Genomic DNA, 115,343 nt, shown 5'->3' with positions numbered 1-115,343 from the left:
TGCCCTCAAACAATGACGTTGTTTCGCCCTGATCATCAGGCTCGTTCGTCACAATATTGGTCATGTAGTAGCTGATTGCTAAGTAATCCGCGCAGCCTTGACGCAAAATCTCATCATCGCCCGGCTGCATGTCAACATGAATACCCTTGCGTTGCCATTCTTTAAGTAAATAGCTTGGGTAATAGCCACGAACTTGCACGTCACTGAATAAGTATTTCTCGCGCATCAGTTCTTGTGCCAGCAGCATATCTTGTGGGCGGCAGGTGGCTGGATAAAGCGGCATCATGTGAATCATGCTACCAATTTGAAACTCTGGGTTAATTTGATGCCCAATGTTCACCACTTGCGCACTGGCAAGGAACTGATGGTGCAGAACCTGATACATCACCTGCTCTGGGTTATCATGCTCGGCGTAAATCATACCCGAATTGCAGTAACCCCAGATTGGTAACTTCCAATTGCGCTGGTTATTGATTTCATTAAAGGTGATCCAGTATTTGACCTTGTTTTTGTAGCGTTCCATCACCGTTTGGCTGAATTTGACAAAGAAATCCACCAACTTACGGTTGGTCCAGCTGCCATACTCGGTCACTAAGTGGTTCGGCATTTCAAAGTGAGATAACGTAATCACAGGTTCGATGCCGTATTTCAAAAGCTCATCAAACAAATCGTCGTAAAATTGGAGGCCCGCTTCGTTCGGCTCTGACTCATCACCATTAGGGAAAATACGGGTCCAAGCGATAGAGGTACGAAAACACTTAAATCCCATTTCAGCAAATAGTGCAACGTCCTCTTTATAACGGTGATAAAAGTCAACCGCTTCATGGTTGGGGTAGACTTTACCCGCTTGCACTCCATCGGTAATTTCACGAGGAACTTCGTGCTCACCTTTGGTCAGCACATCAACCACGCTAACGCCCTTTCCGCCTTGATCCCAGCCACCTTCTACTTGGTGCGCAGCGACAGCGCCGCCCCATAAGAAATCGTTAGGAAAACCTTGTTGAGACATAAATGCTCCCGTTATGTGTCGGTGTGTTAAGTAAAATAGAATGACTCAACCAGAGTGACTAATCTTAGTTGATTTGTGGCAATTCTAAACCACTTAACACATAAATGTAACCGGTTTCGGAAACCGGTTACAAATTATTACCCTTTTTGCGAAGCATCAACCCTAATTTGGCATCACTATAATTTAGAGGGTTGAGTCGGATTATTGCTGTCGTATACCCGTTTTACATGAATCAAACTAATGAGCTTAATGGTCGGCTTAGCTAAAAACTGCGCACTACCAATAATGAATAGCCAAGTGCCCGCTTCCATGAGGCTGTCATAGAGGAAAAAGCAACTCCCAATCAGAAACCAAATGGCAATGAAGAAATCGTTCAGTGCACCAATCGCATCGTAGCGACGCTGAATCACCACATGTTCCTGACCAAAATCCAGTTCAAGTAATGCACTTTTCTGACTATTCATAAACCCTCTATCCACTGTGTTAAGTGTGACTAACCTTAACGTGCGCGGCTTAAACCATTCAACCATGTAAGCAAAAACTCTTATTATTTCACTAATTTAAGAATCGATTTGAATTCTTCAGACAAGCAGTCACCCAACAACTCATATAGGCACATTTCGACACCAGTGATGCCGACACGCTGTTGATGGCACTTATTCAAAGTAAGAACGACATCATCTTCACTGCGCGATGAAACCGCATCAGTCACGACTTCCACATAGTAACCAAGCTTGACCATACTTTGCGCTGTTTGATACACGCAAATATGCGCTTCAACACCACACACCAACCATGAACGGACATTGGCAGCTTTAACATAACTTAGAAATTCAGCGCTCGAGCAAGCGTCAAAAGCGTGTTTGGAAATGGGTTGCTGATCAGACAATAACTTGGCAATAGAGGGCACCGTTGGCCCCAATTTGGTCGGAGCTTGTTCAAGCCAAAGGATAGGCATATTCAGAAGTTGAGCCCCCTTAATTAACATCTGTATTTTGCCGACTAACTGGCGGCTTTGTTGAACTTGCTCAACCAAGTTACCCTGCATATCCACCACCACTAGTCCAGTATTTCCCTTCACTAACATGTCGCCTCCAGAGACCAATTCACATGCTAGTAAGTAAAGACGAGCAAAACGTCGCGCGCGACCATTGAGAGCAGATTTAGCATGATGCGCTGGAAATTGACCAAATCGCAGTGACGGTTAGAAAAATCCACGTCAATAGCAATTGGTGATAAAACCTAAAATGAGATATTCGTACGGTTTAGTATCAAAAAAGTGTTAAATAGTGCGTAAGCTCATCATTTCCCTAATGATATTACTGTTCTTTTCTTAAGCGGATCACGGTTTACCCCACACTCGAAACTATAATGAAACTGCGTTTCTAATAAAAATATCCGACATTTCATAAAGGAAAATAACATGAACAAGTCTGTCATATGCGGGCTAGGGATAACTGCCGTACTCTACTTTTCTTCTGCTGCCGCAACCCCCCTCTACGATGTCAAAGTCGCCCTTGATGGATCCGCTGACTATGCGTCCATTCAACAGGCTATCGACAGTGCACCTGATAATGATCAGCCATTTGTTATCTATATCCAAAATGGCACCTATCAAGAAAAACTGCACATTACTCGGCCAAATATTTATTTAATTGGTCAAGATCGCGATAAAACGGTGATTACCGCAACCACTGCCAATAGTATGCTTAAACCCGATGGTACTAAATTTGGCACGTTTGGTAGCCGTACGGTGAGTGTCGATGCCACTGACTTTAGCGCACGTTCATTAACCATAGAAAATGGCTTTGATTTCCCAGCGAACCAAGCCAAAGACGAAGATGATCCAACGCGACAAAGTGGCACTCAAGCGGTCGCCTTACTGGTTTCACATGGCGGCGACCGAGCACAATTTAAAGACGTAAATGTACGCAGCTACCAAGATACGTTGTACCTACGCGCCGGACGTTCGTACTTTGATCAATCACGCATTAGTGGCACGGTTGACTTTATTTTTGGTCACGGCACAGGGCTAATTGAGAATAGCGAAATCATCGCTCGTTACCGTGACGACACTGACCCCGGTGACCCACTTGGATACATCACAGCACCAGCCACTAACATTGACTCCCCCTTTGGATTGGTATTTAAGCACTGCCGTCTGGTCAAAGAACGTAATGTGCCTAAAGGCAGTTATGGATTAGGCCGCCCATGGCACCCAACCACCACCTTTGACGATGGCCGCTACGCGGATCCCAATGCGATTGGTCACAGCGCGTTTATTAATTGCCAAATGGATAACCATATCTACGGCTGGGATCGCATGAGCGGTAAAGATATTAATGGCGATAAGATTTGGTTCTATCCAGAAGACTCACGTTTTTGGGAATACGCAAACCGAGGGGCTGGCGCGAAAATTACCGACCAACGCCCACAGCTTACTGATGCCGATGCGAGCGAATATACAACGCAAAATATCCTTTCAGGCTGGACTCCAACCATCTCTTTGGGTGAAAAAAGCAAACTGAGTGGACAAGTCACTCACCGCAGCATGGTCTTTCCAGCAACCGTCATGATCCGAGACAGTTTAGGTAAAATTACCACCACCCAAACCGACAGCAACGGCCAATATCAAGCCTCTATTGCCAGAATGACGCCACCTATTTTGATCTCCGTTGATGATCATAGTGGCGAGTCGTGCTTGAAAAGTGATGTGAGGCGTTCTGTGTGCGCCACTGCACTCGTTGCTGATATCAACAACAATCAAGTCACTCAAGCCAATGTAAACCCATTCAGTGACTTAGTGGTATCAAGTGTCGCTGCTTATGAAGGTATTAATGGTCCACAAGTTCTTGTGGCGCAGCCAATCCTGCCTGCACTTTCTCATCAGGCATGGCAGCAAGCCAATGCCAACTTCAATCAAGCCTTTGAGGAAGTGGTTCAAGCCCATAACTTAGATGCGCAGAAAGCCTGGGATCCGGTCAGTTACACGGCCGAATATCAACCGGTTATGGACGAGTTGGCTTCGCAAGTCATTCACAACTTGGGGCATGATACAAAAACCGGCTTATTGGCGAAGACTTCACTGTTTGACTTAGCGTTTAAACCAATCATCAGTTTGGATACGATCCCTCAATATGCGTTGACACCAAACCAATTGTCGACAACAGAAGATGCGGTGAAACAGGCCAAAACTCGCGTCTTTATCTTCGGTGATTCGACAGCATCCAACTACCCGCAAGACGTTTATCCTCGCATGGGCTGGGGCCAAGCTTTCGCCAATCAATTCACCAGCGATAAACTCCTAGTGGTCAACACCGCTCAGTCAGGTCGAAGCTCAAGAGATTACATCAATGGTCGTTGGTTAAGCTATGCAGAACCTTTGGTTAAACGCGGGGATTATGTGTTTATCCAATTTAGCCACAATGATGAGAAATGTAATGGCGCCAAAGAAGGCCGAGGCCCATTAGATGTAGGCACCTTATGTACTTATCCAAACAGTGCAGAAGGAGAACCTCAGTATCCTGAAGGTCAGCCTGATTACTCACTGCAATATTCACTTGAACGCTATCTGAATTTTGCAGAGCAACACAAGTTACATCCCGTGATGCTCACGTCAGTACCGCGCGCAAAAACAGATGATAACCAAGAGGGAACACCAATCACTGAGAAACAGCATATTACCAAGCAAAACTCAGATAATGGCTACTTGTTCGTTGGTGATTACACTGCGACCGTTCGCCAAACGGCTTCGGAGAATAATGTTCCATTGTTAGATATGCAAACCCGAGTCATTGATATGGCCAATGCAACGGCTGAGGGTGAGTGGAAAAACCTTTGGTTAGCCGTCGATCCTGAGCAATACCCTTATTACGAGGGACGTACAGGGTCACTGGACAAACCGGATGTTACTCATTTCCAAAAACATGGTGCAGAAACCGTTGCGGATCTTGTCTTTGAAGCGATCGGTGAAGAAGACGAATTATCGAAACTGTATAAAGAGTTGCAAAAATCGTCTGCCAATTAATCTCTTCACTCTGAAGTGAGAGTCAACCTCTTCCATGCAGTGCGTGTTCAATCTAAGCACTGCATGGATTATTCATCAGTCACACGTTCGAAACGAATCACATAAAGCTGCTGGATTCCCGGGTAGATCTCTTGAATCACCGCCTTTAGTTGCGGCAAGGTCATATTCTCCTGCTGGGCATGCGCGTCGTTGAGCTGCGAAAATAAAATCGGCTCCACGGAAAGGATTCTCAGATGACAAAATACTCGCCCCGTTTCTAAAGTCGAAACCTCAACCACCGACTGTGGTTGGTAATCCTTTTCTTCGTGGTTACGTATGGTGATGGTTTTCACACCCGATACGATATCATGCTCAAATCGTTCAAAAAACGTCATCGTCGTCAACAGCGTCATACTTAGGTTCCTAGCTAGGTTTAAGTTGCTCAGACTAGAGCTTTTCTCATTGCAATACAAACCATGCTAAAGATCAGCCAGCCCTTGGCTTTTCCAACCCAAACTGTGAGAAAAAATCTCAACCAATAGATAAGGTTAAATTTCATGATAATTCTGTTATTTTCAATGAAATTAGATGAATATTTTGCATTAAATCCGTTTAGCCAGCGTTAATGACCAACAATAAACAGTGATCAAGATCACATTAGAACACTGATTAAGCGGTTTTGTTTTCTCGTTTCACGCGACCCCTGATAACCTCCTGCACGCTTCGCAATGACCGCGAAGTGAAAACTATAAGGAGTGTTCAAAATGAATACCAAAAAGCCAATGTCACTAACCACACGCGTTATTATCGGTATGGTTACCGGCATTTTAACTGGTTTCGTCATTCGAACCTTATTTGCCGACAACGGATTTATTGATGCCTATATCGTCAACGGATTGTTTGACGTAGGCGGAAAGATTTTTATCGCTAGCTTAAAAATGCTCGTGGTACCGCTGATTTTTGTTTCATTAGTATGTGGCGTGAGCTCGCTAAAAGACATGTCCACTTTGGGCCGCATGGGCGGTAAAACGCTGGCGTTTTATATTACAACAACCGCCGTTGCGATCACGCTTGCATTAACCATGGGCACGCTATTCGAACCTGGAGCAGGTGCAGATTTGACCGCGGCCAGTACGTTTCAATCCGCTGAAGCGCCTTCTTTGGGCCAAGTGTTAGTAAACATGTTCCCAACGAACCCAATCAATGCGATGGCAGAAGGCAAGACACTACAAGTTTTAGTGTTTGCGATTCTATTCGGCGTCGCAGTCAGCGCGGCTGGAAAATCTGGTGAGCGTATCGCTAACTTGTTTTCAGATCTAAATGAAGTGCTGATGAAACTGGTTGCGATGTTGATGTATGTTGCCCCATTTGGTGTCTTCTTCTTGATGGCTAAACTGTTCACTGGCCTTGGATTAAGCGCCATCACCAATCTGGCCGAATACTTCTTGGTGCTTTCAGGAACGCTCATTCTGCACGGCTTGTTCACCTACGGCATCATGTTCAAACTGTTTACTGGCCTCAACCCACTGACCTTTTTCCGTAAGATGGAAGATGCGGTGATGTTCGCCTTCTCGACAGCATCATCAAATGCAACCATCCCGGTTTCGATGGAAACTGCGAAAAATCGTATGGGTGTGGATAATAAAATCGCTTCGTTCACGATTCCGCTTGGCGCTACCGTCAACATGGACGGAACCGCCATCATGCAAGGCGTGGCGACGGCGTTTATCGCGCAGGCCTTTAACATCGACTTATCAATGGGTGACTACCTTGCTGTTATTTTAACCGCAACTCTCGCATCGATTGGTACCGCTGGTGTTCCTGGGGTTGGTCTGGTTATGCTGGCAATGGTACTGAACCAAGTTGGTCTTCCACTTGAAGGTATCGCGCTGATCATGGGCGTTGATCGTCTACTGGATATGATTCGCACGGCGGTAAACATCACGGGTGACAACTGTGTATCCGTGATCGTGGCAAAATCAGAAGGTGCGCTTGACGAAGCGCGTTTTCAAGATCCAAATGCCGGACACAAAGAAGAAGAAATTGTGCTGGCGAAACATGACGCCTAAGCAAATCTCTTTGTTTACACTGTAAACCTAACGCCTCGATCCACTCGAGGCGTTTTTTGTTGCTGCTTGCAAATAAAGTCGTTAATTCAACGAGATCCAACCCATCTCACACCAGACATAAAATGTGCTTCATACACTGATTGAGCCCTAAGCCGATTCAGGAGTATTTGCCATGCCCTTTCCCTTGCAGCGTTCAACGTTACTGCTTCTGTTATTGCTGGTGCCAAGTTCAGTATTTGCCGCCAATGAGGCGTCGCTTGATCTTACCCAAAGCCTCTCAGGCTATCTATGTGTCATGATTTTCCTGATTGCCTACTTACTGGTCACGATGGAAGAGCACTTACAGCTAAGAAAGTCCAAGCCGGTGTTATTAGCCGCAGGGCTCATTTGGGCCATCATTGGCTTTACGTTCCAGGCGCAGGGAAATATTGAGCTAGCGGAACATGCACTCAAAGATAATTTACTTGAGTATGCCGAACTGCTGCTGTTTTTACTGGTAGCAATGACTTACATCAGCGCCATGGAAGAGCGTCGATTATTTGATGCACTGCAGGCATGGATGATTGGTAAAGGCTTTCATTTTCGCTCACTGTTTTGGTTAACGGGCGCTTTGGCCTTTTTTATTTCGCCGATTGCCGATAACCTCACTACCGCACTTTTGATGTGCGCAGTGGTGATGAAAGTCGCGGGTGATAACCCAAAATTTATTAATATTGCTTGTATTAATATTGTGGTCGCAGCCAACGCTGGCGGTGCATTCAGCCCCTTTGGCGATATTACCACGCTGATGGTATGGCAAGCGGGTCATGTCCCTTTCTCTGGCTTTATGCCGCTATTTGTACCGTCTGTCGTCAACTATTTGGTGCCTGCGTTTATCATGTCGCTGTTTATCCCTAACGCCAAACCACGCGTTGAACATAACCATGTAGAGTTAAAACGTGGGGCGCGGCGCATCGTCGGATTATTTCTATTAACTATCGTCACCGCCGTTGCTTTTCACGCTCTACTGCATTTCCCTCCCGTCATGGGCATGATGATGGGCTTAGCTTATCTGCAATTTTTTGGCTACTACCTACGTAAAACGCTAAGTCGCTCACTGGCTCGAAAGAAAGCATTAGCGATCGCCAATGGTGATGAGAATGCGCTACGCCGTCTCGGTTCTGTGGTGCCATTTGACGTTTTCCGCCGCATATCCCATGCGGAGTGGGATACGCTGCTGTTCTTTTATGGTGTTGTCATGAGTGTCGGCGGTTTAAGTTTACTTGGGTATCTATCGCTTATCTCTAATTTGATGTACTTGCAATGGAACCCGATATGGGCAAATACCATGGTGGGCGTACTGTCGGCGATCGTGGATAATATTCCGGTGATGTTTGCCGTTCTGACCATGGAACCCAATATGGCGCTTGGCAACTGGCTTCTCGTCACGTTGACAGCAGGAATTGGCGGCAGCTTATTGTCTATCGGCTCGGCAGCCGGCGTCGCTTTAATGGGCGCATCAAAAGGCAATTATACCTTTATGGGGCATCTGCGATGGGCGCCTGTCATCGCCATCGGCTATGTGGTCGCGATTGGCGTTCATCTTATGCTGAATGCCCACCTATTTGGTTGATTATTAAGTGTTTCAAGCGATGTGAATACTTACTTTGTGATTGCGTTAAATAACCTTATTGTTCCAAATAGCCTTCAAGCCGAAGCAACTGCTGCTTGCGGTCAACGCCACCAGCATAACCAGTGAGTTTGCCATTTTTTCCAATCACTCGATGGCAAGGCACAATCACTGATAACGGATTTTTGCCGTTAGCTAGACCAACCGCTCGTACCGCTTTCGGATTACCGATAGCCTGTGCTAATTGCTGATAGCTCCATACGTGTCCGTACGGAATGGTGGTTAATGCTTGCCAAACTTGTTGCTGAAATGGTGTTCCTTTGGCAGCAAGTGGCAAATCAAAAACACGGCGTTGTCCCAAAAAATATTGTTCGAGTTGACGTCTAGCCTCTCGCAATACGGTATGTTCGGGATCGTGCTTACCGAGTTGTTCAGGCTGGGTCGTATGCACTTCAAACCAAGCGCCAAGTAGCCCTTGGTGATTCGCTTGTAGCGTAATATCACCAAGCACGCTTGGCATCGAACAATAAGAATTCATTGGCTGTGACTCCAAAGATGAAACGTAGCGTAGCTGCCCCAAGGTGAGGCACTGTTTGGATTTAAATCTGGGAATAAGGCATTCATTTTTTTGACAATCAGGTCGCCATCTAAAAAACGGTTCGGATCAGACAACCCGCGTAAAGCAGCATAATTGACCGTCCAAGGACCGATACCTTTTAGCGCTATCCAGGCATCCAAATCGTCTTTTTCGTCCGTCAGACACAAATTAGCAAAGCGTACTAACGTCTGCTTACGACTCAAAGGCATCGGAAGAAAGCTCAAATCTGACGTCGCCAACTGCTGCGCTGACGGAAAGCGGACGGCCTCTTCCGTGCCAGCAACGCCAGCTACCAATCGATTAAGCTGGGTAATGGCACCTTTAACTGAAACTTGCTGGCCCAAGATAGCACGAATACCTGCCTCCCATGCATTCCAGACCCCGGGAATGCGAATACCAGAATACCGCACTAAGCCAGGAGCCACTCGATTAAGATGCTGCTCAACGGCATTAATATCGGTATTTAAATCAAACATCACTCGTAAGCGACTCACCAGTGCTTTGAGTTGGCGAATGTCATTAAGCTCAAATTCTATTGTCAGAGCTTGCTGGCTCTGGTGCCGAGCAGAAAACCAGCCAAGACTGCCATCGATATCAACGTAGCGTTGGTAATAATCCGTTCCCACATTTTCGATACCGCGAATCGCACGTAGCGCGTAAAAATCACACATTCTTTGCCAATCTAACGGGCCATGAAAACTCAGGTCAATTCTATTCTCAACCTGAACGGGGGCTCGCCTCCGTACCTGGCTTGGACTCAATTGCAGCCCTTTTGCGAAAGCATCATTAAAGCGGCGCGTGCTATTAAAACCGCTGGCGTAAGCAATATCCGTTACACTCATCGAACTTGAAAACAGTAGCTGTTTCGCGAACATCAGTTGATGGTATTGGGCATAGCGCTTAGGTGACATTGATAGGTAGCGCTCAAATAGTTGGCGTAAATAACGGGCGCTGATGCCAAGCCGCTGAGCTAAAGCATCTACTGAACCGCCGCTGAGCGCTCCTTGTTCAATAAGCGTAATGGCCCGCTGAAAGGTCGTTTCCGTCCCTTTCCAGGCCCAAGAACCCGGCGCGCTGTCAGGACGACAACGCAAGCAAGGGCGATAACCGGCTTCAAGCGCTTCTGCTTGATCGATAAAGTACTCGACGTTTTGCTCTTTGGGTAAATTGGCTGGGCATATTGGCCGACAGAAAATACCCGTGGTTTTCACCGCAACATAGAAACGGCCATCAAAGCGCGAATCTCTCGCAAGACGAGCATGATGACAATCTTGTTCTGTTAACGGGCTAGCAGCACCTAAGGCCATAAAACTTATCCAAACTTACATTTGCTCTCAGTGTAGCGAGATCAACATCAATGACTAGCCATTTTCGGAGGTCAAAGTCGACAAAATAGAAAACAAATTTGGATGTTTCAGAGTTAATACACTGAGATTTAATCTCAGTATAATAAGACAGGACGTTGGCATGAAACTTCACTCTTGCACTATAGTGCTAAAAAACCATCATGTATTGACACTCGACTCTGTGGAGCAATCCCTCGGCGTACTCGAACAATATAGCCAAAACCATATTGAAAAGGTGACGATTGACGCCCTTGATGGCCAGCAATTGCATAGCTATCAGCTCTCTTTTGAAGAGTCACTAGAAAGCTTGATGAACTTGTAAAAACGCCCCTAACTCTGAGGCCGTATCCATCGTGACAACACGATCACGGCCTTTTCTATTCTAAAACTTCGAACATCTCGCTCAATGTCTTGGTATGTCTTTATGACTCAAACTTAACTAAAGTGTTTCGACTTTGTTTCCATCCATTTTTTATGAGGCAATAATGTCCAATACGTTAGTTCTTAAATCCAGTATTCTTGGCGAACACTCAAGTTCAAATCAATTGATCGACCAAGTTTTTCAAGCAAACAGCACCACTACAGTACGTGACCTTGCTGTTGATACCCTTCCTATTCTGGATTTAAACGTTGCCAGTGCGTTGCGTGGCTCAGAAGACGAACTGAATGATGAACAAAAAGCATTGCTCACGCTTTCAAACCAACTCGTTGCAGAACTAAAAGCCGCAGATACTCTGATTATCGGTGCGCCAATGTATAACTTCATGATTCCAACTCAGCTCAAAAACTGGATTGATTTGATTACTCGCGCGGGAGTTACGTTCACTTATACTGAAAACGGCCCGCTAGGTTTGGTGGAAAATACCAAAGCCATCATTGTCACCACACGTGGCGGTATCCATAAAGATACCGATCGTGACGCGATTCATGGTTATCTAAAAACCCTACTTGGTTTTATTGGCATCACTGACGTCGAGTTTGTCTTTGCAGAAGCCCTAAACATGGGTGACGAACCTGCGGATCTTGCTCGCAAAGCAGCGCAACAAGAGCTAGCAGCTCTGATTTAAAAGCCATGCTTTAAACAACTCAGATGCAATAAAAAAGAGCCTTAATGGCTCTTTTTTATTGCTCAATTTTTTTGTTCAAGTTATCCAGATAATATTATAAAACTTTGGAATCAGGTTCAAAATAACTAGACCTACGCTTTATCAAACCTAGTTATTCAGTCATTTAAGTGCCCATTTGGACAATAAAACCACGAAACATTATTATTCGAATTTTTTGAACAACTATATCAATATCGATAGCTGTTTCTTGTCCATCGAGAGAACTAAACTTACTTTAAATCATGAACGGTATCGTCCAGTTCGACATCAGATATTCATTTTATTGAGGTAAGTACAATGAACGCTCTAATCAAAAAAATCACCACATCAACGGCTGGCTTTGCCCCTTTAGCTTTACGTATTCCGGCTGGCATCATCTTTATGGCTCACGGTTCTCAAAAACTATTCGGTTGGTTTGGTGGCTACGGCCTTGAAGGAACAGGTCAATGGATGGCGTCTATCGGTATCGAACCAGGCGTTCTGATGGCTGGTCTTGCAGGTAGTGGTGAGTTCTTTGGTGGTCTATTGTTGCTTATCGGTTTATTGACACGCCCAGCGGCAGTTGTAACAGCGTTTACTATGCTGGTGGCCATTCTCTCTGTACACATCTCAAATGGCCTATTTATGTCAAATAACGGCTACGAATATGCTCTTGCGCTGTTAGCAATCAGCGTATCGCTTGCATTTTCTGGCGCGGGTAAAGTTTCTGCTGACGAAATCATCAGCCGTAAATAACCCAACAAGATAAAGACGAATAAAAAGCCTCGACATATTGCCGAGGCTTTTTTATTTGAAGTAAACGTCTTATTTAACGTTAATCAATTAACTAGTTTGTTTCTGCTAATTTTTGCAAGCTGTACGCTGTCAGCGGATCGATATCTTTCACTAATTCTTCAACCTGCTTAATTGCCTCAACAGAGGTACTTGCTTTGCGATAACTCAAATAGATCGGCCTACTCCAATCTTCCACGCCATCAACTTGATGCAACTGCCCACGGCGAATAAACGGTTCCACCAGAGAGATAGGTAAATAAGCACTGCCACCCTTTTCGAGAATAAAATCAAGCGCGATACGGGCTGTAGAGGTGCGTAAATAAGGTGCAGGGACTTTCGGATGCCTCTCGGCGTATTCCGAAGAAAAGCGCGTTCCCCAGTCAACATACACGTATTGTTGTTCAAACACAGAGTCAACATCAGTGGGCTTAGTGGAAACTAACGTCAACACCGTATCCGCCACCTTTTTACAATGCAGTTCATCTGCTTTGATCTGGTCAAACGCAAACGCCATGTCCAGCGTGCGCTCTTGCAAGCTGCGAATCAGCGATTCTCGGCTCATGACTTCTGCCATAAAGCCATAACCACTAAACGCGCTGGTAACAACGCTTAAACAGTTTTGCAGGTAGGAATCCCATACATTCGGTGTGCCGCCCATGGTTAACTGCAGGGCTTTGCCGTTTTCCATCGACAACTCAAACTTTGCCTGCTGTAAGGTCGTGACCATCACTTCAGCGTAACTAACAAGACGCTCACCTGACGATGTGAGCTTGATATTGTTTCTATCGCGTAGAAAAAGCTGAGTATCAAAGTAGCTCTCAAGCTGCTTAATTCGGGCGCTCACTGCGGCTTGGGTTATATACAAATTTTCTGCAGCTCGACCAAAATGGCGAACTTTCGCTAACTCTAAGAATGTTCTGAAGACTTTTACGTCCATTCCCTTTTTTTCCTTGGCCATAAAACCGTCATAACAATAAGCAACAATTATCATGACGATAAAAAAAATTTGTTTTTCTTTTGTCGAATTTACGCCTAATTTTCGCAATGAATCATTTATACAGATATAGAGGCTGTGACATGTCTGACTTAGAATTTCGTCCAGGCAAAAAACGATTTTACGACAATGTAAAATTCCCAAGAGGTTTTGCAAAGTCAGGGGATTTCACTCTTAACGAAGAGGAAATTCTCGTTACTTATGGTGATACTATGCTGGCTCTAGAGTCTGGTCAACTTGAACCCGACAATAGCGAAGAAAAGCATTTTATTAAAGTGGTTGAAAACCCGGGTAAAGCGAAAACCAAACTGGAAAGAACTTGGTTGAAGTACACACAACTGGCTCGTGGTCGCAAGCGTTTTCATACCTTAAACGGTCGCAGTAAACCAGACGCGAGCGAAGATTACTCAGAGGACGAAAGCCTAGTCGAAGAAGACTAACCCAACCTCGAAAATGATTTGAGTGTCGAGCCACACGCTCGACACTATATTGATATTCAAGCCGCTTTGCGATAATTCGCTGAAAAATCGGCTTGGTTATTCTTGGTCTTGTTTGGCTAAAGCTGCGACTTTTTTCACAAACTCTTCTTTGAGCCTTTCTTGTTCATAATCAAGGTGATATGTGTTGTGGAACCCCAACTTCAACTCCACACCATTGCCTTTCATATACACGGTATAACCATCATAATCCGATAGCGCTTCAATTCCCTCATAACGTTTACCATGCTCAGTGGGAGTGCCATATTTCATGACCTTCTCATAAGCCAGTAATACTTTGGTCGGTTCGAGATCATTTTTCATTTTCACTCCTCATCAATGATGAAAAAATCATTTAAAGTATTGAGCATACAATCAGTTTTTGCCACATAGTGCAACCAAATCAACAACCAATTTACACAATGTTAACGCATAAGATGTGGAGTGATAGATCCCAAATTGCAGGCTAATGATGAGAAGAAGAGCATCGGTCATAAAAGCAAAAGGAGCCTTGAAGGCTCCTTTTTAACGCTGAGGTTCGGATGGAAAGGGAGATTAACCTTTCGCTGTCGCTTGTTTTTTTACTCCCGCGACCGGCTTGGTCGGCGCTTTCACGTTATTCGTAGACTCTTTGCTTGAGTTTACGGGTGCTGAAGTGTTCGAAGGCGTCGCGGTGGCGGCTGGTTTCAGATCCACCACATGTTCCGGCGCCTTGTCTTTAGACTTTGCCGGATGGGTTACACCATTAAATTTACCGCCTTGCTCAATGCTAAGATCGTCGGTGTAAATCGTCCCACTCACGCGACCCTTGGCTAAGATCTCAATCTTATCTGCACTGCAATTGCCTTCAAAAATACCGTTGATCACAACTTTTGAAGCAAAAATATCGCCTTTCACCTGGCCCGATTCACTGACCACTAATGTCTTACTGACGTGGATCTGTCCGTCGATAATACCGTCAATCTGAATATCGCTTTCGAGCTTTAGCTCCCCGGTGACAAAGCAACCTTTTGTGATGAGAGTTGTAGCTGATTGCTGACTCGTAACTCCACCTTGTCTACTAAAGATTCCCATCGGATACCTCTTACGCTACTAAATATTGATTCAAAGTCATTGACGCCCCAGTTAATGAACGGCTTGGGGTCTAACGCTCTACCTACAAAGCGAATCTCGTAATGAAGGTGCGGACCAGAGGACAAGCCACTGTTACCGGAATACGCTATAAGATCGCCTTTTTTAACAAACTCTCCTGTCTGCACTTTAAACTTACTAAGGTGCAGAAAGGAGCTGGAAAAACCGTATGAGTGCTGAACTCGTAGGAAGTTACCAGAACCTTTATTACTTGGTCTAACTACTTCTACCACACCATCTGCAGGGGCATATACTGGCGTACCAATATTGACTGCAAAATCTTGACCTCGGTGCATTTTCCGCTTACCGGTTACCGGATGGATACGAGACCCATATCCAGACGACGTGCGCGCATTGACAACCGGTGGCCCACTTGGAATCTGAGTTAACATTTGCATACGAACCGAGGAGGTAATGGCAGCGGTATCGAGACGCGTCTCTAAACGGCTTTCCCCTTCGGTATCTTCCATCCCAAGTACCTTTTCCAATTCTCCGAGACGATCCGACACTAAGTTGATCCTCTCTTCGCGCTCCAGCAGATCACTTTCCAAATTGAGCTTGAGATCGCGAAGTGATCCTAACTCTTCGGTCAGCGTGGAGGACTTACGTTCCAACTCATGCTGCTTAAGTTTAGCAAAGTCTACTTCGTCTTTAAGATAATAGATGGTACCGCCAGTTGTGCAGATTGCTGCAAACGTAAGAATACCAGCGCCTTTAAGGCACTTGCGAAGCATTTTGCTTACATGAAAGTGTCTCGTGCCACTAATGGACGAAACGGAAATAACGAGCGTTTCTTTCATTTAATTCTTTAGTTCAGCTAAACCACTAAAGCGGATACTATCAAGAAAAGCCGTAAACGCTAGCTTTTCGTAGTACTATTTACCGCATAAAGTGGATCAAGCTCTCAATCAAAAAAAGGGAGGCTTGAAGCCTCCCTTTGATCCTTAATATTGCTAATTTTTGGTCGTTACGCCCAAAATGTCATAGCGATGAAGGTCAATACCACACCACAAACTAAATTTAATACTAGCCCGACTCTCAGCATTTCACTCTGCTTAATATGCCCCGAGCCAAAAACAATCGCATTGGGTGGTGTGGCCACTGGCAACATAAACGCACAAGATGCCGCTACAGCAATTAATACCGATAACACCACAGGAGATAACCCAAACGCTTCGGCCACCGTCGCAAACACAGGAATCAGCAAGGCTGCGCTTGCGGTGTTACTGGCGAACTCGGTCAGAAATACCACGAAAAAGGCGATCACCGCGATGATCAAAATTAAACCGAAATGCGCAATTAAATCACTCAGCATGTTTGCCAAGAAGAGACTTGTACCGGTCTCTTTCAGGACGTTGCTTAAGCAAATACCACCACCAAACAGCAGCAATACACCCCAGTCCGCGGTTTTCTCGATATCTTTCCAATGCACCACTCGAGCAAAACTAACTGCAATGATCGCTCCCAGTGCAATCAAGGTATCGAACTTGGCATAGCCGCCGATCATAGCGTTGATCGGTTTGCTGAATATCCAAAGAAAGACGGTAAGCGAGAAAATAGCCAAAGTCACCACTTTCCCTTTATCCCAATCGACCGCCTCTCGATTCAATTCGAATTTGCCGTTTAAGTCGGGTTTGACGAGCAAAAACAGCACCACCAGTGCGACAGGTAACATAATCAATGTCGTCGGAATACCAAACGACATCCAATCGGTAAAGGTTAGCCCAACTTCCGCTGCCGCTATGGCGTTCGGAGGGCTGCCGACCATCGTCGCGATGCCACCAATACTGGCACTGTAAGCAATACCAAGTAACACAAAGACATAAGTTTTATGCCCACTCTCTTCATTGACTTTACTCAAAACCCCTAACACCAAGGGCAACATCATTGCCGTTGTCGCGGTATTACTTATCCACATGGATAGAAAGGCCGTCACACCGAACAACATGAAAACCGCGACACTCATCTTACCTTGAGCCATCAAAAGCACTTTGTCGGCAATGACGCGATCAAGACCTTGCTTATGCATCGCGGCCGCTAAGGCGAAGCCACCCAAAAACAGAAAAATAATCGAATTGGCAAAGTTGTTAAGTGCGGTTTGAGTATCAAACACGCCGAGGGCAACCGCCAGCACCGGGACCAATATCGCAGTCACGGTAACGTGCAGAGCCTCGGTCAGCCATAAAACCGCCACAAAGACGAGTATGCTCAGTCCAAGTACGACATTAGAGTCAAATGGGAGAGTAAAATAGAGGATTAAAAACAGCACGATATCCGCAAGGACAATCAAACTGTTACGGTGAAAAAACCATTCTCGGGTGTTCGTGGGCAAAGGGACACTATCGTTTCTATTCATTATTATGCTTCCTTGTAGGGGCTGTGTAGCAACGATATGATCCCACATGTTGTCACTCACCGATAATAATCATTGCAATTTTGTTACCCTTATCATAAACATGGATATAAATTTAACACACTGATAACAATAGAATTATTAAACTAATCTATCGAATGATATTCGATATAAACCCAAGAATTACTCTTGAGCTAATACGTTAAACGCTTGCATAACGAAATCGCTTTTCATGATTCGTCCATGTCCTTGTCCTTGCGTTGCAATCAAGGTGACGTTATCGATTTCATTAGCCGCTTTTTGCGACACAGCGAAACGCGCAAACTTATCATCCTGATCATGAACGATAAATGTGCGGCTCGTGCGGTTACTTAGCTTGGTATAAGGATCAATGGAGTGCAGCGGATAGTGATATTTCTTTTCTAACTCCAGCGCCACGGCATTAAATAGCTTCATTGAATAACCTGAACGCTTCAAACTCGAAAACAGGTTGTCTAAGTAATCCAGTACTGGCGCAATCAGTAACATGGGGCAATTCAGTAATTTTTGATGATGACATTCCAGTGCCGCTGCCGTTCCCATGCTGTGTCCAATAATGCCCGCCACATCACCGCAGTTATCGAGCACAGCTTCAAGCCCTCGAACGAAACCTGGAATATGCCCATAGACGCCTTCACTCTCCCCGTGGGCAGGGTGATCATAAGCCAGTGCGGTATACCCCTGACTCGCAATATGTTCCATCAACGGCATAAATTGATTTGCCGTGCCCGACCAGCCATGCGTCAGTACCCACACCGGGCCTTCGCCTAACTGATAGGTTTGCAGTGTCCCTTCTGATGTCTTGAGCTCACGTTTAATCAACCCTTGAGGCTGTGCATTTTTCGGTTTACTTCTTACTGGCGTTAACAGCAGCTTTCTGGCTAAGTTTTCTGCATGCTTCGGAGCAATAGCATGATGTAAGCGAGTGCTTACACTAACTAAACTGCGCTTAAAACTGAACTTGTTCGAAGTATTAAAATAAATTTTGTCACTCATGGTGATTTCCTAAGCCGAAGGTTATAAAAAGAACGGTCGTGCTTTTTTGACCCAAATAAAAAGGCGAATGTGTTCGCCCTGTGATTAGCCAGTCACTTTCCAACTGGCAAGTAAACGCTCGACACCTTGCCAAAAATGGATATCGCTCTGCTGTTTTCCTTGAATCGAATAAAACAGATGAGCACTCAAGTAGAGACCATAAAGTTCGAATGCAGCCTGACGAGCATCCAACTGTGAACAAAATTCACCTTGCTGCTGACCTTTTTCTATCTGAATCACTAAATAATCAATCCAAGTTGCGATGATTTTCTTAAGCCCTTGCTGCGCTGGGCCAAGTTCACCATGCATTTCTTTCCAAGCATCGAGAAACATGCAGCTGCCTTGAAATGAGTCATTCCAGCTTAGCCAGTTTTCTAGCAACGCTTTTAATTTGAGTTCAATACGCTGATCACTCAATTCACGAGCAGGCTCAATCACGCGAAGAGCAAATACCTGATGAGCATGATCCAACAGTGCGACTTGAAGGTTTTGTTTGGAATTAAAATGCGCAAACAGACCACTTTTGGACAGCCCACAATGTTTGGCAAGGCTACCTATGGTCAAGCTCTCTAAGCCGTTAACACTCGCTAATTCAAACGCTTGAGCCAAGATATGCTCGCGAGTCACCCGCCCTTTACTCATTGATATTCTCTATGAATCATTGACCAGCCATTATTAGCACGACCGTTCTTTTTTGTAAAATTAATTTATTTCAAAGAAGATTAGGCGCACAATGGAGAGCTGCTTAAGAAAGGATTAAAATCAAGGAGTTAATATGGCAGATATGCTTGACCAGTTGGTGTTCTCTGCGTCGATCACCGGGCCAATATGCTTAATGCTGCTACTTGGGGTGATACTCAAACGTACCAATGTGATTAATGAAAACTTTATCGACATCGCCTCAAAACTGGTGTTTAAAGTCACATTGCCAGCGTTATTGTTTCTGAGCATTATAAAGTCAAATCATGACTTTATGTCCAGTGCTCCACTCATTGGTTATGGCTTAATCGCCAACATTTTATTTTTTCTGTTATCCACTTTTGCGACCAAGCGTTTATTTCCTGATCCCAAGGACCAGGGGGTAATTATACAAGGTGGCTTTCGCGCCAATACCGCGATTATCGGGCTGGCTTACGTGGCCAACGCCTATGGCGACTCTGGTGTTGCATTAGCTGCGGTGTATGTCGCCTCCATGACTCTGCTATACAATATTCAAGCGGTTATCTGTTTAAGCCCCAAAAGTGAAAACTCAGGTAAAGATGCTTTAGGCGTTATCATCAAAACCTTAACCAAGAACCCGCTCATTATTGCGATTATTATTGGTATGATTTTCTATTTTGCGTCAATTCCAGTGCCAAATATCGTGCTCGATGCAGGCCAGTACTTTGCCAACATGACGCTGCCTTTAGCGCTTCTATGCACGGGCGGCTCGCTCGATATCGGTTCGCTCAAGCATGAAAAAAATTCCACTTGGTTTGCCACTTCGCTCAAGCTCATCCTATGCCCTTTGCTGATTACCATTGGCGCGGTATTACTTGGCTACCGGGATGTTGAACTGGCGTTGGTCTTTTTAATGAGCGCCTCTCCAGCTGCTGCTGCCAGTTATGTTATGGCTCGAGCAATGGGCGGCAATTCAACCTTAGCCGCTAACATTATCGCCCTGACGACCGTTTGCTCGCTGTTCAGTTGTACACTGGGAATTTTCTTGCTGTCGAGTTGGCAATTAATTTAACTCCCCTTTCAACAATAAAAAAGCGAGCTCAATGCTCGCTTTTTTAGTTACTCAATATCGTTACTCACATAGTAAAAATTTGTTGGTAGGGTAAATACACCAAATTCCCCATCGCGAGGCCTAAAATAACAAGAAAAGTCAACGCCATTCCACTGACTCGCCATTTGAATGTACCCGACAGTATCGCTTTGGCGTGAGCAACTCGCCCAACACAGAATAAAACGCCAGCGCCGTGTAGCAGCCAGTGTGGACCTCCGTGATACTCTAGCAGCAACATCAAGATTAACGTGATGGGGATATATTCCACCGCATTACCTTGCGCACTCCGCGCTTTTTGCAATTCATCGACCCCACCATCACCTAATGAGACCAAATGGCTTTTACGCTGCTTGATCACCAAAACCGATAAGCTCACCATCCAAAGCCCAAGTAAAGCACTATAAAAAGCAGTAACCATTGTTTCTCCTATCAGGATCGTGCTGACCTGCGATAAATCGACCGTAAAAAAGGACCTCTAAGAGGTCCTTTCAATGTAGTCCAAATGACGAGTGAACAATATGTCATCTATTGAAAAATGGAAGCGCCTGCATTTTCATACAATTGAGCAAGCCATTTCGCACCATAAACCGATAAGTGGTCATCGTCGGAATAGTAAAGAATGTCACCATCACGGTAAGTTTTAAAATCCGGAACATAAGCGTAAGGGTCTAAAAACTCAGCGCCATTGCTTACAGCAATATTTTTGACCAACTCATTGTACTTGGGATACTGGTCGCTGACCGATACATCTTGGTCACAATGCACGCCAAGGCGAATACAGTTGCTGATCTTAGCAGGATTGACCGTGAGCAGTGGCGGCTGCGCTAGTACAACAACTCGCTTACCTTGTTTGACCAAACTCGATACCAGATCAGCAAGCCCACTTCTTCGTTTATCCCAGCGGAATGCAATAAAGATAAGATCCGCAGACTCACTCACTTTATCAAACGCCTCTCGTACCACTTGGCATTTTTGAGAGTCACGCGCACCACCCATGCCACAGCCACCTGAAGCATAGAGTTTCACGTCATAATCGTATTTGTTCGCGAGTGTTGAAACGTATTCAAAGTAATGCTCTGCGTGACTATTACCAAAGAACACGATCTTCTTCTGACTATCCGTGCGTCCGCCTTCACAACCCAAATTCACAAGATCCGGGCATTTATTCTTGTCGATATGACTGTACTGGAAATCGGCGTTCACATCGCTGGTCGACAACCGTTGAGGTAGCCCTTTGTTGTAAACCACATAACCAGCCACAGAGCCCAGAAGCAGTGTCGGAATCAAAAAGTAGAACGCGCCCACATAAATCGGTTGTAATTTAAATCGGCGTAATGGGCGTTCAATCAAGAAGAAGGAACCCAAACTCAAGATCGCCATTGCCGCAACCGCCATTATTTGAAGGTTGAACGGAAGTGAGTAACCTTCACCTTTAATATCAAACACGTAGCGGATATAGGCCAAAATCGGCCAGTGGAACAAATATAAAGAGTATGAAATTAAGCCGATAAACACGAAGACACGGTTCGCCAATATCTTGTTAGCAATAGTGTTTTCACTGTTGATCAACACCGCTATCGGTAAACAGATGGCGAGTGCAACAAACCCAGGGAAAGGAAACGACTCATTGATAAAAGCCATGAGTGCAGCAACCACCAGCAACGCGGCCAACGCCAACCCATTTGAGCGAAAACGGGGCAATTTACCACTGACAGACAACAGCGCCAATAACGACCCCACCAACATTTCGCCAAAACGTGTAAACAGTAGGTAGTAGCTGACAGATTGCAACGATGGCGTTCGCGACATGTATTCAGCCAAAATGAAACTTGCAATACAAAGTGCGAAAAGAATAATAAACTTACGATTATCAAAGAATTTAATTAAAAGAAATAACGTAATTGGGAACGTAAAGTAATATTGCTCTTCTACCGCCAATGACCAAGTATGTAACAAAGGCCACTCTGAAGAATCGTTAGAAAAGTAGTCACCGGTTCTCAGCGCATACTGCATATTTGATGCAAACGCCAACACACTTAACGTCGATATCCCAACCTTATAGTATTCATAAGGAAGCGAAATAAAGTAACCGATCACTAAAACTAAAATTAATAAAAGAAATAGTGGCGGTAAAATACGCTTGGCACGGCGCACATAGAAGTTAGCAAAACTAAATGTGTTGTCTAGCTTTTCTCTATAGATAATCCCAGTAATCAAAAAGCCTGAGATAACAAAGAATATATCGACACCTAAGAATCCGCCGCTTAAGTAGGAAGGCTCGATATGAAATAGGACGACGGAGAGTACAGCTATCGCTCTTAGTCCATCTATATCCGGGCGGTAATTTTTCGCTTTCAACTAACTTATCCCTTGATCATCGCATTTAAAAATACGTTTATTGCGTACGCCCAAGCGTTATAACCATCTTCATTTAAATGAAGACCATCATAAGTAAACTCGGGGTTTAACTTACCGTTCTTCACCATAAAAGGATTCAGATCTAAATAAGCAATTCCCCTTTGTTTGGATAATTGGCTTATTTTTTGATTAAGAAGAAATATTTTATGGTTATCACGTTTTCTGCCATCCGTTAACAAAACAGATTGAATCACTATAAATGAGCCGTTATCTTTCAAGTCATCAATAATATGTATAATGTTATCCTCAATATTATTGATAGACACGTTCATTCCTAGGTCATTCACACCTATCATTAGAAAAACAATGGCATTTTTTTTGTTTTTCAATAAATCAATTCGATTAATGACACCTAATGATGTATCACCAGATATTCCTAAATTGATGACATTTGGATGTTTGACATATTTATCTAAATCAAAACCCTCAGTAATACTGTCACCAACAAAAAGGACATCCGAAGCCGCTATTTCATCTTTACGTTTAGAAAAGCTCTCCATCCTTTTTTGATAGTGTTGAGTTTCGTAAGAATCACCATGATACAAACGTCTTAACTCGGCTTGAGCATAGTGAAACCCCGGCAGGACATATGCCCAAGAGGCGACACCATAGATGCCCACTAAAAGTACTAATAAGGCAATAATTTTTATGGGACTAAAGCGCATAAATGAATTTAAATAGAGTTCAAACGTTTACTGACTAAATTTTTATATGCTAATTAGTCATCCAAATTTACTTTAAATTGACCAAACAACTCGATCTGACTTTAACTTTACAAGGTCTGATCACGCTTTAAAACCAATTGACTGTCTTATTTGTTGGACATCAAACATAAAGGTCATACGCCTCTAACAATCCAAATTCTGGATGTAAAACGTCATCAAAATTCGTCAAAGAGACTGAGTCTTAAATATTAAATATCTTTACAAGACAGGTGCTTAACATTTGTAGTCCTATCCCTACGACCATAAATATCCTTTCTGTGATGGTATGAAGACAACACACAAGTGGAGGAGAAACCAGCAAGGGAAAATGTAACGTTTAGCGTTGCAGTCAACCTTTATGCCAAATGTTTTCAGGTAACAGCCTGCCCGGCTTCAAACGTAAGGCAATAAAAAACACGGTATAAACTTTGTTTATACCGTGTTGAGAATGGTTTATGGGTATCCAGCAATTTACACTATAAATAGTAACGCGATATCATCATAACGATTAACTGAACTTATAAAACAGCGTGGCTAATGGCGGTAGCACAATCTCAATAGATTGCCCTAAGCCCTCACTGGCTATCGACTCTGTTTTTGCGTTACTCACAACACCAAAATCGCTTCCGTGGTAACGTTTGTCGTCCGTATTGAGTAGAAGCTGATAATCCCCTTTCAATGGCACACCCAAACGAAACCGTTCGTGAGGAACAGGCGTAAAATTAGTCACGACCAAAATACGTTCTCCCTGATCACTTAAGCGTTCATGGGCAAGTACACTTGCATCAGCAGCATCTTGCAATCGCCACTCAAAACCTCTTGGTTCACAGTCAAGTTCATACAAGGCTTTCTCATTGCAATACAAGTGGTTGAGGTCTTTGATCAAATGTTGGATGCCTTGATGACGCTCAAATTGGAGTAAAAACCACTGCAGTTGGTCATCATGATTCCACTCCGCTGTTTGGCCAATTTCGGCCCCCATGAAGTTAAGCTTTTTCCCCGGTTGACCATACATGTAGCCATAGTAGGCCCGAGCATTGGCTGTTTTTTGCCATTCATCCCCTGGCATTTTGTCCAAAATTGAGGCTTTGCCATAAACGACTTCGTCATGGGAGAGAGATAAGACATAGTTTTCACTATGTGCATATATCAGAGGGAAGGTGATGGTGTTGTGGTGATATTTACGATGAACAGGGTCTTCTTTTATGTACGATAAACTATCGTGCATCCAACCCATATTCCATTTGAAACCAAAGCCTAAACCACCGACAAACGTCGGCGCCGACACTCCAGGATACGCGGTGGACTCTTCAGCAATGGTCATCGCATTTGGGAACCACTTGTACACTTCTTCGTTCATCCACTTAAACATCGCGATGGCATCATAATTTTCGTTACCACCATCGATATTAGGAACCCATTGGTCATGACTGCGAGAGTAATCGAGATACAACATTGAGGCGACGGCATCGACACGTAAGCCATCGATATGGAACATTTCGAACCAATACAAAGCATTGGAGACTAAGAAGCGCCTAACGTGCTCTCTGCCAAGATCGTAAATGTAGGAGTTCCAGTCCTGATGCCACCCACGACGCGGATCAGGGTCATGGAATAATGGCGTACCATCAAAGTTAGCCAACCCGTGACCATCCGCAGGAAAATGAGCAGGTACCCAATCAAGCACCACACCGATACCAGCTTGATGGCACTGATCAACAAAATATTTGAAATCATCCGGCGTCCCATAGCGACTGGTGGGTGCGAACAACCCAACCGGCTGATAACCCCAAGAGCCGTAAAACGGATGCTCCGCAACGGGCATGAGTTCGACGTGAGTGTACTCCATGTCAATCAAATACGGGACCAATGCATCAGCCAGTTGACGATAGTTAAGAAATTCGCCTTGGTCATTGCGCTTCCAAGACCCCGGATGCAACTCATAAAACGATAACGCTTGCTTGCGCTTTTCAGTTACCGGGCGAGATTGCCACTGCGCATCTTGCCATTGATATTGTTGGTGATCATAAGCAATAGACGCGAAAGAGGGATATTGCTCAGCGTAGCTTCCCCAAGGGTCGGCTTTATGCGGTAAGCCCTCACCATTTGGCCCCTTGATTTCATATTTGTACTGCGTTCCTGGCTCAAGATGGGGAACAAAAATTCCCCATACTCCGTAATCCAAACGCTGCATCGGCAATCGGCGTCCATCCCACTGGTTAAAATGGCCGATCAAGCTACACGCAGCAGCATGTGGCGCATAAACCAAAAATCGAATACCGGAAATTTGTTGTCCACCACGCTCTAGCGTCATGAACTGCGCCCCCATGTGGTGATACATGGTTTTTGGTGTATGCAAATCTTCATACTCAGCATAGATATTGTGATACTGGTATGGATCATCGATTTCCTGCTCTGTCTCCCCCCAGTCAACTAAAAGCCGGTAATGAGTAAGCGTTAAATCGGGACCTTCAGCAAGAACAAAGGCGGAGTCCCCTTCACGCGTCATCGTTAATGGCGCGTAATCGTCAATAAGTACGGACACGCCTTTCGCTCCAGGCATCCATACTCGCAGGATATGCTCGGAGTCTAAGAATGGCCCCAAAAAGGCAAAAGGGTCAGAAAACGACGCACGTGAAAGCTGGTCATGAATTTTGGACACTTTGGTTTTTGTTTTGCTAATCAACTGATTCTCCCTAACCGAACTGTCTCAGTTTGACGTAAGCGAAAGAGTAAAAAGCCCGCAAAATGCGGGCTTGTCGCGTTATTAAAGTGTAGCGAATTCAATCCTAATTGAGAGTGACCAACACCTGACTTTTTAAACCACAACATACGGTTAATGACTTGCTTTTGCTCGAACTTTAGTCAATTTCGATGCGATCTGGTTGACACTCTCTTGCGCAAAGACTTCATCCAAATTCATCGATAACTTACGACGCCAGTTCGGGTATTCATCCACGGTACCGGGTATATTGACGGGTTTATCCATCTCTAGCCAATCTTCAAGCTGTACGCTGAGCAGTGCAGATGATCCGGCCGCCACGTGCAATTGAAGAGCTTGTGCGAGGTAAGTATCCATAGGCACAAACTGAGCGTCACGCCCTATCCCTTCCGGTAAGAAGCCGTGCCATGCGACCGAATCAAGAATGCCCTGCTTGCATTTCAGGCGATCAGCAAACAGCGCTTCTAATTGTTGCTTATTAGGGTAGAGTCCAAGCTCTGCACCCATTTTCAAATCATCACAATGCCAAAAACCACGCAGAGTAGGCATATCATGCGTACATAAAGCGGACATGGATTGCTCAGCATAATGCGCTGGAGAAATATAACCGCCATCTTCTTTTGAGGTTTCAAAGAAGAACACTTTATATGAGTGAACTCCGGCATCACGCAGAATTTCAACAATTTCATCAGGCACGGTACCCAAGTCTTCACCAATCACACTGCATTGATGACGATGAGATTCCAACGCCAAAATAGCCAGCATATCTTTCACTGGGTAGTAGATATAAGCCCCATTTGTGGCGCTCTCACCTCTTGGTATCCACCATAAACGCAGTAACCCTAACACGTGGTCAATACGCAAAGAGCCACAGTGCTTCATGTTGGCGCGCAGCAATTTAACGTAGGCATCGTATCCCGTTTCTTGTAACACTTGAGGATTTAGTGGTGGCAATCCCCAGTTTTGCCCCAAAGGACCAAGAATATCGGGCGGCGCACCGATACTGGCATCCAAAATCAAATTGCCATCGTCGGCCCACGTTTCCGACCCCGAATCTGCTACGCCGACCGCAAGGTCACGATACAAGCCAACCGCCATCCCCTTCTCTAATGCCAGGGACTGCGCTTCATTGATTTGGTTGTCAGCAACCCATTGTAGGTACATATAAAGATGAACAACATCGTGATTTTGCTGAATGAATTTTTGTACTGCCGGGTTTTCAAAACGGCGATATTCCGCCGGAAATACGGGCCAGCCCCAAATACTGCTGTCTTTGTCATGCAACATGGCATGAATGGCGTCAAATGCCGCTTGGTGTAATAAACTATCAGCGCCCTGCTCGACAAACGCTAAGAAAGCTTGAGCACGTTCGCTATTTTTATCCAGATGGCGAACTTTAAACTCTTCGAATAATAGAGGTAACACACTCATTTTAAGTTCAGCGACATCGGTGTAGTTCACCCAATGTGCTTCGCGTGCTTTTTGTAAACGCTGCTGGAAATCCGCACTGCCAACCATTTGCTGAGCTTTGGCGCTTAAAGCAAACTCAGGAACTGAGCTAACATCGATATACAGAATATTTAGCCAGCGTCGAGAGGATGGACTGTACGGACTCGCCCCTTCTGGGTTTGCTGGAAACAAAGAGTGAATCGGGTTAAGCCCGACAAAATCACCGCCGCGAGAAGCGATATCTGCGACCAACTGTTTGAGATCGCTAAAGTCACCAATTCCCCAGTTATGCTGGGTACGCAGGGTATAAAGCTGAACGCTTGGCCCCCACATTTTTTTGTTCTCTTCCATTGCAGGCTGCTTATAGCACTGCTTTGGTGTGATAATTAATGTCATTTCGTATGGCGATTTACGACGTTTACGAATGACGGATAGCTTGTGATAACCGAGCGGAAGATCGCTAGGCAGTGCAAACACCAAAGGGCCCCCATTGCTGCGTTCATCGCGCACAATTTGTGACTGAAGGTAACCTTCCAACACATCGCCTTGTTCAGTGTCTAAACGCCAGCTAAATTCACTCTCACGCGCGCTACTGCCGAGGTTTAGCTCGACTTCAACAGGCCCACCCTCGTGTAAAACCAAAACCGGACCAAGAACATCTTTCTTGTGTTTCTTTGCTGCGGACTTTAATAAAGCGTCATCGCTGCTGGTATCGTAACCAAGCGACGCCAAAAGGCGACGAATGGTGTCATCTTCGACCTTCGCCTCGTCGCCCCAAGCGCTGACGTATCGGTCAGCAATTTGTGCCATTTCAGCGACTTGTTTTAATGCATTTTGTTGTTTCATCGCTCTCTCCGAAGGCATGCTCACACCTTCAAAAATTAGTAGGGTTATATAATTGAAATGAATCAAGCCAAGGCGCGGTGGCCTTGGCTCTTTCGGACTGTTTAGCGACTTATCGCATCCAATTTCCAGATATTATTCACGTAATCTCGAATACTGCGGTCTGAACTAAACTTGCCCACTAATGCGGTATTGAGAATCGCTTTCTTAGCCCAGCCGGCTTGGTCTCGATACTGAGTATCCATCGCTTCGTGCGCTTGAACATAAGACGCAAAATCCGCCAATACGAGGTAAGGGTCACCGCCATCGAGTAAACTGTCGTATGTCGCTCTTAGCGCACCCGGTTCACCCGGCGTAAACTCATCGCCCAAAAGAAGTTCCATTGATGATTTAAGTAGCGGGTCGGCATTGTAATAATCGTACGGGTTGTAACCGCTGGCTTTTAACGCCTCAACTTCATCCACTTCCAATCCAAAGATGTAGATATTGTCATCTCCCACTTCTTCACGGATTTCAACATTAGCGCCATCCATGGTACCGATAGTCAATGCACCATTGAGTGCCATTTTCATATTACCGGTACCTGAAGCTTCTTTACCCGCTGTCGAAATTTGCTCAGAAACATCCGCAGCAGGAATGATGATCTCAGCCATGCTGACTCGGTAATCAGGAACAAAGACCACTTTCAGCTTATTGCCAATGCGCGGATCATTGTTGACCTTCTCTGCGATCTTGTTGATGGCGTAAATGATCTCTTTCGCTAAGTGATAACCAGGGGCGGCTTTGGCAGCGAAGAAAACCACTCGCGGCGCCATATCAAACTCAGGATCGTTAATTAAACGATGATAGAGAGACAGGATATGCAGCATGTTCAAGTGCTGGCGTTTGTATTCATGAAGACGCTTGATTTGCACATCAAAAATCGCGTTGGTATCAAGCTCGATCCCCATGTTGTCCTTGACCCATGTAGCCAGACGCGCTTTGTTTTGCTTTTTCACCGCCATAAATTCTTTCTGGAATTTAGTGTCATCGGCATACTGAGCAATCGCTTCAAGTTGATCGAGATGCGCTGGCCATTCGTCACCAATTTTTTCAGAAATCAACGCAGACAAACCAGGGTTACAGAATTTCAACCAGCGGCGAGGGGTAATACCATTGGTCACATTTTGTAGACGCTTAGGGTACAGCTCATTGAACTCAGGGAATAAGTCACGTTTAACCAACTCAGAGTGAAGTGCTGCCACACCGTTAACTGCGTAAGAGCCGACCACACAAAGGTTCGCCATACGCACCATGCGATGGAAGCCTTCTTCGATGATCGATAATTTCTGCTGTTTTGCTACATCACCAGGCCACTTCGCTCGAACCTCTTGCAAGAAGCGGTGGTTGATTTCGTAAATGATTTCCATATGACGAGGAAGCAAACGCTGAATCAACGACTCACTCCAGGTTTCAAGCGCTTCGGGCAATAGAGTGTGGTTGGTGTAGGCAAAGGTTTGTGAACTGATCGCCCACGCCTCATCCCACGTTAATCCTTTCTCATCAATCAGAATGCGCATTAACTCCGGAATCGCGATGGTTGGATGCGTATCATTTAATTGAATGGTTTCAAATTTCGGCAATGACGCCAAAGTGTGACCAGCTAGTTCATGACGACGAAGAATGTCACGTACAGAAGCCGCACTATGGAAATACTGCTGCATCAAACGCAGAGTTTTGCCTTTTTCGTGGTTATCGTTCGGGTACAGAACTTTGGTAATGTTACCCGCATCGATCAATGAGTGCTGCGCCTCAAAATAGTTACCATTGTTAAAACTTTCCAGAGAGAAAGGTGCAATCGCTTGGCATTCCCACAAACGTAGAGGGTAAACCGTATCACTTTGGTAACCAACGATAGGCATATCCCAAGGCATCGCTTTGACTTGCATGCCTGGCACCCAGCGGCGCTTCTCTTTTCCTTGATCTTCGTACACTTCAACGTGTCCGTAAAAACCAATTTCTTGAGCAAGTTCAGGGCGAGCGACTTCCCATGGGTAACCTTCAACACCACACCAAGCATCAGGCGCTTCCTGTTGACGACCGTGATCAAATGACTGTTTAAACAGACCATATTCATAATGCAACCCGTACCCAACGGTTGGGAACTCTTGCGCGGCTAACGAATCCATAAAACACGCCGCCAGTCGGCCTAAACCACCGTTCCCCAGAGAAGGGTCACGCTCTTCTTCCAGTAAGTCGGTTAGGTTTTGGCCCAGCTCACCCATTGCTTCGGTGATCTGCTCATACAGGCCCATGCTGATTAAGTTATTGCCCGTCAAACGACCAATAAGAAATTCAAGAGAAAGGTAATTTACGCTTTTCGCGTGGGTAATTTTGTCGTCTTGTTCTGTCTCAAGAAGATCAAGAGTCGTCAATTCAGCTAACGCTCGGCCCATTGCTAAATACCATGCACGTGGCGTTGCGTGCTCAACCGTCGTCGCGTACGTTGCCGATAGATGCTTCTTCACATTGGCTTGAAAAGCACCTTTATCGAAATCTTTTTGCTGAGTAGGTTTCATAACAGAATTCTCACTGTTTGGTTTAAGTCATCTGAGGCATATCGTGCATTCACTAGACAAGTGAAACATCCTCCTAACCACATCAATGCGTAGGAGGAGGAGTCAGGGCGTAGAGTGCAGATTACACAGAGCTCAGTGATCGAACTCTCAAACCACAGCGTTAGACTCAATAGTCCGGTGAGAAAGATCACACCACTAACAAAATAAAGCTAGTCAGCTTCCCGATATGGCATCGATCTTTCTCACCAGACAAATAATCAAACTGTTTTAGACATCACATTTAACCTAGTAACTTTTCATCAATTACATCAATCACGGTGCAAATGAACGATCAAATCTCGGCTGTGCGACAGATATATGGTGATAATGATCACAATTCAGGGGCGTAGTGGGTTTATAAATGTGAATCCAACGAAATTCGCGCAGTTGATCAATAACTGTATGGTCCGACTTCAAGTACCATCCCTTGCAAAATTCAATTGGTTCACTTTTGATATAGGATCTGGCTTAAAAGATGTGGATTCCCTCAAAATTAACGCGTCCAGGACGGCTGCACAACGCGATCGTTCGCCCCAGAGTTCTTGATCTGCTGCAGCAAGCGCCTTGCTATAAACTGGTTTTATTCCGCTCTCCTGCCGGTTATGGAAAGACCACCATGGCGGCTCAGTGGTTGGCGGATAAACCAAATGTCGGCTGGTACAACATTGATGAAAGCGACAATGACCCATTTCGCTTTATTAATTATTTGCTGCAAGCGCTGAATAAAGCCACCCACTTTTCAATGCCGAACTCTTTAAAACTGGCCGAGAAGCGACAGTTTTCTTCAATTCACAGCTTGTTTGGTGAAGTCTTTGCGGAAATGGCGGACTTCCATCAAGAGGCCTACCTTGTACTTGATGACTATCATCTGATCTCCGATGACGAGATTCACGAAGCGCTGAGATTTTTCTTAAAGCATATGCCTGACAACCTGACTCTGGTTGTAACCAGTCGCACGGCACCACCGCTTGGCACAGCTAACTTGCGCGTACGTGACTTAATGATTGAAATTGGGAATGATTTGCTGGCATTTGATGTGGAAGAAACCACGCGCTTTTTCAATCAACGAGTGAGCGATGGCATTGATGACGCAACCGCAGACAGTTTGCGAACTTATGTGGAAGGCTGGCCTTCTGCGTTACAATTAATTGCTCTGCAAGCGCAACATCAGCGCCGTACACTCGCCCAATCGGCTGAATCGGTGTCGCAGTTTAATCATGCGCATCTATGGGATTACTTGGTCGAAGAAGTGTTTGATCTCCTTGACAACGAAACACGCCAATTCCTAATGCAGTGCTCCGTTTTAGATCACTTTAATGATGCATTAGTCACAGCGTTAACTCAGCGTGATGACGCATTAATTATGTTGGAATCACTCAACCGCTATGGTTTGTTCATTCATCCACTTGAAGGTGAGCAAAACTGGTTCCGCTTTCATAACCTATTTGCCGAGTTTTTAACCCACGAACGCCAAGCGCGTATGCCGCAAAAAGAGAGCGAATTACACCAAGCCGCGGCCAAGGCGTGGCTCGCACAAAAATCGCCTCACCAAGCATTACGTCATGCGCAAAAAGCCAATAACAGCCAACTGACCGCAGACATCCTCAATCAATATGGCTGGAGTATGTTTAACGGCGGCGAATTACAAAGCCTTGAACGCGCTATTGACTTACTGTCGCCAGAACAACTGTATAGCGCGCCGAAACTTTGCATGTTGCAAGCTTGGCTCGCACAAAGCCAGCATCGTTATAATGATGTCGGTGACATGTTGAAGCAAACCGATCAGCAGATGGCGCAATTCAATATTGAGCTCAGCACGCAAGAGCAAGGCGAATTCAACGCGCTTCGTGCCCAAGTCGCGATTAACCAAAATGAGCCAGAAAAGGCCCTAGAGCTGGCGGAGTTGGCGCTTAGTCAGCTGGATAACACCGTCTATCGCAGCCGAATTGTGGCAACCTCAGTGGTGGGTGAAGTCAATCACGTTCTCGGGCATTTAAGCCGAGCTCTGCCCATGATGCAGCAAACCGAAAAGCTAGCGCGTCAGTATCAAGCCTATCACCAAGCGTTATGGGCAATGTTACAACAGAGCGAGATATTGATTGCTCAAGGGTATGTACAAGCCGCCTACGAAGTGCAAGATAGCGCTTTTCGCCTCATTGAGGAACACCAGCTGCATCAAGTTCCTTTGCATGAGTTCCTGTTACGAATTCGCGCACAAATATATTGGTGCTGGAATCGCTTCGATGAAGCCGAGGAGTGCGCCTACAAAGGCTTGGACGTGCTTGGAAACCACTCAAATAACAAGCATCTACACAGTTATTCGATGCTTGCGCGTATTGCCGTTGGCCGTGGCGAGCTGGATAAAGCCGCTAAGTTTGTTGACCAAATTATTCACTTACTAAAACAATCGACCTACCACGTCGACTGGACCGCAAATGCATCCCTGTCGTTAATTCTGTTTTGGCAGGCACGTGGTGATAACGAGGCAATTCAACACTGGCTGGAGACCACATCCCGTCCGAAGAAAGCGTGCAACCATTTTACTCAATTGCAATGGCGTAATATCGCTCGAGCGCAAATTAGCTTAGGCCTCTATGATGATGCATTGGCAACCCTCAATTTTATCCAGACTCAAGCGCGTAAAAAGCAATTGATCACTGACATTAACCGCAACTTGATCGTATTAAGCGTTCTTGCCGTTACGCAAAAGCAAGAAGATGCCGCACGTGATTACCTCAAAGAAGCGCTAGAGATGACGAGCCAAACCGGGATTATGGGTAACTTCTTAATTGACGGAGCCAAAATCCGTCACGTGCTTGAAAAACTCAGCCATAAGTCAGAACTTGGTGATCTTGAACGTCATCGTGCTCAGCAACTGACAAAAGCCATCTCCACCACACAGCGGAGCCGCTCAGTGCACTTTGACGAGGAGTTCGTTGAAAAGCTAATAAATCATCCCAACATTCCAGAGTTAGTCCGCACCAGCCCGCTGACGCAGCGAGAGTGGCAAGTGCTTGGATTAATTTATTCCGGTTTTAGTAATGAACAGATTGCTCAGGAACTTGATGTTGCAGGAACCACCATCAAAACCCATATCCGTAATCTGTATCAAAAGCTCAATATTGCCAATCGCAAGGAAGCCATTCACACCGCAGAAAATCTGCTTCAGTTGATGGGGTATTAACGGCACCCTCTCCCTCTTAATGCAAAAAGGGTTGAAGCTTTTCGCTTCAACCCTTTTTTTGTTTGATTCAGCATTCGTGACATTAGAACGGTTTTGGCGCGAATCCAGTCATCGCATCAAGGCGCAGCTCTTTGCCAATTTTGGTCGTAGGGTGAACAATCACTAGCCCCTTCACTGACTTTTTGAGCTTGCCTAAGTCGGCTTGTTCCGCTTTGGTGATTTCACGAGAAAAAGGCATGTCCAGTAAGCTTTTACGTTCTTTGTTAAGATCATAACTTTGCTTGTGCTTGAGTTGGTTAACCTTCTTGGTCAAATCTTCAATTTCATCGGTAAATTTTGAGATCATTTCTTGGTCACCGCGAGATTTCGCAGCCTCCAATTTATGGCGGCAGTTATCCAGACGATTATTTAATTTCTGAATGTCCGTTTTTAAACTCATGTTCGGTAATCTCTTTATTAAATCAGACATTATTTTAGCACAGCCCTAATCAAAGCTGGCAATTAACTTTCCAACGCTGACGATGATTGACGTTGATCGACAACCACTCAACTGCGTAGGATAAGTACTAAGATAAGGAGCTATTATGCCAGTTCAAATGACTCTATTTTATGATGGTGAGTGCCCGCTATGTGTAGCGGAGATGCGGCGCTTATCGAAAGCGGATCAGAAATCTCATCTTCGCTTAATTGATATTAACTCAACCGCTTTTGAAGAGTTTCCTCACATCGATGCTACTGAAGCGTCACGTATTCTTCATGGTTTAGCTGCTGATAACACACTGTACTTGGGACTCGATGCCACATACCATGCTTGGCGTTTAGTCGGTAAAGGCCGCTGGGTAAAGCTGACGCGCTTGCCGGGTTTAAAAACGCTGTTTGATGCAGGTTATCGGCTCTTTGCTCGTCACCGTTACACCATATCTCGGTGGTTAACTGGTCAGTCGCGTTGTTCTTCAGGCGTGTGTCATAAACGCTAACATCAGAGTGATGGTTCATTTACAGTGTAAATAAACCTCATCGCTGACAAGCTTATACAAAAACAAAAGCCGAGCAATCGCTCGGCTTTTGATGGTATTCAGTCACAATGCTTTATAGCTCTGCGTTATGGTACACCTGCTGAACATCGTCACAATCGTCTAGAAGATCCAAGAATTTTTGGAATTTCTCTGCATCTTCACCCGTAACCGGCGTGTGAGTTTGAGGCACAAAGGTGATTTCTTCGACATCCAGCGTTAAGTCTGGGTATTCAGTATTCAGTGCCGTTTTCGCTTTAAAGAATTCGGTATGCGGTGCAAATACTGTAATCACGCCGTCTTCCAATTCAATATCTGCGACGTCAACATCTGCCATCATTAGCGCTTCAAGTACCGCTTCTTCATCATCACCTTGGAACTGAAAAACAGCTTGGTGATCAAACATGTGAGCTGTTGTACCAGGGCTACCAATTTTAGCGCCTGTTTTAACAAAGCATTGGCGAACATCTTGGAAAGTACGATTGCCGTTATCGGTTAAACAATCAACAATCACGCTCGCTCCGCCAGGAGCAAAGCCTTCATAACGAGCGGGTTGGTAATCTTCACCACCACCACCAGTTGCTTTATCAATGGCTTTATCTATAACGTGGGCAGGCACTTGGTCTTTCTTCGCTTTTGCGATTAAGTGCTTTAGTGACAAGTTCATGTCTGGGTCCGCACCGCCGTTTTTCGCGCACATGTAAATTTCTTTACCGTACTTGGAATAAACTTTAATTTTTGCGCCTTGAGTCTTTGCCATTGAGGCCTTGCGCACTTCAAAACTTCTTCCCATCGGGATGGTCTCTCTATTTAATTTAACGCGGGGATTTTAGCAAAAAGTGAAGGGTTTTCAATTTCCACGCAGTTGATGAGCGTATTACACACCCATAATACGTTTATATTTCTCGACGGACTGTTCGAAGCATTCACGCTCATGCGTTTTTGATAGTTGCTTCAACTGAGCATCGATACTGTCAGGTCCCGCCTTTGACTGTTTGATCTTCCAAACAATGAAAGATGCTTGTTTATCCAGCTCAATGCGATTCTTTTCATCTGCTGGCAACAGAGATAAGTTCATCGACATAGCTTTATCCACTCACCTATTGAAAGTTCGACAATATACCACAAACATGGCTGATGTTGAGAGCTATTGAATATTTGAAATGTGAAGTTGCGAGTTTACTTTACTGACAAACAAAAAGAGTGGCATTTCGGACCACCCTTTTCTAAATGTTACGTTTGAATCTACGATCAGTGCAGTAAACCGAGTTCTTTCGCTTCCTCTATGGTTAATCCGCTCTCACGGATTTCTCTGAGCATTTCAATGCGACGGCGAGCTTCCGCTGATTTCATATTGCGAGATGGCTTCTCTTGCACAACATCTTCAGTGAGATCCCACTTTGTTGTAAAGCCAGTGATTTCGTCATGGTCGATAGAATTAATGGACATAATACCCTCCGAATAAACCACGTCTGGGACGCCTAATCTGTAGCAAAGCCCCAAGCCCTTGTTAAGAGAATTTAATTCAGAGTGTGATTTCTATAATAGTTCGTAAATTTGGGGGGATTTTCGATAAAAATAGTTTTGCATGGACACAAAACTCGAAGTACATTTAAAAAATTGTCCCTATTAAAAGTAAGTGGATCAAACTCTCACTTTTTAACTCCCCTCCCCTTCTAATAAGCCTTGGCCCGTTACGCTCATCAGCTGAATTTTACGTCCGCCAATACGGAGCAGCCATTTCTGAACTCGACCAGTTATCTGCCCGTAGCGACTATCCGCTCATCCGTACTGTTGTTTTAAGTGCACGAATTGTCTTAAGTAAACGAACCGGAACAATGATCAAGGGAACAAATACGGTAATAAGCTGAAAAATGGATAAAAAAAAGCGAGTTCTGCACAGAACTCGCTAACAATTCAAAGTGATGTAACAATATGAGCCAATCTATCAGGGACAATCAAATCCCGAATTCATCAGAAAGGACAAAAGGTTGTCTATTCGGGATTAATCTTAATAACAATAGCGCGCGCTTATGTCAGTCGAGTGTCAGCGGAATGTAGTAGATTTGTTCATTCTCTCGTTGAGAGGTCAATTAACTTTTTGCCGACCATTCAAGATTAGATAGCGACTTCATCAAGCACTCGAAATACTGAATCATCAATATGGCCCTCGATCACTTGTTTGCATACCTTACGTCGCACGGCTAGCCCTGAAATTAAACGTTCGATTGAGAGATGCTTGTTGTTATCTTGCGAATTATACAGCTCAATCACCTTGCTCAACGTTTCGTAAGGGATGATCTCCTTTCCTACCTTTAACCAATCAAGCTTATCTATGAGCTCCTGACACTCTTCTCGGATAGAGCTATGGCTATGCCCTGTCATGGCAGCTAAAGCCGTTATACTGCGTTCTAGAGCCTCTGAGGAGGTATATTTAGATAGAGTGATCGTTATTTCGTCTGCATTGATCTCCACTAAGTGTTTGCGCTGTTTTACACGGCGTCCTAATTTGCCACGTGGAGAGGCGGGTTTGCGTTGAATTGGCTCAAACTCACCATCAATAATCTGAGATAATTCATCGAGTTGTTGACGGGACACCATTTCATTACGTAGTGGGTTTGGCAGCGTAGGTGCCATATTGCGTTTACCCGCATTGGTGGTACGTGCTCGTGAATAACGTAATACTTCTTCCGCATCACATTTAATATCGAATTGGTAGTCTTGGATCTTTTCATTTTCGATCATCGCAGAGATCGTTAAGTGATACCCCCATAAATTCACCACAAACAGTTCATCATTCCCTTTCCCATCGGAAAGACGCTTCAATTCGCGGATCAAATCCATTGAAAAACGACGCCATTCGATGTTGCGCGCAAGTTTCTGGTTTAACTCGGTTAACAACATCACGTCCGTCGTCCGGCGCGACATACGCGTTCTGAAGTATGAATAGAGCTGGAACACCAAGGTGTGCTGCTTCAAGATCTCAGGTGGGAACAAAAAGAAGTAATCTCGAGTGATCAACTCTTCATAAAACGACGGTTCCCAAACCAAAATATACAAGTTAGGTTTGATGCGAATTTCACCGTCTGCGCCTTCAACTGGCGCTTCTTCTGATGCTGTAATGGTTCGAGCAAGAAAACGAAAACGGTCACTCTTAAAGCCTTCTGGCATATTTTCGCTCAACCAACGCCCTGTCAGTTCATGAAGTTGAAAATCGGTAAATTCAATGCGATCAATGCTATCGCGTATGGAATCACGAGCAGGTCCACTGTCTTTTTTGCCACGTAAAGACAAGATGTCGGTAATGTACAGTGGTGTTTTGTTCGGAATGTGTGTTGCATCAAGATGATATTGTTCCTGATGATGTTCGTGATATTGCACGGTCAATGTAAACAGAGCAAACAGCGTCATGAGATCATCGACTGTCATGATGTTTTTCGATGATCGTGTTTCGATCACTGCACGAGTACCAGAGATGGATACCATGGTTTTCTGATAGCTTTTGCGAGTTCGAGGTGGTGCCAGTGCCTGGTCAATGATCCCGGCCCAATTGGTTGGTGATACGACAAATTGATCCGCTTCATCCTTCATCGCTGGTGGCGTATTTAAACCATGTTCATGGAGTAGACGTTTATTGACTTGGGTTTGAGCCAGCGCTTTTGAACGCTTTTGTTTTTCTGATTGCTTGACGGATTCAGTCACTAAACTGGTCGAGCCCAATAATGAAATTAACTGACTTGGATTGACAAAGCGGTGTAACATCGTTTTACCCGCCAAACCGTGTTCAAAACGCACAGATTCTTGCGTAAACAAACCAATGTTGACGGCTGCACGTAAACGTTGTTGGATGGCTGCGCGGGTCAGTTGGCCGTCAGTGGCTTCGATAAGCTCTGTTGTTGATACCAAACCATCTTTGCTGCTAAAGCCACGTAGGGAGATCAAATTAAGTAGCTCGACAATGCTTTTGGTTACGCCTTTAAAGTGCTGATATTGCTCGATCCAGTCAATTGCACTTTCTGTAATCTCAAACAAATGCCCGTCTTTATGGCTTCTAGGGGCTTTAACCAGTATTTTTTCTTCCGAGCTCATTAATTATGATCCATATCACGTTAGCCGTAATTTCGCTATAGTTCCAAAAGAATAAAGAAAAACAGATCATAAATAAAGAAAAAAATAGAGGTTTTAAATAACTGATCTTTTTGATTATTCTGATCTTAAATGATTATATGATCTAATGATCAGGCTGCATTGTTGCTTGTAAGTCATTGTTATAAAAAAGATAAAAAAATCTCTCTTCAGAAGCATGATCATGCCGAGATCGAAAGCATGATCATTAACGTATTGAAAGCATGATCAAATCTTCGTGTAAGCATGATCAACGCGTTTTAGAATCCATGATCATCATTGTCCCGAAAACATGATCATCAACTCTTCACAACTTATCCACAATGACGCTATGTCTTCATCGCTCTTAATGCCGAATTCGCGAGTTACCAGCTCAAAATTCAGCGGAACGATGATCATGGTATCAATGTAAATACAGGCTTTAGTAAAGTTTATATTGATATTTTTATGTCGAAATACAGCCCAAACTTTGTTTGTGAGTAATTGGAATAGCAAATGTGTGCGAAAGCATGATCAAGATGAGCTACGTTGTTGACCGATTTAAGAGACTGTTTTTCGATTACTTGTCGTTCTTGCAAGGATTTATATTGAATTACAGAGTTCATCGGCACTCAACCGTAAACTAGACTTCAAAACCCATGCTTCCGGACGCTGACATTACTTGATCATTGATCCGATAAAGGATCATCGGTTAGCTTTTTCATTTACATCTGTCTAGGAACGATGGCCTCCTTGATCATTGTTCCTAGGTGGTCGATTTTCTCGGAAAGATGATCAAGTGTCACTCCTTGATCATCTTTCCATAGAACAGTGGTTGAATGTGCGTGTAACGATGGAGTTTGGTATAGATTGCGGTGTTTTACTATCGCGAGTAACAAATTTTTATAATTTCTGGTTTATTTGTCATTGACCGTAATTTAGCCGACATAAATAATCGTTCCGGTCGGATGGTAAAAAATTTGTTTACATTGTAAATAAGTGATGCTGTAACATTTTAAAAGTTTTGCTATTGCAAGCGAGTTATGGGTGATTATTTATGGGCTAATTTTTAATGAATTACACCCAAAGTTTACTTTTTGTGATTTAGTCTATAATTTGGTCAAAAATAATCTCTTTAATGTGATTCTTATCTATTGTTGGGTGTTCACCTTTTGGTTGAAAACAGTGTTAATTGCTGTACAATTGTTGCCAACACATTTGATAACGGAATTTGGCAATGACAAGAGAACAGACCATTCAACATCTCAATCAACTCGCTGAGCAGACGGCACAAGTTCAAGCTGATCGCATCGAGATTGTTTTGGAAGAGCGTCGTGATGAACATTTCCCTGCGATGTCCAAAGCATTGATGGAAACACGTTCTGGTTTAACGCGTCGTAAGTTGGACGATGCGATTTCTAAAATGGAAAATGAAGGGCATCAGTTCACCAAAAATAACGCCAATCACTATTCAATTACTCTGTCTGAAGCCCATATGCTGATGGATGCAGCAGGTATTCCCAAGTTTCATGAACGCAAAAAAAACCAAGACAATAAGCCTTGGATTATTAATGTTCAGAACCAAAAAGGTGGGACCGGGAAGTCAATGACCGCAGTCCATCTAGCGGCGTGTTTAGCGTTAAATCTAGATAAACGTTACCGTATTTGCTTAATAGATTTGGATCCACAAGGTTCTTTACGTCTTTTTCTAAACCCACAAATCAGCCTGACCGATCATGATAATATCTACTCTGCAGTGGATGTTATGCTGGACAACGTACCTGATGGTGTTGAGGTTAATAATGAATTTCTTCATAAAAATGTGTTGCTACCAACGCAATACCCAAATTTAAAAACCGTTTCAGCATTTCCAGAAGATGCAATGTTCAATGCTGAAGCTTGGCAGTATCTTTCTCAAAATCAATCTCTTGATATTGTTAAATTATTGAAAGAGAAATTGATTGACCAGATCGCTGATGATTTTGATGTCATTATGATTGATACTGGCCCGCACGTTGATCCGTTAGTCTGGAATGCGATGTATGCATCCAATGCGTTACTCATCCCATGCGCCGCGAAACGACTCGATTGGGCATCGACAGTTAACTTCTTCCAGCATTTGCCAACCGTTTATGAAATGTTTCCTGAAGATTGGCAAGGTCTTGAGTTTGCGCGTTTACTGCCTACGATGTTTGAAGATGACAATAAGAAGCAAGTCTCGGTATTAACAGAAATGAATTATCTGCTGGGTGATCAAGTTATGATGGCGACGATACCACGCAGTCGAGCTTTTGAGACCTGTGCGGATACCTATAGCACAGTATTTGATTTGACTATCAGCGATTTCGAAGGTGGTAAAAAAACCTTGGCAACCGCGCAAGACGCTGTCCAAAAGAGTTCTTTAGAATTGGAGCGTGTGCTGCATAGTCATTGGGCATCACTGAATCAAGGATAAATAAAAAATGGCAATTAAAACGTCAGATTTAAATGCAAAATTATTCGGTAAAGCGGACAAACGTCGAGCGACAACACCACTAGAGGCTCAAACTGCAGCCAAAGAGCAAGCGCAGATTATCGAATTGGCGGTCGCTGGTGAAGAGTTGGTTCAATTTGAACTAATGCGCATTCCTGCTAGTGACGTTGAATCAGAAACGGTCGTATTTTCGGAAAACGCCCGTGAGCAATCTTTCTTAAATGAGCATGCTCTGTCTGATGTGTTGACGACATTACGTGAACGTGGTCAACAATATCCAGCGGTTGGTCGCCGCCGTAACGATGGTAAAATAGAAGTGCTCGACGGCAGTCGTCGTCGTATGTCTTGTATTCTAGCCAATAAAGAATTTCTTGTTTATGTTGCTGACAACATTAACTCTGAACACGCGAAGTTTTTATCGGATGTGGCGAATGCGCACAAACCGCTTTCTCTTTATGAGAAAGGTAAAGAGATGCAAGCAAAACTCGAGAGTGGTGAAGCTGACGACCAAAAAGCTCTGGCGAAAATTTTTCAGTGCAGTGAAGCGTTAGTCAGTGGTGCATTGAAAGCGGCATCGTTGCCTTTAGAATTGTTGCAGGCTTATCCTAATGTCGCTGATTTAGGCCGTCCAACAATCGTAAAACTGCATAAACAGTTTTACGAATTAGATGATCAGAAACAAGCGGAACTACTTAATAAGTGCCATGAGGAAGGTCGTTTTGTTTGGCAGCGCAGTGAAGCTCAAGGTGTTGCTCGTATGACCAAAGATGTGTCAGAAACACTTGAGGGATGGATTGAAGAGCTAGCACCGCGTAAACGTTCAGTCGCGAATAAAGTCGACTTAGTCAAAGGTCGTGCTAGTTACACTCGCAAAGGCACAAACTTGGCTTTAAATCTAAAGAAAGTGGATGACAAAACAATGAAAGATATCCTCGATTTCATTGAAGCTAAATTCAGTTAACGGATTATTGCCCATCAAATCAAACTGGCCGCATTACGCGGCCTTTTTTTGATCTTGCGAACGACTGATAAATGACGAGTGTGTTGGTATACTTGTTTTCTCTAGAAACTGGTGTGAATCTTTATGTCTGCTTTTTCCCAATATCTTAAAACTACGTTATGTTATTTACGCCAAAAGCAATTTCGCTCAGGGGTGGTGTTTGCTGGCGGGCAAAAATTACACCAAGCACATATCGATGAATTGCAGTCATGTTTTCAAAACCATGTTGTTTTTCAGCTTGGTGGTGAGCGTTATAATTTCTGTGGCACCCATGTCACGGCGAAACAAGGGAAACAACTGTTAGGTCAAGAATGCCAATTGCTTATTTGTGATTTCTCAGCTGAATTTGATGCTAATAGCTTTAGTGCAGCGCTTGGCACCTTATGCGGAGGTGGATTGCTTGTTATCTTCCCTCCTGTGCAGGCAATAACAAATTGTGGGGAAAGATGGTTGTCCAACTGTTTGGAACAACTTATTTGGATTGAACCTAATCAGGATTTTTCTCTGCTACCGACTACGGTGGAGACTCACTCGTTAACTCAAATAAATACCTCGCCGAACAGTGTTGAACAACAGCAGCAAGCTATTAGTCTTATTGAGCGCGTGGTCGATGGTCATCGAAAGCGGCCTTTGGTACTAACAGCGGACCGTGGAAGAGGAAAAACCAGTGCTATCGGTATGGCCAGTGCGACGTTGATGAAACGTAGGTCAATTAAAATTGTGGTTACTGCGCCGAGCCGTCAAGCGGTCGAGCCGTTATTTGTTCATTGCTGCGCGGGTTTATCGATAGAAGCTGGACACAGGAATCGTATCGAATACACATCCAGCACACTTGAATTTATCGCGCCAGACACCTTACTCGAATCTAAAATTGAATGTGACTTACTCCTCGTTGATGAAGCATCAGCGATTCCTATTTCTATGTTGCAGTCTCTTGTGGAACGCTATCATCGTATGGTGTTGTCAACGACGATTCATGGATATGAAGGCTGTGGTCGCGGGTTTAGTTTGAAGTTTTGTTCCTGGCTGAAACAGGTTCGCCCCCAAAGTCGATTTTTTCACATTGACCAGCCGATCCGCTGGCATCGAAATGACCCATTGGAGCATTGGTTTTATCAGTCTTTTTTGCTGGACGCTGAATTACCCAAGATTGACGCATTCGATATTAAGCAGTTGGTCGCTCAACCAATAGCGCAGCAGGAGCTTGTTGAGCAACCTAGTTTACTCAAACAATTATTTGCCTTACTTGTCCACGCTCACTATCAAACTACGCCAAATGACTTGATGCTGATGTTGGCGGATCGTTCCATTTCTATAGTTGGTGCATATTCTCAACAACAGCTCGTTGGATGCGCTTTGTTGATTGAGGAGGGCAGCCTATGTTTAGACGACATTCAAGATATTCAGCAAGGGAAACGACGTCCTAAAGGTCAGCTCGTTGCCAGTTCGCTAGCGTCACAGTTAGGTTTGTCTGAAGCGGCGAGTTCGAAAAGCTATCGGATTATGCGGATAGCAGTGCATCCTGACTGGCAGAAGCATGGGATAGGGCGTTATATCCTTCGCTATCTCGAACAGCATATTGACGCTGATTTTCTCTCAACCAGTTTCGGAGCAACACAACCGCTATTGTTATTTTGGCAGCACAATGGCTTTGTGCCCTTACGTATTGGAAGTCATCGCGATCAAGCAAGTGGCTGTCATTCAGTGATAATGATAAAACCGTGCAATGGATGTCTTTGGCTTCAATCTGGACGTAAAATATTTTCTCAACAGTTACAGTATTTGCTTGCGAATACGCTATCAAAACTTGAAACTGACATAGTACGTAGTTTAGTTGCGATGAGTTATGCTTCCGTTGAAACAGCGCCACTTTCAAAGAGTGTTGGATTTTATTCATTAGGTGGGGCGTCGTTTGATTCCGTTGCTCCTTTTATTGCTCAATGGATCTTTTCTAACATCGAACAGATTGAGAGTGTCAGTGATTTAATTATTCGTAAGGTTATTCAACAGCGAAGCTGGGATGAATGTGCCGCAGAGTTTAGCTATCTTGGTCGAAAGCAAACGGAATCCGCTCTGAGGCAACAACTAACAAAGCTCAGTTCGAATTAATTTACACTGTAAACCTGCGGCGAGTGCCAACACTTGCCGCTGAATCCCCTTGATAGAGATAAGTCTGTTTTACACTGTAAATCGTCAATTCTCAATGAACGCCAATCTGTGACTTGCTTCAAATATAAACGATTGATTCTAAAGTTACTCTCTCATCACGTACTGGTCAATATTAGCCAAATATTCAACTAATTCCCCTTACAAATCATAAATATAGATTTTATCTAGGGATTTTGCTCATCCCTAAGAAAAAAAACACTATGCGCTTTATTTGATAATTAACCATTTCTTCCTACACTCATTTATACGAGCTAATGCTTTGTAAGCAGAGGTTAAATTGATTGAGGAGCTGTATTGAAATGGACTGCTTACTAAATGAAACATTAGATATTTCTACTGTTTTGGATTCAACCGAACATTACAAACAGTGGTTGGCGGACAGCAACCAGGCTCTTAATTTAGATGCGAGTGACGTCTCTAGAGTGGATGCTGCGGGTATACAAGCCTTGGCTTCTCTGTTTTTAACCGCCGAAAAAAACCAACAAAAAGTTACCTTAAACAATTCACCAAAAGTGTTGACGGATGGGATCACTATTTTAGGACTTACGACAGTCATCGATGTTAGTCAAAGAGTGGATAAGGAATAACAATGACAAAAAAAATTCTCGCAGTTGATGATTCAGTTTCGATTCGCCAAATGGTGAGTCACACATTAAAAGATGCTGGCTATGAAGTTGAGACAGCCAATGATGGAAGAGATGCTTTATCTAAAGTGAATACCATGAAATTCGATGTCGTGATATCCGACGTCAATATGCCCAACATGGGCGGTTTTGAGTTGGTAAAAGCATTACGTGAAAAGCCCCAATATAAATTTATTCCTATTTTAATGTTAACAACCGAAACCAGTGCGGATAAAAAACAGCAGGGAAAATTAGCTGGAGCAACAGGATGGCTGGTTAAACCGTTTAATCCGGACACATTATTAAAAACGTTAAAGCGTGTGATTTGAAAGCGGTACTGCGACGGATTTCGTCTTTTTACTTGTGTATACATGTTGGCTAGGAATTGCTTATGGCGCTAGATATGGAGCAGCTGCGCAAGATGTTTTACGAAGAGTGTCGTGAAAATCTTGAGGTGCTGGAAAACATACTTCTTAACTTGAATGTTGAGAGTGTGGACGATGAGTCCATTAATACCATTTTTCGTGCTGCTCATTCGATTAAAGGTGGAGCGGGCACCTTCAATTTACTCGACATCAGCGAATTTACTCACTCTGTAGAAGCTTATCTAGACTTAGTACGTAATCACGAGCGTCAATTAACCGCGCAAACCATCGATTTGTTATTGAAGAGTGGAGATTGTATCTCTGCGATGCTGCAGGCTCACGAATCGGGAACTGAGGCTGATAGTGCTCAAAAAGAGGAAGTGAGTCTCCAACTCGCTGCGCTATTGACTGAACATTCAGCTGGCGCGAACTCGAACCCACTCCCTGAGTCAACCAACGTTGAATCCGACACCACTGGTGATTGGAATATTCTATTTTCGCCTCACAAAGAGATGTTTTTTAGCGGTAATGATCCACTAAGAATCATTAGAGAGTTATTGGAGCTTGATGAACAAGCGGATGTTCAAGCCGATGTGAGCTATTTACCTGAACTTACCGAAATAGAAGCGGAACTCTGCTATCTGCATTGGCAGGTAAGAGTCTCAGGAGAGGTTGACCAACAAGAACTACAGGAAGTTTTTGAATGGGTCGAAGATGAATGCGATTTAAAAATTGAAAGACTGGCCTCATCTGAATTAGAGGTTTCTTCAAGCGAAGTGGCCGAGAATATCGATGATGACTCGTAGCCATCCACCGAACAAAGCTCAAGTAACACTTCTCAAAGTGAAGCGTCTCCCACCTCTCCGCCTCCGGTATCAACCGCCAACAAGCCACCCGCAAAAGCAAACAAAACGGAAGCGGCGGTCAGTTCAATTCGAGTCGATATCGATAAAGTCGATAGCCTCATTAACTTAGTCGGTGAGTTGGTGATTACGCAATCGATGCTCACTGAAATTGGCAATGATTTTTCGATGGATAAACTCGAAAAATTAAAAACAGGACTTGATCAGTTACTCCAAAACAGTCGGGACCTACAGGAAAATGTCCTCAATATTCGCATGTTACCGATGAGTTTTGCATTTAGCCGTTTTCCGCGATTGGTTCGAGATCTCACCAGCCGATTGGGAAAAAAGGTCGAGTTACAAATTCAGGGGGAACAAACAGAGTTAGATAAAACGGTGCTCGAACGCATTGTTGACCCTTTGGTTCATTTAGTAAGAAACGGCATTGACCATGGAATAGAGACTCCCGATAAACGCCGTGCTGCCAATAAACCCGAACAAGGCACTATTCAGCTCAATGCTTTCCATCAAGGAGGGTCGATTGTCGTTGAAATAAAAGATGATGGAGCAGGGCTTGATTGCGATCGTTTGTGGACGAAAGCGCATGAAAAAGGCGTTATTCCTGCGGATGCACGAAGAGAAGAGATGGATGACAAGCAGGTCATGCGTTTGATTTTTGCTCCGGGCTTTTCAACAGCAGAACAGGTTTCTGACATCTCTGGGCGCGGTGTCGGTATGGATGTGGTTAAGCGCAACATTCAAGAATTAGGCGGGCACATCGAGGTTGAGTCTGAATTGGGCAAAGGCAGCTGTTTTACGATCAGTTTGCCTCTTACTTTGGCGATTCTTGACGGACAACTCGTCAAAGTTGCGGGTGAAGTGTATGTGATTCCTTTACTCACCATTATTGAGTCCATTCAAATTGATGCCTCTTGCATTAAACGCGCATCAGGTGGTGTTGAGCTATACCGTCTGAGAGATGAAAACATCCCTATTTTACGTCTGCAAGATGAACTCAAAATGGGTAACAGCGGCGAGCTTAGCAAACAAATTTTATGTTTTGTCGAAGCGGCAGGTCATCGTGTTGGACTATTGATTGAAGAACTTCTCGACCAGCAGCAAGTTGTGATTAAAAGTCTTGAATCCAATTACAGCAAAACAATGGGGATCTCGGGAGCCACTATCTTAGGCGATGGCTCAGTATCTTTGATCCTCGATATTCAAGGTTTGATTACTCAATTTTTGAATCGCTCGAAAGAGCAAAGTGGGATAGCGGCATAGGTGAAGGTATGGATATCGCGATTCAAAATTTGGACAGCGAAAACCCATTAATGGCTGCCGAACTCGATATACACAGCAGCAGTGGGGAACGAGCGGACTTTTTAAGCTTTTGTTTGGATAACGAACTCTATGGCGTCGAGATAAAAGATGTTGAGGAAATTCGCGTTTGGGAGCGCCCGACGCCGATTCCGAGAGCACCTTCATGCGTGAAAGGCGTGATTAATATTCGAGGAATGATAGTTCCCGTTGTCGATTTGCGCAGCCGATTTGAGATTGGCAGTTGTGAATACCTTCCGACCACTGTTGTGATTATTCTGCGATTTGTCGGTGAAGACAGTAAACGCATGATGGGTATCGTTGTTGATTCTGTTAGCGATGTTATTGAGCAAGGTGATAATGAACTTTATCGCTCTGTTGGCGAGTCATTGGTCACTCCTTACTTACAAGGTCTCATCAATGTTGGAGAGCAAGTGATGTCTTTGTTTGACACTGAAATGTTACTCGATATTGAACGTTTGCTGAGGAGTGAGTAATGGAAAGTAGGCAAGAGTTTCTCAGCTTTGTGTTGGATGGCGATGAATATGCGGTGCCAATTTTGGATGTACGCGAGGTACGCGGTTGGAGTGATGTTCGTCAAGTGCCGAACTCACCAGACTACTTGATGGGAGTACTCGAAATTCGCGGCGAGTACGTACCGATTGTCGATCTACGAATGCGTTTTTCTTTACCGCCAGCAACCATTAATGCAACGACGGTAGTGATTGTTCTTAATGATGCGGAGCAGAACCCACTCGGGATTATCGTTGACGCGGTTTCTCAGGTCTATGATTTGCAGGTCGATAGCATTAAGCCCGCCCCAAAAATTTCCGTTAATGTCGACCATGCCTACGTCAGAGGCATTGTTGGTATTGATCAAAAACATTTAATTCTAATCAACCTGGAAGCTTTGTTTGATGTAGCACTGCTTAACAAAACTTCTCAAACAGAAGCACTATGTGAGAGGTGAGTCAGTAATGGCATTTTGGAATAAAAAACAACGATCTGTAGCTCAGTTTGCTGCGCCGGAACCAGACTCGCTTCTGGATGAAACAAGTCAATCTGGTGAGATTTCAAAACAGCAATTACTGTCAGCATTGGATGGTGCTAAAACCGCGTTAATGATGATTAACCGTGATTTTGAGATTACTTACGTTAACAAAACCTCACTGGAACTATTGAAGCAACATGAGTCTCTGTTTCAGCGAATGTGGCCAAATTTTCGGGCCGATGAAGGCTTTTTGATGGGGTACTGTATCGATGGTTTCCATAAAAATCCAAGTCATCAACGTCAGATGCTATCGACGCCAAATCATCTTCCTTACACCACAACGATCGATATTGAAGACGTAAAAATTGAATTAAATGTTGGAGCGATAATCGATGCCCAGGGCAATTATGTTGGGAATACCCTTGAATGGGCTGACGTTACTCAAGACGTAAAAACTCAAAATGAAGTGGCCCGGCTTAAAGCAGCTGTTCACCAAGCTCAAACTGCGATGGTCATGATCGACCGCGATCTCAACATCACCTATGTCAACGCTCAGACCTTAACGCTATTTAAGGCGCACGAAATGACTTTTCGCCAAGTCTGGGCGAACTTTACTGCCAGTGAAGAATGGCTAATGGGACGTTGTATCGATGAATTTCACCGTGACCCTCAACACCAAAGGCGCTTGCTGGCCGATCCATCCAATTTGCCATATCAAACTGATATTACGATCAAAGATTTAATTATTGAGCTAAATGTTGCGGCGATACGTGATGTTAGTGGTAACTATATTGGAAATACCTTGGAGTGGCGTGATGTCACTCAAGAGCGAGCCAACGAAGAGCAAGTTGGTCGTTTGGCTTCTGCTGTTGAAGGTATGACGACCAATCTCATGATGGCAGATAAATCCGGTGTAATCAGTTACTTAAATCCCTCATTGATGAATCTATTAAAAAGCCGTGAGCAGGAACTGAGAAAAGCAATGCCTGGCTTTTCTACCGATAGCTTGGTCGGAACGAACATGGATATTTTCCACCAAAAACCGAGCCACCAGCAGAGTATCATTGCCAACCCTGATAACTTACCTTTCTCCTCGAATGTCAAAGTCGGCTCATTGGAATTCAACCTTACGTGTATCGCAATGAAAGATCCAAAGGGCAACTATATTGGTCCTGCACTCCAATGGGTTGATATTACAGAGCAGCAAGATGGTCAAAGACAAGTTGAATCTTTGCTGCAGAAAGCAATGCAGGGGCAACTGAATGAACGCATTGATACGACGGTCTATAGCGGATTTATGCGTGAACTTGGTGAAGGCATTAACGGGTTACTGGATACGATCGTTGATCCACTCGGCCAATGTATTGATGTTATGAGTATGGTTGCCGAAGGGGACCTTAACCGAGATATGGATGATGACCGTCAGGGAGAGTTTGGCCGTTTAGCAAAAGCGGTGAATACCTCTATCGTCAATATTCGCTCAATGGTTGAAAAGATTACTCACTCTTCTGCTCGTGTTGCAACGGCCTCAAATGAAATTGCCGATGGCAATAACGACTTAAGTCAACGTGTCGAAGCTCAGGCATCTAATTTGGAACAGACTGCCGCGAGTATGGAAGAAATGACATCGACCGTACGTCAAAACGCTGAAAACGCCAAAGGTGCTAGCGAATTGGCTACCGACGCGACGAAGAAAGCAAGTAAAGGAGGCGATGTTGTAGGACAAGCCGTTTCTGCGATGTCTGAAATCAATTCGGCGAGTAAGAAAATTGCTGACATCATTGGTGTGATTGATGAAATTGCTTTCCAAACTAACTTACTTGCACTCAATGCTGCTGTCGAAGCTGCCCGTGCGGGTGAGCAAGGACGCGGCTTTGCGGTGGTTGCTGGCGAGGTGCGTAATCTTGCTCAGCGCAGTGCTGCGGCAGCAAAAGAAATCAAAGGCTTAATCAAAGATAGTGTAGAAAAAGTAGATGAAGGTTCCCGTTTAGTTGATGAATCTGGCGCGACATTATCTGAAATTGTCGAGGCCGTTGAACGTGTTTCACAACTTATTACACAAATAGCGTCTTCAAGTGCTGAGCAATCTACGGGGATCGATGAAATTAATCGAGCCATCGCAATGATGGATGAAATGACGCAACAAAATGCATCGTTGGTAGAAGAGACATCGGCAGCAAGTCAATCGCTTAAAGATGAAGGTAAAGAACTACTCAATCTAATGAACTTCTTTACCACGGATAACAATGTCGCGACATTCGATACGCGCAGTAAACCTGAACTGCCACCCCAGGTGAAAAAGCCTGAAGATAAAGTAAGAGATATTCGAAATAATCGCATCGCGAATGCAAGATTCAATGCCAGTGAGGATGGAGATGAATGGCAAGAGTTCTGACAAGGTCGAGTGAGATGGCAAGTCCCACCAGTCAAGAATTTGAATTCACCGAAAAGGATTTCAAATACATCCAATGGTTTTTGCATAAAACGGTCGGCATCTTTTTGTCCGACCAAAAACGAACCATGGTTTATGGGCGTATTAGTCGACAATTAAGAGCATTAAGGCTGCGTAGTTTTCAAGAGTACCAGCAGCTGATTGAAAGTGACAACGACGTTCGCGTGAATTTTATCAATAGTCTTACGACTAACAAAACCCATTTTTTTCGCGAGTTTCATCACTTTGAGTTCTTTGAAAAAATCATGCTTGGAGAGTGGCAACACACGGAAAAAAAGCGAATCCGTATTTGGTCTGCTGGTTGCTCAACGGGAGAGGAGCCGTACAGTTTTGTCGCCTCTTTGTGTAAAGAAGGAGTGTTGAACTGGTGTGAAGATTTGGAAATTACCGCCAGTGATTTGGATACCAATGTCTTAAAGCAAGCAGCAATGGGTGAGTATCCCATAGAGGCATTAGGTTCAATTCCCAAAGAGTATTTGAAACCGTGTTTTCTTAAGGGCGTTGGGAGTAAGCAAGGAAAGATTAAATTTGCTAGTACGTTTCAACGCCTGATCAAGTTTAAACAGATCAACTTACTGGAGCCTTGGCCTTTTAATGAAAAGTTTGATCTTATTTGCTGTCGCAATGTGATGATCTACTTTGATAGGCCGACTCAAGCAAAATTGATCCAGCGTTTCCATCAACAGCTTAATCCAAAGGGAGTGCTGTTTATCGGACACTCGGAAACGATCGGTGAGTGTGCGGATCTTTTTCACAATCTAGGCAATACCATCTATGTCAAGCAGTAGTGAGAGGTCATGATGCACGCAGTTCAAGAGCATATTATGCACCAAAACAACCCACATCACTTCAGCCGTTTTCAGCATCCGGTTAAAGACGTCACCATGGTTAAACTCCAGCCGGGAGGGATCTACTGTACCGAACAAGCTGAGATCATTTGTACTGGGTTAGGGTCCTGCGTATCTGCTTGTGTTTGGGATGATGAGATTGCGTTAGGAGATATGAATCACTTTCTTCTTCCGTTTGAAAATATAAATCAACAGCTGCATTGGCATCCTGATCAAGCGGCCACGGTCCCATCTCGATACGGTGCTCATGCGATGGAGATGCTGATCAATTACCTGATAGCAAAGGGCGCTTCACGTCAAAGACTGAAAGTGAAGTTATTTGGCGGCGCTGAAATGATGGGTCGCTATTCAAAGATCGGGGAGAAGAACGTCGAGTTTATTTTGGATTATGTTGAGCGTGAGAGCTTGAACGTCGTTTCGCAGGATCTAGGTGGACTCGATCCAAGAAAAATTATGTTTGACCCCACCTCTGGAAGAGCTTGGCTAAAACGGATTCCTTTCTCTGAGGTTCATCTAATTAAGCAACAAGAACTTCATTATGCTTCTGAATTAGAGCGCCAGGCTCAACTTCCGACTGATAATGTGGAGCTGTTTTGATGAAAAAAATCAAAGTGTTGATTGTAGACGACTCCCCGGTATTTCGTGCATTACTGACGGAGATTATTAGTTCTGATCCTATGCTAGAAGTGGTTGCTCAAGCTGAGGACCCTTATGTTGCACGGGATCTTATTAAAATACATAACCCAGATGTTCTGACGTTAGATATTGAAATGCCTAAAATGAATGGCGTGCAATTTCTCAAAAATCTCATGCGATTGAGGCCGATGCCTGTCGTCATGGTATCGACTTTGACCCAGCATGGGGCAGATGCGACTTTGGCAGCGTTAGAGTTGGGGGCAGTCGACTATTTTCCTAAACCTAAAGTGGAAAATGCGGCTGAGATGATCAACTACCGCACTCAAGTTAACGACAAAATTAAGATAGCCGCGGGCGCAAATGTGAGCTCTGATTTGATATCTACCTCACCCTCAAAACCCGCTGACCAGCTGATTGCTCCGAAAAAAACGCATATAGAATTGATCGCAATTGGGGCTTCTACCGGCGGAACTGAAGCGGTCAAACAGGTGTTAAGCCGATTACCTGCTGGGCTACCTCCTATTGTGATTACTCAGCATATCAGCGCGCTTTTTTCTCCTTCATTTGCCCAGCGTCTCAATGATACGAGCAACATCCATGTTCAGCAGTTAGATGTACATAAAGCACCTCTCGTAAATGGTGGCGCGTACCTCGCGCCTGGCGATCAGCATCTTGTGGTCACACGAAGAGGCAATCATTTGTATGCCCAGTTGGATGATAGACCACCTGTTAACCGTCACAAACCGTCGGTGGATGTGATGTTTGATTCGATTGCCGAAACCGTTGGTAAAAATGCGATAGGGGTGATTCTGACAGGTATGGGGCAAGATGGTGCTCAAGGTTTGCTGAAAATGCGAGAAAGCCTCGCCGAAACCATTGCCCAAGACGAAAAATCGTCCGTCGTTTGGGGGATGCCACGTGTCGCTGTTGAAGTGGGCGCGGCTGCACATGTGGTGAATTTAAATAAGGTTTCTGAGTTGATCTGCAAGTTGCTGTCCAGTTCGAGCAACTAAGATAACCAAGGATGAGTTATGAAAAAAAATGTGATGAAAAATCGTCATCAATGGTTAGCGTTACTTCAAGTCTTAACTTTATCGGTGGTGTTTGTATTGGCCAATTCTTGGCTGGTATTTACGCTTGTCGTGATTGGCGCTGCTCTTCCTTGGATAGAGCTCTATTTACGCGGCCGCTCTGAGACGGCTCATCGACCGGATGAAAAAGCCAAACCTTCAAATGTGCCAAGTTCTCTGCCTGACTCAGTGCGACTTAGCCTGTTAGTCCCTATTTTAAACAAAACTCAAGAGCAATTATTTGAGCCGCTCAATAACCAGCACAGCGTGATTAACGAGTCAGCAGAAACGCTTAACGAAAGTTTCTTTGAATTAGAGAAACTCTCCGCAACTCAAAATGAAATCACCAACCATATCGCAGATATTCTAGTCAGCAATCGGGGTAGCGAAAGCGATATCACTCAAGTGCTACCTAAAACAGAGGAAGTGATCGTTAATTTCGTCGATATGTTGGTCAAGATTTCGGAAAAAAGCATCTCTGCGGTTCATAGCATCCATGACATGTCGGAAAAGCTCGACAATGTGTTTCGCCTGTTGGATCAAGTCCGTGGGTTGTCGGAACAAACCAACTTGCTGGCATTAAATGCGGCAATTGAGGCCGCTCGTGCGGGTGAGGCGGGAAGGGGCTTTGCCGTCGTTGCTCAAGAGGTGCGTAATTTGTCGGTCGAAGCTTCAAGCTTAAATCGTCAAATAGAAGTTGAAATAAACGTTGCACAAGCAACCGTTAAACAAGCCAATAAAACCGTTGGTGAAATGGCATCGTTTGATATGGCACACGCGATTGAGTCAAAGAATCATGTCGATGAGATGTTGAAAGGTGTACAAAAAGTTAGTTTTGAAGTGGAGCAGGAGGTTAACAATATCCATCAATTAGGTGGCAAGTTAGCAACGCTTGTTCAAAACGGCATTCGTGCGCTCCAATTTACAGACATTGTGGTTCAGCAAGGTGATTATGCTAAGGGCACTTTGCAATTTGTTACTGAAACTATCGCTTTAATCAATCAGTACGAATCACGACAACTCAATGCGGAACAAGTCACCGAACAACTGCAACAGTTGCAAAATACAATTGAGAACCGAGCGGCACCTGCTGCGAATCAAGCCAGCATTGATGAAGGCGAAGTTGAATTGTTTTAGAGGATACTATGAGTATAACGACACAAGTTGATAGTAAAAATAAACACGTGACCGTGAGTATTGATGGCGCATTTGGATTCAGCCTCGTTCAAGACTTCCGGCGTTGCTATGTTGAACGTAAAGATCATACCTTCACCATCGATTTACGAGCGGTGAACTACATTGATAGTGCTGGGTTGGGGATGTTACTCAATATGCACAACTACTTGGAACAGCGTGACGGCACGATTCGTTTGATTAACCTCTTACCTCAAGTGAAAAAAATCTTATTAATTTCTCGCTTTGACAAAAAATTTAAAATTGAGTAAATCAGCCTTATGCATGTATTGATTGTTGATGACCACGCAACCAATCGAGAGTTGTGTCGCTACATGTTGTCTGAGCTCACTCGCCAGGTAGAGACATTTGAAAGTGGCGTGGGCGTGGTTGAAGCGATGCAAAATATGGATAGCTTGCCCGATGTTATTTTGCTCGATGTAATGATGCCTGTGAAGGATGGTTTTGCGACTGCTTCAGAGATTCGTCAGGCGTTTGAAGGGGAGCACATCCCAATCATCTTTTTAACGGTGCTTGATGATCATGATTCTTTTGAACGCTGTTTGGCGTTGGGGGATGACTTCATTCTTAAGCCAGTTGATCGCAGCGTACTCGTCGCTAAAGTCCAGGCCCACTGCCGTATTGCGCGCATGCACAATGAAGTTAAAAACCAGCGAGATTTACTGCATCGTTTTCATGAACAAGTGCAATATGATTACATTATCGCCGAGTCTATCTTCTCTAATTTGATGGAGAAAATGAGCTCCAAAGCACGTAATATCTATGGTCTAGATTACCTATCTACGCCTTCTACAGTCTTTAATGGTGATATTATTTTGGTTGCCAACCGCCCCCATGGCGGTATCTATGTCATGATTGCGGATGCAACAGGGCATGGGCTACCAGCAGCTATTTCTGCTATTCCTGCATCTCGTACCTTTTTCGCTATGGTTGCTAAAGGGATGTCGCTGGGCGACATTGTTTTGGAAATGAATAACGCGTTATACGGCTTTCTACCCATTGGGATGATGCTCGCGGCGAGTGTATTTGAAATACGAGCGAATGGATTTGAAGTTTCTTGGTGGGGAGGTGGCTTGCCTGATGGTTATATCGTCGCCCCTGATGGCTCTATTGTAAGACGCTTAGTCTCATCTCATATGCCGCTTGGTGTACTTCAACCCCATGAGTTTGAAACGGATATCACTCATTTAAAGATGGCCCCCGGAGAGCAAATTTTATGCTATACCGACGGTGTGATTGAAGCTGAAAATCAGCAAGGTGAGCAATTTGGACAGCACCGTTTAGAGCAGGTGATTTTGCAAGGAAAAGATATGATTCCCAACTTGTTTGAGTCGGTAAAAGCATTTGCCGATAAGAATGAGAATGTTGGCGATGATTTGTCTATTCTCTCTATGGACTTTCCAATTTCGAGTAGTCAAGAGGATAACTTAGCGAATGAGCAAGGCTACCGCTGTTTGGTTCCAACCAAGACGCAACTGAGTTTTGACGCCAGTTTAATCAGAGATGTTGCTTTAATGAATCAAGTTCGCCAGTATTTAAGTGGTTTATTTAATGGCGACTCTCACTTAGATTTGGTATGTACCTTATTGTCTGAACTGATTTCCAACGCTTTAGACCATGGGCTGTTAATGCTCGACTCAAAGATTAAAGAAAGCCCTGATGGCTTCTTCGAGTTCTACCAACTTCGTGAGCAAAAACTCAAAGAGCTAACAAACGATGCTTGGATTACATTAGATATCGACTATCGTCCACAGCACCAATCTATTCATTTTATTCTTGAGCATAATGGCCAGGGTTTTGACTACCATAAGGTTGTTAATGCTAGCGAAAATATGACACACGGTAGAGGGATTGTTCTCGCTAATGAGTTATGTAATTCGTTGACTTATTCAAAGCAAGGTCGTCGTGTTGATGTTAAGTATTGCTTTGACTCCCAACATACTTTCCCTGAATCTTCCTAATTTACAATGTAAACTGTGGGAGGTGATGTTAAATCTTCGCCTTTGGCCCGTTAGTTTTAGAAACCTCGTGTGTTTTTATCTGATGCTATACTGTTCAAGGTTATTTATAAAAATATGACTTAAAAACCCATCGCTAATTTTTAGCCAATTGTTTTTTGAGTGATACGTGCCTGAATTTGTACATTTATTTATAGGGTTGCCTCACAAAATTTTATAAACTGATGCGATCAAAAGCAGGTATAACGGGTTGCGGTATGTGGGGAAAATTCGTTGCGCTAACAGAGGATAATCAAGGAGTTATTGCTAAATTAACACCAGATATTCAGATTGATGGAAGTTTCAGCAATAAAGGATTATTGGAGGCGCTGCACAAAATTAATGCGGATAACTTCTATGTCGATGAAGACGAAGTAAACCGTTTTTTGAATTGTGCCAAAGAGGGAAAAAGCGAAGCATTTGTCGGTATCACCATTGCCCAAGTTCGCGATGCGAGCGTAAAAGTTGTCGTTTCTGAACAGAATATGTTGGCCTCTATGGTTGTCACTGGAGCTTATCGAGGAAAACCTCTCAACGGACCGCAAATCGTTCAAGCTCTGGCGAATGCCGGTGTGACGAAAGGGATAAACAAATTAGCGTTAAAAAAAGTATTAGCGGTGAGCCGTCAGCTAAAGCCTGGTGAAAATTACACCCAAGCCGTTGCGGTAGGAAAGAACCCCGTTAATGGTCGTGACGCTAAGTTTGTACCTCTGGTGAAAGATGTCACAAAGCAAGTTCTCGCTCCTCGTAAAGATGCTGAATCCACCGACAAAGTAGACTTACTCAACCTGGGTGAAACCATCACCGTGGGTGAAAATGATCCCCTCATGAAACGGATTCCTGCCACTAAGGGTACGCCTGGCATCAGTGTATTAGGTGAATCTGTCGCGCCTATCGCGGGTAAGAATTCTCCATTGAAGGCCGGTAAAGGTTCCTACATCGCCAGTGACAACCCTGATGTTCTTTTGGCCTCTATTTCTGGTATGCCTATTATCAAAGCCAATAGCGTAGACGTTGAAGATGCATTGTATTTACCGAATGTTGGTGTCGCTACTGGCCATGTTAAGTTTAAAGGCAATGTCATCATTGCGGGCAATATTGAGTCAGACATGATTGTGCGAGCTACCGGATCTGTGACGGTTGGAGGCTTTATTGAGTCTGCGGACGTACAAGCTCAAGGTGATATTGACGTTGGCAAGGGGATCATTGGTCACACCGTGTCTGAAGGCGAAGAATACAGCTGCATCGTAAAATCTGGTGGCAATATTCGAGCGAACTATGCACAGTATTCTAAATTGCAGGCTGGACAAAATATCGAACTCGCGGTGCACTCATTAAATAACGAGTTACGCTGTGGTTTACACTTGTTTGTTCACGATACTGCAGAGAGACAAGGAACTCTTAGCGGTGGCAAAGCGCAAGTGGGCGGGAAGATCATCTGTGTAAACTTGGGTGTAGAAGGCGATACAGCGACTTATATTCACGGTTTTGCTCGTTTCCAGCAATACAAAGATCGGCAAGCCAAACTCAAAGAAGTTTATCGCACAGCCCAAGAAGGAACCATGCAAATCATTCGTAAGGAATTGGAGTTTAAGAAGAAACCTAAATCTGAGCGAGCTGAGGAAGAAGAGCTTTTGCTGGAGCGTCAGAAACAACAAGCCAATCAGAAACTTGAAAAGGCAAAACAAGCTCGTGATGAACTCAATATAGAGTTTGAGCAAGCGCTGGCCGACAACGGAATAGAAATTAAAGGCAAAGTATACACCCACGTGACGGTGCAGTTTGGTAATGAAAAAGTGACAACGCGCCGCGTTCATGGCCCGACGACGTTTACCTTTAATCAATACGAAATTAAATGTTCCTCGTTGCTTGATGAAGGGGCCGTTGAAGAGAGTATCTAATAACAGAAATCTCGTTCGTTTTTGATTCCAGTTCAATAGAGTGATGCATTCAGGTGTATCACTCTTTTTTTACATATCAGTAACTGCTAACCACTCATTTCATTGGTTTATTATTGATAATTGTGCTTTATCCGACATATTTTACTAATTTAACTAAAACTAATAAATGTCCCACCGATAGCTAGAGAGACTATAAAAGATTCTCAAAGAATCGAAAAATCAAAATTATATCTCTTTAAATAGGACAATGGTTGAATATGTTTAAGAAGCTATCACTGAAAAACAAATTGGCCTTATCAGCCAGTATGGCGATCATTATTGGTGGTGTCGCGGTCAAAGTCATGGCATTCAATGATTCGTTACAGCGCATGCAATATGATGTCAGCAAGAGTCTAACCAGTTCACTCACGTCGTATAATCAGTACGTATCAGATTGGTTGCTTTCCAAAGAGCGCGCGTTGTCATCGTTATCATCGCAATCAGAACCGAGCACCATTGTCACTTATTTAAAGCAAGTCAAGGTATCTGGCGCATTTGATAATGTGTTTGTTGCTTACCCAGACGGAAGCCAACAGAACGCCAATGGTGTGGTATTACCCTCAGGGAACAATGACCCGAGAAAGTGGGGATGGTACATCAATGGCAGCGCGATGAATGGTGAAATCTTTATGGATAACCCAACCGTAGCGGCGGCCACGGGGGCTAATGTCGTTTCTTTGGGCAAATCAATACAGCTTCAAGGCAATAAGGTTGTTTTAGGGGCTGATGTTGAGATCACCGACATCGTAAAAACCATGACTCAAACCATCTTACCGGGTGAAGGGTTCATGTTTATTGCTAATCGCCAAGGTAACGTTTTTACTTATCGTGATGCATCCATGTTGAATCAACCAACGACCAAACTTGGTATTCGCTTTGCTGATGTTCAAACGGCGGCTAAAAATGCGAGTTATGTCGAAGTCGAGTTAAACGGTGAGCCTACCATATTGATGGCAAAACCGATTGAAGGTACTGAGTTGATAAGTGTTGTCGCAATCAATCGAGATTCTCTTGTCGCGCCCCTGTATGACGGGTTAATTGGCCAAATTGTTGTCACCATGGTCATTGTCGCTATCTGTATCCTATTGTTTAACGTGTTGTGTAATATCCTTTTCCGCCCTTTAAACAACGTGGCGAACGCGCTATCACAAATTGCCAGTGGTGATGGGGATCTGACACTGCGCATTGAAGTAGAAAGCGAAGATGAAGTCGGGCGTCTTGCTCAAAGCTTTAATACGTTTGTTGGGAGTTTACAGCAGCTTATTGGTCGTATTCGCCAGCAAGCTGATGAGTTGAATCATCAAGCGGATGACAGTTCGCAGCGGGCGAATCAAGCCGCGCAAGAATTGAATTTACAGCAACAAGAAGTGGCAATGGTGGCTACTGCGGTGACTGAAATGGCGTCTGCAACTCAAGAGATTGCCTCGCATGCAGAGCAAACTGCACATGCGGCACAAGAGTCGTCGCAGAGTACCCGTAGCGGCCATCATTTGGTGGTGAAAACCAAAGAGTCGATTCATAACTTAGAAAGTGAAGTACGTCAGGCGAGTGCCGTGATCAGCGACTTAGATAAGCATGCTCAAGAAATTTCTCATGTACTTGCAACCATTCAGGGCGTCGCTGAGCAAACTAACTTATTGGCGCTTAACGCAGCGATTGAAGCGGCTCGTGCCGGTGAACAGGGGCGTGGTTTTGCTGTCGTTGCTGATGAGGTTCGCGTGCTTTCTCAGCGTACTCATGCGTCTACTGAAGAGATCAAATCAACGATTGATGTACTTCAAGAGATCACTCGCAAAGCGGTGGCATTTATGGAAAGTAGTTCAAGTCTTGCACAGGGGTCGGTTGAGGATGCTGATCAAGCGACACGAGCGCTTGATGAAATCAACCAAGCGGTTGCTGTAATTAGTGATATGGCGACACAAATCGCCACAGCCGCAGAAGAGCAAAGCCATGTGACAGACGAAATTACCCAAAATGTTACCTCAATTAAAGATGTATCGGACCAGCTGGTATCGGGATCAAATCAAACACAGCAACAATCAGAAGCATTAAAACATCAAGCTGCGCAGTTAAATCAGCAAGTGGCTGCGTTTAACGTTTAGCGGTAGTTTCATCGATCAAAGCGAAGCTTGGGCTTCGCTTTTTTTGTGCTTTTAATACTGGTTTGTCACGCTTCACGAATAATTGGTTTTAATTTCTCACCAAATGAGAAATTAAAATAATAAAAACGATTAAATTCTCTTTATATGAGAATATGATTTGTACAACAAACACACGCACGGTACAAAGAATTATGAAGCAAGCGAACAGCAAATCAGGCTTAGTTAACGAAAAGTTGCTGCAACTATTAATGCAGGTTGCGATAGCCGATGAACCTCTCAATGCCAAACAGTTAAGCTTAGCGTTGGACGTGCCTATTAGCAGTTTGTATCGCCAGCTGAAATTGCTGAAAGAATGGAATTTGGTTGAGGAAAGTCCGATCGACAAGTCCTTGATCATCGGTCCGGCAGCATTGCTATTGATGCGCAGTTACCAAAGCAGTCAACACGATCTAGAAGAGATCGATTCAGTGCTCAATCGCTTGCAAAAACAAACCGGAGAAATGGCGGCTTATATGGTGCCGGTTGGATACCGAGCACTATGTGTAAGCCGAAAAGAGAGCATGCAGGCACTCCGTTGCAGCTACGTCCAGGGTCAGAGCCAACCATTGCTGCGGGGTGCCTCATCCACCGTTATGCTTGCGTATTTACCTCAAGCAAGGCGGGATAAGATCTTAAGTCACTTTGGTGAAGATCCAAATAACTCCGTTTGGTTGAATAAATTTGAAAAAATTCGCGATCAGGGGTTTGCGATCAGCAATTCTGAATATGATCCCGGAGTGTCTGGTCTTAGTACGCCGGTATTAAAGGGAACAAAGCTGGTGGGGGCTGTCTCGGTTATGGCGCCGACGGAACGGGTCGAAAGCCACCAGAATAAAATTATTTTACATCTACAACAGGCTGCGAGGGCTCTACCTCCAGAAAGGTAACGACGATGCTAGGGTTATTCAAACGCAAGACATTTCATGATGTTTCTGCTTTAACGCAAAGAATGGCGTTATTGACACATTGTCAACGTATTCAGCCATTAACCCTAGCGCAATATGAGCAAGCCGAACAAAGCTTAGAAAGCTTCTATGACTGGCTATTTGATTTTTCCAATATCAAAGCGCCGATCTATGCTGGCCACTATGCCGTGGACGATAAATGTCGCGAGCATTTTGCTCAAAAGCTTGAGAGTTTAGTGAGTCAACAGCATTTACCGATTGTTGTCAGCAACACTCATGAAGGCGTACTTAGCTTGTTGCCTGAATTTGTTGGGCAAAATCGTGATATCGGTATTGTTAGTGTCGGTCCTTCTTTTCAGCTTAAGCCAGCGTTAAATCTAGAATTGGGGAGCGCCTTTCATTTTGCGCTCTCGCGTTACAATGAATGTCGGTTAATGTGCTTGGGGATTGATGACTCGACTCAAGACATAAAAACGTTTGAATATGCTGAAGATTTAGGATGTAACTGGCTATTGCAGCGAGAGTGTGATTTTCGTCATCGGCAGCAGCTTAAGCATCAGTTAACAACCTATTTGTCGCGCTGTGATGACATTATTGTCGATATCGATTTATCGTCATTGTCGAAATCTGTGGATTGGGAGAGCGACAAAAAATTGGACGTAGATATGGTGATTCGTATGATTGCACACTGTCTCGAGTCCAAAAAAGTAAGAGCTATCCAATTGACTGGACTAAGAGATAAAGATTGGTATTCAAAATACACCAAACAAATTCTCGATGAGTTGTGTACGCGTTTGTCTCGTAATGATAGTGAGTGATGGAGTGATTTTCTCAGTCCCTTAAATGCAAAAAGCTGGCGTTTCAGCCAGCTTACTTTTTTTACCCTTATCAGGGTTATTGGGGTTTGTTGCCCGTGTTTTTATTCGAGTCTTTCCAATATTGAATTCGAATACGATGCAACTGAGCTTTTCTAGTTTTTTTCATAATAAATACCTCACTATTACAACGACGCTCCTCAAGAGCGGCTTATTATTGTCTTTGCGTTAATAACAGCTAGTTTGTTTTGATTGACGCTACGCCTAAGTTTCTAACGCAGTTCAATCGACCTCTGGCTCAACTGTGAGCGAGAAACCGAATCATGATAAGATCGGAAGGTTGATTGGATTTAAGCCGACCTTCTTTAAGTCACGTTACATGGCTTAAACCACAATATCCACAGTATAGACCAGTTTTTTCCATTAGAGTTCAGAAACAAGCATTTAAAGCTTATATTTCAGACGATGCTTCAAAAAAGTGACATCTTGTCTTCGAGTTTATCTCGTCCCACTCAATGGTAAAATCACTATAACGTCGAATTATGAAACAAATACGACACTCTTTATATGGAGGTGAAGCGTACTTTTTTCAAGCTTAACTCGGTATTGAAGAATGGAAGGTGACTGAAACGAGCAACCCGCTACGACTGAGCGGGCTGATGATATTATACGGCAAGCATCTGGTTGGCAAGTTCGCGACCACTGCCGCGGAATTTATCGACAACCTCTTTAAAAGTGGCAGAGATATTGAGTAGGCGAGAATCGGTGTGTTCTGCAAGGTAAACCGATTTCTGGTCATCGCTACTGAAATGATCCCAATTGAGATGAATATCTTTAGCAAGATGAATGATGGAAGCCAATTTAGGCGAAATATCTGCTTCCCGTGGATCGGGGAAATGTTCAATTGCATCGACCATTTCTTTGGGAAACTTCCAGTTTTTTGCCAGTAACGCGCCAAGTTCGGCGCTTGATACATCCAATATTTCTTCTTGTGCTGAAATTGCATCCTGGCCATTCATGACTTTGCTATTGATGACAAGTGCCTGTTCTGGTACCAAGGCATGGATCATCAGCTCTCCGATATTATGCAGAATTCCCGTTGTAAAAGTTTCATCGACATCCATTTTCACACAAGCCGCAATTTTACTCGCGATCACCGACACTTCAAAGATATCTGACCAATACTCTTCCATATTCAGGGTTTCAAGGTGCGGAAATGCGCTGGAAAGGACGGATGCAACAACCAATGTTTTTACTGGCCCTGTTCCGACGCGAATTAATGCCTCATTGACCGATGTTACCGTGCGGTTACCACCAAAATACGCGGAATTTGCCATGCGAAGCAGGCGAGCCGAGAGCACCTGATCCATGGCCAGTTTTTCGGCGAGACGTTTAAAGTCGACGTTATCCTGATTGACCATATCAAGCAGCTCTTGTAGGACTTTTTGAATTCTAGGTAACTCATTCAGGCGAGATATCAAAGGCGCATGGTTCACTATCATTCTCCTTATTCATGCGGTGCCCCTTTCAATATAGGAGAAATTTTTTACTTGATACAAAAGTTGTAAGTCGTGTTTGTGTGGCGCTTAAATTGTTGATTATTGCATTTCCCAGAGGCTAAAAGCTTGTTACCATCGTGGCAGATAGTCGGGGAGCTCATTTGAGCTGAGATCGCGTTAGCGAGACCCGTTGAACCTGATTCAGTTAGTACTGACGTAGGGAACTATTACGCGGTGGTAAAGCCATTTCGTAGCTTTGCTGTCGCTCAGTGCGTTCCTTTACGTCTTGTATTTGGAGATTCCATGCAAGACCAACTTAGCCCACACTCTACCCCCATCGTTCTTACCATCGCCGGTTCAGACTGCAGCGGCGGAGCCGGGATTCAAGCCGATATTAAGGCCATCAGTGCCACGGGTAGCTATGCGTGTTCGGTGATTACCGCCATTACCTCACAAAATACACGAGCCGTTAATGCGATTCTGCCTGTACCCGTTGAGACGATTGAAAGTCAGCTCGATGCCGTATTCAGTGATCTTAACGTTATTGCGATCAAAGTCGGTATGCTAAGTGATGCACCAGTGATTGAAGCTGTAGCGAAGCGTATTGCGGATTATCAGCCGCGCTATTGTGTCGTTGATCCGGTTATGGTCGCCACGTCTGGCGATCGTTTGCAATCACCTTTGGCTGTAGAGACATTAAAAGAGTGTTTATTTCCTGTTGCGGATCTTATTACTCCAAACTTACCCGAAGCGGAGGTGTTAACCGGTGAGTGTTTTGATGAGTCACCAAGCGATGACCAGCAACGGGCTTTATTGAAGCTTGGAGCTCAGGCGGTGTTACTCAAAGGCGGGCATCGTCAAGACTCTGCCCTATCTCGTGATTGGTTATTCAGTGCCCAGCACCGACAGGTATTTGATGCGCCGCGTATTATCACTCGTCATACTCACGGAACAGGCTGCACACTCTCTTCCGCAGTGGCCTCCTATTTAGCACAAGGCGAACGGTTACCTGAGGCGATAAAACGAGCCAAAAACTATATAACTCAAGCAATTGTATCAGCAAATGAACTAAACGTTGGCCAAGGAAGAGGGCCGGTTCAACACTTTTTTTAGCCCATCATTGTACGCGGTTTGGGCTGGTAATGGCTTTGGATGGTGGCGGTATTTTGAGCAGTTATCTTTCAGCAATTTGACACAAACTTGATGCATGTAAGAACATGACTCACTAACATCGAAGTGGGTTATATGTTTACAGACGTTAAGGCGGTTGATGAGAAAGCTCAACATTATTAACAAAAAAGTCGAGCTGATTTTGCTGGCAGCCATGGCATTGGTGTTGGCTCCTTTCGCTCGTTCTTTACCTGTCACCGACTTGCTTGGGTCTGTTGATGCAACTTCGGGTTGGATCATCAGCACCATTACAGATTCCGCTGGTCAGCGCGGCCTGTGGCTAACCATCGTGATTTTAAGTGCGCTTTCTCTGTATAAGCAACCACTGAATCGAACAGAGATTTTTAAATACATTGTCCAATTTACGGTTATTTTTATGATCGCTTACTTTGGTAAGAATGTGCTCAAAGAGTTGCTTGAAAGCCCAAGGCCTTATACCGAATTGCTTACGCATGAGTTGTTGTTGCCCAATCCTGAGCACTTTTACAAGCTTGGCTCTAGTCAGCAATTGGCAATACTCGATCAGGTGGTGGATAAAGTCAGTGAGTGGCGCCTTCGTCACTGGTATCAAGAAATGAACTATTCTTTGCCTTCTGGTCATACCGTCTTTGCGGCGCTTTGTTTGGCGTTCTTTGGCGCGATATTTGTTCGTCAGCAGCGCTTTATTTTGGCCAGTGTGGTTGTCCTATGGGCCACACTAGCTGCATACAGCCGCGTTTGGTTGGGGATGCATCGACCAGAAGACTTGTACGCTGGTATCGTATTTGTCGCGGCCGTCGTCACCTTTACGCCAAACGTGGGTGAGTGGCTGGTGGCCAAAATGCCAGGCCATGTAAAGCAGCAGTGGCTTAAAGCAAGCCATTAAGCAAAAGTAAAAACAATAAAAAAACCCTCGATTGCGAGGGTTTTTGTGTTTATGCAGCAGATGAAAATTAGGCTTTAAATTCCGCCGGTAAGTCGGCAATGTATACCGCTGGTACACCTTCAAAGTCACTGGTAAATAAGACGCCGTCATCACCTGGAGTGAATGATGGGTGTGGATGCGTGATTTGACGGTCGCCATCAAGTACGTCCCAAGATGTGCTGTGTTTACACAGTTTCTTGGCACTTTTGGTTTGCGTGTTCAGTACATACAAGAATGGGTCATTTTCAATGTCGTAGCTTTCTGCATCCGCGACATCGACTGGCGCGTCACAACCGTCTCCGACCATCAGTGAGCCGTCAAAGTTACTCATAAGGTGAGAACAAGGTGGCATGACCATGACTTCTTCGTTCTCTAACGTTTCTGGGTTCGCTTTGTAGATCACGCGATCGGATTGACCTTTAAAGTAAGAAACGTAAGCCATTGCGCTGCCATCTGGAATCCAGAATTCGTGCGTGCAAGATTCACCTTCCGCATGCTCTTTGATCTTACGAACATTGCTACCATCTTCATCCACCAGCCACATGCGTGCGTCAACAAGGTCATGTGGGCCTTCGTGACAAAAACCAATGGTGCTGTCATCAAATGGGCGATAGATTGGGTGGCCAAGCCATGCTTTGTCTTGATGAACCACATCAAGTTTACCTGTTGCGATATCGACTTTGATAAGACGACAGGTTGGGTTGGTGTGGTAGAACTCTGCGAACTTCTCCCAAGAGGTGAGGGGAGCCCAGTCTGCTTTGAGAATTTCGATGCCAACAAGCTTGGTGCAGTCGGAGTTAGCAACCCAAGTGCCGTACCCTTTCCATTGCTCATCAACGGTATAAACCACGCGTTCTTCGAGTGATTCTAAGTCGACTTGCATAAGGTTGAGTTCATTTTTTACGTAGAAGAAGGATTGGTCATCGGTCGCAATGAAACCGCCGAAGGTGTTGTCACCAGAACCTTCTGTTAACTGAGTCGCTTTCTGGGTTGCGAGATCAACAAGGTAGTAGTTGCGATTGCCATCAAAGTCGCCCGCAAGTAGGAGCTTTTGTCCATCTTGAGTAAAGCATTTCTGGTAAAAGTAGTTACGATGACAAATCACATCTTTTGGTGTGATTCGAGTCACCTTCACTTGAGTATCGCTATCCACAAATGTTTCAAACTCAAGGTTGATAATATCGCCTTTCGCCATGGAAAATATCTCCTGTAAATAAAAAGAAGGCTGCTAACGGGGGTTAGCAGCCAATCATTAATTGTGTTTATCGAACCGTTGCGGTTTTGCTGCTTATCTCGTCGAGTTTGGCGCTGCGTTTTAATGCATAGCCAACTAGGAAGATGGCAGCGGCACAGCCGAGGAAGACCAGGCGTCCCCACATTGGGTTTGGAATCAGAACCATCAAAGTAAGGCCTGCTGCCATATACGTTACCAATGTACCCAATTTCGCGCGTTGCATACGGTCAACAATGTCTTGGCCTTCTTCTGCAACACATTCGGTGTCAACGTCTTTGAAGAACTCAAGAGTTTGCTGTTTGTACGTGTCTTTCTCTTCTTTGTAGAACAGCGTCGACAAGCAGAAGAAACCGGCGGTAAAGATTAAGTGTGCGGCGATGGTAATCATGGTACGCATTTCACCGGCTTCACGGCCTGTTAGGTTTTCAATACCGAACCAGCTTGCTACGTTTTGTGGAGTGAAGATTTCCACCACAGACCAAGAGACCAACATACCGAACACAACCGTTGCCCAAGGTGCCCATTTTGGTGTCTTACGAATCAAGATACCTAGGAATAGCGGCACTAGGATTGGTGATTGAAGCAGGGTCGCCACTTGCATCATCAAGTCAAACAAGCTTAGGTGCTTCAATGAATTGAAGAATTGTGCCATTAGGATAACGAGAATACCGTTAACTAGGCAGGCAATTTGGCCAGCGCGTAGTTGCTCTTTATCGGTCGCTTTGCCTTTGCGCATGATTGGCGCGTAGAAACTACGAACAAAGATACCCGAGTTACGGTTTAGCGCTGAGTCCATAGAAGACATGGTTGCCGCAAACAGACCCGCCATTAGCAGACCAACGGTACCGACAGGCATGGTTTCGCGAGCAAACACAAGATAAACCGCGTCACGCGCTTTCGCGCCAAGTGCTGGGTAAGCTTCTGCTGCATCTGGGTAAAGAATTGCTGATGCCCATGGTGGAATGAACCAAATCACTGCACCGACAACCATCATACCCAATGCTAATAGGGCAGCTTTGCTTGCGTTTTTAGAATCTTTTGCGTTAAGGAAACGGTAAGACTCCTGCATGTTGTTGATACTTTGTAGCTGCTTAACAATGAAGAAGATGAAAGTACAAACAATCAGTAGCGGGTAGTTCATATCAGGACCCATGATGAAACCACCAGGGAACTTGTCTACGATTTCGCTTGGGCCGCCGACAAAGTACAAGGCTACGCCTGCACATGCCACGGAAATAACAGCAACAACCAAAGTTTGAATAAAGTCAGAGGCTACTACACCCCATGCACCACTCAATAAAGAGATGATCAGCACGGCTGCGCCTGTGACATAAATGGTTGTGATGATGTCAGCGTTAAATACGGCAGAGGCGAAGACACCAAGACCGTTTAGCCAAACACCAGCGTTGATAACACTTAAAGGAATGATTACCCAAGTGAAGAACTGCTCGTTGTTGTTACCGAAACGACGTTTTACACCTTCTGTTGGTGTATCTACGCGCATTTGGCGGAAACGGCGAGCAAAATAGAAGTAGGCGAATACGTACGCCACCATGTTACCAACGAAGACCGCTAATACGGCAAAACCATCGTTGAATGCTTTACCTGCTGCACCTGTAAAGGTCCAAGCAGAAAATTGGGTCATAAAGGCCGTTGCCCCGACCATCCACCATAACATCTTACCGCCCCCGCGGAAGTAGTCACTGGTGCTATTGCTAGCCATCTTTTTGAATATCAAGCTAATTGCCACCATTAGGGCAAAGTAACCTGCAATGACAAGGTAATCATATTGCATAACGTCATCTCATAACTTAACTAAATTCGTCGCTGGCTATTCTCTACGAAAAAATTAAAAACTTATGTGATTAATATCAAAACGGTGGTTCACTTTTTGTTTTGATTCTATAAATGTGATACCACTCTCGTTAATGAAACTGGAGTTCAATTTTGCACTTTTTGATATTAAACGTTATGAATGAGACGCGAGCCGTTTATTCATCAAGTCTCAGCAATGATATGCGTATGCTTAGCAGATTTCACGCAATGCGTGAAACGTACTCTGGCGAATGTGACGCCAGTGTTGTTTTGAAAAAATTGGAACTGCTGGTGGTAGAGAAAGGTCTTGAGTTTGAGCCGATAAGGTTTGCTCGACCAACAATTGGCTTAGCAAACTGACATCAATCGTTGAATCGGCATGAGGCTCACTGACGATCAATGTTTTCAAACCAATAGTCGAAGATTGATGAGGCGTGACAATAACCAAAATCGGTAAGGTGAGCCCTTGAATGTTCACTTGAACTTGGCTCTGGGGAGCGGTGGCTATTCGCCGCGTATCGCCGCAGCGATCAATGAGTTCAATATCTGCTGAGCTGTTCAGCAAAGGATGAGCAATATGCAGGTTAACCAGCGTGTCATTTACGATCGAAATATCCGGCTGCCAGCCATCGAATATAGTAGTCAGTGTGTACTCACTAATATTTTCATCGCTCAGTTTGTATGGTGTTTTTGGCTGGCGCAGGTGACCTTTTTGCTGGTTTTGATACTCCCAGAAACGGGCGTCTTCGGGGAAAAACCACTGAGTCTCCCTGTCTATTGAGCGGCCGCCCATTTTTTCCCAGCCAGCGAGGTGGTCGTCAAATTCACAATGTAAATAGGCGCAATGGCCGATGGCGTTAGGGTCTGCATAAAAGCCATCATTAAACTGGGTGGTGGGATGCCAAGGCCGACCGAGTGCATAGCTTTGAGCGGGAACATTGGCTTCCTTGGTAAACTGGCAAAATTCAAATACCAACCCAAATGGCTGCGAGATATGCGTACATGGCGCAGCAATAAAGCCCATTGGTTCATCATCTGGTGCATCGAGGCGCTGACGAGCGCGAACTTCACAATGGTGAAATAGCGCGCAGCCACCACCAAAAATAAAATCAACATGTCCGGTAATTAGGCAGTGGTCGAAATAGCTTCTTCCCGCACTGACATATAAAGTGTCGTGATAGCTATCGAGGCTCACATCTTTAAACTGCGCGCGATCGCCATGCTTGCCGATCAGCAGTGCGACAGCTTGTGTGTGTTTAAGCTTAGTGGGATCTGAGTCGGATTTTTTTGCGTTGGCGATATAATCAAATCGGTTTTGAATGGTTAGCGAGGTCGCGCGAAACCCCACACTATCTACATTCACTGTGCGGCTGCCATAGGTGCCGGGAATTTTTCCGTCTTGACGGATATGTCCGTTGGCACAGCCTCCAGAGATGATGGTATGTTGCCGGCTTTCTCCGAGGAGGTGAACATTCGGACGAGTGATATGGAGCCGCTCCGAATAGACGCCATTTTTTAGAAAGATAACGTAGTCACTGTCATCTTGTGGTGCGGCGTTAAGGGCGTCTTGGATGGTTGTAAAATCACCGCTTCCGTTGCCGTCAACCATGACATCAAAAAGCGTCCAAGTTGGGGGCGAAGAGGCAAAATGTCGTTGAATTGTCATCGCTATAAGTGATTTTAAAATAATGAACCATTGTTTTATTTTATATTTTTTTATTTGAAAAACTGTGATGTTTCTAAGGTTTATTATGTCTTCTAATTCAGGCTAATAAAAAAAGAGCCTCAGTGAGGCTCTTAGGTTGCATGAAGAATGAAGAGAATGGTTATTGCGCTAATTTGCCTGAACCCGCGTTGGTTTTTACGTGTTCGCTTAAACGTGCAGTCGGTTTGAGTAAGTAACTGTAGTTTTTACTCGGTAGCCAATAGCTTTGATCCGAGTTGGGATCAAGGATAGTGAGTGGCGCATTGCTGCTGCTTTTGGCGGCTTTTTTGCTTGCTACTGGAATCAGGTCGACCTCTGTTCCGTTAAGCACATTATTGTGTGCAAAATAGTAAGAACCACATTCGGCTTCGCTCCAACCTTGGGCCATACATTTATCTTTGTTTTTCTGTTTAGAACTAAAGCCAATCAGTTTATTGATGATGTCTTTCTGTTTGCCCGGAACATTAAAGACGTTGTTTTCAGCAAAGATTTTACCGGCTGTGCCGACCATCATCGCATCTCCCAAACGATATTTTGGATAGGGGGATTTGCGGTAATCGACATCATAAACATTGTTATAAACATGCACACGACCAAAACGCACACGTGGCATACGCTGGCCTGTGGTCTCGTAGTAGTTGTCATGCATCGTCACATCCAGCGCCGAAGGGCCGTAACCGGTCAATTTATTCGCAGAATCTGAACCACCAATCAACCCCACTTTATCGTGATGTTTGAAATGATTATTGGAAACGGTAACGTTACTTGATGCGCCAACGATGTCGAGCAGTGCATCATGATGCTGCACTTTTTGCGTCTTTTCGTTGTATGGCGCTTCCCAAACTGGTGGGAATTTATCGTCGGTTCGTTCGCCGTCACTAAAGCTGTTGTGATCGATCCAAACTTGCTGAGCATTTTCGACCGTGATGTTGTCGTATTCCGAATTCCAACGCCCACCACGTAGACTGCAGCCGGTCGGATTTTTAGTGTCATCAACATAGACGTCGCTGCAGTTGCCTTGACCAAACTGTTTTTTATCGACTTTAAAGGAATCACGAGGTCCCCAGCCAGGGAAATCATCAAACGCGTCGGTGAAGCGAATATTGCGAATGACAATGTTTTCAGCTTTGAAGTTATACGGTCTCTCTTTATTGGCAGCGCGATCAAAGCGCAGTTGCCCGAGTCTGAGTTGACCATGTTTAATCTCTGCATCACTACCAAGGCCTATCAGTGATGTATTCGAGCCTACACGTAGGACGATATGTTGGCTCTGCTTTTTACTAAAGCATTGACGTAAAGACTCCAGCTCACCACTGAGTTCTGGTGGGCGCCCGTTGACCAAGGATTGTTTATTCCACTGCTGTGGTGTGTAGGTCTTCAAGTACTTGGCAAAGAATTGATCATAGCTTGTGAACGTATTGCCACTGCACATTGCCATATAATGTTCGGGTTTGATCGGGTTGCCGTTTTCATCGGCATTAAGATCAATACTGCCTTTGATATAGATGATCTTTTTTTGATGAGAAGGCTCAACCCATTCACCACTTGGCAAAATGGTTGGTTGACCATCATAAAGAGCATCGATCAACTGCTGACGGTTAGTCACAGTGTAAGTGTGTTTCGCCGGAGCACCGCATCCGCCAGTCGCGCCTTCTGCCCAACCCGTGGCACCCAGTGAAGACGGAGAGGAGTCGGTTTGACTATTGCAGGCGTTGTCAGCCGCCATTGCCGGAAAGGCCATCATTAAGGACAGAGAAAGGTAAGAGAGTTTTTTCATACGTTTAACCTAATGAAGTTATTATTATTGAGTGGTTGTTGAATGAGTAAAAATAAGGCTTAGCATGTTGCTAAGCCTTAGAGTGTGATCAGTTTTGGCTGATCAATGTTTTTAAATTCTTCACTTCGCTTTGGCCAGGTACTGCCTCATTGGCTGAGATCTTCGCGGCTTGCTTCAGTTCAAGTAATTTCGCTGAGTCAACCACTTGGCCTTGCTCGTTCACGGTTTGACCATCTTCGATCAGGTAGTTGTCTTTCTCGACATCGGCGTTGACGACATCACTGTAGTGACTGTCGACGTAGAAGCGATAAGAGCGGTTACCGGTGAATGTGCCTTGTTTGACTTTCTCGGTGTATGGGCTCTTACGCAGTAGGAAGTTAAAGCGGGTGTTATCAATCGACACGTTATTCTCGAGCGTTAATGCGCCAGGGTTAAAGTTATCGGTAAAGCCGTCCATGTTATTTTGGAACGCTAAGCTGTTTTTAACCACGTGAGCCACAGGCAAACCTTCGCCACCCAGTTTAAAGCCATTACCCCGTGTTCCGCCTTTCTCCTGCACTGTCAGGGTTTGACCATTTTTGTAAGAGATCGAATCGAGAATGGTCACGGCACCGTTGGCACCATCTTCGACTTTATTGAAAAGATCCCAACCATCATCAATATTGTGGTGTGACACGCAGCGAATGAAGGTATTGCCGTCACCAATACGCATTTTCGCGGCAAACCCATCAGCGTTAATTTGCGACTCATCCATGTTGTTGTAGCTTTCACTGTCTTCTACCACGTTATAGCTTGCCCATAGTGCGCGGCCAATACCGGATTTAGACGTGATTTGGAAGCCTGTGTCAGGGGCATCATGTGTCAACATATGTTGGAAGTGATTGTGGCTGCCGTGAACAATATAACGCGCGCCATCGACTTCAATGTTAGATACATTCCAGTAGCTGGCTTCGTGCATCACATCACCAGTGAAACGCACGCCATCTTTGGCAACCAGATTCTTGGCTTTCTCTGGTGTACCGCTGGCGGTGACGGGCAGGGTGATGTCTGCGTAAGTGCCAGGCTCAAGCGTAATCGTGCCACCTGGAGCTACCAGTTCAACGGCCGTCGCGAGATCCAAGCGTCCGTTATTGCCTGCCGGGTTAACCGTGATGTTCATTGGGTCGGCCAATGTGACTTTTTCGACCGTTTGAGTATAAGTTTTTGGTGTTAAGTCAGGACCTTCTACCGGCGTGTAGGTAACATCAAACTGGGCTTGATTGGCCTTCAAGGTTGACTGATAGCTAAACATATCGCCTGCGGTGACTGGGCGGTTATCGACCAGAGACTGACCATTTTGTGACACGCTAAACGTTCCCGAGTAGTTAGCGCGAGATTGCAAGGTATAGTTGGCAATCGCGGTTTTATCCGGAGACGCTTGTTGTAAAACCACATCTTCTAGTTGCGCTTTGTACAGCGGCGCGTCTTCGGTGTTGGCTTCACTGAGGGCAATCTGCACATCACTGACGGTGATTTTGGCATTACGCGATGCAAAGAAACCAACATATTGGTAGTTCGGATCTTGAACTTCAACGATATTGGCATGTGCGCCTTTCAGCTCTTCAGTTTTCTGCTGCTCTCCGTTGTCATAGCTGACGATATACCCGCTATCGGTGCGAGTGAGCGACATTTTATAAGGTTTATCGCTACCAAATGGCACGCCTTTAATGAACTCATCACGGCTCATGCGATTGCCGCCCGTGCCCCAAGGTTCGTAAATCCCTTCGCGGAAGTTGGCGTTAATGTTGACCAAACCATTGGTGGCTTTTTTATTGGCGCGTAATACGTTCATGACCATATTAGACGCCGCTGGAAACTCTTCTAGACCCTCTGGTTGTGGGTTGAGGCGAGGCTCGCCAATGATGTCGCGCACCATGATGCCCGCGCCTTCTTGACGGTTAGGTTTGGAACCGGTTTCAGGTCCGAGCTGATCTAAAGTAATGGTCGCCGAAATCGTAAAGTTCACATCGGTAGGTAGCTTGGTGTAATAGAAGGTAACCCCTTCGTGAGAGTTAGCTAACTTACCGCCACGGCTTTCAACCGTAAATGAATCAGCTAACGGGCCTGGCTTTGCAGGTTGACCATTCACCAACACTTCGTTGGTACCGACTTTCTCTGGCAAAATGGTTGAGCCAAAGTTTAAATCGGTAGACTGGCCAAAGGTAATGGCTTGCCAAGTAAGCTGACTGGCGTCGAGAGAGGTGGTGTTTGATGCGTCATTTGCGCAAGCAGAAAGAAGCAGTGCCGATGAGACACAAATTGCAATAGGCGTTTTTTTCATTATTTAGATCCTCGAATAGGCCTATTGGGAAGCAGTGGATACCTCTCCCAATAAGCCTGTTTGCGTAGTTTAAATCGTGTACTTAGAAGCTATATTTCATACCTACACGGTAACGAGGACGCCAAGTATCATTTTCATCGCTGTTTTCTTTATTGGTTGGAGTTACACCAAATTCAGCAAATGGTGCCCAGCCGTTACCCCATTTGTATTCCGCTTTAAAGTTAATTTCTGTAAAGCCGTCGCTATCACCCTTCCATACGTCAGAACCTTCTTGTTTCCAGGTATAGTCAGTTGACGCGCCGAATTTCCAATCTTCAATGCCGCTGTAGCCTAGGCCAACCGTCCAACGGTTGTAGTGTGAGTTATCATCACCGCCATTTTTGATTTCATAGTGGTAACGATGACGGAATGACGTTGACCAGTCGTCGTTGATTTTGTAGCCCAATGTTAGGTTGAACTGGTGAGCGTGTTTATTATCGCCAGTTTCCCATTTGTATTGAGGCGTTAGTGAGAATTTGTCATCTAACTTCATGCGGTAGCTGATGTTCGCTTGGTTACCCGCATCAACAAATTGGTCAAAATCAAAGAAGCCATCACCACTTTTATATTTAGCTTCTACTTCAAAACCCACACCGTTTTTAAAACGATGGCTAACCGCGATACGGTCTTTGTGTGCCTGGTCTTGACCTTCGAATTCAGGTTTCCATTCGTGACGCATGTTAATCGAAACCGCGTGAGCTGCTGTACTGGTTAACGCGAGTAGTATGGCAGAGGTAAGTAATTTAGTTTTCATATCGAAACACCGTTTTGTTATTGTCATGTTCGAAGCTAATTTATGCGTTATACGTGTCTTGTTGAAGTCACATTTGGCGAAATCGTGATCTGTAAAACGGTGTTTCAATAAAAAGGTGGTGATTATTGTGATCTTATTAATAGTTTAGTGATTGGCAATGTTTATAGAGATAATCGAGCGGCTCTAAATAATTTGATTTAGATCAATTAGACTAAAGTTGAATATATTATAGGAATTTATGTTTTTATTTATTTTGATAGTTAAAATATTTATAAAATCATACTTATGCATTAATAAATCAGCAAGTTAAAACTTTCCTACATGCCAATTCATAAGTTCTTACCTTTACTTTTATCCCCTTAATAAATGCGATCTTACGCACATTTCTATTTTTACTTTTTATTTTATTAAATAATTTTTCACTGTGAAATTAATCAATAATTATTGGCTGAATTTATTTTAAATTTTCAAATTGAAACTGCATTTCACATTTTTTATGTTTTTATTGATAAAAAAATATTCAAGATCACATTTATGCAATTATCAGCTGGAGCGATTTATTTAAACGAGTTTAATAAAAGGGCAAGTCGGGCAGGGGGTTCCTTGGGATTGTTTCTAACCTACCGACAAGAATCTAAATATAGAGGACGAGAAAATGTATGAAAATCGTAAGCTTGGATTAGCTTATCTAACACCATTCATCATCGGGATGATCGTGTTTACAGCTTTTCCATTCGTATCGTCATTCTTAATGAGCTTTACCGATTATGATCTGATGACTTCGCCAGAATTCGTCGGCATCGAAAACTATCGGTACATGCTTGCTGAGGATGATATTTTTTGGAAGTCAATGAGCGTTACATTCTTGTACGTTTTCTTGACCATTCCAGTCAAACTGGCGTTTGCTCTGTTTATCGCCTTTATCCTTAACTTTAAGTTAAAGGGTATTGGGTTCTTCAGAACGGCCTACTATATCCCTTCTATTCTCGGTAGTAGTATCGCTATCGCAGTATTGTGGCGTGCTTTGTTCGCGATTGATGGGGTATTAAACGGCGCGCTTGGTTTTATCGGTATCGATCCGATCAACTGGTTAGGTGAGCCATCTTTTGCGCTCTTCTCTATTACGCTTCTACGTGCGTGGCAGTTTGGTTCAGCGATGGTTATCTTCCTAGCTGCGCTACAAAATGTGCCTCAATCACAATACGAAGCGGCCATGATCGATGGCGCAAGTAAATGGCAAATGTTCATGAAAGTGACGGTGCCACTGATTACGCCAGTTATCTTCTTTAACTTCATCATGCAAACAACGCAGGCGTTCCAAGAATTTACTGCCCCTTACGTCATTACGGGCGGCGGTCCGATGAAATCAACCTATCTGATTTCACTCTACATCTATGAAACGGCGTTTAAATTCTTCGATATGGGTTATGCAAGTACTCTAGCATGGGCACTGTTCATCGTGGTTGCCATCTTTACATCGATCACGTTCCGTTCCTCGAAGTACTGGGTGTTCTACTCAGGTGATAAGGGAGGCAAATAATCATGTCTAGTACTATGACAGCTCACAACAAAAGCACGGCAGCAAACGAGAGCAATCTTGAAAACGAACGCACCTTGCGTCGTGAAAAAATCAACGCATTTATTCGTTATACCGTGCTTATTATCGTCGGCAGCTTGATGCTCTATCCACTGATTTGGATGTTCTCAGCAGCGATGAAACCCAACCACGAGATCTTCTCTTCACTGAGTTTGATCCCAAGTGAATGGAGTTTAGAAGGCTTTATTAACGGTTGGAAAACCGGTACTGAATTTACCTTTGGTCACTACATCTACAACACCTTTGCTTATGTATTGCCAAAAGTTATCTTGACGGTTATCTCGTCAACCATCGTTGCGTACGGTTTCGCTCGCTTCGATATTCCGTGGAAACCATTTTGGTTTGCTCTACTGATTGCAACCATTCTACTTCCACAATCTGTATTGCTTATTCCGCAATACCTAATGTTCCGTGAAATGGGAATGCTAGATAGCTACTTACCACTGTACTTACCGATGGCATTTGCGACACAAGGGTTCTTCGTGTTCATGCTGATTCAGTTCCTACGTGGTGTCCCAACAGACATGGAAGAGGCAGCAATGATTGATGGCTGTAACTCATTCCAAGTTCTATGGCATGTAGTGGTTCCAGTGATTCGTCCTGCGATTATTTCGGTTGCTCTGTTCCAGTTCATGTGGTCAGTCAACGACTTCCTAGGCCCTCTAATCTATGTGTCTAGTGTTGAGAAATATCCAATCGCTCTCGCTCTGAAAATGTCTATCGACGTTACAGAGGGTGCGAAGTGGAACGAAATCCTAGCAATGGCTTCTATTGCCATCATCCCTTCAATCATCGTGTTCTTTATGTCACAGAAATACTTTGTTGAAGGCGTTACCAGCAGCGGTATTAAAGGTTAATTTTTTGGAGTAAGTAAAATGGCTGAAGTTAAATTCAATAAGCTAGAGAAAATCTATTCAAACGGTTTCAAAGCGGTACACGGTATCGACCTCACTATCCAAGACGGTGAATTCTTGGTGATTGTTGGCCCATCGGGCTGTGCAAAATCGACCACGCTACGTATGTTAGCCGGTCTGGAAAACATCTCTGGTGGTGAAATCACCATCGGTGGCAAAGTGGTGAATAACCTGGCGCCAAAAGATCGTGGTATTGCCATGGTGTTCCAAAACTACGCCTTGTATCCACACATGACTGTTGCGGAAAACTTGGCATTTGGTCTGAAACTGCAAAAGCTACCAAAAACGGAAATCGACCAACGCGTAAACGAAGCCGCGAAAATCCTAGAGATTGAAGAGCTTCTTGACCGTCTACCTCGTCAGTTGTCAGGTGGTCAGGCGCAGCGTGTTGCCGTAGGCCGCGCGATTGTTAAGAAACCAGAAGTGTTCTTGTTCGATGAGCCTTTATCGAACTTGGATGCCAAGCTCCGTGCTTCGATGCGTGTCCGTATTTCTGACTTGCACCGTCACCTTAAAGAAGAAAACAGCCCTGCGACAGCGGTTTATGTTACTCACGACCAAACCGAAGCCATGACCATGGGTGACCGTATCTGTGTGATGAAGCTCGGTGAAATCATGCAGGTGGATACGCCAGATAGCCTCTACGACAACCCGGTTAATATGTTCGTTGCTGGCTTTATCGGTGCACCTGAAATGAACATGATTGATGCGCAAGTGAGCGAGCGAGATGACGGCATGTACGTCACTATTGGTGGTCAAGAGCTGCGTCTGTCTGAAGATAAAGCCGCGAACGTTCGCCAAAACAGCTTTACCAAAGCCGTATTTGGTATTCGTCCTGACAACATCACCTTATCGCTTTCTGATGACCCTGCGGCACAAACGATTGTCGGTGATGTCATCCGTATGGAGAACATGGGACACGAAGTGTTTGTTTACTTCGGTGTCGGTGACAAAGAGTTTACTGCGCGTGTGCCAATTGATGACGTTCGCCAAAAACTCAACATGAAATTGCAAAAGGATGTGAAGTTTGTTGTTGAAATGAGCAAAGCGCACATCTTCGATAAAGAAACTGAGAAAAATATTTCTCTAAAACTATAAATCTGGAGACTGATCCATGAATAAAAAGGTACTGACTACAATTATCTCTGCCGCCATTGCCGCTACTTCTATGACTTCTATGTCAGCATTTGCTGACACAGAACTCCGTATGTCTTGGTGGGGAGGTAACTCTCGTCACCAAGCGACGTTGAATGCGCTTGAGAAATTCCAAGAGAAATATCCGGATATTAAAGTAAAAGCTGAATATACCGGTTGGGATGGCCACTTATCACGTTTGACCACGCAGGTGGCAGGTAATACTGAACCTGATGTGATGCAAACCAACTGGAACTGGTTACCGATTTTCTCTCGTGACGGCATGGGTTTCTACGACATGAGCCAACAGGCGGACGCGCTGAATATCAGCAACTTCCCTGATAACGCCATCGGCATGACAACAGTAAACGGTAAAATTAACGGTCTTCCAGTCAGTATGACGTCGCGCGTGTTCTACTACAACAAGGACATGTGGGAGAAAGCAGGGGTTGCATACCCAACCAACTGGAAAGATTTGATGGCTGCGGGTAAAGCGTTTGAGAAAAACCTCGGCGCAGACCACTACCCATTAGTTATTGAAGCGCGTGACGTGTTTGCGATGAACCGTTCATTCATGCTTCAAACCATGGGTAAAGACATCATTAACCATGACACGAACATGCTGAACTACGATCAAGCAGAGATGGAAAAATTCTTCCAACTGTATGCAGATCAAGTGGCATCACACGTATTCCCATCAACCAAAGAATTTGCTTCTTACGGTAAAGGTAACCTTTACGAGATGCGTCCTTGGATCGACGGTCGCTTCGGTGGCTTGTACATGTGGGATACTGCGATTGCTAAATACACAGCCAACCTAGATCCATCTATGTCTCTAGAGCTTGGTCCATACCCAATGGCGCCAGGTGCGACAGATTCAGGTCTATTGGCTCGTCCTTCAATGATGTTCTCTATCGGTCGTAATACAGACCATCCAGAAGAAGCAGCGAAACTGGTTAACTTCCTACTCAATGATCCTGATGGTATCCATGCGCTTGGTCTTGCTCGTGGTATTCCAATGAGTAAAGAAGGCTTGGAAGTACTGAAAGAATCTGGCGAAGTGGATCCAAACAGCTTGTCTTTCCAAGGTTACGAGCAAGCGAAAGAGCTTCCTAAAGTGATTGCCCCAACAACTTACACGGATAACGCACAGTTGATGGAGCTATTTAGCGAAAACATGCAAAAACTGGATTACGGTGAAACAGACGTATCAGGTGCAGCGAAAGACTTCCTACGCCGTGGTAACCGTATCCTTAAACGCATTGCGAAATAATTCATTTCGTTAGTGTTAACAAAGCACCCCTCACGGGGTGCTTTACGCGTTTATGGTGAACAGCAAATCACGCTCAGTTTATGAGGTTATTTGCTGTTGATCATACGTTCGACTCCCCCTATCTGTTATTGGAGAATTATTATGTCTGCAACGCGAACGTCCCTACTTCCGACTTTGACTGCGTTTTATCAGCGTGCGATTGAACTGGGTCAGTCGTCCTCTAGCCCGATGCTGGCAGATGGTATTGATGCCCAAACATTAACTCCCATTGAGTGGACCTATCCCGATGGTAAGCAAGTGCCGATGAGCAACTTTGCTAGCCAGCAGAACTTAATGCGTGGCCTTGTTGCGTTATCCATGATTACTGGTGACAACGACTATTTTCATCAAGCTCAAAGTACCACCGCCTATGTGTTAGATAATTTTGCTGACCATAACAGCGGGTTACTGCAATGGGGCGGTCACCGCTTTATTCACCTTGAAACCGGCAGTATTGAAGGGCCGGCAAGTAAAGAGTGCGTACATGAGTTAAAACACCACTTCCCATTTTATGATTTGCTTCATCAAATGCGCCCAGAGGTAACAGAAAAATATTTGAAAGGCTTTTGGGCGGCGCACGTAAAAGATTGGCAGAAACTCGATTTAAGTCGCCATGGTGAATATGGGGAAACCTTTCCAGAAGCGCTATTTCAACATTACACGCCGACACCGGTCGTTGACCCTGCGAAGTGGCCTAATTTGCCTGAAACGGTTGGCTTAACGTTTGTGAACGCTTCGACCGATCTTATTTATGCGGCGTGTCACTATTACCGTTACACAGGGGATGAAGACGCGCTAAAATGGGCTAAGCACCTGTATCATCAGTTTGTGTTAGCAAGACACCCGAAAACCGGCATGCCGGTTTACCAGTTTTCTTCGCCGCTGCAGCGCGAACCGATTCCAGAGGATGATCGCCTGACTTATTCTTGGTTTGGTGACCGAGCGAAACGTCAATTTGGCCCTGAGTTTGGTGATGTCGCGCGTGAAGCGAACGTGCTATTTCGTGGCTGCTGGCCAGTGGTGGTGGACAACCCTCTGGCGATGTTGGAATGCGTAAAAAAACTGGATGACCCAGAGTGGCTTGGTTGGGTTGTCGATGGCATCAAAGCATACTTCACGCACGCTTGGGATGAAGAGACCAACCAAACGATTCCAATGTGGAATAGCGGTGAAGACATGACGGGCTATTGCTTTAAGCGTGATGGCTACTACGGTGACAAAGGAACCACCCTTGCCAGACAACCAGCGAATCCGGCCTATCTATTGACCTTAATTCGCGCTTCAATGGTGAGCGAGGATTTAGAGCTTCACCAACTGACTGCGCGCATGTTTAAACGTTTTGGCCTAGGCGAACTCGATCCGGCAACCTTAGCGCCGCTCTCGGTGGCCTCTGATACCGAGTTGCGCTCTGCTTATTTGGTGTTTGCACTGCTTGAACTTCACGCTCAGCATGGAAATGACGCCTTACTGGCTTTAGCGGATCGTGTCGGTGCGAACCTCATGGCTGACCATTACGATACGCAAAGTGGGCTATTTGTCACCACGATGGAAAACAAAAAGTCACGACTTGATGATCCTGTACCGTATGCGCTGCTGGCGATTGAAGCTGCTTATGCTGGCGTTTACGATCAAATACCTGTCGCATTATCAACGGGCGGTTATTTACATGGAGAGCAATTGATCAATGGAGAGATCAAAACCGTTTATGATCGCGATGTTATCTATCGCCAACCTCACGTAGAGATGGCGATGTCTTAAATTGCGAGGTAACCAAGGTGGGGAAACTTTCTGTTCCTGACCAACCCGGCGATGACGTCGCTAAGCCTAAACCAAGGCTACGTTATCGCCATCGAGTATTATTAAAACGCCAAGTGTGGCCATTTGCATGGCCGATTTTGGTGGAATTATCTTGTGTGGTACTGATGGGAATTATCAGTACCGTTCTCGTCAGCCGCCTAGGAGCCCAACAAACTGCGGCGGTTGGGATCACCGATGGTGTTACCTGGATCATCATTTCTGTACTCACCGCCACCGCCCTTGGTGGTTCTGTGGTTATTGCTCAAGCGTTTGGTAAAATTGATCGTAAAAAGGCACTTGATAGCGCTGGGCAAGTGATGAAACTGGCGCTCGCGGTGGCGCTGATCTCATTATTGATCGTTCAACTTTTCGCGCATCTCATTTTGACGGTGATCGCTTACGGCGCGGAGCCTGAAGTGGTCGAGATGAGTGAGATGTACCTTAAGCTGGTGGCGTGCAGTTATCCGGCACTTGCCATTACCTTAGCGGGGAGTGGTGTGCTACGCGCGGTGGGGAATTCAAGGTTGCCAGCGCTGAGCAATATTTTAATGAATGTGCTTAATATTGTATTCAGCTATCCACTGATTTATGGCACGGCGGATTTTGGTGGCAGTTGGCAGGGGCTCGGGCTGTTTGGCTCTGGGTTAGGGGTTGCTTTAGCACGTTGGGCTGGCGCGGTGATGATTGTGTTTTGCTTAGTGCGTAATTCCACCTTGTCAGTGGGCCGTGCTCAATATTTCAGCCGTTTTGACCGTGAAACATTGATGGATATTTTGAGTGTTGGTATTCCCGCCAGTGTCGAATCACTGATGTTTAATCTCGGGAAACTGATTACGCAAATTATGGTTGCGGGGATGGGGACTGTAGCCATGGCCGGGAATGTTGTGACCTTTTCAATCGTACTCATGCTCAATATCCCCGGAAATACTCTGGCCATGACCTCGACGATTTTAATTGGTAAACGCTTAGGCCAAGATAAGCCCAAAGCGGCTTATCAGGAGATGCGCTTGATCTTCTGGGCTGCAACACTACTGTTGATGATTCTTTCTGTGGCGTTTGTGATTGGCGCTGAGCCTCTAGCTCGCTTGTATACCAAGGATGATGCGGTTATTGAGGTCGTGAAAAACCTGATTTATCTCAATGCGATAATGATTCCGGTCTGGGCTGCGTCGTTTGTGCTGCCTGCGGCATTTAAAGGCGCCAAAGATGCGCAGTTTACGATGTGGATAGCGATCGCCAGTATGTGGGGTTGCCGTGTTGTGCTTGGTTATTTTCTTGGGATTACGCTGGATATGAATGTGTATGGTATTTGGCTTGGCATGTTTGCTGACTGGTGGATTCGCGGCGCGATCTTCTTCTATCGTATGATTCATCTGCGATGGTTAGATGTTTATTTTCGCAAAAAGTCGGCAGGGAAGTGACGGTAATGTCTGGTGCCGCGGGTCAATCAAAACGCCGGGATGATTATCACCGGCGTTTTTGCCTTGATTAACGGTCAGTCTGATTCGTTTAAGCAGCTGTAGCGAAAGCGGTCATCAAGATCTAATGGCAAGATTAACGTACTGAATTTGCGCTGATTAGCATCGTCACACAATGCATTGCGTGAGCTTGTACTGTCGACGTAGGTGGATTCATATTCGGCGTTAAACACCGCTTTATCGGCCTCGATAAAAGGCGCTAGATAGCCACATTCATTGTATTCAAAGCACTGTTCGTTAACGGCGAAATCAAAATACTCTACTAAATCGGTGATTTGGTCCAAATCATTTTTTAGCCCAACGGCCAAACCAAGTTGATGTGCGGTATTGGCAATGTAACGGTTGAACATTAGCTGATCGTGGTAGCTGAGATTAAACCCTGAGTTATTGGTATAACCATCGACGTTATCTGGTTCAACACCGTCACAGCCTTTACGCTGTGCCAGCTCAAGGCGTGCGTGCATGATCTGTCGAACCGACTCGGCGCTGATGTCTAACCAGCGTTCATCTTCCCAGCCATCGAGGGTGTCGCCCAATACGCTGTCTGCAAAAGATGCTGCATCTTCACGCCAATCCTCAAAAGAACCGGCTGAGAAGTAACAAATTACTTTGTGACCATCGGCTTGTAGCGCTTTGATATCAGTGGAACTGGTATCAAAAAGATCGATGTCGTAGACCGCGACCTCATAGCTTGAATTCAGGGTGTCTTTGAGTTGCCACTGCCATGTCGTTTGACTAGCGGGTTGATACCAATTACCGCCCGTGATCGGCGTTAATATTTCAAACTGGCTTGCTGAACCTTGGCTATCGCTTCCACAGCCCATAAGCAGTAAAAGACTGAGCAGGCTGGCGCCGACTGTGAACTTATGTGTATGCATAAGTGGATATGGAATGGTTAATGGTAGAGCTGTTCAGTGTTATCGACTCTCAATGAGAAAGCAATGGCTTAAGGGGATTCAAGTGATAAGATTGGAAGCGGAGTGCAATAACGGAAGATGTTGAGTTAGCTTGCGAGCAACGAAGGCAAAAAAAAAGCGCCTGATCGGGTCAGACGCTGGCAAAATAAAGCCATCAAAATAGGACTTTAATAATCAAGTCAGGGGTTACTTGATAATATTGGCGACTTCGCGAACAAGGGCTGCTAATTCATCCCATTTTTCGCCGTCAATTAGGTCATTTGGCACCATCCAAGTACCGCCACAAGCGAGTACGGCAGGGATGCTCAGGTAATCTTTTACGTTTTTCGGGTTAACACCACCGGTAGGCATAAAGCTTACTGGATAAACCGCGGTGAGTGCTTTCAGCATACCAACGCCACCAGAGGGTTCCGCTGGGAAGAACTTCAAGGTTTTTAAACCCATTTCCATGGCTTGTTCAACCAAGCTTGGGCTGTTGACGCCAGGGACGATGGTAACGTTACTCTGCTGGCAGTATTTGACGGTTGTTGGGTTGAAGCCAGGGCTAACAATGAAGTCAACGCCAGCATCAATGGCTGCATCTACCTGCGCTGCACTAAGAACCGTTCCTGCGCCAATCAGCATTTCAGGATACGCTTCGCGCATATTGGCGATAGCTTGCGCTGCATCGTCTGTACGGAAAGTCACTTCTGCGCAAGGCAGGCCATTTTCGATCAGTACTTGTGCCAGTTTGACCGCTTTGCCTGCGTCTTTAATGGCGATAACGGGTACCACTTTAATTTCTTGTAGCTGTTGCTCTAGAGTTTTCATTGTTGTCTCCTTAAATGCTTGGCATCACGTCGCTCGGAATGATTGCGCCGCGATGTTTAATAACGGTACCGGCAACACTATGACCTGCTGCAGCTGATTGTGCAGGGCTGCCACCCAAAATACGTTTTGCAAGGTAACCTGCACTGAACGAGTCGCCTGCTGCTGTGGTATCGACAATGTCGGTCACAGGTGTTGGGGCCACTTCGACGCGCTGATCATTTTCAATCACAATGCACGCATCGCCACCTCGTTTAATCACAATCTCTGAAACGCCGAACTGATGAGTACGAGCGATGCATTGTTCAACATCGGTGTCGCCCCACAACATCTCTTCATCGTCGTAAGTAAGAAAGGCCATGTCGGTGATCGCCAGCACTTGTTGATACCAATGCTGAGCTTGTTCAGCACTTTGCCAAAGCGCCGGGCGATAGTTGTTGTCAAAGGCGATTTTAACCCCATCTTGGCGGCATAAAGTAAGACACTCGATCAGTTTTTCACGGCAATCATCAGGTAGAATCGCTAGGCTAATCCCGCTTAAATAGACGAGGCCGTGTTGCGATAATTTCTTGGCCACATCGACAGGGTTGGTATCACGCAGCCAGTATTTCGCTGCGGAGTCATTACGCCAGTAGAAGAAGCTACGCTCTCCATCGTCTGCCGTTTCAATGGCATAAATACCAGGCAGTTTGTCGGTTGAGAGATAAACCATATCGGTATTGATAGCTTCAGATTGCCATGCACTGAGCATATCGGCACTGAATGGATCGTGTCCTAAACCAGTCACATAAGAGGTGGTGACACCTTGTGCTTTGGTTAAGCGTGATAGATAAATCGCGGTATTGAGCGTGTCACCGCCAAAACCTTGCTCAACTTGTCCGTTGACCTTTTTAAGCTCAACCATGCATTCGCCAATGATGGCCACTTGACCGATAGGGTTCATAAAACCTCCTGAAAATAACTGTCGCTATTATCCTCCCGACAAAACTTCAAATCAATAAAAATAAAACGATGGTTTAAAGTTTGTGATTCTGATCTGTATGTTATTACGCAAGTGATTGAGCATGACTTGAATGAGCGACTTTATTTTTGGTCAGTGACGTCTGATAAATCAAACTGTTGGCACATCCACTGATGGAATAATTGCGGCCATTGACGCGCGGGGAGATCGGCGACTTTACGAATGCCAAACCCATGCCCACCTTGTTCGAATAAATGCATTTCGACTGGAATACGGTGTTGGATTAAAGCACGCCACATCAAGATGCTGTTTTCCGCATTCACCACATCGTCATCACTGGCGTGCATGAGGAAGCAGCTTGGCATCTCGGCGTGAACATTGCGCTCGATTGAATAGGTCTTGAGTTGTTCGTCACTCGGCGCTGCCCCCATCAACTGCGTGAAAGACCCTTTGTGTGTTTCATCCTGCGCCATGGTGATCACTGGGTACATGAGCGCAGCGAAGTCAGGGCGGGGGTCGTAGTGGTCGATATCATCGCTGGGCGGGGTAATCTCGGTGTTATAGCGGGTTGCGAGCTGACCCGCTAGGTGACCACCGGCTGAAAAACCCATAACGCCAACGTGTGTGAGCTGCCACTGCTTGGCATGATGTCTTACCCAGCGAATCGCTCGCTGCGCATCCGCCAGAGAGGTTTCTGCGCCATACTCATGACCTTCTCCCGGCATACGGTAAGTGCTCACAAACACCGTATAGCCTTTTGAGGCAAGTAACGTAGCAACCTCACACCCTTCGTTATCCATCGCGATGCGTTGGTAACCGCCGCCGGGGAAAATAACCACGCCAATACCGTTACTGACCTGCGGGTGATAAACCATACACTCTGGGTTGTGGACGCCACACACAATGCGATCGTGATAGTGTTGGGTATTGGGACTACGCTCGGTCAAGGTCGGGGCGATGTTCCCTTCAGGTTGCGGAGTGGACCACAAAGGGTATACCGGACAAGGCTGTTCAAATTGAGTCAGAGAACGTAGTGCGATAGGAGTTAGATTTGTCATGGTTATTATCTCAACGCATTAAAATGAAAACAGTGGCTTTTGATTATGCGCCTTACAATATAAAAAAAGCCAGCCTGATTAGGGCTGGCAAAAGATTCACTTATTCCCGATAAGATAATCTAAGATGAGCAACAAACTTATTTCAGTAGGCTGTTAACGTATTCAGCGATTTCTGGAACTTGGCAGTTTGCGAAGAAACACTCTTGGAAACGAGCGCCGCCAACAGCGGTTTTAACCAGTTCTTGATCGATTGAACGTAGGCCTTCAATAACGTCTTTAGATACCGCTGCTTTCACGTCGTTTAGGATAGCTGCGTTGGCTTGTTGAGGCGCTGCGCGTTCAATTGGATAACCTTCGCCACGAGCACCGGTAAATGCTTTTTCGAAGATGTAACGAACGTTCAGTTCACCCGCCCAGCCAAAGCCTTTTGCAAACGCAAGAGCGATAGCGTTACCGTTATTGATTTGGTTGAATAGGAAAGCATCAGATGGCTCTAGGCAGTAACCACAAACAACACCAGGGTGCATGTTGCTTGACATAAGAGCGCCTTGACCAGTACCACAGCCAGTCACGACGAAATCAACTGCTTTAGAGTTAAGTAGGATGCTCGCCATGATGCCTAGATGGATGTAAGTGAGGTGGTGGTCGTTTTCATCACTCATACCGACGTTAAATACATCGTGACCAAGACCACCAGCAACGTTGTTGAGTTCAGCAGCAACCATTGCGTTTTTGCCAGCTTGGCTGTTTTCCATCATTAAAGCGATTTTCATAATTTGTTCTCCTGCGGCCTTACCGCGTGATATTCAGATAATTCGGGTGGTTTATTCAACGAAGTCTTTACGCATTGGCGTGAAGTTGTCTAGCAATACACCTTTCTCTAGGCACACACAGCCGTGCATAACGTTTGGCTCTTTGTAGAGCGCATCGCCCGCTTTGACGATTTTCTTTTCGTCACCAATGGTGAACTCAAACTCACCAGATAAAACGTAGGTTAGTTGTTCGTGTGGATGGTTGTGCATCGGGCCGATTGCACCTTTTTCGAAATGCACTTCTACCGACATGATATTGTCACTGTATGCCATGATTTTTCGTGACACGCCATCGCCGAGATCTTCTAGTTTCACGTCTTGATTAAAAACAAACATGATGTCCCCTTGTTTACATTGCTTGGGTTGGACATGTGCTTTTCTTTTTGTCTTTTAGGAGACGATAAATCGTCATGCAATTTACGCTGAGTAACGTCATTTCCAACATAGTTCCGCCGATAGAGCCGACAATAATGTTGTTAATCAGCCAGCAAATTGCGCCAATCAGAAAGGCCACACGCATAGCAATACCTTGCAGCATAAATACCGCATAGGTGCCGATTACTGTGCCAAAAATTGGCCACATATCCCACCAGTTATCCGCCAATTTCAGCCCTAGGCCCAAACCTAAGACGATAAACAAACCAGCGACGTACTTTGAGGAAGTATAAATTGAGCTTCCAGTACGAAACGCCGACAACGCCGCGCTCAGCGCAGACGTCATCGAACCAAGTAAAAAATAATGCAGTAGGTGATTGAGATTAAAAATCAACATAATGACTTTTAACTTGCGGTCGTCCTTCTGATAGAAGGTCGATACACCTAAACCAAAGCTAACAAAGCCTAAGGCCTGTGCGATAAACGTGATGTCTATATCCACTTCGGTTATGCCTGCATTTGTTGGTTAAAACCTAGGATTAGCGTGCTAACCAACCGCCGTCAACCGCGATGGTGTAACCACTGATGTAGTCAGACGCTGGAGACGCTAGGAACACACATGGACCGGCTAGGTCAGATGGTAGACCCCAACGACCTGCTGGAATACGGTCTAGGATTTCTTTGCTACGCTCTTCGTCTGCACGAAGTGCCGCAGTGTTGTTGGTTGCCATGTAACCAGGGGCAATCGCGTTAACGTTGATGTTGTGAGATGCCCATTCGTTTGCCATTAGACGTGTCACGCCCATTACACCGCTCTTAGATGCTGTGTAAGAAGGCACGCGGATACCGCCTTGGAAAGAAAGCATTGACGCAACGTTGATGATTTTACCGCCAGTACCTTGAGACATGAATTGCTTAGCAACGGCTTGAGACATAAAGAACACAGACTTGATGTTGATGTTCATAACATCATCCCAATCTTGCTCTGAGAATTCGATTGCGTCGTTACGACGGATGATACCTGCATTGTTAACTAGGATATCAACTTTACCTAGCTCGCTAACGGCGCGGTCAACAATTGAAGGGATATCATCTAATTTCATTAGGTTAGCGCGAACGTCAACGAATTTACGGCCAGTTTCTGCCATTTTTTCGATGGTTTCAGTTGGCTCAACAATGTTAACACCAACAATGTCACAACCTGCTGCAGCAAGGCCCAATGCCATGCCTTGACCTAAACCAGTGTCACAACCAGTGACGATTGCAACTTTGCCTTCTAGGTTGAATGAATCAAGAATCATATCTATTTCCTCAGTGGTATCTAGCGTAGTGAATCAGGAGTCGTCTGATCACCTGTTGAAACCCACATTACATAAAAAGAAATTGGGTTGCAATTTTTTTTGAAACGCCTTTTCATAAAAGATGATGAAGATCTGAATTTTCACGCAAACTGTGCTTGGTTCTAAAATTTTGAAATGCCTTTTTTAAATAACTGGCTCTGTGACTTTGGTTCGCTATAATGAGCAAAAATAAATAAAGAAGGTTGATACTTAATGCAGAAATCGACGCAACCAGAGGCCGTCTCATCGGTACTTAAAGTGTTTAATATTCTTCAGGCACTGGGCGAACAAAAAGAAATTGGGGTGTCTGAATTATCCCAGCGCTTAATGATGTCTAAAGCAACGACGTACCGTTTTCTTCAAACAATGAAGACGCTTGGTTACGTTTCTCAAGAAGGGGAAGCGGATAAATACTCCCTGACTTTGCGCTTATTTGAGCTCGGTTCTAAATCGCTAGAGTATGTGGATCTTATCTCTATTGCTGATAAAGAAATGCGCTATATATCAGAAAAAACCAATGAGGCATTGCACTTAGGTGCGCTTGATGAAAATGCCTTTATCTATATTCACAAAATTGATTCGGGTTATAACTTGCGCATGCAATCGCGTATTGGCCGTCGTAATCCGCTGTACAGTACTGGTATTGGTAAAGTGCTGCTTTCAGGGCGTGATGAAGCGTATACTCGTGAAGCCTTGAAAGATGTAGAGTTCATCAAACACACTGATAAGACTCTAGAAAATGTCGATCAATTACTGGCTGAACTTGAGCATGTACGTGAAGTCCATTATGCCGAAGATAACGAAGAGCAAGAGCCTGGCCTACGTTGTATTGCAGCCCCTGTGTATGACCGTTTTGGTAATATTATCGCTGGCTTGTCGATCTCTTTTCCGACCATTCGTTTCGATCAAAAACGCATGTCTTACTATGTTGGCTTACTGCAAACCGCATGTAAGAACATTTCAAAAGAGCTTGGTTATCACAACTATCCGGCATAAAAACTGGCTTAATAAGAAGCAGCCTGCGTGGCTGCTTTTTTTTGCATTATGATGTTAAATAAAACGTCGTTTTAATATTATTGAGGTTCTTATGGGTACGTCGGTTACTCCCAACATCTACGATTTTCTTATTCGCTTAGACCCATTTGATAAGTTGCCAAACGAGATTGTGCGCCATTTATCAAACACAGTGAAAGTGAAATATCTAACTGAGGGTGAGGAAATTGAGTTCAGCTCCAGCTGTGAACAGCGGTATCTTTATATCATTCGCACTGGCGCGATTGAGCAGCGTATGCCCACTGGTGCATTGCGTGCCCGTTTAGGTGAAGAAGACCAATTTGGCTTTACTTTCCTCGAGCCGTTGACCAACGCCGAAAATGGATACCGAGCAGTATCGATTGAGGATTCGTTACTTTACCTGATTCCTCACCAAGAGCTTATTCAAGTTTGTGATAGCCATCCTGAGTTTGCCGATTATTTTGCGGCGCAAGCGCAAGTGCGTTTGAGTTCGGCGATAAAACACGTGGCGACCAAAGAAGAAAAAGGGCTGTTTTTTCGCACTGTAGGTGAGATTGCCAGTGAAAATATCGCCATCGTTGACCTAGAGATGTCGATTCGCGAAGTGGCGTATGCGATGTGCAATGACCAGCGTAGTTCATGTGCGGTGGTTAAGCGCGGGGAAGAAATCGTTGGGTTGATCACCGACCGCGATATGACGCGTGGTGTTGCGGCCGGAATGGACACTTCGCTCTCGGTTTCGCAAGTGATGACGCCAAACCCTGTATTGATACAGGCAGAGGATAAGGTCATTCAGGCGGTGTCTTTAATGCTGCAATACAATATTCGTTGTTTACCCGTGCTAAAAGGCAGCGATGTCGTCGGACTGATTACCACCACACACTTGGTCCACGGCCACCGCACGCAATCGCTATTTTTGATTGAAAAAATTCGCTATGCCGGGTCGGTGAACGCATTAGCCAATTTGCGAGATGAGCGTGAGGTTATTTTCCAAGCTTTGGTTGAAAGTGGCGTGAGCGCGGAAATTCAAGGTAAAGTGATGTCGATGATCATGGATGCTTTCACGCGTCGTTTGATTCAACTGTCACAAGAGGTTCTAGGCCCTGCACCTTGTGAGTTTGTATGGATGGTTGCGGGCTCACATGCGCGTAATGAAGTGCATATGCTGTCGGATCAAGACAACGCGATCGTGCTTAGCGATGATGTGACCGAAGATCACCGTCTCTACTTTACGCATTTGGCGATGCGGGTGTGCAATGGGCTAGCGGCCTGTGGTTACCCGCTGTGCGACGGAAAATACATGGCCGCGTCACCAAAGTGGTGTCAGCCGATTTCACGTTGGAAAGAATATTATCAAAAATGGGTCTCCAGTCCGGAGTACAATAAGCTGCTGAGTATTAGTGTGTTTCTTGAAGTGCGTGCGATTTATGGCAACGCTGATTTTGTCGACCAAATTCAGCAGCATCTGCACCATTGTATTCAAGACAGCGCGAACTTTTTACCAGCGTTGGTGAAGGATGCCATCGACACGCAACCCCCACTGGGGATCTTCAACAACTTGGTGTTGGAGAAGGGCGGTGAAAACAGTAATACCCTTAATATCAAAAAGTATGCGCTCAATTTGATCATCGATTTAGCGCGTATTTTTAGTCTCTCGGCGGGCGGTTCATTGACCGGTACCGAAGAGCGCTTTCGCTACGCCGCAGAGCACGGCAGTATGTCTCAAGACAGCTGCGATAACATTATTGGCGCTTATCGCTTTATTACTCAAGTGCGTTTTCGCCACCAATTGGATGCGATTAAGCAAGGTTTAGAGCCCAATAATCATATTAAACCAGACAGTTTTAGTAGCTTTGAACGCAAGCATTTAAAGGATGCGTTTAAAATCATCAGTGAAATGCAGGACGTAGCCAAATTACGTTTCTTAAAAGGGAATTAATCGGATGTTTGAGAGGTTGTTTAAGCGCTGGGATAAAAAGTTATCCCCCGAAGCGGTTCGGCAAAAAACGCTGTTGGAGCCGGATTGGGATGGCGGCTTCAAACAATACTTCTCAACCCCTTTACCTAATATTCACGCCTCGCTCAAAGAGGTCGAGTTGATCGCGCTCGATTTTGAAACGACAGGCGTGGATGTGGATGAAGATAAAATTCTCTCCATTGGCTTAGTTCCGCTAACCGTCAATGATATTGATGTCGGTCAGACCCAAGAAATTTTGGTCAACAATGGGCAGTTCGTGAAAGCGGCAAGCGCAGAAGTTAATGAGCTGACCCCAAAATTACTGGCGGATGGCGTCGATATTCGCCAAGCCATGTCCCAGCTGTTTTCCTGTTTAGCCGGTAAAGTTATCTTGGTTCACGGCGCGAGTATTGAACGAGCTTTCATCGAACGTTATGCCGAGGAATGTTACCGCTGCGATGCGTTTCCTGCATTTTTTTTAGATACGCTGCAACTTGAAAAGCGTTTTAGCTACCAGGGGCGCACTGGCGCTCATCCCAGCTATCAATTGAATGACTTGCGTACCTATTATGGGTTACCCAATTATCACTCACACTCGGCGGCGAGTGATGCGCTTGCGTGTGCAGAGCTGTTTACGGTGCAATATAAGAAGCTTCTCAGCACCACCAAACTCGAACTCAAAGACTTGGCGGTTTAAGGCGCGAAAAAACGCACTTCAAAAATATTGAGTTCGTTTGTCCTTGGTAAGAGTGTAACTTGCCCGTTGTGAAGCAGGGCAATATCACGCACGATCGACATGCCAAGCCCGGCGCCATCCCCTTGCTCCGTATTAGCGCGGTAAAAGTTATCAAACAACTTAGCTCGAGTTTCTGCGCTGAGGTTTGGGCCATTATCCGCAACGTGTACTTTTAAGCCTTGGTCATCAGTGTCGATGGTGACTTTGATCTCACAGCCTTCTCCAGCGTAGCGTATTGCGTTATCCAGTAAATTTTTAAACAAGACTTCGAGCAACATTTCGTCGCCCATGAGTGTGCCGCTCCCCCCCACAAACTCCAGCGCTTGATGTTGCTTTAAAGCGAAGGGAGCCAACATCGCCATTAAGCGTTTGATTAATATATCGAGTTCGATTTGTTTGCTCTCAATGTGCGAAGTGCTCTCAACTTTCGCTAGAGTTAACAGTTGATGGATTAGTCGGTCTGTGCGGTCGATGCCTTTGAGGATATTGTTGAGGTCGTTATCCAACTGCTGACGGTTTTGGCTGCTCAGTGCATTTTCTGCATTGAGCCTGAGTACAGTCAGCGGCGTTTTTAGTTCATGCGCTGCCATGCGCGTAAAGCGCTTTTCGCGCTGCCATGCCTGAGACAACTGCTCTAACATATTGTTTAGCGAATCAACCAGCGGAGACAATTCTTGAGTCTCATTGGCGACAACAATTTTATCAAGACGATGGGCACTGCGCTGGGCAATTGCCACACGTAACTCAGAGATAGGCTGAAAGTTTTTACCAATCAGCAGCGTAATCATAAAAGCCAAACAGGGAATCAAAATGATTTGCGGCAGGGCGGTTGATAAGGCGATTTCATCAATAATTTCATCACGTATGCTTTGCTTTTCAGCAACGATAATGTGGGTGCCGCGTTGGTCATTGAGTGGCAATTGGAATGAGCGCCATAAGCGCTGTTGATTGTGAAAATACCCAAAACCTTGGCTGTCGACTTGGTGCTCAACTTCGCCCATTTTATTGTCAGAGCTCCACAGCAGTTCACCTTGTTGGTAGAACTGAAAAACGATGTTTTGTTCATAAGGGTGTCCATACTGAGTGGGCCCGTCATCGTCATCTGGTGCTAGGCGGTGAATGTCTTGCATCCAACGTTCGAACGTCTGTTGATAAGAGGTTTGGTCTGATTGAGTACTGAGTAAGCTGTAGTTGAGTAACAGCAACTTGGCCGACTGCCCTAGCCGTGCGTCATACACTTCTTTGATTTCATGGCGCGCCGATGCAAAGCTGAAAAAGAGGGTGATCACGATCAATAGGGTGGAGAGTAATACCACAGAAAGGGTTAAGCGGCGTTTTATCGAAAAAGGGAGTTTACTTTTCAATGATATATCCTATACCGCGAATGTTTTTGATAAGGTCGCCAGAGACTTTTTTACGCAAGTTGTGGATATGAACTTCAATCGCGTTATCACTGGCGGTCTCGTCCCAGCCATGCACAGATTGCTGGAGTTGTTCTTTGCTCATGACGCGTCCAGCATTGGTCATCAAGCTAGCTAAAATCTTAAACTCGTTCTTGGTGAGTTTGAGTCGCTCCCCATCGAGTTTGACCGACTGCTCGGATAAACACAAACTCAGTCCACCTAGCTGAATTTGCTCTTGAGCGCTGCCAGATTGGCGACGAATTAATACGCGAAGCCGTGCCAATAGTTCTTCTAGGGCAAAAGGTTTACCCAAGTAATCATCGGCGCCGCCATCTAATCCTTTGACTCGGTCATTGATGTCATCGCGAGCAGTTAAAATCAGTACGGGCTGAGTAAAATTGGCATCCCTTAAGCGCTTCAAGACTTCAAGCCCATCGATATCGGGTAAAGTAAGATCAAGAATGATGGCCGTGAACATTTCCATACGCAGCGCTTCGACCACACCGCCTCCGCGTTCTAGCCAATCGACAGTGAACCCGTGACGACTGAGCGATGTCATCATGGACTCGCCCAGTAATTTATCGTCTTCGATGAGTAATAGACGCATTGGTTATTGTAACTCCTTTAACTTCGCCGCGATTTCTTGTTGTCGCCCTTGGTCTGCGAGCGGACGTTCGGCTCGAGGTGGCGCTTTCTGGGCTCGGGTTAAGTATTGAATCGCTTCTTTTTTCCGCCCATCCTCAGCGAGGAAGTCGCCATAAAAATAGTTGGGATCGATACCATTTGGATTAATGGCTAAGGCCTTTTTAAGCATGTGTTCGGCTTTGTCGTCATCGCCAAAACCCACTGGCCATCCCGGTACCTTATAGTATAGCGAACCTAAACTCGTGTATGCGGAGCCATCAAGCGTTTCTGGCGCTTGATCAATAACTTGCTCTAAAAGGTCTTTGGCTTCTTCGACTAAAGAGAGCGCGCCAATACCACCTTGGGCGCCGGCTAAGGAGCTTTTATTGATGGCTAGCCACACCTTAAGATCAGCGCGTGTCGGCGCCGAATTCAAAGCCTGTTGATTGCGTTTGATTAGCTGCTCAAAACAGTAAATTTGCTGTTTTTCTTGTGAGCGCTGGTATTGGCATTGTGCCCATTTTTTCTGAATGGTGACCAAAGGATCAGCGCTGGCTTGTGCCGCGTTGGTGAACAATGCGCTGCTGAGTAGTGTGATGAAAGGGATCCATAGACGAGTCATGTGCGCCTCCTTACAAGTGTTTTTCGGCAGAAGTCAATGAAGCATTGAGCTTAACGTCGTGATGATGGCCTAACGGTGTTTGGGTGAGGCAATCATGAATAACGCTTTGGTGTTTACGAATGGCGTTCGAGACTAAGCTTGGGAACCACTGGTTAATTTTAACCAACAGTTTTTCTGGCCATCCCAGCCAGCGTGTGGCCTGCTCGTGTTGTAGCATCTCGACAAGTTGCTGAGCGACCACCTGAGGCGAATCACTGTGATTGCCCAGTTTTTTATTCATGGCTTGTACTGCAGCGCTATTAAGGTCGGTGTCAGTGGCTCGCGGCGCAAGATAAAGTACGTTGATCCCCGCCCCATCAAGCTCTCGGTTTAAGGCTTCGCTAAAACGATGCAGGCCTGCCTTCGCGGCGCAGTAACTGGTATAGCCAGGGTAACCAATGGCGCCAAATGTGGAACCGACATTAAGGATCAATCCTGGGCGTTCCAGCCATTGCATCGCCATTTGGCTGAGCAAAATCGGTGTGAGCAAATTGAGGTTCAGTTCCGTTTCCAAAGTGTCATGACTGCGTTGAGATAAAAATTGGAACTGATTACTGCCAGCATTATTTATCACGACAGAGAGGCGTTTCCCTTGTTGCTGCCAATGTTCAACCTGTTGATTCAACGCACATCTTCCTGCGCGGGTGGTCAGATCCGCACTCAGCGTAGTGTGAACATCAGGGTTGGGTAGGCGAGCAATGAGCGCCTCAATTTTTTGCTGATTGCGTGCAACAAGCAGCAACCTCGCCCCTTGCTCTGCGAGCGATTGAGCAGCTTGTTGGCCAATACCACCAGTGGCTCCAGTGAGCAAAATTCGTTTATTGTTCAGGTCCATCATCGACTCCTTATGCGGCTAATTCGCGAGAGTTTTCGGTTAGGCCATAAAGCATTTGTCCATACAGTGAGAACACCATGTTGGCGGAATCGATGACCGCCTGCTGATCGCTTGGATTGGTGATTTGATTCATCAATGTTTCGAAAAACTGAATGTGGTCGGCATCTAATACACTGTGTGAAGTAAGGTAACTCATGGCGTCATTCCCCAAACCAAGGTGGGTTTGAATTAGCTCAGCCATGGCGCCGCCAACACCGACACTGGTTCCTTCCAATACCCAAACCATGCCAAACAGAGCCATCGGATTGCCCCGGTCTATTTGGTGATAGAGATAGGCCACCATTAATTCAATCTCTGGGCTAACACGGCCTTCTAAACGGTTATCACGTACATGTTGTGCATTGGCACCGCAGGCGGTTAAATCATTAAGAATCCATTCGTGGTGGCCTTGCTCTTCTGAAATATATTCGCCGATCGCGGCACGTAACCACTCATCATTCATCGACAGTTTTCCTCCACATGCCATTAGCAGAGGAACCGTATGTTTCACGTGATGAAAGGCCTGAGTAAGAAAGTCACAGTACATGGCACGGCTAACTTTACCTTGCTGACAAGCTTGAAATATCGGAGCTTGCAACATGTGCTGCTGCGCGGTTTGGGTTTGCTGCTTTAATGTCTCAAAAAATGGTGTCATGTGGATTTCCTCTCTGTTTTGCTCCATTGCGTTCAATGTTTTCACTGTGACAAACGCTGGTGGTGTTAGTGCCCATTGTTCAAATTGGTGGCGAATAGGGCGTCCATTGGTGGTGTAGAGGTTGGGTAACTGAGCGATTTTCGCGCTGTAGATCACACGATTAATGTGTGCGTAATCTGGCAGTGTTTGGTTTAGTTTGGCGATAGGCGACGTCATCTCTTTATCGCTGCAGATTACCGCGGTTAAACAAGATTGCGCGTCACCAACCACCACAATGGGTGTGCCGAGTAGCCATTTTTGTGCGGTGGTTTCAATCCATTCTGGTGAAATGTTGCGCCCAAAGCTGGTGATGATTTGATTCTTTTTCCGCCCCCAAAGGGTGACAAACCCGTGCTCATCGATATCGGCTAAATCGCCTGTCGGATACCACTCGTCATTAAACGGTTGGTCGATGTAGCCAAGGGCGGTATTCCCTTTGACCCAGACTTCGTTATCGCTTGCGATGTGCAGTTCTAGGTGGGGTAGCACTTTGCCGCAACTGCCCGGTTTGAATTGAGTGGGGGTGTTAAGGCATACCACGGATGCACATTCAGATAAGCCGTAACCTTCATATACGGGAATACCAAGCTGGTGAGCATGTTCGATCCACTGTGCTGCGACGCTCGCGCCGCCAACAGCAACAAAACGCAGTGATGCGACCAATGCCGGGTTGTGCTCCGCGATCTTTACTAAAGCCATTAACAGCGCTGGCGTTAAAACCAAGCTGTGTGGTGCAACCTGATGCAGCATGCTTGCAAACATGGTTGGGTCAAATTGGCTTGACCCAATGAGACCGACTTGCGTGCCTTGATAAATATAACTGGTGACTCCGAGAGTAATTGGTACGTAAACGCCGGTGATATTTTCCAGCAGGGTCGACAGCGGGAGCAAAACCAAATGTTTTTCGATCTCTGTCGCGAGGCTATCGGCTAAACTCTGAGTGACGGTATTAAGCTGTGCTCGACTAAGGCAAACACCTTTTGGTGTTCCTGTGGAGCCAGATGTAAAAGTCACCTTGCAGGTGCCGTTTAAGCAAGCGGCTTGGCGGGGATTGGGATAAGCAACGCAGGCAAAACCACACAGCGAGTCGCGACTTGGCTCACCGTATTCAGGCCAGTCGCCAATTAACCAATCCACCCCTGCGCAGTCAAGAGCATGAGTGACTTGTTGCTGTGAGAAAAACGTCGGAATTGGCAGTAAGTTGAGATCACTGGAGAGCGCCGCGAGATCAAGTACCGCCCAGTCGACACTATTTTCCGCGCGCAGCGCAATGCAGTGAGAATTAAGCTGTTTTAATTGCTTAGCCGTATATTGAACTCGTAGCCACAGCTGTGCATAGCTTAAGCTAAGCTCACTGCCTTGTGCATCGTGACCAACTAGTGCCGGCCTCTCGGGTCGCAGCTTGGCCCAATCACTAAGCTTAGAGAGTATCGTCATTAGCGTTCTCCTACTGCGTGGCTGCGGCTCGATGCTAAACGTGCGTTAAGATGGGCTAATCCAGACACCAAATGGCCAGCGACGATTCGTGGCTGATGTTGATAGTAATTACCCCAAATTGAAGTCGCATCGGGAATGCGGTTTGGGTTGGCGTCTGCAATCGTCACCAAGGAAAGACCAAAACGTTTCATCATGGCATACAGCGGGTCGGTGGCCGTAAAGATGCACCATTGGTAGTTACGAGCCACTAAGGCTTGAGCGACCAAGAAAAAGTGCACGAGTGACAAGCCCTTATTGAAAGAAGCAAGCTGGCCAAATTCAACCAATTGCTCACGTTTAACTGCGGTTGAAAACTGCTGGCTGACAATGACGTCTGCAGGGATGTCGAGGTACTGCTCAAGAAACAATTCACCACTCTGTGCGCCGCGAAAGCCACACAGTGACACAAATTCTTGCTCTTTCATTAATGCCATAAACGCTGGCATGTAATCATTTAGCTGAGCATCAAACGCTTTGGCGTAACGTTCATGAATGTAGTGCTTGGCTTGGTTCCATTGGCAGTGATTAGTATCAATAATGTCAAGATAAAGACCATCAACTGAGAATAAGTTTTCCATTGGACTCTCCTTTACTGGATTAAGGAGAGGTTATCCAAACTAACTTAAGGAATACTTAAGAAAGGCATCTTGTGACCATGATGGTTATCAAAAAGAGATTTTGCCTAATATAGAGAAGGTTAACGACTGCCTGCACTCCATACATTTTTAATGTCAGGCCAGCCCCAGTTAGTGAGGGCGACGTCATTGAGTACGTCTTGAAAACGCAGTGTTTGGCGGTGATGAAACATTGGGATCATCCAGGATTCATTGATCAGTGCAGAAGCGATTGGCTCCAATGCTTCAAGGTAATCGTCCAAGCAATGATTCGCGCGAACGTTAAACAGTGAATCGGTTAACCACTGGCTGGCTTGGGGGCCAAGCGCATAATGCAGGACAGGGTTATCAAGTAGACAACTGAACGCGGAGGCGTGGCGGTTGTCATCGAGATTCATGTTGGTGACGATCAGCGTTTCATCGAGTGTTTTCTGGCGAGCATGCTGAGACAACTCTCGAAACGAATAGACAGTGATTGACACCCTGATGCCTAGCTGTTCGAGCAAACTCTTTACTGCGTGAGCACAGTACACCAGTGCTGAATAGTTGTAGACCGCAATTGAAAGTTCAGTAGGCAGGTTGGTCTGCTGAGCGGGTGGGCGTGTAATATCGTGCCATTGTGGCAGCAGATTCATTGCCGTTTCACATTCAAATAGGGTGCCTCGCTTAGCTAATTGCTGATAAATCGCTTGCTGGGAAAGACGATAAGAGAGATAGCGTCTTTGCTCTTCACTCAGTTTGGGCATGGCCGTTTGGTTAAACAGTAGGAACATACAGCCGTCTTCGATTTTACTCTGTTCAATGTTACTGCTGTGACTGTCGCTTTGCGTGGCGGGTGCAATGTAATAATTACAGTTATCGACGGGGACATGATGCGCCTCAGGCTGATTGGTTTCAATTTGCGATACGTGATTATCTTCAGGCCAATGCCAAATGGAGACTTGGTCGGTTAACGCGCGGCACGCGTAGTAGCGCTCAAAGGCATGCAGTTCTAACTTTGTGTGGTCGTGATTATACACTTGGAACGGTCCACTGCCTGTCACCGCGGTATGGGTGGTGTTGTTCACTTGGTTGATGGGCTGAATGCAGTATTTGACGCCAGAAATCAAACCCGCAAAGCCAAGATCAGGTTGGCTCAGTTCGAATTCGACACGGTTTGCCATTGGCGCACTGACATTGACCAAGTGTGCTAACTCAATTTGATAGTTTTCTAACTGAGTGAGTTTGGCAAATAAGCTGACGATAGTCTCAGCGGTAATCGGCGAACCATCATGAAAGGTCAAACTCGGGCGCAAGTAGAAGGTCCAGCGATAATGCTTGGGATCATAATCCCAGTGATGAGCGAGATCGGGCTGTACGTGGCCGTGTTGGTCGCTCGTCACGAGACAACTGTAGATTTGTCGAATCAAGTAACGCTCACTGGAGCGGTGAACTTGATGTGGCACCAAACGCTCAAAAGGACGTTTGTAAGTGAGCTGAATATGCAGGCGTCCTTCGCGCATTGAAGCGCCAGACGTTCGCTGTAACAATCGACCAAATGCGACTTGGTCATGGTCTAAAATTGACAGCGCTTTATCGTACTTTCCTTGCAGAAGTTGCTGTGAAGCAAGTTGGCTCTTAAGCTCATCCAGAGCAATATGTAATGTTAAATCAGACCGCTGGTTGCGTCCGGCTCTCGGTTGCCATTCTAACCAGTTAAGTTGCTGCATTTGATGGAGGAGATTACGTGCATGTCTCGGGCTGGTAAATAAACGTTCGGCAACCAGAGGGAGAGCGGTTTTCGTTGTGTCGCCAATCCCAAACTCAGCCAGCCTCTGGTAATAACGTAAAAGATTTAACTGTGACACTTTGCCTCGCTTATTACTGATATTCCTACTCAACATGCGTCAACTATCATAATTGAATTTCGGAGTGAATAATGAGAAATGTTCACCACAGCTATTTCCTATTTTGTGAGTTTATTGACTGGACTCGGACGTAATTTGCCAAAATTGGCCCAAAAGGGGATTAAATAAAACTGATTTTCTAACTTTTTTGCTTCCGGATTTGGCGTCACAATGTCCATCAGTGGCAGACAAAGATTGATGCTCCTGATACCCCCAATATTGAACATCAAAAACATTGCCCAAAGAAAAACCAGCCTAATTGGCTGGTTTTTCTTTGTTTACAGTGTAAATGAGTGGCAAGTTACAACGCCATATTTTGCCAGATCGGGTGACCATTTTTGATGGTGGTCTGTACTTTTAGCGATCGCAGCTCGAGTGGATCAACCTTGAGTGGGTTTTTATCTAAAATCACAAAGTCAGCCACTTTACCCCGAGTGATGGTGCCTTTGGTTTTTTCCTCGAAGTTTTGATAAGCCGCATAACGCGTCATCGCTTCTAATCCCTGATAGATAGACACTTTTTCTTCTGCACCTAACGAAGCACCTGCACGTGTTATGCGATTGACACTGCTCCACAGGGTCATCAACATATCCGGACGCATTTCAGGTGAGTCGGTATGAAATGTTGCCTGAATACCGGCATCAAATGTCGATTTAGCCGGGTCAAGGTGAGCAGACAGTTGTTCACCAATCGCTGAGTCGTGATAGAAATCGCCAAATAAGTAGATGTGTGTCATTTCATACGAGGGAATAACATGCCATTTTTTCATGTCAGCGATTTGGTCTGGTCGGGTTAATTGCGCCTGAACCATGACTGGCCGCCAATCGCGTTTTTTCACGCCTTTAATCGACTTGATTGCGTTCAAAAACTGATCGCAGGCTGCATCGCCATTGCAATGTGCCTGAACTTGCCAGCGGTTGGCCCAAGCTTGTTTGACTAACTGTTTAACCTGCGCATCGCTGTAGTTAGGCCGCCCTTTAAAGCTAGTGTCCTCACCGTGAGGGGGCATGTGGTAAGGGTGTGTCAGATACGCGGTTTGACCTGCAATTGAGCCATCGAGGTCTAATTTAACTCCACCGAGCCTGAGGTTCGATTGATAGTGATTATAGTGCTTAAAATTAGGCTGCCAGTCTTGGCCAATTTTGTTTAACATCGGATAACTGATGACATCCAAAAACAGGCGGTTTTTTTGCGCGGCATCGCTCAGTAGCGCGAAATCTTGTGGTGTGGTCGAGCTATCCTGAGCCGTTGTAACGCCTTGGCTGGCATAAACGCTCTGCGCATCATCCAACTGTTTTAGTCGTTCACTTTCGGTGTTCATCGGCAAATTGAGCAGCACTGGCCAAAGTGCATTTTCAGCAATGACGCCGTTTGGCTGATTATGTCCATCACGTTGAATGACACCACCATGAGGGTTAGGGGTGTCTGGTGTGATATGGGCAAGTTCAAGCCCTCGAGAATTCAGTGCTCCGATGCGACCTGAAGCATGAAGTAGCAAAATCGGGTGCTGGGTGGACACGGCATCTAATAATTGGCGGTTGGGATGAGAGGGCAAAACGGTGGTGTCATAACCGGTAGCAACAACCCATTCACCGGGTTCTAGGTGTTGGTCTGCGATGTGTTCTCTCAGTGTTTTTTGCAAGCTGGCAAAGTCATCACTGCTGCCATAGGGCGATGCCGCGATATTCGCCATATTGAGTGACATCGCGTATTGAACCAGTTGTCCTTGAGTATCGATAAAGCCGGGTAATAAGGCTTGTCCTTTAAGGTCTACTAAATTGGTCGTGGCTTGACGGAACTCGAGTGCCTTTTGTTGACGACCGGCAAACAGGATTTTTCCATCGGCAACGGCGACGGATTCCACATATTGTGGGAGCTCGCCTTCCATAGTGAGTATGTCTCCACCAAAATAGATGGTATCCGCGGCGGTCACTTGAGTGCTAGCAGATGAGGGGGCCAGTGACTCTTGGTTACAGCCTCCCAATAACGCTAACGTCATGCTCAAAGTAACAACACGCTTATTCATTAATCATTATCCTCATGGTAAATTTCGGCGCTACTCTAGTTAGAGCTTGACGGAATCACTAGTTCATAACTGAGAATTAAGTGTTAACCGACACGTTCTTGACATAATTAACGCCTGTCGAACGTGTTGTCAGAAGCAGACTACTATTAAAATGAGTGGTATGGCTTGGCCGTGAAATTTGGGTTAGTAAAGATGTGAAAAGGTCGCATTATTAATCTAACTGTCTGGCAGCTGGCGCTTTTTCGGCCCGTTAGCTTAAATTAATTCATCATAAATACATCAGTCGATCGGATAGGCGAACTATGGAACGTGTGGTCAATATCAACCGCTGGCAGCGAGAACATGTCAAAACGCAAGTCGACATTCGCCATCTGTTTTCTGAACTTAAAAATCGCTACGCCGCAGACCCATTTCCGGACTACGAGGCGCGTTGTCAGCGGCTTAAGCAACTCCAACATGCGCTTCTTGATTCGCAAAATATCCTCGTTAAGGCGATGAGTGAAGATTATGGTCAGCGCAGTGAATTTGACTCTCTGATCGCCGACGTTTTGCCGTCACTTAATCACATCAAGTACAGCTTGAAACACCTAGCGCGTTGGATGAAACCGAGCCGTCGAAAAGCTGGGTTGCTTCTTGCGCCATCGTCAGTTCGAGTTGAATACCAACCTGTTGGCGTGGTTGGCATTATGGTGCCATGGAACTTTCCTATTTATCTCAGTTTAGCTCCGCTCGTGACGGCATTAGCGGCTGGCAACCGTGTCATGCTCAAACTCAGTGAATACACACCACATACCAACCAAGTGTTGCGTGAGATGTTGGCTGATTTTGATGAACATATCTATGTGATCGAAGGAGATGCGCAGATTGCGGCGCATTTTAGTCAGCTACCTTTTGACCACCTATTATTTACCGGTTCAACGTCAGTAGGCCGTTTAGTGGCGAAAGCAGCGGCGCAAAATCTTACGCCAACGACATTAGAGCTTGGTGGTAAATCCCCAGTGATTATCGCCCATGATGCGGATATCAATCGTGCTATCGATGCCATCATGCTTGGTAAGACGCTGAATGCTGGGCAAGTATGTGTGGCGCCAGATTATGTTTTCGTGCCGCACGGACAAGAAATGACATTTGTTCATCGATTTCGTACTCGCTATCGCCGTTATCTTGCATCGCGTGTCGCCAGACAAACCCAGATTATTAATGAGCAGCAATGGGGGCGGTTGCAGGCCTATTTGCATGACGCGAAACAAAAAGGGGCTGACGTACATGCGATGGGAGACAAACTCAGCGATGAACGATTTATGGCGCCGCATCTTGTCACTGAGGTCAATAGCAATATGTTGTTGATGCAAAATGAGATTTTTGGTCCTATTTTGCCCGTGATTGGTTATCATCAAGTGAGTGAAGCCATCAGTGCCATCAACAGTCGCCCACGGCCGCTTGCTTTGTATTTATTTAGTGAAGATCCTATCTTTCAACGTCAAATTATCGAACAAACCCACAGTGGGGGCATTGCAATCAACGATACCGTGATGCATGTCGCTGCCGAGGATGCGCCGTTTGGTGGTATTGGTGAATCCGGGATGGGTCACTATCACGGTGTTGAAGGTTTTCGACGATTGTCACACGCGAAAACTGTGCTAACTACGCCGAAATGGCTGCCAAGAAGCATGATCATGCTGCGTTTTCAGTCATGGGTTACGAAACTGATACGCTGGCTGTTTGTACGCTAAGCATGTCGTTTTTGAGCTTTTTTCTTGCCAGGGAAAGGAGTACACTAACTTTGTTCGCTTAAATAGAGCGAAATCACATTGTTTAATTGTTCTCAGGGCGGGGCGAAATTCCCCACCGGTGGTAGGTTTCAAGTGGTTCATTGCGAGATGAAATGAAACGAGCCCACGAGCGCTCGATGCGTCGAGGTCAGCAGATCTGGTCAAACTCCAGAGCCGACGGTTACAGTCCGGATGAAAGAGAATAGCAACGGCGTTAAACGTTTAAAGTTTGGCGTAGCTGCGCGTAGTTACACTTCTCTGTTAAGTCGCCCTGATTCTGGTTGTTAGCAGGAGTTCACCATGAATCAGTCATCACTACTTGCCGAATTTGGCGATCCTATTACTCGGGTTGAAAATGCGCTTGCCGCGTTGCAACAAGGCCGGGGTGTCCTATTACTCGATGATGAAGATCGAGAAAACGAAGGCGATATTATCTGCGCCGTTGAAAGTTTAACTCAAGAGCAAATGGCGTTAATGATCCGTGAAGGCAGCGGTATCGTGTGTCTTTGTTTAACCGATGAACAAGCCAATAAGCTGCAGTTGCCGCCGATGGTTGAAAACAATAACAGCGCCAATCAGACGGCATTTACTGTTTCAATTGAAGCCAAGGTGGGGGTTACGACAGGAGTTTCTGCGACTGACCGTATTACTACGTGTAAAACCGCGGCCAATCCGAATGCTCGTCCTGAAGATTTGGCGCGCCCTGGTCACGTATTTCCGCTACGTGCACGCGCTGGTGGTGTATTAACGCGTCGTGGCCATACTGAAGGGACCGTCGATTTAATGCAAATGGCGGGGTTGCAATCAGCAGGCGTATTGTGCGAAGTGACCAATCCAGATGGTACTATGGCTAAAACGCCTGAAATTATCGCGTTTGGTAAATTGCATAATATGCCAGTGCTGACGATCGAAGATATGGTGGTTTATCGTACTCAAAACGAAGCATTGACGGCCTGAGTGTCTTGGGGTCATAAAAAAACAGCGCCTTTTGGCGCTGTTTTGGTTTGATAAGGTTTCTACCTCTTACGCGGCACACACTGCTTTTTCTTTACGTGGCGCAATACTTGGCGCTTTGAAGAAGGCTTCATGTAGCGCACAAATCGCGGCCTCATAACTCTCATCATTGACGACGTACTGCACGTTGACATTACGCATCGAAGAGTGAACTGCAATTGGGGCAATGTCTTTATCCATCAATGCCAGCACACCTTTGCTTAATGTCGCGTTGGTGTTGATTGATGCACCAATCGCGGAAATCATCGCGACCATACACCCAGTGATGGTTGATTTCGGGAACGCTTTTTCTGATTTATACAGTAAATGATTTAAGCTTTCCGTATTGCCACTCACGTAGTAGGTGATTGAGTTGGCGTTCATTTCTTTTCCAACCAGCTGTACACGAGCATCGGCGATCAGCGCCATCATTTCATGACTCACGTTGTCCGCTTCACCGACCATGGCTTGGTCGAAAATATGCAGAGCAAATACTTTGTTTTTGCCAGCAATAATTTCAATTTTATCGCGCTCAGGTTGATACTGCTGTGAAATAAGCGTCCCTGGGTGTTCCGGCTCAAACGTATTTTTGATTTGCAGCGGAATGTCTTGTTGGCGCAGACCTGATGCGGCGTTAGGGTGAATGGCTTCCATCCCTAAATTGGCCAGTTGGTCGGCAACATCAAAGTTCGTTTTGCCAATCGGCAATACGTTTTCTGGGCCAACGACACGAGGGTCGGCGCTACTCAAATGATACTCTTTGTGAATGACGGCTTGGTCAGCCCCTGTGATACAAGCAACTCGACTGAAGGTCATCTCGCTATAACCGCGGTCATAGGTTTTCATCAAACCCTCGTCGCAGTATGCATAACCAGTGACGATAGGCAGTTCACGAGTCGTATCTACATCTTTAAATGCATGCTCAATCACGCTGTCTAAGTCGCCGGTTAACTTATCATCCCAACCGGACAAATCGATAAATCGCGCATTCACGCCAAGAGTTTTTAGCTTCAGTGCAGTATTGTAGGCACTGTGCACTTCACCGATTGAAGATAAAAACTCTCGAATTTGAGGCAAGTATTGACGAAGAGAGAATTGTCCGTACTGACACGTATCCAAAATGTTGCTCACACAATTGATTGCTTCGCTGATTCGAGCGCGAATAAATTTATCTGCACGAATACGGTTAACAGGGTCAGCAAATAGGTTTTCGTTGATCAGCAACATGCGCTGTTCAAGATCCGCCATGGCTTGCTTCCACTGCTCGTCGCGTTGAGCGATATAACGATAAACACCGGCTTTACCTGTGCGTTTACATTCCAGTAAACCGTCGGTAATGCCACCATACGCAGAGACAACAAATACGCGGTTATAAGGGTTATTCGGACGTAAAATAATGTTATCAAGTACAGCGTCAAACGCTGACATTGACGTACCGCCAATCTTTTCAACGGTATAAGTCATGTTCATTTCCTTTTTTATGGCAGTAAAGAAGGAGGCTGATTATTCAGCCTCTCTATTAAGCTCAGACTCTAAGGTCTGATCGAAGGCAAGAACTTAGTCAACCAGCGGATAGACACCGCTTTCATCATGTGTTTCAGCACCGGTCAATGGTGGGTTGAAGACACAAGCCATCACCATGTCAGTGCCTGGCTTCGCACGCAGATAGTGCTCATCATGTTTGTCCAGCATATAGAGTGTGCCAGGTGCGATAGGGTAAGTTTCACCACCCACCACTTCAATCTCACCTTCGCCTGACATGCAGTAGACGGACTCTAAGTGATTTTTATAGTGAATGTGCGTTTCCGTCCCTTTGTAAATCGTCGTGATGTGGAACGAAAAGCCCATTTTGTCGTCTTTAAGAAGCATGCGAACACTTTCCCAGTTGTCTGCAACAACGCGACGTTCACTGTTTTTACATTCTTCTAGAGTTCTTACAATCATGGTTTTTCCTTAAGATGCTTTTCGTGTGAGTTTTTCAGCAACCGAATCGACTGCTTGTTCGAAAATATGAAGGCCTTGCTCAAGCTCTGATTCGCTAATCGTCAGTGGGCAGAAGAACTTCACTACTTCATCATCTGGACCCGCTGTTTCGATGATCATGCCGTTTTCGTAACAGGCTTTAGAAATATCAGAAGCCATATCACCGTTTTGGCATTCGATGCCCTGCATCATGCCGCGACCTTTACTCCGTACAAACAGAGATGGGTAGCGGCGCAGAGTGCGTTGAATCGCTTTACTTACCTGCTCTGCACGGGCTTTAATGTGTTGTTCAAATTCATCGTTTGCCCAGTAGTTTTCAATGGCTTGGGTTGCCGTTACAAACGCATGGTTGTTGCCACGGAATGTACCGTTATGCTCACCAGGTAACCATTTGTCGAGCTCTGGTTTAAGCAGAACAACGGCCATTGGTAGTCCGTAACCGCTGAGTGACTTTGACAGCGTCACAATGTCAGGTTTAATACCGGAAGGCTCAAAGCTAAAGAAAGTACCGGTGCGGCCACAACCTGCCTGAATGTCATCGACAATCATAAGAATATCGTTATCTCGACAGATTTTTTCTAACTGTTGTAACCATTTATCGCTCGCCGCGTTAAGTCCACCTTCACCCTGAACAACTTCAAGTAGAACGGCAGCAGGCTTATCCAAGCCGCTTGAGTTATCAGTCAGCATGGTTTCAAACAGTGCAAGGCTATCAATACCTGCATAACCTTCATATGGAATACGGGCTGTGCCATTTAATGGCGCGCCATTACCACCACGATGGTGCTGGTTGCCTGTCGCGGCTAAGGCGCCTGCAGTACAACCGTGGAAACCGTTGGTAAACGTAACGATATTGCTTCGACCAGTCACTTTACGAGCCAATTTCATGGCGGCCTCAACGGCGTTGGTACCTGTTGGGCCAGTAAATTGGACTTTATAGTCCAAGTCACGCGGTTTCAGAATGTGCGTGTTGAGCGCAGACAGAAACTCGGCTTTAGCTTCGGAGTGCATATCAAGGCCGTGGGTGATGCCGTCAGCATCAATGTAATCAAGCAATGCTTGCTTAAACACGGCATTGTTATGACCGTAGTTGAGCGACCCAGCTCCGGCGAGAAAGTCTAAATAGCGCTCGCCATCTTTGGTGTATAACCAACAGCCTTTTGCTGATGAGAAAACCACTGGGAAGTTGTTTGAATATGAACGAACCTTTGATTCTTGCTTTTTGAAGATATCCATGTCGGGACCGTTTTTTAACCCTATTTCTGTGTGTGAATGTGTGAGTGAGTTTGAGCACGCCATTAAGAGCGGTTCAAAGGAATGTGATACAAATACTCGGTATCGTGTTTGCCTTTGAAGTGCTGCTCTTCGCATAAAAAGGTGCTCACTTCACCTTGATTGCCATTGGCTTTATCTAGCTTCTTAAACAGGCTCCAAGAGCCTTTGTTGTCATCGGTGATCGTTGTTTCAACGACTCGAATGTCGCCAAGTCCATCACGCATCAAAATTTCTTGCAGCATGTGAAAGGCAAGACCTTTACCCCGATGTCTTGGTGATACTGCCACCTGCCAAATAAATAGCTCATTTGGATGATCCGGTTTTCGATAACCAGAAATGAAACCTGCAATTTCATCATTACATTCGGCAATAACGCAAGTCTGATTGAAATGTTGAGATTGCAAAAAGTTACAGTACGCAGAATTGACATCCAGTGGTGGACACTCAGCGATCAGCCGATGCACAGCATCACCATCTTTAATGTTTGGAGTTCGAAATACCCACTTCTCTTCATCCTTTGTCAGTATTTCTGGGTAGACAACCCATGGCGCGGCAGTAATCATAATTCGACTTTTCCTTTAGAGGTCTAATTAAAATTCCTGGTAAAGGATACATGTCTGAGGAAGATGATCAAGGTTTTATTTTTGAATTTATGACTTTTTTTAGGGTAAGTATTTGATTTTTATTTGATTTAATAATATTAATCTTATGTGAAGAAAATATTAGACCTGTAATCTAATGAGTCGCTCATCAATAGGTAGTATAAAGTGGTTATGGGTAAAAATTGAACGTGGTTTTCATTGCTTTGCGCCAATGAGTTTAAAGGAGATGGAATTCTGCAACATAATGAGAAGGGTCGAATATTTAGTATCCGAAACTATATTTAGAGATTTTTGTCATTATTTAATTTAATACAAATCAATAGTTTATGGTTAAATCCTGATTTTTTATGATGTTTTTTATTTGAAAAGTGCTTAAATAAAGGTTAGGGTTCTATTGTTTTCATGTGTAAATAACAGAGCATGTGGATTTTGCTCAAGGATATAAATGGATGTCGACCATACTCGAAGTTAAAAACCTGTATAAGGTCTTTGGTGAGAAGCCCGAAGAGGCGTTTCCCTTAATTGAACAAGGGAAAGATAAAGACCAAATTTTTGAGGAAACCTCGCTCACCGTCGGGGTGAAAGATGTTTCTCTAACCATCAATGAAGGCGAAATATTTGTCATTATGGGGTTATCCGGATCCGGAAAATCGACCCTCGTTCGCCTGCTCAATCGATTAATCGAACCGACTCGTGGCCACGTGCTATTGCGTGACAAAGATATTGCGCACATTTCAGAGCAAGAGCTGCGTGAAGTTCGTCGTAACAACATTTCTATGGTGTTCCAAAATTTCGCTTTGATGCCTCATATGACGGTCATTGAAAATGCGGCTTTTGGCCTTGAGCTTGCGGGTATGGAACTTGAGCAACGCAACAAATTGGCTTTAGCTGCACTTGAACGTGTAGGCCTAGATAGCAATGCATATTCTTACCCAGATGAACTGTCAGGTGGGATGAAGCAGCGAGTTGGTCTCGCTCGCGCGTTGGCGTGCGACCCAGATATTTTGCTTATGGATGAAGCATTTTCAGCGCTTGACCCATTAATTCGAACCGAAATGCAAGACGAGCTAATTCGTTTACAAAACGATGATCGACGCACCATCGTGTTTATCTCTCACGATTTAGACGAAGCGATGCGTATCGGTGATCGCATCGCCATTATGCAAGACGGTGTTGTGGTTCAGGTGGGGACGCCTGATGAAATACTTCATCAACCTGCTAATGAATATGTGCGTTCATTCTTCCGCGGCGTCAACGTGGCAACGGTTATCTCAGCCAAAGATATCGCACGTAAAAAACCTGCGGCGGTGTTTAAAAAGTCCGATAACGATGGTCCCGCATCGGCGATGCAAATCCTATTGGAAAACGATCGTGAGTATGGCGTGGTCGTCGATAAAGCCAACAAATACTCGGGTATCGTTTCTCTCGACTCCCTTAAAGCTGCTCATCAACAAAAAGGCTCACTAGCCAGTGCCATTCTCGAAGATACCGTTAGTTTGTCGCCAAACGATACGGTGAGTGAGCTAATTGGTCCGGTAGCGAACAACCCATACTCGATACCTGTGGTTGATGAAGAACGGAATTATTACGGTGTGATCACCAAATCACGCCTGTTACAGACTTTAGATAGGGAATAATTATGTCGACAGAAAATAGTGCGAATGCCGCCTCGAATGATCCATGGGGCCAAGCCGCGACGACCACGACTCAAAGTTCAGACCCTTGGGGTTCAAGTGCTGGCGCCAGTGATGCCGCAGGCCAGGCAGCTTCTAACACCGATTGGCTAAGTAGTGTGCCTGTAGATCAGCATCAGTTTGATTGGTTGCATCCATTTCACGATGCGTTAATCCCTTTTGATAGCTGGGTAGAAACGGCTTTGAATTGGTTGGTGGCACATGGTCGTCCAATTTTCCAAGCGATTCGCGTTCCGATTGACTTCATACTTACGTCATTTGATACCGCGCTAACCTCAACACCCGCGCCAATTATGTTGCTGATTTTGTTTTTACTGGTTTGGCAATTTGCGGGGCCGAAACTGGGCGTATCGTCATTGGTATCTCTGATTGTCGTCGGCTTAATTGGTGCTTGGAGTGAATCAATGACGACGCTGGCATTGGTGATGACCTCGGTGTTTTTCTGTTTATTGATAGGCTTGCCGCTTGGCATATGGCTAGCAAGGAGCGATACCGCAGCGAAAATCATTCGACCGATACTCGACGCGATGCAGACAACGCCCGCATTTGTGTACTTAGTGCCGATTGTTATGTTGTTTGGTATTGGTAACGTTCCGGGCGTCGTGGTCACCATTATATTCGCGCTTCCGCCTGTTGTTCGTTTGACGATTTTAGGTATTCAGCAAGTCCCTGAAGAGTTAATTGAAGCTGGTCACTCGTTTGGTGCCAGTCCAAAACAAATGCTGTATCGCATCCAGCTGCCGTTAGCAATGCCGACCATTATGGCAGGTGTTAACCAAACTCTGATGTTGTCACTATCAATGGTGGTGATTGCATCGATGATTGCGGTTGGTGGTTTAGGCCAAATGGTACTGCGAGGTATTGGACGTTTAGATATGGGGCTAGCCGCGGTCGGTGGTTTGGGGATTGTCATTTTGGCCATTTTACTTGACCGCATCACCCAAGCGATTGGCGCAGAATCTCGAGATACAAAGACGCGTTGGTATGAAACAGGTCCGGTTTCTTTCATCCTGCGCTTAAAGTCAAAAACTGAAACCAAAGAACTTAACAAAAAACTAGGAGAAAATTAATGGATCTCTCATGGAAGAAAGTGCTTTCGACAAGCCTTATCGCGACTGCTGCATTTGGTAGCTCTGTTAATGCGGAAACACTGCCAGGTGAAGGCATCTCTGTTATTCCTGTACAGTCGACGGTAGCAGAAGAAACCTTTCAGACTCTGATTGTGAATAAAGCAATGGAAGCGTTGGGTTATGACGTACAACCAACGAAAGAAGTGGATTATAACGTAGGTTACACCTCGGTTGCTGAGGGTGACGCGACTTACCTTGCTGTTGGTTGGGTGCCGCTACACGATGACAAATATGCGAAAGCAGGCGGTGACGACAAGTTCTTCCGCGAAGGTGATTACATCAGCGGTGCGGCTCAAGGTTACTTGATTGATAAGAAAACGGCCGAAGAATATGGCATCACCAATATTGGTCAATTAAAAGACCCGAAACTGGCTAAGCTGTTTGATGCTGATGGCGACGGTAAAGCGGATCTCACCGGTTGTAACCCTGGTTGGGGTTGTGAAGGCGTTGTCGAGCACCAACTGGATGCGTTTAAGCTGCGTGATACGGTTGAACACAACCAAGGTAACTACGCGGCAATCATTGCCGATACCATTTCGCGCTACAAAAAAGGCGACCCAATTCTTTACTACACTTGGACACCATATTGGGTTAGTGGCGTATTGGTTCCGGGTAAAGATGTGGTTTGGCTAGAGGTTCCATTCTCGTCGTTGCCTGGTGATCGTAGCGATATTGATACGACGTTACCAAATGGCAAAAACTACGGTTTCCAAATGAACAGCATGAAGATTGTCGCGAACAAGAAATTTGCTGAAGAAAACCCAGCTGCCGCTAAATTGTTCTCCATCATGAAACTGGACATTAACGATGTGAGTGCGGAAAACATGATGATGAGCCAAGGACACAACTCATCAGCAGACATTGAAGCGCACGCAGAAGGCTGGATCAAAGCTCACCAAGAGCAATTTGATGGTTGGATTGCAGAAGCGAAAAAAGCCGCGAAATAAGCGACTAGGCCGATAGGTCATTGATGACCTATCGGCAACAAAGATAAAGGTAAAGGGAGATGACATTGGATGCTCATGAAGAGGTGCTGGTAGCGCTTCGTCAAATAATTCGTGCCGTGGATTTGCACTCAAGAA

General features: G+C 45.2%; 95 protein-coding genes, 3 pseudogenes and 2 riboswitches (2 of these 100 only partly in view). Of the genes and pseudogenes, 46 read left to right on the top strand and 52 right to left on the bottom strand.

What is annotated here, in order from left to right; all coding sequences use genetic code 11:
- The 3 genes from ACFFUV_RS11380 to ACFFUV_RS11370 form a co-directional block, all read right to left on the bottom strand.
- A protein-coding gene (locus ACFFUV_RS11380) for a 6-phospho-beta-glucosidase (RefSeq protein WP_390192635.1) crosses the window boundary here: on the bottom strand, positions 1 to 1,009 show its 5' portion. It extends 428 nt beyond the left edge of the window; only the first 1,009 of its 1,437 coding nucleotides appear in the window; it begins with the start codon at positions 1,007 to 1,009; the stop codon falls past the left edge of the window.
- Between the two features lie 176 nt (positions 1,010 to 1,185).
- Entirely contained in the window at positions 1,186 to 1,473 is a 288-nt protein-coding gene (locus tag ACFFUV_RS11375) for a YrhK family protein (RefSeq protein WP_390192632.1), read from the bottom strand.
- Between the two features lie 83 nt (positions 1,474 to 1,556).
- Complete coding sequence (locus ACFFUV_RS11370) at positions 1,557 to 2,096, bottom strand: isochorismatase family protein (protein WP_390192629.1); 540 nt, start codon at positions 2,094 to 2,096, stop codon at positions 1,557 to 1,559.
- A 336-nt stretch (positions 2,097 to 2,432) separates the two neighbouring features.
- Here ACFFUV_RS11370 and ACFFUV_RS11365 point away from each other — a divergent pair, with 336 nt between their 5' ends.
- Positions 2,433 to 5,036, top strand: a complete 2,604-nt coding sequence (locus ACFFUV_RS11365; RefSeq protein ID WP_390192627.1) for a pectinesterase family protein — start codon at positions 2,433 to 2,435, stop codon at positions 5,034 to 5,036.
- Positions 5,037 to 5,104: 68 nt separating this feature from the next.
- Here the strand turns inward: ACFFUV_RS11365 and yqfB are convergent, their stop codons facing one another.
- Positions 5,105 to 5,428 carry a N(4)-acetylcytidine aminohydrolase gene (gene yqfB / locus ACFFUV_RS11360; RefSeq protein ID WP_390192624.1) on the bottom strand — a complete coding sequence of 108 codons (324 nt, stop codon included), beginning with the start codon at positions 5,426 to 5,428 and terminating at the stop codon, positions 5,105 to 5,107.
- A gap of 351 nt (positions 5,429 to 5,779) precedes the next feature.
- Between yqfB and ACFFUV_RS11355 the strand changes: the two genes are divergently transcribed.
- Both ACFFUV_RS11355 and nhaD read left to right on the top strand, forming a co-directional pair.
- Positions 5,780 to 7,084, top strand: a complete 1,305-nt coding sequence (locus tag ACFFUV_RS11355) for a dicarboxylate/amino acid:cation symporter (RefSeq protein ID WP_390192620.1) — start codon at positions 5,780 to 5,782, stop codon at positions 7,082 to 7,084.
- A gap of 172 nt (positions 7,085 to 7,256) precedes the next feature.
- Positions 7,257 to 8,696 (top strand): sodium:proton antiporter NhaD, encoded by a 1,440-nt coding sequence (nhaD, locus tag ACFFUV_RS11350; RefSeq protein WP_390192616.1) that lies wholly within the window; start codon positions 7,257 to 7,259, stop codon positions 8,694 to 8,696.
- A 55-nt stretch (positions 8,697 to 8,751) separates the two neighbouring features.
- Here the strand turns inward: nhaD and ACFFUV_RS11345 are convergent, their stop codons facing one another.
- Entirely contained in the window at positions 8,752 to 9,231 is a 480-nt protein-coding gene (locus ACFFUV_RS11345) for a methylated-DNA--[protein]-cysteine S-methyltransferase (protein WP_390192613.1), read from the bottom strand.
- Positions 9,228 to 10,598, bottom strand: coding sequence for an AlkA N-terminal domain-containing protein (locus tag ACFFUV_RS11340; RefSeq protein ID WP_390192611.1), 1,371 nt, complete (start codon positions 10,596 to 10,598; stop codon positions 9,228 to 9,230). The genes ACFFUV_RS11345 and ACFFUV_RS11340 overlap by 4 nt, the downstream gene beginning before the upstream one ends.
- A 160-nt stretch (positions 10,599 to 10,758) precedes the next feature.
- On the opposite strand from ACFFUV_RS11340, the gene ACFFUV_RS11335 reads away from it, so the two are divergent.
- The 3 genes from ACFFUV_RS11335 to ACFFUV_RS11325 all read left to right on the top strand — a co-directional run bounded on the left by ACFFUV_RS11335 (position 10,759) and on the right by ACFFUV_RS11325 (position 12,478).
- Entirely contained in the window at positions 10,759 to 10,959 is a 201-nt protein-coding gene (locus ACFFUV_RS11335) for a hypothetical protein (protein WP_390192607.1), read from the top strand.
- A 163-nt stretch (positions 10,960 to 11,122) separates the two neighbouring features.
- A complete protein-coding gene (locus ACFFUV_RS11330; RefSeq protein WP_390192604.1) occupies positions 11,123 to 11,704 on the top strand; it encodes an FMN-dependent NADH-azoreductase in 582 nt (193 codons plus the stop codon).
- A 336-nt stretch (positions 11,705 to 12,040) separates the two neighbouring features.
- Complete coding sequence (locus tag ACFFUV_RS11325) at positions 12,041 to 12,478, top strand: DoxX family protein (protein WP_390192600.1); 438 nt, start codon at positions 12,041 to 12,043, stop codon at positions 12,476 to 12,478.
- A gap of 91 nt (positions 12,479 to 12,569) precedes the next feature.
- Here ACFFUV_RS11325 and ACFFUV_RS11320 read toward each other — a convergent pair whose 3' ends face one another.
- Entirely contained in the window at positions 12,570 to 13,454 is an 885-nt protein-coding gene (locus tag ACFFUV_RS11320; protein ID WP_390192596.1) for a LysR family transcriptional regulator, read from the bottom strand.
- 140 nt (positions 13,455 to 13,594) lie between these two features.
- Here ACFFUV_RS11320 and ACFFUV_RS11315 point away from each other — a divergent pair, with 140 nt between their 5' ends.
- Positions 13,595 to 13,951 (top strand): MaoP family protein, encoded by a 357-nt coding sequence (locus ACFFUV_RS11315; RefSeq protein ID WP_390192593.1) that lies wholly within the window; start codon positions 13,595 to 13,597, stop codon positions 13,949 to 13,951.
- Positions 13,952 to 14,047: 96 nt separating this feature from the next.
- Here the strand turns inward: ACFFUV_RS11315 and ACFFUV_RS11310 are convergent, their stop codons facing one another.
- The 6 genes and pseudogenes from ACFFUV_RS11310 to ACFFUV_RS11285 form a co-directional block, all read right to left on the bottom strand.
- A complete protein-coding gene (locus ACFFUV_RS11310) occupies positions 14,048 to 14,311 on the bottom strand; it encodes a DUF3081 domain-containing protein (protein WP_390192590.1) in 264 nt (87 codons plus the stop codon).
- A gap of 345 nt (positions 14,312 to 14,656) precedes the next feature.
- Positions 14,657 to 14,956: pseudogene (locus ACFFUV_RS11305) on the bottom strand (bactofilin family protein); the annotation flags it as partial.
- 14 nt (positions 14,957 to 14,970) lie between these two features.
- Complete coding sequence (locus tag ACFFUV_RS11300) at positions 14,971 to 15,918, bottom strand: M23 family metallopeptidase (RefSeq protein WP_390192587.1); 948 nt, start codon at positions 15,916 to 15,918, stop codon at positions 14,971 to 14,973.
- Positions 15,919 to 16,085: 167 nt separating this feature from the next.
- Positions 16,086 to 17,474 (bottom strand): SLC13 family permease, encoded by a 1,389-nt coding sequence (locus ACFFUV_RS11295; protein WP_390192584.1) that lies wholly within the window; start codon positions 17,472 to 17,474, stop codon positions 16,086 to 16,088.
- Between the two features lie 180 nt (positions 17,475 to 17,654).
- Positions 17,655 to 18,506: an alpha/beta hydrolase gene (locus ACFFUV_RS11290; protein WP_390192580.1), complete on the bottom strand. Its 852-nt coding sequence runs from the start codon at positions 18,504 to 18,506 to the stop codon at positions 17,655 to 17,657.
- A gap of 84 nt (positions 18,507 to 18,590) precedes the next feature.
- Complete coding sequence (locus ACFFUV_RS11285) at positions 18,591 to 19,187, bottom strand: TetR/AcrR family transcriptional regulator (RefSeq protein ID WP_390192577.1); 597 nt, start codon at positions 19,185 to 19,187, stop codon at positions 18,591 to 18,593.
- Positions 19,188 to 19,320: 133 nt separating this feature from the next.
- Between ACFFUV_RS11285 and ACFFUV_RS11280 the strand changes: the two genes are divergently transcribed.
- On the top strand, positions 19,321 to 20,277 hold the full coding sequence (locus ACFFUV_RS11280; protein WP_390192574.1) for an AEC family transporter: 957 nt from the start codon (positions 19,321 to 19,323) through the stop codon (positions 20,275 to 20,277).
- A gap of 64 nt (positions 20,278 to 20,341) precedes the next feature.
- On the opposite strand, the gene ACFFUV_RS11275 is transcribed toward ACFFUV_RS11280, so the two are convergent.
- From ACFFUV_RS11275 to ACFFUV_RS11250, 6 genes are all read right to left on the bottom strand, one after another.
- On the bottom strand, positions 20,342 to 20,734 hold the full coding sequence (locus tag ACFFUV_RS11275) for an MAPEG family protein (RefSeq protein WP_390192571.1): 393 nt from the start codon (positions 20,732 to 20,734) through the stop codon (positions 20,342 to 20,344).
- Positions 20,735 to 20,841: 107 nt separating this feature from the next.
- Complete coding sequence (locus ACFFUV_RS11270; protein WP_390192568.1) at positions 20,842 to 22,674, bottom strand: acyltransferase family protein; 1,833 nt, start codon at positions 22,672 to 22,674, stop codon at positions 20,842 to 20,844.
- A 5-nt stretch (positions 22,675 to 22,679) separates the two neighbouring features.
- Positions 22,680 to 23,354 (bottom strand): GDSL-type esterase/lipase family protein, encoded by a 675-nt coding sequence (locus ACFFUV_RS11265; RefSeq protein ID WP_390192565.1) that lies wholly within the window; start codon positions 23,352 to 23,354, stop codon positions 22,680 to 22,682.
- 592 nt (positions 23,355 to 23,946) lie between these two features.
- The gene (glgB, locus tag ACFFUV_RS11260; RefSeq protein WP_390192562.1) at positions 23,947 to 26,124 is read right to left on the bottom strand and encodes a 1,4-alpha-glucan branching protein GlgB; all 2,178 of its coding nucleotides are present in this window, start codon (positions 26,122 to 26,124) and stop codon (positions 23,947 to 23,949) included.
- A gap of 150 nt (positions 26,125 to 26,274) precedes the next feature.
- Positions 26,275 to 28,455: a 4-alpha-glucanotransferase gene (gene malQ / locus ACFFUV_RS11255; protein WP_390192559.1), complete on the bottom strand. Its 2,181-nt coding sequence runs from the start codon at positions 28,453 to 28,455 to the stop codon at positions 26,275 to 26,277.
- Between the two features lie 101 nt (positions 28,456 to 28,556).
- A complete protein-coding gene (locus ACFFUV_RS11250; protein ID WP_390192555.1) occupies positions 28,557 to 31,010 on the bottom strand; it encodes a glycogen/starch/alpha-glucan phosphorylase in 2,454 nt (817 codons plus the stop codon).
- A 514-nt stretch (positions 31,011 to 31,524) separates the two neighbouring features.
- Here ACFFUV_RS11250 and malT point away from each other — a divergent pair.
- Complete coding sequence (gene malT, locus ACFFUV_RS11245; RefSeq protein ID WP_390192552.1) at positions 31,525 to 34,233, top strand: HTH-type transcriptional regulator MalT; 2,709 nt, start codon at positions 31,525 to 31,527, stop codon at positions 34,231 to 34,233.
- An 82-nt stretch (positions 34,234 to 34,315) separates the two neighbouring features.
- Here malT and ACFFUV_RS11240 read toward each other — a convergent pair whose 3' ends face one another.
- A complete protein-coding gene (locus ACFFUV_RS11240) occupies positions 34,316 to 34,672 on the bottom strand; it encodes a YibL family ribosome-associated protein (protein ID WP_390192549.1) in 357 nt (118 codons plus the stop codon).
- 145 nt (positions 34,673 to 34,817) lie between these two features.
- On the opposite strand from ACFFUV_RS11240, the gene ACFFUV_RS11235 reads away from it, so the two are divergent.
- Positions 34,818 to 35,210: a thiol-disulfide oxidoreductase DCC family protein gene (locus ACFFUV_RS11235; protein ID WP_390192546.1), complete on the top strand. Its 393-nt coding sequence runs from the start codon at positions 34,818 to 34,820 to the stop codon at positions 35,208 to 35,210.
- 112 nt (positions 35,211 to 35,322) lie between these two features.
- Here ACFFUV_RS11235 and ACFFUV_RS11230 read toward each other — a convergent pair whose 3' ends face one another.
- The 4 genes from ACFFUV_RS11230 to ACFFUV_RS11215 form a co-directional block, all read right to left on the bottom strand.
- Positions 35,323 to 36,039 (bottom strand): YebC/PmpR family DNA-binding transcriptional regulator, encoded by a 717-nt coding sequence (locus ACFFUV_RS11230; protein ID WP_390192543.1) that lies wholly within the window; start codon positions 36,037 to 36,039, stop codon positions 35,323 to 35,325.
- 84 nt (positions 36,040 to 36,123) lie between these two features.
- Positions 36,124 to 36,330 (bottom strand): DUF3283 family protein, encoded by a 207-nt coding sequence (locus ACFFUV_RS11225; protein WP_390192541.1) that lies wholly within the window; start codon positions 36,328 to 36,330, stop codon positions 36,124 to 36,126.
- A 167-nt stretch (positions 36,331 to 36,497) separates the two neighbouring features.
- A complete protein-coding gene (locus ACFFUV_RS11220; protein ID WP_390192538.1) occupies positions 36,498 to 36,695 on the bottom strand; it encodes a hypothetical protein in 198 nt (65 codons plus the stop codon).
- 669 nt (positions 36,696 to 37,364) lie between these two features.
- On the bottom strand, positions 37,365 to 39,335 hold the full coding sequence (locus tag ACFFUV_RS11215; protein WP_390192535.1) for a replication initiator protein RctB domain-containing protein: 1,971 nt from the start codon (positions 39,333 to 39,335) through the stop codon (positions 37,365 to 37,367).
- Positions 39,336 to 40,587: 1,252 nt separating this feature from the next.
- Here ACFFUV_RS11215 and ACFFUV_RS11210 point away from each other — a divergent pair.
- The 19 genes and pseudogenes from ACFFUV_RS11210 (at position 40,588) to ACFFUV_RS11120 (ending at position 63,131) form a co-directional block, all read left to right on the top strand.
- Positions 40,588 to 41,805 carry an AAA family ATPase gene (locus ACFFUV_RS11210; RefSeq protein WP_390192532.1) on the top strand — a complete coding sequence of 406 codons (1,218 nt, stop codon included), beginning with the start codon at positions 40,588 to 40,590 and terminating at the stop codon, positions 41,803 to 41,805.
- A 7-nt stretch (positions 41,806 to 41,812) separates the two neighbouring features.
- Positions 41,813 to 42,784, top strand: a complete 972-nt coding sequence (locus ACFFUV_RS11205) for a ParB/RepB/Spo0J family partition protein (RefSeq protein ID WP_390192529.1) — start codon at positions 41,813 to 41,815, stop codon at positions 42,782 to 42,784.
- A gap of 123 nt (positions 42,785 to 42,907) precedes the next feature.
- The gene (locus ACFFUV_RS11200; RefSeq protein ID WP_390192526.1) at positions 42,908 to 44,932 is read left to right on the top strand and encodes a GNAT family N-acetyltransferase; all 2,025 of its coding nucleotides are present in this window, start codon (positions 42,908 to 42,910) and stop codon (positions 44,930 to 44,932) included.
- Between the two features lie 359 nt (positions 44,933 to 45,291).
- On the top strand, positions 45,292 to 45,579 hold the full coding sequence (locus ACFFUV_RS11195) for an STAS domain-containing protein (protein ID WP_390192524.1): 288 nt from the start codon (positions 45,292 to 45,294) through the stop codon (positions 45,577 to 45,579).
- A gap of 2 nt (positions 45,580 to 45,581) precedes the next feature.
- Positions 45,582 to 45,944, top strand: a complete 363-nt coding sequence (locus ACFFUV_RS11190) for a response regulator (RefSeq protein WP_390192520.1) — start codon at positions 45,582 to 45,584, stop codon at positions 45,942 to 45,944.
- Positions 45,945 to 46,006: 62 nt separating this feature from the next.
- Positions 46,007 to 48,103, top strand: a pseudogene (locus ACFFUV_RS11185) (chemotaxis protein CheA).
- A gap of 50 nt (positions 48,104 to 48,153) precedes the next feature.
- Positions 48,154 to 48,636 carry a chemotaxis protein CheW gene (locus ACFFUV_RS11180; protein ID WP_390193294.1) on the top strand — a complete coding sequence of 161 codons (483 nt, stop codon included), beginning with the start codon at positions 48,154 to 48,156 and terminating at the stop codon, positions 48,634 to 48,636.
- Positions 48,636 to 49,109: a chemotaxis protein CheW gene (locus ACFFUV_RS11175; protein WP_390192517.1), complete on the top strand. Its 474-nt coding sequence runs from the start codon at positions 48,636 to 48,638 to the stop codon at positions 49,107 to 49,109. Before ACFFUV_RS11180 ends, ACFFUV_RS11175 begins: the two co-directional genes overlap by 1 nt.
- A gap of 7 nt (positions 49,110 to 49,116) precedes the next feature.
- Positions 49,117 to 51,525, top strand: coding sequence for an aerotaxis transducer Aer2 (aer2, locus tag ACFFUV_RS11170; RefSeq protein ID WP_390192514.1), 2,409 nt, complete (start codon positions 49,117 to 49,119; stop codon positions 51,523 to 51,525).
- Between the two features lie 14 nt (positions 51,526 to 51,539).
- On the top strand, positions 51,540 to 52,370 hold the full coding sequence (locus ACFFUV_RS11165; RefSeq protein ID WP_390192512.1) for a CheR family methyltransferase: 831 nt from the start codon (positions 51,540 to 51,542) through the stop codon (positions 52,368 to 52,370).
- 9 nt (positions 52,371 to 52,379) lie between these two features.
- A complete protein-coding gene (locus ACFFUV_RS11160; RefSeq protein WP_390192510.1) occupies positions 52,380 to 53,027 on the top strand; it encodes a chemotaxis protein CheD in 648 nt (215 codons plus the stop codon).
- Positions 53,027 to 54,079, top strand: coding sequence for a protein-glutamate methylesterase/protein-glutamine glutaminase (locus ACFFUV_RS11155; RefSeq protein WP_390192508.1), 1,053 nt, complete (start codon positions 53,027 to 53,029; stop codon positions 54,077 to 54,079). The genes ACFFUV_RS11160 and ACFFUV_RS11155 overlap by 1 nt, the downstream gene beginning before the upstream one ends.
- Before the next feature lie 30 nt (positions 54,080 to 54,109).
- Positions 54,110 to 55,273 carry a methyl-accepting chemotaxis protein gene (locus tag ACFFUV_RS11150; protein ID WP_390193290.1) on the top strand — a complete coding sequence of 388 codons (1,164 nt, stop codon included), beginning with the start codon at positions 54,110 to 54,112 and terminating at the stop codon, positions 55,271 to 55,273.
- Positions 55,274 to 55,281: 8 nt separating this feature from the next.
- Positions 55,282 to 55,581: an STAS domain-containing protein gene (locus ACFFUV_RS11145; RefSeq protein WP_390192505.1), complete on the top strand. Its 300-nt coding sequence runs from the start codon at positions 55,282 to 55,284 to the stop codon at positions 55,579 to 55,581.
- Positions 55,582 to 55,590: 9 nt separating this feature from the next.
- Positions 55,591 to 57,291, top strand: a complete 1,701-nt coding sequence (locus ACFFUV_RS11140; RefSeq protein WP_390192502.1) for an ATP-binding SpoIIE family protein phosphatase — start codon at positions 55,591 to 55,593, stop codon at positions 57,289 to 57,291.
- A 254-nt stretch (positions 57,292 to 57,545) separates the two neighbouring features.
- Positions 57,546 to 59,228 (top strand): flagellar assembly protein A, encoded by a 1,683-nt coding sequence (locus ACFFUV_RS11135; RefSeq protein ID WP_390192499.1) that lies wholly within the window; start codon positions 57,546 to 57,548, stop codon positions 59,226 to 59,228.
- A 257-nt stretch (positions 59,229 to 59,485) separates the two neighbouring features.
- Positions 59,486 to 61,369, top strand: a complete 1,884-nt coding sequence (locus ACFFUV_RS11130; RefSeq protein ID WP_390192496.1) for a methyl-accepting chemotaxis protein — start codon at positions 59,486 to 59,488, stop codon at positions 61,367 to 61,369.
- A 191-nt stretch (positions 61,370 to 61,560) separates the two neighbouring features.
- On the top strand, positions 61,561 to 62,295 hold the full coding sequence (locus ACFFUV_RS11125; protein ID WP_390192494.1) for an IclR family transcriptional regulator: 735 nt from the start codon (positions 61,561 to 61,563) through the stop codon (positions 62,293 to 62,295).
- Positions 62,296 to 62,300: 5 nt separating this feature from the next.
- Positions 62,301 to 63,131: an arginase family protein gene (locus tag ACFFUV_RS11120; protein ID WP_390192491.1), complete on the top strand. Its 831-nt coding sequence runs from the start codon at positions 62,301 to 62,303 to the stop codon at positions 63,129 to 63,131.
- 662 nt (positions 63,132 to 63,793) lie between these two features.
- Here ACFFUV_RS11120 and ACFFUV_RS11115 read toward each other — a convergent pair.
- Complete coding sequence (locus tag ACFFUV_RS11115; RefSeq protein WP_390192490.1) at positions 63,794 to 64,630, bottom strand: HDOD domain-containing protein; 837 nt, start codon at positions 64,628 to 64,630, stop codon at positions 63,794 to 63,796.
- 136 nt (positions 64,631 to 64,766) lie between these two features.
- Positions 64,767 to 64,867, top strand: a riboswitch (TPP riboswitch).
- Positions 64,868 to 64,930: 63 nt separating this feature from the next.
- On the opposite strand from ACFFUV_RS11115, the gene thiD reads away from it, so the two are divergent.
- Positions 64,931 to 65,740: a bifunctional hydroxymethylpyrimidine kinase/phosphomethylpyrimidine kinase gene (gene thiD, locus ACFFUV_RS11110; protein ID WP_390193287.1), complete on the top strand. Its 810-nt coding sequence runs from the start codon at positions 64,931 to 64,933 to the stop codon at positions 65,738 to 65,740.
- A gap of 157 nt (positions 65,741 to 65,897) precedes the next feature.
- Entirely contained in the window at positions 65,898 to 66,662 is a 765-nt protein-coding gene (locus ACFFUV_RS11105) for a phosphatase PAP2 family protein (protein ID WP_390192487.1), read from the top strand.
- 67 nt (positions 66,663 to 66,729) lie between these two features.
- On the opposite strand, the gene ACFFUV_RS11100 is transcribed toward ACFFUV_RS11105, so the two are convergent.
- From ACFFUV_RS11100 to ACFFUV_RS11075, 6 genes are all read right to left on the bottom strand, one after another.
- Positions 66,730 to 67,896 carry an oligogalacturonate lyase family protein gene (locus tag ACFFUV_RS11100; protein WP_390192484.1) on the bottom strand — a complete coding sequence of 389 codons (1,167 nt, stop codon included), beginning with the start codon at positions 67,894 to 67,896 and terminating at the stop codon, positions 66,730 to 66,732.
- Positions 67,897 to 67,963: 67 nt separating this feature from the next.
- The gene (locus tag ACFFUV_RS11095; protein ID WP_390192481.1) at positions 67,964 to 69,730 is read right to left on the bottom strand and encodes a sodium:solute symporter family protein; all 1,767 of its coding nucleotides are present in this window, start codon (positions 69,728 to 69,730) and stop codon (positions 67,964 to 67,966) included.
- Between the two features lie 231 nt (positions 69,731 to 69,961).
- Positions 69,962 to 71,416 (bottom strand): pectinesterase family protein, encoded by a 1,455-nt coding sequence (locus ACFFUV_RS11090; protein WP_390192479.1) that lies wholly within the window; start codon positions 71,414 to 71,416, stop codon positions 69,962 to 69,964.
- A 160-nt stretch (positions 71,417 to 71,576) separates the two neighbouring features.
- A complete protein-coding gene (locus ACFFUV_RS11085; RefSeq protein WP_390192476.1) occupies positions 71,577 to 73,232 on the bottom strand; it encodes a pectate lyase family protein in 1,656 nt (551 codons plus the stop codon).
- Positions 73,233 to 73,320: 88 nt separating this feature from the next.
- On the bottom strand, positions 73,321 to 75,552 hold the full coding sequence (locus ACFFUV_RS11080; RefSeq protein ID WP_390192473.1) for a right-handed parallel beta-helix repeat-containing protein: 2,232 nt from the start codon (positions 75,550 to 75,552) through the stop codon (positions 73,321 to 73,323).
- A gap of 82 nt (positions 75,553 to 75,634) precedes the next feature.
- Entirely contained in the window at positions 75,635 to 76,345 is a 711-nt protein-coding gene (locus tag ACFFUV_RS11075; protein ID WP_390192469.1) for an oligogalacturonate-specific porin KdgM family protein, read from the bottom strand.
- 655 nt (positions 76,346 to 77,000) lie between these two features.
- On the opposite strand from ACFFUV_RS11075, the gene ACFFUV_RS11070 reads away from it, so the two are divergent.
- The 6 genes from ACFFUV_RS11070 (at position 77,001) to ACFFUV_RS11045 (ending at position 84,520) form a co-directional block, all read left to right on the top strand.
- Positions 77,001 to 77,885, top strand: coding sequence for a carbohydrate ABC transporter permease (locus ACFFUV_RS11070; RefSeq protein ID WP_390192466.1), 885 nt, complete (start codon positions 77,001 to 77,003; stop codon positions 77,883 to 77,885).
- A gap of 2 nt (positions 77,886 to 77,887) precedes the next feature.
- Positions 77,888 to 78,799 carry a carbohydrate ABC transporter permease gene (locus ACFFUV_RS11065; protein ID WP_390192463.1) on the top strand — a complete coding sequence of 304 codons (912 nt, stop codon included), beginning with the start codon at positions 77,888 to 77,890 and terminating at the stop codon, positions 78,797 to 78,799.
- 18 nt (positions 78,800 to 78,817) lie between these two features.
- Entirely contained in the window at positions 78,818 to 79,954 is a 1,137-nt protein-coding gene (locus ACFFUV_RS11060) for an ABC transporter ATP-binding protein (protein WP_390192460.1), read from the top strand.
- Positions 79,955 to 79,970: 16 nt separating this feature from the next.
- Entirely contained in the window at positions 79,971 to 81,263 is a 1,293-nt protein-coding gene (locus ACFFUV_RS11055; protein WP_390192458.1) for an ABC transporter substrate-binding protein, read from the top strand.
- Positions 81,264 to 81,404: 141 nt separating this feature from the next.
- Entirely contained in the window at positions 81,405 to 83,060 is a 1,656-nt protein-coding gene (locus ACFFUV_RS11050) for a pectate lyase (protein ID WP_390192455.1), read from the top strand.
- A 17-nt stretch (positions 83,061 to 83,077) separates the two neighbouring features.
- A complete protein-coding gene (locus ACFFUV_RS11045; protein WP_390192452.1) occupies positions 83,078 to 84,520 on the top strand; it encodes an EmmdR/YeeO family multidrug/toxin efflux MATE transporter in 1,443 nt (480 codons plus the stop codon).
- 74 nt (positions 84,521 to 84,594) lie between these two features.
- Here ACFFUV_RS11045 and ACFFUV_RS11040 read toward each other — a convergent pair whose 3' ends face one another.
- The 8 genes from ACFFUV_RS11040 to kduD all read right to left on the bottom strand — a co-directional run bounded on the left by ACFFUV_RS11040 (position 84,595) and on the right by kduD (position 90,808).
- Positions 84,595 to 85,455 (bottom strand): endo alpha-1,4 polygalactosaminidase, encoded by an 861-nt coding sequence (locus ACFFUV_RS11040; protein WP_390192449.1) that lies wholly within the window; start codon positions 85,453 to 85,455, stop codon positions 84,595 to 84,597.
- Between the two features lie 225 nt (positions 85,456 to 85,680).
- On the bottom strand, positions 85,681 to 86,304 hold the full coding sequence (locus ACFFUV_RS11035) for a bifunctional 4-hydroxy-2-oxoglutarate aldolase/2-dehydro-3-deoxy-phosphogluconate aldolase (protein WP_390192446.1): 624 nt from the start codon (positions 86,302 to 86,304) through the stop codon (positions 85,681 to 85,683).
- Between the two features lie 10 nt (positions 86,305 to 86,314).
- Positions 86,315 to 87,244 (bottom strand): 2-dehydro-3-deoxygluconokinase, encoded by a 930-nt coding sequence (kdgK, locus tag ACFFUV_RS11030; protein WP_390192443.1) that lies wholly within the window; start codon positions 87,242 to 87,244, stop codon positions 86,315 to 86,317.
- A 140-nt stretch (positions 87,245 to 87,384) separates the two neighbouring features.
- Positions 87,385 to 88,320, bottom strand: coding sequence for an alpha/beta hydrolase (locus ACFFUV_RS11025; protein ID WP_390192439.1), 936 nt, complete (start codon positions 88,318 to 88,320; stop codon positions 87,385 to 87,387).
- Positions 88,321 to 88,457: 137 nt separating this feature from the next.
- Positions 88,458 to 89,093: an RpiB/LacA/LacB family sugar-phosphate isomerase gene (locus ACFFUV_RS11020; RefSeq protein WP_390192437.1), complete on the bottom strand. Its 636-nt coding sequence runs from the start codon at positions 89,091 to 89,093 to the stop codon at positions 88,458 to 88,460.
- A 51-nt stretch (positions 89,094 to 89,144) separates the two neighbouring features.
- Positions 89,145 to 89,468: a cupin domain-containing protein gene (locus ACFFUV_RS11015; protein WP_390192433.1), complete on the bottom strand. Its 324-nt coding sequence runs from the start codon at positions 89,466 to 89,468 to the stop codon at positions 89,145 to 89,147.
- Between the two features lie 13 nt (positions 89,469 to 89,481).
- Entirely contained in the window at positions 89,482 to 90,003 is a 522-nt protein-coding gene (locus ACFFUV_RS11010) for a YgjV family protein (protein WP_390193283.1), read from the bottom strand.
- A gap of 43 nt (positions 90,004 to 90,046) precedes the next feature.
- Complete coding sequence (gene kduD / locus ACFFUV_RS11005) at positions 90,047 to 90,808, bottom strand: 2-dehydro-3-deoxy-D-gluconate 5-dehydrogenase KduD (protein WP_390192430.1); 762 nt, start codon at positions 90,806 to 90,808, stop codon at positions 90,047 to 90,049.
- A 252-nt stretch (positions 90,809 to 91,060) separates the two neighbouring features.
- Here kduD and kdgR point away from each other — a divergent pair, with 252 nt between their 5' ends.
- The 3 genes from kdgR (at position 91,061) to ACFFUV_RS10990 (ending at position 94,515) form a co-directional block, all read left to right on the top strand.
- Positions 91,061 to 91,843 (top strand): DNA-binding transcriptional regulator KdgR, encoded by a 783-nt coding sequence (kdgR, locus tag ACFFUV_RS11000; RefSeq protein WP_390192427.1) that lies wholly within the window; start codon positions 91,061 to 91,063, stop codon positions 91,841 to 91,843.
- Between the two features lie 91 nt (positions 91,844 to 91,934).
- Positions 91,935 to 93,800, top strand: coding sequence for a DUF294 nucleotidyltransferase-like domain-containing protein (locus ACFFUV_RS10995; protein WP_390192424.1), 1,866 nt, complete (start codon positions 91,935 to 91,937; stop codon positions 93,798 to 93,800).
- A 4-nt stretch (positions 93,801 to 93,804) separates the two neighbouring features.
- Positions 93,805 to 94,515: an exonuclease domain-containing protein gene (locus tag ACFFUV_RS10990; RefSeq protein ID WP_390192422.1), complete on the top strand. Its 711-nt coding sequence runs from the start codon at positions 93,805 to 93,807 to the stop codon at positions 94,513 to 94,515.
- On the opposite strand, the gene ACFFUV_RS10985 is transcribed toward ACFFUV_RS10990, so the two are convergent.
- The 9 genes and pseudogenes from ACFFUV_RS10985 to ACFFUV_RS10945 form a co-directional block, all read right to left on the bottom strand.
- Positions 94,512 to 95,918 (bottom strand): ATP-binding protein, encoded by a 1,407-nt coding sequence (locus ACFFUV_RS10985; RefSeq protein WP_390192419.1) that lies wholly within the window; start codon positions 95,916 to 95,918, stop codon positions 94,512 to 94,514. The genes ACFFUV_RS10990 and ACFFUV_RS10985 overlap by 4 nt on opposite strands.
- Positions 95,908 to 96,564: a response regulator gene (locus ACFFUV_RS10980; RefSeq protein WP_390192415.1), complete on the bottom strand. Its 657-nt coding sequence runs from the start codon at positions 96,562 to 96,564 to the stop codon at positions 95,908 to 95,910. Before ACFFUV_RS10980 ends, ACFFUV_RS10985 begins: the two co-directional genes overlap by 11 nt.
- Before the next feature lie 3 nt (positions 96,565 to 96,567).
- Positions 96,568 to 97,203: a tetratricopeptide repeat protein gene (locus ACFFUV_RS10975; RefSeq protein WP_390192412.1), complete on the bottom strand. Its 636-nt coding sequence runs from the start codon at positions 97,201 to 97,203 to the stop codon at positions 96,568 to 96,570.
- 10 nt (positions 97,204 to 97,213) lie between these two features.
- On the bottom strand, positions 97,214 to 98,077 hold the full coding sequence (locus tag ACFFUV_RS10970; RefSeq protein WP_390192409.1) for an SDR family oxidoreductase: 864 nt from the start codon (positions 98,075 to 98,077) through the stop codon (positions 97,214 to 97,216).
- Between the two features lie 10 nt (positions 98,078 to 98,087).
- Entirely contained in the window at positions 98,088 to 98,771 is a 684-nt protein-coding gene (locus ACFFUV_RS10965; protein ID WP_390193280.1) for an iron-containing redox enzyme family protein, read from the bottom strand.
- A gap of 498 nt (positions 98,772 to 99,269) precedes the next feature.
- Positions 99,270 to 100,247 (bottom strand): annotated as a pseudogene (locus tag ACFFUV_RS10960) (AMP-binding protein); the annotation flags it as partial.
- Complete coding sequence (locus ACFFUV_RS10955; RefSeq protein WP_390192406.1) at positions 100,247 to 100,864, bottom strand: thermostable hemolysin; 618 nt, start codon at positions 100,862 to 100,864, stop codon at positions 100,247 to 100,249. The pseudogene ACFFUV_RS10960 and the gene ACFFUV_RS10955, both read right to left, overlap by 1 nt.
- A gap of 119 nt (positions 100,865 to 100,983) precedes the next feature.
- A complete protein-coding gene (locus ACFFUV_RS10950; RefSeq protein ID WP_390192405.1) occupies positions 100,984 to 102,783 on the bottom strand; it encodes an SgrR family transcriptional regulator in 1,800 nt (599 codons plus the stop codon).
- Between the two features lie 304 nt (positions 102,784 to 103,087).
- A complete protein-coding gene (locus ACFFUV_RS10945) occupies positions 103,088 to 104,812 on the bottom strand; it encodes an amidohydrolase (RefSeq protein WP_390192402.1) in 1,725 nt (574 codons plus the stop codon).
- Between the two features lie 302 nt (positions 104,813 to 105,114).
- On the opposite strand from ACFFUV_RS10945, the gene ACFFUV_RS10940 reads away from it, so the two are divergent.
- Together ACFFUV_RS10940 and ribB are read left to right on the top strand one after the other, a co-directional pair.
- On the top strand, positions 105,115 to 106,545 hold the full coding sequence (locus tag ACFFUV_RS10940; RefSeq protein ID WP_390192398.1) for a coniferyl aldehyde dehydrogenase: 1,431 nt from the start codon (positions 105,115 to 105,117) through the stop codon (positions 106,543 to 106,545).
- Between the two features lie 84 nt (positions 106,546 to 106,629).
- Positions 106,630 to 106,792: riboswitch (FMN riboswitch) on the top strand.
- Positions 106,793 to 106,884: 92 nt separating this feature from the next.
- Positions 106,885 to 107,541 (top strand): 3,4-dihydroxy-2-butanone-4-phosphate synthase, encoded by a 657-nt coding sequence (gene ribB, locus ACFFUV_RS10935; RefSeq protein WP_390192395.1) that lies wholly within the window; start codon positions 106,885 to 106,887, stop codon positions 107,539 to 107,541.
- Between the two features lie 66 nt (positions 107,542 to 107,607).
- Here the strand turns inward: ribB and ACFFUV_RS10930 are convergent, their stop codons facing one another.
- The 4 genes from ACFFUV_RS10930 to ectA form a co-directional block, all read right to left on the bottom strand.
- Positions 107,608 to 109,041: an aspartate kinase gene (locus ACFFUV_RS10930; RefSeq protein WP_390192392.1), complete on the bottom strand. Its 1,434-nt coding sequence runs from the start codon at positions 109,039 to 109,041 to the stop codon at positions 107,608 to 107,610.
- 93 nt (positions 109,042 to 109,134) lie between these two features.
- Positions 109,135 to 109,521, bottom strand: a complete 387-nt coding sequence (locus tag ACFFUV_RS10925; RefSeq protein WP_390192387.1) for an ectoine synthase — start codon at positions 109,519 to 109,521, stop codon at positions 109,135 to 109,137.
- Positions 109,522 to 109,530: 9 nt separating this feature from the next.
- Complete coding sequence (gene ectB, locus ACFFUV_RS10920; protein WP_390192383.1) at positions 109,531 to 110,796, bottom strand: diaminobutyrate--2-oxoglutarate transaminase; 1,266 nt, start codon at positions 110,794 to 110,796, stop codon at positions 109,531 to 109,533.
- A 62-nt stretch (positions 110,797 to 110,858) separates the two neighbouring features.
- Complete coding sequence (gene ectA, locus ACFFUV_RS10915) at positions 110,859 to 111,398, bottom strand: diaminobutyrate acetyltransferase (protein ID WP_390192381.1); 540 nt, start codon at positions 111,396 to 111,398, stop codon at positions 110,859 to 110,861.
- A gap of 488 nt (positions 111,399 to 111,886) precedes the next feature.
- Here ectA and proV point away from each other — a divergent pair, with 488 nt between their 5' ends.
- From proV to ACFFUV_RS10895, 4 genes are all read left to right on the top strand, one after another.
- The gene (proV, locus tag ACFFUV_RS10910; RefSeq protein WP_390192377.1) at positions 111,887 to 113,074 is read left to right on the top strand and encodes a glycine betaine/L-proline ABC transporter ATP-binding protein ProV; all 1,188 of its coding nucleotides are present in this window, start codon (positions 111,887 to 111,889) and stop codon (positions 113,072 to 113,074) included.
- Positions 113,075 to 113,076: 2 nt separating this feature from the next.
- Positions 113,077 to 114,201: a glycine betaine/L-proline ABC transporter permease ProW gene (proW, locus tag ACFFUV_RS10905; protein WP_390192374.1), complete on the top strand. Its 1,125-nt coding sequence runs from the start codon at positions 113,077 to 113,079 to the stop codon at positions 114,199 to 114,201.
- On the top strand, positions 114,201 to 115,208 hold the full coding sequence (gene proX, locus ACFFUV_RS10900; RefSeq protein WP_390192372.1) for a glycine betaine/L-proline ABC transporter substrate-binding protein ProX: 1,008 nt from the start codon (positions 114,201 to 114,203) through the stop codon (positions 115,206 to 115,208). The genes proW and proX overlap by 1 nt, the downstream gene beginning before the upstream one ends.
- 65 nt (positions 115,209 to 115,273) lie before the next feature.
- Positions 115,274 to 115,343 carry the 5' portion of a MarR family winged helix-turn-helix transcriptional regulator gene (locus tag ACFFUV_RS10895; RefSeq protein ID WP_390193276.1) on the top strand. Its footprint extends 419 nt past the window's final position, so 70 of the gene's 489 nt are visible here — the first part of the coding sequence; it begins with the start codon at positions 115,274 to 115,276; the stop codon falls past the right edge of the window.

It is taken from the genome of Vibrio olivae, from assembly GCF_042428525.1.
Taxonomy (GTDB): domain Bacteria; phylum Pseudomonadota; class Gammaproteobacteria; order Enterobacterales; family Vibrionaceae; genus Vibrio; species Vibrio olivae.
This window is presented reverse-complemented; position numbering and strand designations above follow the sequence as displayed.

Excerpts from the sequence above, each read along its gene's own strand:
- ACFFUV_RS11035 (WP_390192446.1), bottom strand. The coding sequence starts at position 86,304 with ATGAAAACTCTAGAGCAACAGCTACAAGAAATTAAAGTGGTACCCGTT.
- ACFFUV_RS11070 (WP_390192466.1), top strand. The coding sequence starts at position 77,001 with ATGTATGAAAATCGTAAGCTTGGATTAGCTTATCTAACACCATTCATC.
- ACFFUV_RS11020 (WP_390192437.1), bottom strand. The coding sequence starts at position 89,093 with ATGAAAATCGCTTTAATGATGGAAAACAGCCAAGCTGGCAAAAACGCA.
- ACFFUV_RS11090 (WP_390192479.1), bottom strand. The coding sequence starts at position 71,416 with ATGACAATTCAACGACATTTTGCCTCTTCGCCCCCAACTTGGACGCTT.
- ACFFUV_RS10970 (WP_390192409.1), bottom strand. The coding sequence starts at position 98,077 with ATGGACCTGAACAATAAACGAATTTTGCTCACTGGAGCCACTGGTGGT.
- ACFFUV_RS11125 (WP_390192494.1), top strand. The coding sequence starts at position 61,561 with ATGAAGCAAGCGAACAGCAAATCAGGCTTAGTTAACGAAAAGTTGCTG.
- ectB (WP_390192383.1), bottom strand. The coding sequence starts at position 110,796 with ATGGATATCTTCAAAAAGCAAGAATCAAAGGTTCGTTCATATTCAAAC.
- ACFFUV_RS11225 (WP_390192541.1), bottom strand. The coding sequence starts at position 36,330 with ATGTCGATGAACTTATCTCTGTTGCCAGCAGATGAAAAGAATCGCATT.
- ACFFUV_RS11135 (WP_390192499.1), top strand. The coding sequence starts at position 57,546 with ATGTGGGGAAAATTCGTTGCGCTAACAGAGGATAATCAAGGAGTTATT.
- ACFFUV_RS11190 (WP_390192520.1), top strand. The coding sequence starts at position 45,582 with ATGACAAAAAAAATTCTCGCAGTTGATGATTCAGTTTCGATTCGCCAA.
- ACFFUV_RS10930 (WP_390192392.1), bottom strand. The coding sequence starts at position 109,041 with ATGACTTATACCGTTGAAAAGATTGGCGGTACGTCAATGTCAGCGTTT.
- ACFFUV_RS10980 (WP_390192415.1), bottom strand. The coding sequence starts at position 96,564 with ATGCGTCTATTACTCATCGAAGACGATAAATTACTGGGCGAGTCCATG.
- ACFFUV_RS10965 (WP_390193280.1), bottom strand. The coding sequence starts at position 98,771 with ATGACACCATTTTTTGAGACATTAAAGCAGCAAACCCAAACCGCGCAG.
- aer2 (WP_390192514.1), top strand. The coding sequence starts at position 49,117 with ATGGCATTTTGGAATAAAAAACAACGATCTGTAGCTCAGTTTGCTGCG.
- ACFFUV_RS11080 (WP_390192473.1), bottom strand. The coding sequence starts at position 75,552 with ATGAAAAAAACGCCTATTGCAATTTGTGTCTCATCGGCACTGCTTCTT.
- ACFFUV_RS11230 (WP_390192543.1), bottom strand. The coding sequence starts at position 36,039 with ATGGGAAGAAGTTTTGAAGTGCGCAAGGCCTCAATGGCAAAGACTCAA.
- ACFFUV_RS11340 (WP_390192611.1), bottom strand. The coding sequence starts at position 10,598 with ATGGCCTTAGGTGCTGCTAGCCCGTTAACAGAACAAGATTGTCATCAT.
- malQ (WP_390192559.1), bottom strand. The coding sequence starts at position 28,455 with ATGAAACAACAAAATGCATTAAAACAAGTCGCTGAAATGGCACAAATT.
- ACFFUV_RS11130 (WP_390192496.1), top strand. The coding sequence starts at position 59,486 with ATGTTTAAGAAGCTATCACTGAAAAACAAATTGGCCTTATCAGCCAGT.
- ACFFUV_RS10940 (WP_390192398.1), top strand. The coding sequence starts at position 105,115 with ATGGAACGTGTGGTCAATATCAACCGCTGGCAGCGAGAACATGTCAAA.
- ACFFUV_RS11285 (WP_390192577.1), bottom strand. The coding sequence starts at position 19,187 with ATGAGTAAAGGGCGGGTGACTCGCGAGCATATCTTGGCTCAAGCGTTT.
- ACFFUV_RS11195 (WP_390192524.1), top strand. The coding sequence starts at position 45,292 with ATGGACTGCTTACTAAATGAAACATTAGATATTTCTACTGTTTTGGAT.
- ACFFUV_RS11355 (WP_390192620.1), top strand. The coding sequence starts at position 5,780 with ATGAATACCAAAAAGCCAATGTCACTAACCACACGCGTTATTATCGGT.
- ACFFUV_RS11115 (WP_390192490.1), bottom strand. The coding sequence starts at position 64,630 with ATGATAGTGAACCATGCGCCTTTGATATCTCGCCTGAATGAGTTACCT.
- ACFFUV_RS11235 (WP_390192546.1), top strand. The coding sequence starts at position 34,818 with ATGCCAGTTCAAATGACTCTATTTTATGATGGTGAGTGCCCGCTATGT.
- yqfB (WP_390192624.1), bottom strand. The coding sequence starts at position 5,428 with ATGACGCTGTTGACGACGATGACGTTTTTTGAACGATTTGAGCATGAT.
- ACFFUV_RS11240 (WP_390192549.1), bottom strand. The coding sequence starts at position 34,672 with ATGAGTTTAAAAACGGACATTCAGAAATTAAATAATCGTCTGGATAAC.
- ACFFUV_RS10950 (WP_390192405.1), bottom strand. The coding sequence starts at position 102,783 with ATGTTGAGTAGGAATATCAGTAATAAGCGAGGCAAAGTGTCACAGTTA.
- ACFFUV_RS11105 (WP_390192487.1), top strand. The coding sequence starts at position 65,898 with ATGAGAAAGCTCAACATTATTAACAAAAAAGTCGAGCTGATTTTGCTG.
- ectA (WP_390192381.1), bottom strand. The coding sequence starts at position 111,398 with ATGATTACTGCCGCGCCATGGGTTGTCTACCCAGAAATACTGACAAAG.
- ACFFUV_RS11335 (WP_390192607.1), top strand. The coding sequence starts at position 10,759 with ATGAAACTTCACTCTTGCACTATAGTGCTAAAAAACCATCATGTATTG.
- ACFFUV_RS11025 (WP_390192439.1), bottom strand. The coding sequence starts at position 88,320 with ATGACAAATCTAACTCCTATCGCACTACGTTCTCTGACTCAATTTGAA.
- ACFFUV_RS11160 (WP_390192510.1), top strand. The coding sequence starts at position 52,380 with ATGATGCACGCAGTTCAAGAGCATATTATGCACCAAAACAACCCACAT.
- ACFFUV_RS11040 (WP_390192449.1), bottom strand. The coding sequence starts at position 85,455 with ATGCATACACATAAGTTCACAGTCGGCGCCAGCCTGCTCAGTCTTTTA.
- ACFFUV_RS11200 (WP_390192526.1), top strand. The coding sequence starts at position 42,908 with ATGTCTGCTTTTTCCCAATATCTTAAAACTACGTTATGTTATTTACGC.
- proX (WP_390192372.1), top strand. The coding sequence starts at position 114,201 with ATGGATCTCTCATGGAAGAAAGTGCTTTCGACAAGCCTTATCGCGACT.
- ACFFUV_RS11220 (WP_390192538.1), bottom strand. The coding sequence starts at position 36,695 with ATGTCCATTAATTCTATCGACCATGACGAAATCACTGGCTTTACAACA.
- ACFFUV_RS11050 (WP_390192455.1), top strand. The coding sequence starts at position 81,405 with ATGTCTGCAACGCGAACGTCCCTACTTCCGACTTTGACTGCGTTTTAT.
- ACFFUV_RS11330 (WP_390192604.1), top strand. The coding sequence starts at position 11,123 with ATGTCCAATACGTTAGTTCTTAAATCCAGTATTCTTGGCGAACACTCA.
- ACFFUV_RS11375 (WP_390192632.1), bottom strand. The coding sequence starts at position 1,473 with ATGAATAGTCAGAAAAGTGCATTACTTGAACTGGATTTTGGTCAGGAA.
- ACFFUV_RS11250 (WP_390192555.1), bottom strand. The coding sequence starts at position 31,010 with ATGAAACCTACTCAGCAAAAAGATTTCGATAAAGGTGCTTTTCAAGCC.
- ACFFUV_RS11055 (WP_390192458.1), top strand. The coding sequence starts at position 79,971 with ATGAATAAAAAGGTACTGACTACAATTATCTCTGCCGCCATTGCCGCT.
- ACFFUV_RS11290 (WP_390192580.1), bottom strand. The coding sequence starts at position 18,506 with ATGAGTGACAAAATTTATTTTAATACTTCGAACAAGTTCAGTTTTAAG.
- ACFFUV_RS10955 (WP_390192406.1), bottom strand. The coding sequence starts at position 100,864 with ATGGAAAACTTATTCTCAGTTGATGGTCTTTATCTTGACATTATTGAT.
- ACFFUV_RS11065 (WP_390192463.1), top strand. The coding sequence starts at position 77,888 with ATGTCTAGTACTATGACAGCTCACAACAAAAGCACGGCAGCAAACGAG.
- ACFFUV_RS11370 (WP_390192629.1), bottom strand. The coding sequence starts at position 2,096 with ATGTTAGTGAAGGGAAATACTGGACTAGTGGTGGTGGATATGCAGGGT.
- ACFFUV_RS10925 (WP_390192387.1), bottom strand. The coding sequence starts at position 109,521 with ATGATTGTAAGAACTCTAGAAGAATGTAAAAACAGTGAACGTCGCGTT.
- ACFFUV_RS11315 (WP_390192593.1), top strand. The coding sequence starts at position 13,595 with ATGTCTGACTTAGAATTTCGTCCAGGCAAAAAACGATTTTACGACAAT.
- ACFFUV_RS11325 (WP_390192600.1), top strand. The coding sequence starts at position 12,041 with ATGAACGCTCTAATCAAAAAAATCACCACATCAACGGCTGGCTTTGCC.
- ACFFUV_RS11100 (WP_390192484.1), bottom strand. The coding sequence starts at position 67,896 with ATGGCGAAAGGCGATATTATCAACCTTGAGTTTGAAACATTTGTGGAT.
- ACFFUV_RS11075 (WP_390192469.1), bottom strand. The coding sequence starts at position 76,345 with ATGAAAACTAAATTACTTACCTCTGCCATACTACTCGCGTTAACCAGT.
- ACFFUV_RS11310 (WP_390192590.1), bottom strand. The coding sequence starts at position 14,311 with ATGAAAAATGATCTCGAACCGACCAAAGTATTACTGGCTTATGAGAAG.
- ACFFUV_RS11300 (WP_390192587.1), bottom strand. The coding sequence starts at position 15,918 with ATGAAAGAAACGCTCGTTATTTCCGTTTCGTCCATTAGTGGCACGAGA.
- ACFFUV_RS10975 (WP_390192412.1), bottom strand. The coding sequence starts at position 97,203 with ATGACTCGTCTATGGATCCCTTTCATCACACTACTCAGCAGCGCATTG.
- ACFFUV_RS11205 (WP_390192529.1), top strand. The coding sequence starts at position 41,813 with ATGGCAATTAAAACGTCAGATTTAAATGCAAAATTATTCGGTAAAGCG.
- nhaD (WP_390192616.1), top strand. The coding sequence starts at position 7,257 with ATGCCCTTTCCCTTGCAGCGTTCAACGTTACTGCTTCTGTTATTGCTG.
- ACFFUV_RS11215 (WP_390192535.1), bottom strand. The coding sequence starts at position 39,335 with ATGAGCTCGGAAGAAAAAATACTGGTTAAAGCCCCTAGAAGCCATAAA.
- ACFFUV_RS11175 (WP_390192517.1), top strand. The coding sequence starts at position 48,636 with ATGGAAAGTAGGCAAGAGTTTCTCAGCTTTGTGTTGGATGGCGATGAA.
- ACFFUV_RS11365 (WP_390192627.1), top strand. The coding sequence starts at position 2,433 with ATGAACAAGTCTGTCATATGCGGGCTAGGGATAACTGCCGTACTCTAC.
- malT (WP_390192552.1), top strand. The coding sequence starts at position 31,525 with ATGTGGATTCCCTCAAAATTAACGCGTCCAGGACGGCTGCACAACGCG.
- thiD (WP_390193287.1), top strand. The coding sequence starts at position 64,931 with ATGCAAGACCAACTTAGCCCACACTCTACCCCCATCGTTCTTACCATC.
- ACFFUV_RS11320 (WP_390192596.1), bottom strand. The coding sequence starts at position 13,454 with ATGGACGTAAAAGTCTTCAGAACATTCTTAGAGTTAGCGAAAGTTCGC.
- ACFFUV_RS11155 (WP_390192508.1), top strand. The coding sequence starts at position 53,027 with ATGAAAAAAATCAAAGTGTTGATTGTAGACGACTCCCCGGTATTTCGT.
- ribB (WP_390192395.1), top strand. The coding sequence starts at position 106,885 with ATGAATCAGTCATCACTACTTGCCGAATTTGGCGATCCTATTACTCGG.
- ACFFUV_RS10990 (WP_390192422.1), top strand. The coding sequence starts at position 93,805 with ATGTTTGAGAGGTTGTTTAAGCGCTGGGATAAAAAGTTATCCCCCGAA.
- ACFFUV_RS11295 (WP_390192584.1), bottom strand. The coding sequence starts at position 17,474 with ATGAATAGAAACGATAGTGTCCCTTTGCCCACGAACACCCGAGAATGG.
- ACFFUV_RS11165 (WP_390192512.1), top strand. The coding sequence starts at position 51,540 with ATGGCAAGTCCCACCAGTCAAGAATTTGAATTCACCGAAAAGGATTTC.
- ACFFUV_RS11345 (WP_390192613.1), bottom strand. The coding sequence starts at position 9,231 with ATGAATTCTTATTGTTCGATGCCAAGCGTGCTTGGTGATATTACGCTA.
- ACFFUV_RS11015 (WP_390192433.1), bottom strand. The coding sequence starts at position 89,468 with ATGTTTGTTTTTAATCAAGACGTGAAACTAGAAGATCTCGGCGATGGC.
- ACFFUV_RS11275 (WP_390192571.1), bottom strand. The coding sequence starts at position 20,734 with ATGGTTACTGCTTTTTATAGTGCTTTACTTGGGCTTTGGATGGTGAGC.
- ACFFUV_RS10995 (WP_390192424.1), top strand. The coding sequence starts at position 91,935 with ATGGGTACGTCGGTTACTCCCAACATCTACGATTTTCTTATTCGCTTA.
- proV (WP_390192377.1), top strand. The coding sequence starts at position 111,887 with ATGTCGACCATACTCGAAGTTAAAAACCTGTATAAGGTCTTTGGTGAG.
- ACFFUV_RS11085 (WP_390192476.1), bottom strand. The coding sequence starts at position 73,232 with ATGAAAAAACTCTCTTACCTTTCTCTGTCCTTAATGATGGCCTTTCCG.
- ACFFUV_RS10945 (WP_390192402.1), bottom strand. The coding sequence starts at position 104,812 with ATGAATAAGCGTGTTGTTACTTTGAGCATGACGTTAGCGTTATTGGGA.
- kdgR (WP_390192427.1), top strand. The coding sequence starts at position 91,061 with ATGCAGAAATCGACGCAACCAGAGGCCGTCTCATCGGTACTTAAAGTG.
- ACFFUV_RS11145 (WP_390192505.1), top strand. The coding sequence starts at position 55,282 with ATGAGTATAACGACACAAGTTGATAGTAAAAATAAACACGTGACCGTG.
- ACFFUV_RS11280 (WP_390192574.1), top strand. The coding sequence starts at position 19,321 with ATGGCAGATATGCTTGACCAGTTGGTGTTCTCTGCGTCGATCACCGGG.
- ACFFUV_RS11140 (WP_390192502.1), top strand. The coding sequence starts at position 55,591 with ATGCATGTATTGATTGTTGATGACCACGCAACCAATCGAGAGTTGTGT.
- ACFFUV_RS11095 (WP_390192481.1), bottom strand. The coding sequence starts at position 69,730 with ATGCAATATGATTACCTTGTCATTGCAGGTTACTTTGCCCTAATGGTG.
- kduD (WP_390192430.1), bottom strand. The coding sequence starts at position 90,808 with ATGATTCTTGATTCATTCAACCTAGAAGGCAAAGTTGCAATCGTCACT.
- proW (WP_390192374.1), top strand. The coding sequence starts at position 113,077 with ATGTCGACAGAAAATAGTGCGAATGCCGCCTCGAATGATCCATGGGGC.
- ACFFUV_RS11180 (WP_390193294.1), top strand. The coding sequence starts at position 48,154 with ATGGCTGCCGAACTCGATATACACAGCAGCAGTGGGGAACGAGCGGAC.
- ACFFUV_RS11120 (WP_390192491.1), top strand. The coding sequence starts at position 62,301 with ATGCTAGGGTTATTCAAACGCAAGACATTTCATGATGTTTCTGCTTTA.
- ACFFUV_RS11060 (WP_390192460.1), top strand. The coding sequence starts at position 78,818 with ATGGCTGAAGTTAAATTCAATAAGCTAGAGAAAATCTATTCAAACGGT.
- kdgK (WP_390192443.1), bottom strand. The coding sequence starts at position 87,244 with ATGAACCCTATCGGTCAAGTGGCCATCATTGGCGAATGCATGGTTGAG.
- ACFFUV_RS11210 (WP_390192532.1), top strand. The coding sequence starts at position 40,588 with ATGACAAGAGAACAGACCATTCAACATCTCAATCAACTCGCTGAGCAG.